General features: G+C 71.7%; 109 protein-coding genes, 1 tRNA gene and 1 riboswitch (2 of these 111 running past the window's edge). Of the genes, 45 read left to right on the top strand and 65 right to left on the bottom strand.

Going from position 1 to position 110,802, the window contains the following annotated elements:
- Window positions 1-732, top strand: the 3' portion of a protein-coding gene (locus AB0K12_RS13355) for a histidine kinase (RefSeq protein WP_364559485.1). 459 nt of this gene lie to the left of the window's left edge; 732 of the gene's 1,191 nt are visible here — the last part of the coding sequence; its start codon lies beyond the left edge, outside the window; its stop codon occupies window positions 730-732.
- On the top strand, window positions 729-1,334 hold the full coding sequence (locus AB0K12_RS13350; protein WP_364559482.1) for a response regulator transcription factor: 606 nt from the start codon (window positions 729-731) through the stop codon (window positions 1,332-1,334). The genes AB0K12_RS13355 and AB0K12_RS13350 overlap by 4 nt, the downstream gene beginning before the upstream one ends.
- Window positions 1,335-1,415: 81 nt before the next feature.
- Here AB0K12_RS13350 and npdG read toward each other — a convergent pair whose 3' ends face one another.
- A complete protein-coding gene (gene npdG, locus AB0K12_RS13345) occupies window positions 1,416-2,069 on the bottom strand; it encodes an NADPH-dependent F420 reductase (protein WP_364559479.1) in 654 nt (217 codons plus the stop codon).
- A gap of 84 nt (window positions 2,070-2,153) precedes the next feature.
- On the bottom strand, window positions 2,154-3,296 hold the full coding sequence (locus tag AB0K12_RS13340) for a lipase family protein (protein ID WP_364559476.1): 1,143 nt from the start codon (window positions 3,294-3,296) through the stop codon (window positions 2,154-2,156).
- A 174-nt stretch (window positions 3,297-3,470) separates the two neighbouring features.
- Between AB0K12_RS13340 and AB0K12_RS13335 the strand changes: the two genes are divergently transcribed.
- Complete coding sequence (locus tag AB0K12_RS13335) at window positions 3,471-4,049, top strand: hypothetical protein (RefSeq protein WP_364559474.1); 579 nt, start codon at window positions 3,471-3,473, stop codon at window positions 4,047-4,049.
- Window positions 4,050-4,053: 4 nt separating this feature from the next.
- Here AB0K12_RS13335 and AB0K12_RS13330 read toward each other — a convergent pair whose 3' ends face one another.
- Window positions 4,054-5,001, bottom strand: coding sequence for a LysR family transcriptional regulator (locus AB0K12_RS13330; protein ID WP_364559472.1), 948 nt, complete (start codon window positions 4,999-5,001; stop codon window positions 4,054-4,056).
- A gap of 74 nt (window positions 5,002-5,075) precedes the next feature.
- Here AB0K12_RS13330 and AB0K12_RS13325 point away from each other — a divergent pair, with 74 nt between their 5' ends.
- On the top strand, window positions 5,076-5,348 hold the full coding sequence (locus AB0K12_RS13325) for a hypothetical protein (RefSeq protein WP_364559470.1): 273 nt from the start codon (window positions 5,076-5,078) through the stop codon (window positions 5,346-5,348).
- Here the strand turns inward: AB0K12_RS13325 and AB0K12_RS13320 are convergent.
- Window positions 5,333-5,509 carry a hypothetical protein gene (locus AB0K12_RS13320; RefSeq protein ID WP_185112781.1) on the bottom strand — a complete coding sequence of 59 codons (177 nt, stop codon included), beginning with the start codon at window positions 5,507-5,509 and terminating at the stop codon, window positions 5,333-5,335. The two genes, AB0K12_RS13325 and AB0K12_RS13320, sit on opposite strands and share 16 nt — an antisense overlap.
- A gap of 32 nt (window positions 5,510-5,541) precedes the next feature.
- On the opposite strand from AB0K12_RS13320, the gene map reads away from it, so the two are divergent.
- Window positions 5,542-6,390, top strand: a complete 849-nt coding sequence (gene map, locus AB0K12_RS13315) for a type I methionyl aminopeptidase (RefSeq protein WP_364559466.1) — start codon at window positions 5,542-5,544, stop codon at window positions 6,388-6,390.
- Between the two features lie 31 nt (window positions 6,391-6,421).
- Here map and AB0K12_RS13310 read toward each other — a convergent pair whose 3' ends face one another.
- The 4 genes from AB0K12_RS13310 to AB0K12_RS13295 form a co-directional block, all read right to left on the bottom strand.
- The gene (locus AB0K12_RS13310) at window positions 6,422-6,814 is read right to left on the bottom strand and encodes an ATP-binding protein (RefSeq protein WP_364559463.1); all 393 of its coding nucleotides are present in this window, start codon (window positions 6,812-6,814) and stop codon (window positions 6,422-6,424) included.
- Window positions 6,815-7,047: 233 nt separating this feature from the next.
- On the bottom strand, window positions 7,048-9,069 hold the full coding sequence (locus AB0K12_RS13305) for a cytochrome c oxidase assembly protein (RefSeq protein WP_364559460.1): 2,022 nt from the start codon (window positions 9,067-9,069) through the stop codon (window positions 7,048-7,050).
- Window positions 9,066-9,713, bottom strand: a complete 648-nt coding sequence (locus AB0K12_RS13300) for a copper resistance CopC family protein (RefSeq protein ID WP_364559458.1) — start codon at window positions 9,711-9,713, stop codon at window positions 9,066-9,068. The genes AB0K12_RS13305 and AB0K12_RS13300 overlap by 4 nt, the downstream gene beginning before the upstream one ends.
- A gap of 148 nt (window positions 9,714-9,861) precedes the next feature.
- Window positions 9,862-11,187 carry a helix-turn-helix transcriptional regulator gene (locus tag AB0K12_RS13295; RefSeq protein ID WP_364559455.1) on the bottom strand — a complete coding sequence of 442 codons (1,326 nt, stop codon included), beginning with the start codon at window positions 11,185-11,187 and terminating at the stop codon, window positions 9,862-9,864.
- A 464-nt stretch (window positions 11,188-11,651) separates the two neighbouring features.
- Between AB0K12_RS13295 and AB0K12_RS13290 the strand changes: the two genes are divergently transcribed.
- Window positions 11,652-14,696 carry a BTAD domain-containing putative transcriptional regulator gene (locus tag AB0K12_RS13290; RefSeq protein WP_364559452.1) on the top strand — a complete coding sequence of 1,015 codons (3,045 nt, stop codon included), beginning with the start codon at window positions 11,652-11,654 and terminating at the stop codon, window positions 14,694-14,696.
- Window position 14,697: 1 nt separating this feature from the next.
- Here the strand turns inward: AB0K12_RS13290 and AB0K12_RS13285 are convergent, their stop codons facing one another.
- Complete coding sequence (locus AB0K12_RS13285) at window positions 14,698-16,275, bottom strand: helix-turn-helix domain-containing protein (RefSeq protein WP_364559449.1); 1,578 nt, start codon at window positions 16,273-16,275, stop codon at window positions 14,698-14,700.
- A 95-nt stretch (window positions 16,276-16,370) separates the two neighbouring features.
- Here AB0K12_RS13285 and AB0K12_RS13280 point away from each other — a divergent pair, with 95 nt between their 5' ends.
- From AB0K12_RS13280 to AB0K12_RS13270, 3 genes are all read left to right on the top strand, one after another.
- Window positions 16,371-18,545 (top strand): molybdopterin cofactor-binding domain-containing protein, encoded by a 2,175-nt coding sequence (locus tag AB0K12_RS13280; protein WP_364559447.1) that lies wholly within the window; start codon window positions 16,371-16,373, stop codon window positions 18,543-18,545.
- A 22-nt stretch (window positions 18,546-18,567) separates the two neighbouring features.
- On the top strand, window positions 18,568-18,801 hold the full coding sequence (locus AB0K12_RS13275; protein WP_364559444.1) for an EF-hand domain-containing protein: 234 nt from the start codon (window positions 18,568-18,570) through the stop codon (window positions 18,799-18,801).
- Between the two features lie 61 nt (window positions 18,802-18,862).
- The gene (locus AB0K12_RS13270) at window positions 18,863-20,242 is read left to right on the top strand and encodes an NCS2 family permease (protein ID WP_364559442.1); all 1,380 of its coding nucleotides are present in this window, start codon (window positions 18,863-18,865) and stop codon (window positions 20,240-20,242) included.
- Here the strand turns inward: AB0K12_RS13270 and AB0K12_RS13265 are convergent.
- Complete coding sequence (locus tag AB0K12_RS13265; RefSeq protein WP_364559439.1) at window positions 20,239-21,219, bottom strand: excalibur calcium-binding domain-containing protein; 981 nt, start codon at window positions 21,217-21,219, stop codon at window positions 20,239-20,241. The genes AB0K12_RS13270 and AB0K12_RS13265 overlap by 4 nt on opposite strands.
- Before the next feature lie 163 nt (window positions 21,220-21,382).
- Between AB0K12_RS13265 and ald the strand changes: the two genes are divergently transcribed.
- A complete protein-coding gene (gene ald, locus AB0K12_RS13260) occupies window positions 21,383-22,498 on the top strand; it encodes an alanine dehydrogenase (RefSeq protein ID WP_364559437.1) in 1,116 nt (371 codons plus the stop codon).
- Between the two features lie 6 nt (window positions 22,499-22,504).
- Here ald and AB0K12_RS13255 read toward each other — a convergent pair whose 3' ends face one another.
- The gene (locus tag AB0K12_RS13255) at window positions 22,505-23,215 is read right to left on the bottom strand and encodes a DUF3105 domain-containing protein (RefSeq protein WP_364559434.1); all 711 of its coding nucleotides are present in this window, start codon (window positions 23,213-23,215) and stop codon (window positions 22,505-22,507) included.
- Between the two features lie 133 nt (window positions 23,216-23,348).
- Here AB0K12_RS13255 and AB0K12_RS13250 point away from each other — a divergent pair, with 133 nt between their 5' ends.
- Both AB0K12_RS13250 and AB0K12_RS13245 read left to right on the top strand, forming a co-directional pair.
- The gene (locus tag AB0K12_RS13250) at window positions 23,349-23,978 is read left to right on the top strand and encodes a DUF305 domain-containing protein (RefSeq protein ID WP_364559431.1); all 630 of its coding nucleotides are present in this window, start codon (window positions 23,349-23,351) and stop codon (window positions 23,976-23,978) included.
- Window positions 23,979-23,983: 5 nt separating this feature from the next.
- Window positions 23,984-25,387 (top strand): NAD(P)/FAD-dependent oxidoreductase, encoded by a 1,404-nt coding sequence (locus tag AB0K12_RS13245; protein ID WP_364559428.1) that lies wholly within the window; start codon window positions 23,984-23,986, stop codon window positions 25,385-25,387.
- Between the two features lie 5 nt (window positions 25,388-25,392).
- Here AB0K12_RS13245 and AB0K12_RS13240 read toward each other — a convergent pair whose 3' ends face one another.
- The 6 genes from AB0K12_RS13240 to AB0K12_RS13215 form a co-directional block, all read right to left on the bottom strand.
- Window positions 25,393-26,451, bottom strand: coding sequence for a low specificity L-threonine aldolase (locus AB0K12_RS13240; protein WP_364559426.1), 1,059 nt, complete (start codon window positions 26,449-26,451; stop codon window positions 25,393-25,395).
- Window positions 26,448-27,077: an SDR family NAD(P)-dependent oxidoreductase gene (locus AB0K12_RS13235; RefSeq protein WP_364559423.1), complete on the bottom strand. Its 630-nt coding sequence runs from the start codon at window positions 27,075-27,077 to the stop codon at window positions 26,448-26,450. Before AB0K12_RS13235 ends, AB0K12_RS13240 begins: the two co-directional genes overlap by 4 nt.
- Window positions 27,074-29,137, bottom strand: a complete 2,064-nt coding sequence (locus tag AB0K12_RS13230) for a DUF6421 family protein (RefSeq protein WP_364559420.1) — start codon at window positions 29,135-29,137, stop codon at window positions 27,074-27,076. The genes AB0K12_RS13235 and AB0K12_RS13230 overlap by 4 nt, the downstream gene beginning before the upstream one ends.
- Window positions 29,138-29,226: 89 nt before the next feature.
- The gene (locus tag AB0K12_RS13225; protein ID WP_364559417.1) at window positions 29,227-29,883 is read right to left on the bottom strand and encodes a response regulator transcription factor; all 657 of its coding nucleotides are present in this window, start codon (window positions 29,881-29,883) and stop codon (window positions 29,227-29,229) included.
- Between the two features lie 80 nt (window positions 29,884-29,963).
- A complete protein-coding gene (locus AB0K12_RS13220) occupies window positions 29,964-31,595 on the bottom strand; it encodes a serine/threonine-protein kinase (RefSeq protein ID WP_364559415.1) in 1,632 nt (543 codons plus the stop codon).
- A complete protein-coding gene (locus AB0K12_RS13215; protein ID WP_364559412.1) occupies window positions 31,595-33,061 on the bottom strand; it encodes a zinc ribbon domain-containing protein in 1,467 nt (488 codons plus the stop codon). Before AB0K12_RS13215 ends, AB0K12_RS13220 begins: the two co-directional genes overlap by 1 nt.
- 105 nt (window positions 33,062-33,166) lie before the next feature.
- Between AB0K12_RS13215 and AB0K12_RS13210 the strand changes: the two genes are divergently transcribed.
- Together AB0K12_RS13210 and AB0K12_RS13205 are read left to right on the top strand one after the other, a co-directional pair.
- Window positions 33,167-35,170 (top strand): hydantoinase/oxoprolinase family protein, encoded by a 2,004-nt coding sequence (locus tag AB0K12_RS13210; RefSeq protein WP_364559409.1) that lies wholly within the window; start codon window positions 33,167-33,169, stop codon window positions 35,168-35,170.
- Window positions 35,170-36,855, top strand: coding sequence for a hydantoinase B/oxoprolinase family protein (locus AB0K12_RS13205; RefSeq protein ID WP_364559832.1), 1,686 nt, complete (start codon window positions 35,170-35,172; stop codon window positions 36,853-36,855). The genes AB0K12_RS13210 and AB0K12_RS13205 overlap by 1 nt, the downstream gene beginning before the upstream one ends.
- Here the strand turns inward: AB0K12_RS13205 and AB0K12_RS13200 are convergent.
- From AB0K12_RS13200 to AB0K12_RS13160, 9 genes are all read right to left on the bottom strand, one after another.
- Complete coding sequence (locus AB0K12_RS13200; protein ID WP_364559406.1) at window positions 36,818-37,402, bottom strand: Uma2 family endonuclease; 585 nt, start codon at window positions 37,400-37,402, stop codon at window positions 36,818-36,820. The two genes, AB0K12_RS13205 and AB0K12_RS13200, sit on opposite strands and share 38 nt — an antisense overlap.
- 45 nt (window positions 37,403-37,447) lie before the next feature.
- Entirely contained in the window at window positions 37,448-38,107 is a 660-nt protein-coding gene (locus AB0K12_RS13195) for an adenosylcobinamide amidohydrolase (protein ID WP_364559403.1), read from the bottom strand.
- On the bottom strand, window positions 38,104-38,877 hold the full coding sequence (locus AB0K12_RS13190; RefSeq protein WP_364559400.1) for an ABC transporter ATP-binding protein: 774 nt from the start codon (window positions 38,875-38,877) through the stop codon (window positions 38,104-38,106). The genes AB0K12_RS13195 and AB0K12_RS13190 overlap by 4 nt, the downstream gene beginning before the upstream one ends.
- A complete protein-coding gene (locus tag AB0K12_RS13185; protein ID WP_364559396.1) occupies window positions 38,874-39,911 on the bottom strand; it encodes an iron ABC transporter permease in 1,038 nt (345 codons plus the stop codon). The genes AB0K12_RS13190 and AB0K12_RS13185 overlap by 4 nt, the downstream gene beginning before the upstream one ends.
- 2 nt (window positions 39,912-39,913) lie before the next feature.
- A complete protein-coding gene (locus AB0K12_RS13180) occupies window positions 39,914-40,894 on the bottom strand; it encodes an ABC transporter substrate-binding protein (RefSeq protein ID WP_364559393.1) in 981 nt (326 codons plus the stop codon).
- Between the two features lie 72 nt (window positions 40,895-40,966).
- Window positions 40,967-41,086: riboswitch (cobalamin riboswitch) on the bottom strand.
- Between the two features lie 7 nt (window positions 41,087-41,093).
- The gene (locus AB0K12_RS13175) at window positions 41,094-41,957 is read right to left on the bottom strand and encodes a Gfo/Idh/MocA family oxidoreductase (RefSeq protein ID WP_364559391.1); all 864 of its coding nucleotides are present in this window, start codon (window positions 41,955-41,957) and stop codon (window positions 41,094-41,096) included.
- Between the two features lie 49 nt (window positions 41,958-42,006).
- Window positions 42,007-43,227: a cytochrome P450 gene (locus AB0K12_RS13170; RefSeq protein ID WP_364559388.1), complete on the bottom strand. Its 1,221-nt coding sequence runs from the start codon at window positions 43,225-43,227 to the stop codon at window positions 42,007-42,009.
- Complete coding sequence (locus AB0K12_RS13165) at window positions 43,224-44,180, bottom strand: phosphotriesterase-related protein (protein ID WP_364559386.1); 957 nt, start codon at window positions 44,178-44,180, stop codon at window positions 43,224-43,226. The genes AB0K12_RS13170 and AB0K12_RS13165 overlap by 4 nt, the downstream gene beginning before the upstream one ends.
- Window positions 44,165-44,932, bottom strand: coding sequence for a phytanoyl-CoA dioxygenase family protein (locus AB0K12_RS13160; protein ID WP_364559383.1), 768 nt, complete (start codon window positions 44,930-44,932; stop codon window positions 44,165-44,167). Before AB0K12_RS13160 ends, AB0K12_RS13165 begins: the two co-directional genes overlap by 16 nt.
- Before the next feature lie 58 nt (window positions 44,933-44,990).
- Here AB0K12_RS13160 and AB0K12_RS13155 point away from each other — a divergent pair, with 58 nt between their 5' ends.
- The gene (locus AB0K12_RS13155; protein WP_364559380.1) at window positions 44,991-45,902 is read left to right on the top strand and encodes a TIGR03621 family F420-dependent LLM class oxidoreductase; all 912 of its coding nucleotides are present in this window, start codon (window positions 44,991-44,993) and stop codon (window positions 45,900-45,902) included.
- Window positions 45,903-45,940: 38 nt separating this feature from the next.
- Window positions 45,941-46,522, top strand: coding sequence for a histidine phosphatase family protein (locus AB0K12_RS13150; RefSeq protein WP_345400641.1), 582 nt, complete (start codon window positions 45,941-45,943; stop codon window positions 46,520-46,522).
- Here AB0K12_RS13150 and AB0K12_RS13145 read toward each other — a convergent pair.
- From AB0K12_RS13145 to AB0K12_RS13120, 6 genes are all read right to left on the bottom strand, one after another.
- A complete protein-coding gene (locus tag AB0K12_RS13145) occupies window positions 46,519-46,782 on the bottom strand; it encodes a sigma factor (protein ID WP_364559376.1) in 264 nt (87 codons plus the stop codon). The genes AB0K12_RS13150 and AB0K12_RS13145 overlap by 4 nt on opposite strands.
- Window positions 46,782-47,663, bottom strand: coding sequence for a maleylpyruvate isomerase family mycothiol-dependent enzyme (locus AB0K12_RS13140; protein ID WP_364559373.1), 882 nt, complete (start codon window positions 47,661-47,663; stop codon window positions 46,782-46,784). The genes AB0K12_RS13145 and AB0K12_RS13140 overlap by 1 nt, the downstream gene beginning before the upstream one ends.
- Window positions 47,664-47,683: 20 nt before the next feature.
- Complete coding sequence (locus AB0K12_RS13135) at window positions 47,684-48,442, bottom strand: hypothetical protein (protein WP_364559371.1); 759 nt, start codon at window positions 48,440-48,442, stop codon at window positions 47,684-47,686.
- 44 nt (window positions 48,443-48,486) lie between these two features.
- Window positions 48,487-48,762, bottom strand: coding sequence for a hypothetical protein (locus AB0K12_RS13130; RefSeq protein ID WP_364559368.1), 276 nt, complete (start codon window positions 48,760-48,762; stop codon window positions 48,487-48,489).
- Window positions 48,763-48,850: 88 nt separating this feature from the next.
- Window positions 48,851-49,087 carry a DUF397 domain-containing protein gene (locus AB0K12_RS13125; RefSeq protein ID WP_345400620.1) on the bottom strand — a complete coding sequence of 79 codons (237 nt, stop codon included), beginning with the start codon at window positions 49,085-49,087 and terminating at the stop codon, window positions 48,851-48,853.
- Window positions 49,088-49,909, bottom strand: a complete 822-nt coding sequence (locus AB0K12_RS13120; protein WP_364383510.1) for a helix-turn-helix transcriptional regulator — start codon at window positions 49,907-49,909, stop codon at window positions 49,088-49,090.
- Window positions 49,910-50,138: 229 nt separating this feature from the next.
- Here AB0K12_RS13120 and AB0K12_RS13115 point away from each other — a divergent pair, with 229 nt between their 5' ends.
- Together AB0K12_RS13115 and AB0K12_RS13110 are read left to right on the top strand one after the other, a co-directional pair.
- On the top strand, window positions 50,139-50,633 hold the full coding sequence (locus AB0K12_RS13115; RefSeq protein ID WP_364559364.1) for an ATP-binding protein: 495 nt from the start codon (window positions 50,139-50,141) through the stop codon (window positions 50,631-50,633).
- Window positions 50,634-50,711: 78 nt separating this feature from the next.
- Window positions 50,712-53,126 carry a helicase-associated domain-containing protein gene (locus AB0K12_RS13110; protein WP_364559362.1) on the top strand — a complete coding sequence of 805 codons (2,415 nt, stop codon included), beginning with the start codon at window positions 50,712-50,714 and terminating at the stop codon, window positions 53,124-53,126.
- Between the two features lie 6 nt (window positions 53,127-53,132).
- Here the strand turns inward: AB0K12_RS13110 and AB0K12_RS13105 are convergent, their stop codons facing one another.
- A complete protein-coding gene (locus AB0K12_RS13105) occupies window positions 53,133-54,149 on the bottom strand; it encodes an ABC transporter substrate-binding protein (RefSeq protein WP_364559359.1) in 1,017 nt (338 codons plus the stop codon).
- Window positions 54,150-54,241: 92 nt separating this feature from the next.
- On the opposite strand from AB0K12_RS13105, the gene AB0K12_RS13100 reads away from it, so the two are divergent.
- Genes AB0K12_RS13100 through AB0K12_RS13090 form a run of 3 tightly spaced genes read left to right on the top strand, consistent with a single transcriptional unit; the run spans window position 54,242 to window position 57,122 of the window.
- The gene (locus AB0K12_RS13100) at window positions 54,242-55,315 is read left to right on the top strand and encodes an iron chelate uptake ABC transporter family permease subunit (RefSeq protein WP_364559356.1); all 1,074 of its coding nucleotides are present in this window, start codon (window positions 54,242-54,244) and stop codon (window positions 55,313-55,315) included.
- Complete coding sequence (locus tag AB0K12_RS13095) at window positions 55,312-56,319, top strand: iron chelate uptake ABC transporter family permease subunit (RefSeq protein WP_364559353.1); 1,008 nt, start codon at window positions 55,312-55,314, stop codon at window positions 56,317-56,319. The genes AB0K12_RS13100 and AB0K12_RS13095 overlap by 4 nt, the downstream gene beginning before the upstream one ends.
- A complete protein-coding gene (locus AB0K12_RS13090) occupies window positions 56,319-57,122 on the top strand; it encodes an ABC transporter ATP-binding protein (RefSeq protein WP_364559350.1) in 804 nt (267 codons plus the stop codon). Before AB0K12_RS13095 ends, AB0K12_RS13090 begins: the two co-directional genes overlap by 1 nt.
- Window positions 57,123-57,202: 80 nt before the next feature.
- On the opposite strand, the gene AB0K12_RS13085 is transcribed toward AB0K12_RS13090, so the two are convergent.
- Window positions 57,203-58,459 carry an ArgE/DapE family deacylase gene (locus AB0K12_RS13085; protein WP_364559347.1) on the bottom strand — a complete coding sequence of 419 codons (1,257 nt, stop codon included), beginning with the start codon at window positions 58,457-58,459 and terminating at the stop codon, window positions 57,203-57,205.
- 76 nt (window positions 58,460-58,535) lie between these two features.
- On the opposite strand from AB0K12_RS13085, the gene AB0K12_RS13080 reads away from it, so the two are divergent.
- Window positions 58,536-58,856, top strand: coding sequence for a co-chaperone GroES (locus tag AB0K12_RS13080; RefSeq protein ID WP_345400594.1), 321 nt, complete (start codon window positions 58,536-58,538; stop codon window positions 58,854-58,856).
- Window positions 58,857-58,866: 10 nt separating this feature from the next.
- Here the strand turns inward: AB0K12_RS13080 and AB0K12_RS13075 are convergent, their stop codons facing one another.
- Both AB0K12_RS13075 and AB0K12_RS13070 read right to left on the bottom strand, forming a co-directional pair.
- On the bottom strand, window positions 58,867-59,805 hold the full coding sequence (locus AB0K12_RS13075) for a hypothetical protein (RefSeq protein WP_364559344.1): 939 nt from the start codon (window positions 59,803-59,805) through the stop codon (window positions 58,867-58,869).
- Between the two features lie 45 nt (window positions 59,806-59,850).
- A complete protein-coding gene (locus AB0K12_RS13070; protein WP_364559342.1) occupies window positions 59,851-60,315 on the bottom strand; it encodes a TIGR02611 family protein in 465 nt (154 codons plus the stop codon).
- Window positions 60,316-60,463: 148 nt separating this feature from the next.
- On the opposite strand from AB0K12_RS13070, the gene AB0K12_RS13065 reads away from it, so the two are divergent.
- The 4 genes from AB0K12_RS13065 (at window position 60,464) to AB0K12_RS13050 (ending at window position 63,878) form a co-directional block, all read left to right on the top strand.
- Window positions 60,464-61,378 carry an aryldialkylphosphatase gene (locus tag AB0K12_RS13065; RefSeq protein WP_364559339.1) on the top strand — a complete coding sequence of 305 codons (915 nt, stop codon included), beginning with the start codon at window positions 60,464-60,466 and terminating at the stop codon, window positions 61,376-61,378.
- 48 nt (window positions 61,379-61,426) lie between these two features.
- Window positions 61,427-61,816, top strand: a complete 390-nt coding sequence (locus AB0K12_RS13060) for a PPOX class F420-dependent oxidoreductase (RefSeq protein WP_364559336.1) — start codon at window positions 61,427-61,429, stop codon at window positions 61,814-61,816.
- A 45-nt stretch (window positions 61,817-61,861) separates the two neighbouring features.
- Complete coding sequence (locus tag AB0K12_RS13055) at window positions 61,862-63,034, top strand: histidine kinase (protein WP_364559333.1); 1,173 nt, start codon at window positions 61,862-61,864, stop codon at window positions 63,032-63,034.
- A 193-nt stretch (window positions 63,035-63,227) separates the two neighbouring features.
- Complete coding sequence (locus AB0K12_RS13050) at window positions 63,228-63,878, top strand: response regulator transcription factor (RefSeq protein ID WP_364559829.1); 651 nt, start codon at window positions 63,228-63,230, stop codon at window positions 63,876-63,878.
- Between the two features lie 13 nt (window positions 63,879-63,891).
- Here the strand turns inward: AB0K12_RS13050 and secY are convergent, their stop codons facing one another.
- The gene (secY, locus tag AB0K12_RS13045; RefSeq protein ID WP_364559331.1) at window positions 63,892-65,181 is read right to left on the bottom strand and encodes a preprotein translocase subunit SecY; all 1,290 of its coding nucleotides are present in this window, start codon (window positions 65,179-65,181) and stop codon (window positions 63,892-63,894) included.
- Between the two features lie 85 nt (window positions 65,182-65,266).
- On the opposite strand from secY, the gene AB0K12_RS13040 reads away from it, so the two are divergent.
- The gene (locus AB0K12_RS13040; protein ID WP_364559328.1) at window positions 65,267-65,839 is read left to right on the top strand and encodes an AAA family ATPase; all 573 of its coding nucleotides are present in this window, start codon (window positions 65,267-65,269) and stop codon (window positions 65,837-65,839) included.
- On the opposite strand, the gene AB0K12_RS13035 is transcribed toward AB0K12_RS13040, so the two are convergent.
- Window positions 65,824-66,603, bottom strand: a complete 780-nt coding sequence (locus AB0K12_RS13035; RefSeq protein ID WP_364559325.1) for a putative hydro-lyase — start codon at window positions 66,601-66,603, stop codon at window positions 65,824-65,826. The genes AB0K12_RS13040 and AB0K12_RS13035 overlap by 16 nt on opposite strands.
- Window positions 66,604-66,719: 116 nt before the next feature.
- On the opposite strand from AB0K12_RS13035, the gene AB0K12_RS13030 reads away from it, so the two are divergent.
- The 3 genes from AB0K12_RS13030 to AB0K12_RS13020 all read left to right on the top strand — a co-directional run bounded on the left by AB0K12_RS13030 (window position 66,720) and on the right by AB0K12_RS13020 (window position 69,811).
- Entirely contained in the window at window positions 66,720-67,775 is a 1,056-nt protein-coding gene (locus AB0K12_RS13030; protein ID WP_364559322.1) for a MoxR family ATPase, read from the top strand.
- A 120-nt stretch (window positions 67,776-67,895) separates the two neighbouring features.
- Window positions 67,896-69,017, top strand: a complete 1,122-nt coding sequence (locus AB0K12_RS13025; RefSeq protein WP_364559319.1) for a VWA-like domain-containing protein — start codon at window positions 67,896-67,898, stop codon at window positions 69,015-69,017.
- Window positions 69,014-69,811, top strand: coding sequence for a hypothetical protein (locus AB0K12_RS13020; protein ID WP_364559317.1), 798 nt, complete (start codon window positions 69,014-69,016; stop codon window positions 69,809-69,811). The genes AB0K12_RS13025 and AB0K12_RS13020 overlap by 4 nt, the downstream gene beginning before the upstream one ends.
- A 151-nt stretch (window positions 69,812-69,962) precedes the next feature.
- On the opposite strand, the gene AB0K12_RS13015 is transcribed toward AB0K12_RS13020, so the two are convergent.
- Window positions 69,963-70,199 carry a hypothetical protein gene (locus AB0K12_RS13015; protein WP_364559315.1) on the bottom strand — a complete coding sequence of 79 codons (237 nt, stop codon included), beginning with the start codon at window positions 70,197-70,199 and terminating at the stop codon, window positions 69,963-69,965.
- The gene (locus AB0K12_RS13010; protein WP_345400556.1) at window positions 70,196-70,423 is read right to left on the bottom strand and encodes a DUF6158 family protein; all 228 of its coding nucleotides are present in this window, start codon (window positions 70,421-70,423) and stop codon (window positions 70,196-70,198) included. The genes AB0K12_RS13015 and AB0K12_RS13010 overlap by 4 nt, the downstream gene beginning before the upstream one ends.
- A gap of 96 nt (window positions 70,424-70,519) precedes the next feature.
- Here AB0K12_RS13010 and AB0K12_RS13005 point away from each other — a divergent pair, with 96 nt between their 5' ends.
- Window positions 70,520-71,452, top strand: coding sequence for a LysR family transcriptional regulator (locus AB0K12_RS13005; RefSeq protein ID WP_364559311.1), 933 nt, complete (start codon window positions 70,520-70,522; stop codon window positions 71,450-71,452).
- Between the two features lie 342 nt (window positions 71,453-71,794).
- A tRNA-Ile gene (locus tag AB0K12_RS13000) sits at window positions 71,795-71,868 on the top strand.
- A gap of 110 nt (window positions 71,869-71,978) precedes the next feature.
- On the opposite strand, the gene AB0K12_RS12995 is transcribed toward AB0K12_RS13000, so the two are convergent.
- From AB0K12_RS12995 to AB0K12_RS12980, 4 genes are all read right to left on the bottom strand, one after another.
- Window positions 71,979-72,338: a tyrosine-type recombinase/integrase gene (locus tag AB0K12_RS12995; RefSeq protein WP_364559308.1), complete on the bottom strand. Its 360-nt coding sequence runs from the start codon at window positions 72,336-72,338 to the stop codon at window positions 71,979-71,981.
- Between the two features lie 302 nt (window positions 72,339-72,640).
- Complete coding sequence (locus tag AB0K12_RS12990; protein WP_364559306.1) at window positions 72,641-73,744, bottom strand: aldehyde reductase; 1,104 nt, start codon at window positions 73,742-73,744, stop codon at window positions 72,641-72,643.
- A 13-nt stretch (window positions 73,745-73,757) separates the two neighbouring features.
- Window positions 73,758-74,213, bottom strand: coding sequence for a MerR family transcriptional regulator (locus AB0K12_RS12985; protein ID WP_364559303.1), 456 nt, complete (start codon window positions 74,211-74,213; stop codon window positions 73,758-73,760).
- Window positions 74,214-75,121: 908 nt separating this feature from the next.
- A complete protein-coding gene (locus AB0K12_RS12980) occupies window positions 75,122-75,313 on the bottom strand; it encodes a hypothetical protein (RefSeq protein ID WP_364559300.1) in 192 nt (63 codons plus the stop codon).
- A gap of 1 nt (window position 75,314) precedes the next feature.
- Here AB0K12_RS12980 and AB0K12_RS12975 point away from each other — a divergent pair, with 1 nt between their 5' ends.
- Window positions 75,315-76,652 carry a cellulose binding domain-containing protein gene (locus AB0K12_RS12975; RefSeq protein ID WP_364559298.1) on the top strand — a complete coding sequence of 446 codons (1,338 nt, stop codon included), beginning with the start codon at window positions 75,315-75,317 and terminating at the stop codon, window positions 76,650-76,652.
- Window positions 76,653-76,765: 113 nt separating this feature from the next.
- Here AB0K12_RS12975 and AB0K12_RS12970 read toward each other — a convergent pair whose 3' ends face one another.
- From AB0K12_RS12970 to AB0K12_RS12940, 7 genes are read right to left on the bottom strand one after another with little or no spacing between them, the layout of a single operon-like run.
- A complete protein-coding gene (locus AB0K12_RS12970; RefSeq protein ID WP_364559295.1) occupies window positions 76,766-78,004 on the bottom strand; it encodes an iron-containing alcohol dehydrogenase in 1,239 nt (412 codons plus the stop codon).
- A gap of 43 nt (window positions 78,005-78,047) precedes the next feature.
- Window positions 78,048-79,508: an NAD-dependent succinate-semialdehyde dehydrogenase gene (locus tag AB0K12_RS12965; RefSeq protein WP_364559292.1), complete on the bottom strand. Its 1,461-nt coding sequence runs from the start codon at window positions 79,506-79,508 to the stop codon at window positions 78,048-78,050.
- 41 nt (window positions 79,509-79,549) lie between these two features.
- A complete protein-coding gene (locus AB0K12_RS12960) occupies window positions 79,550-80,611 on the bottom strand; it encodes an ABC transporter ATP-binding protein (protein WP_364559290.1) in 1,062 nt (353 codons plus the stop codon).
- Between the two features lie 14 nt (window positions 80,612-80,625).
- Window positions 80,626-81,690, bottom strand: a complete 1,065-nt coding sequence (locus tag AB0K12_RS12955) for an ATP-binding cassette domain-containing protein (RefSeq protein ID WP_364559287.1) — start codon at window positions 81,688-81,690, stop codon at window positions 80,626-80,628.
- The gene (locus AB0K12_RS12950; RefSeq protein ID WP_364559285.1) at window positions 81,690-82,601 is read right to left on the bottom strand and encodes a carbohydrate ABC transporter permease; all 912 of its coding nucleotides are present in this window, start codon (window positions 82,599-82,601) and stop codon (window positions 81,690-81,692) included. The genes AB0K12_RS12955 and AB0K12_RS12950 overlap by 1 nt, the downstream gene beginning before the upstream one ends.
- On the bottom strand, window positions 82,601-83,551 hold the full coding sequence (locus tag AB0K12_RS12945) for a sugar ABC transporter permease (RefSeq protein ID WP_364559282.1): 951 nt from the start codon (window positions 83,549-83,551) through the stop codon (window positions 82,601-82,603). The genes AB0K12_RS12950 and AB0K12_RS12945 overlap by 1 nt, the downstream gene beginning before the upstream one ends.
- The gene (locus AB0K12_RS12940; protein ID WP_364559279.1) at window positions 83,548-84,963 is read right to left on the bottom strand and encodes an extracellular solute-binding protein; all 1,416 of its coding nucleotides are present in this window, start codon (window positions 84,961-84,963) and stop codon (window positions 83,548-83,550) included. Before AB0K12_RS12940 ends, AB0K12_RS12945 begins: the two co-directional genes overlap by 4 nt.
- 357 nt (window positions 84,964-85,320) lie before the next feature.
- Between AB0K12_RS12940 and AB0K12_RS12935 the strand changes: the two genes are divergently transcribed.
- The 5 genes from AB0K12_RS12935 (at window position 85,321) to AB0K12_RS12915 (ending at window position 89,445) form a co-directional block, all read left to right on the top strand.
- On the top strand, window positions 85,321-86,064 hold the full coding sequence (locus tag AB0K12_RS12935) for a GntR family transcriptional regulator (protein WP_364559276.1): 744 nt from the start codon (window positions 85,321-85,323) through the stop codon (window positions 86,062-86,064).
- 88 nt (window positions 86,065-86,152) lie between these two features.
- Window positions 86,153-86,722, top strand: coding sequence for a DJ-1/PfpI family protein (locus tag AB0K12_RS12930; protein ID WP_345400512.1), 570 nt, complete (start codon window positions 86,153-86,155; stop codon window positions 86,720-86,722).
- A gap of 19 nt (window positions 86,723-86,741) precedes the next feature.
- Entirely contained in the window at window positions 86,742-87,563 is an 822-nt protein-coding gene (locus tag AB0K12_RS12925; protein ID WP_364559272.1) for an alpha/beta hydrolase, read from the top strand.
- Between the two features lie 151 nt (window positions 87,564-87,714).
- Window positions 87,715-88,521 (top strand): LLM class flavin-dependent oxidoreductase, encoded by an 807-nt coding sequence (locus AB0K12_RS12920; RefSeq protein WP_364559269.1) that lies wholly within the window; start codon window positions 87,715-87,717, stop codon window positions 88,519-88,521.
- Window positions 88,522-88,725: 204 nt separating this feature from the next.
- Window positions 88,726-89,445: a hypothetical protein gene (locus AB0K12_RS12915; RefSeq protein WP_364559266.1), complete on the top strand. Its 720-nt coding sequence runs from the start codon at window positions 88,726-88,728 to the stop codon at window positions 89,443-89,445.
- Window positions 89,446-89,526: 81 nt separating this feature from the next.
- On the opposite strand, the gene AB0K12_RS12910 is transcribed toward AB0K12_RS12915, so the two are convergent.
- Complete coding sequence (locus AB0K12_RS12910; RefSeq protein WP_364559263.1) at window positions 89,527-90,564, bottom strand: hypothetical protein; 1,038 nt, start codon at window positions 90,562-90,564, stop codon at window positions 89,527-89,529.
- Window positions 90,565-90,809: 245 nt separating this feature from the next.
- Between AB0K12_RS12910 and AB0K12_RS12905 the strand changes: the two genes are divergently transcribed.
- Window positions 90,810-91,376, top strand: a complete 567-nt coding sequence (locus AB0K12_RS12905; protein ID WP_364559260.1) for a hypothetical protein — start codon at window positions 90,810-90,812, stop codon at window positions 91,374-91,376.
- Between the two features lie 313 nt (window positions 91,377-91,689).
- Here the strand turns inward: AB0K12_RS12905 and AB0K12_RS12900 are convergent, their stop codons facing one another.
- A complete protein-coding gene (locus tag AB0K12_RS12900) occupies window positions 91,690-92,760 on the bottom strand; it encodes a kelch repeat-containing protein (RefSeq protein ID WP_364559257.1) in 1,071 nt (356 codons plus the stop codon).
- Window positions 92,761-92,917: 157 nt separating this feature from the next.
- On the opposite strand from AB0K12_RS12900, the gene AB0K12_RS12895 reads away from it, so the two are divergent.
- The gene (locus AB0K12_RS12895) at window positions 92,918-93,808 is read left to right on the top strand and encodes a helix-turn-helix transcriptional regulator (RefSeq protein ID WP_364559254.1); all 891 of its coding nucleotides are present in this window, start codon (window positions 92,918-92,920) and stop codon (window positions 93,806-93,808) included.
- A 68-nt stretch (window positions 93,809-93,876) separates the two neighbouring features.
- On the opposite strand, the gene AB0K12_RS12890 is transcribed toward AB0K12_RS12895, so the two are convergent.
- Entirely contained in the window at window positions 93,877-95,211 is a 1,335-nt protein-coding gene (locus AB0K12_RS12890) for a glycosyl hydrolase family 65 protein (RefSeq protein ID WP_364559251.1), read from the bottom strand.
- Between the two features lie 194 nt (window positions 95,212-95,405).
- Here AB0K12_RS12890 and AB0K12_RS12885 point away from each other — a divergent pair, with 194 nt between their 5' ends.
- The gene (locus tag AB0K12_RS12885; protein WP_364559249.1) at window positions 95,406-96,500 is read left to right on the top strand and encodes a hypothetical protein; all 1,095 of its coding nucleotides are present in this window, start codon (window positions 95,406-95,408) and stop codon (window positions 96,498-96,500) included.
- Window positions 96,501-96,555: 55 nt separating this feature from the next.
- Window positions 96,556-96,876, top strand: a complete 321-nt coding sequence (locus tag AB0K12_RS12880) for a hypothetical protein (protein ID WP_364559246.1) — start codon at window positions 96,556-96,558, stop codon at window positions 96,874-96,876.
- Here the strand turns inward: AB0K12_RS12880 and AB0K12_RS12875 are convergent.
- On the bottom strand, window positions 96,846-97,226 hold the full coding sequence (locus AB0K12_RS12875) for a DUF6578 domain-containing protein (protein ID WP_364559243.1): 381 nt from the start codon (window positions 97,224-97,226) through the stop codon (window positions 96,846-96,848). The two genes, AB0K12_RS12880 and AB0K12_RS12875, sit on opposite strands and share 31 nt — an antisense overlap.
- 115 nt (window positions 97,227-97,341) lie before the next feature.
- Between AB0K12_RS12875 and AB0K12_RS12870 the strand changes: the two genes are divergently transcribed.
- Window positions 97,342-98,565 (top strand): endo-1,4-beta-xylanase, encoded by a 1,224-nt coding sequence (locus AB0K12_RS12870; RefSeq protein ID WP_364559240.1) that lies wholly within the window; start codon window positions 97,342-97,344, stop codon window positions 98,563-98,565.
- A gap of 4 nt (window positions 98,566-98,569) precedes the next feature.
- On the opposite strand, the gene AB0K12_RS12865 is transcribed toward AB0K12_RS12870, so the two are convergent.
- Window positions 98,570-99,700 carry an amidohydrolase family protein gene (locus AB0K12_RS12865; RefSeq protein WP_364559238.1) on the bottom strand — a complete coding sequence of 377 codons (1,131 nt, stop codon included), beginning with the start codon at window positions 99,698-99,700 and terminating at the stop codon, window positions 98,570-98,572.
- Between the two features lie 87 nt (window positions 99,701-99,787).
- Between AB0K12_RS12865 and AB0K12_RS12860 the strand changes: the two genes are divergently transcribed.
- Window positions 99,788-100,138, top strand: a complete 351-nt coding sequence (locus AB0K12_RS12860) for a Rieske (2Fe-2S) protein (protein ID WP_364559235.1) — start codon at window positions 99,788-99,790, stop codon at window positions 100,136-100,138.
- 20 nt (window positions 100,139-100,158) lie between these two features.
- Here AB0K12_RS12860 and AB0K12_RS12855 read toward each other — a convergent pair whose 3' ends face one another.
- Genes AB0K12_RS12855 through AB0K12_RS12840 form a run of 4 tightly spaced genes read right to left on the bottom strand, consistent with a single transcriptional unit; the run spans window position 100,159 to window position 104,571 of the window.
- The gene (locus AB0K12_RS12855) at window positions 100,159-101,349 is read right to left on the bottom strand and encodes a hypothetical protein (protein ID WP_364559233.1); all 1,191 of its coding nucleotides are present in this window, start codon (window positions 101,347-101,349) and stop codon (window positions 100,159-100,161) included.
- Window positions 101,350-101,352: 3 nt separating this feature from the next.
- Complete coding sequence (locus tag AB0K12_RS12850; protein ID WP_364559231.1) at window positions 101,353-102,261, bottom strand: carbohydrate ABC transporter permease; 909 nt, start codon at window positions 102,259-102,261, stop codon at window positions 101,353-101,355.
- Window positions 102,258-103,217 (bottom strand): sugar ABC transporter permease, encoded by a 960-nt coding sequence (locus tag AB0K12_RS12845; protein WP_364559228.1) that lies wholly within the window; start codon window positions 103,215-103,217, stop codon window positions 102,258-102,260. Before AB0K12_RS12845 ends, AB0K12_RS12850 begins: the two co-directional genes overlap by 4 nt.
- A 40-nt stretch (window positions 103,218-103,257) precedes the next feature.
- On the bottom strand, window positions 103,258-104,571 hold the full coding sequence (locus AB0K12_RS12840; protein WP_364559226.1) for an ABC transporter substrate-binding protein: 1,314 nt from the start codon (window positions 104,569-104,571) through the stop codon (window positions 103,258-103,260).
- A 220-nt stretch (window positions 104,572-104,791) separates the two neighbouring features.
- Here AB0K12_RS12840 and AB0K12_RS12835 point away from each other — a divergent pair, with 220 nt between their 5' ends.
- Window positions 104,792-105,814 carry a LacI family DNA-binding transcriptional regulator gene (locus AB0K12_RS12835; RefSeq protein WP_364559223.1) on the top strand — a complete coding sequence of 341 codons (1,023 nt, stop codon included), beginning with the start codon at window positions 104,792-104,794 and terminating at the stop codon, window positions 105,812-105,814.
- Window positions 105,815-105,866: 52 nt separating this feature from the next.
- Here AB0K12_RS12835 and AB0K12_RS12830 read toward each other — a convergent pair whose 3' ends face one another.
- The 5 genes in view from AB0K12_RS12830 to AB0K12_RS12810 are tightly spaced (at most 38 nt apart) and all read right to left on the bottom strand, a layout consistent with a single transcriptional unit that may run on beyond the window.
- Window positions 105,867-106,820, bottom strand: coding sequence for a zinc-binding dehydrogenase (locus AB0K12_RS12830; RefSeq protein ID WP_364559220.1), 954 nt, complete (start codon window positions 106,818-106,820; stop codon window positions 105,867-105,869).
- Window positions 106,817-108,886, bottom strand: a complete 2,070-nt coding sequence (locus AB0K12_RS12825) for a hypothetical protein (protein ID WP_364559218.1) — start codon at window positions 108,884-108,886, stop codon at window positions 106,817-106,819. Before AB0K12_RS12825 ends, AB0K12_RS12830 begins: the two co-directional genes overlap by 4 nt.
- A gap of 13 nt (window positions 108,887-108,899) precedes the next feature.
- Window positions 108,900-109,817: a sugar phosphate isomerase/epimerase gene (locus AB0K12_RS12820; protein WP_364559215.1), complete on the bottom strand. Its 918-nt coding sequence runs from the start codon at window positions 109,815-109,817 to the stop codon at window positions 108,900-108,902.
- 5 nt (window positions 109,818-109,822) lie between these two features.
- Complete coding sequence (locus tag AB0K12_RS12815; protein WP_364559212.1) at window positions 109,823-110,581, bottom strand: phytanoyl-CoA dioxygenase family protein; 759 nt, start codon at window positions 110,579-110,581, stop codon at window positions 109,823-109,825.
- 38 nt (window positions 110,582-110,619) lie between these two features.
- Window positions 110,620-110,802, bottom strand: partial view of a Gfo/Idh/MocA family oxidoreductase gene (locus tag AB0K12_RS12810; protein ID WP_364559209.1) — the 3' portion only. It continues 891 nt past the right edge of the window; 183 of the gene's 1,074 nt are visible here — the last part of the coding sequence; its start codon lies off the right edge, out of view; the stop codon is at window positions 110,620-110,622.

Here is a 110,802-nt window from a genome sequence, read left to right as displayed (position 1 = left end):
CTCACCCGCGTCACCGCGGAGCTGCAGGAGGCCAGGGCCGAGCTGGCGGACGCCGCGGTGCTCAAGGAGCGGCTGCGGATCTCCCGCGACCTGCACGACGGGCTCGGCCGCAGCCTCACCGCCATCGCACTCAAGGGCGACCTGGCCGGCCGCCTCATCGAGCGCGACCCCGCCTCCGCCCGCACCGAAATCGGCGAGCTGGTGCAGGTGGCGAGGGAGGCGGCCCAGGACGTACGGCAGGTGGCGCGGGGCTACCGGGCGATGTCGCTGTCCGGCGAGGTGGACCGGGCGGTGGCGCTGCTGGAGTCGTCGGGGGTGAGCGTGCAGGCCCACCTGGCGCACGCGGCGCTGCCGGACAGGTCGGAGCAGGCGCTGGCGTGGGGGGTGCGCGAGGGGGTCACGAACATCCTGCGCCACAGCCGGGCCACGACCTGCACGATCACCACGTCCGTCCACGGGGGGACGGCCCGGCTGGAGATCGCCAACGACGGCGCCGAGCCCCCAGAACCCGGCACGACCGGTGGCGGGCTCGTTCCGGGAGCCGGGACTGGGGCCGGGGCCGAGACCCGGACTGGGGCTGGGATTGCCCGTGGGGCTGCGGGTGCAGGTGTAGCTGGGGGTGCGGGTGGTGGGCTGACGGGGCTCGCCGAGCGGGCCGCCCAGGCCGGCGGCACCTGCACCGCCACGCCCACCGACGGCGGCTTCGTCCTCGCGATGGAGGTGAGCGCGTGATCAGGGTGCTGCTCGCGGAGGACATGCACATGATCCGCGCCGCGCTCACCGCACTGCTGCGGCTGGAGAGCGACATCGAGGTGGTCGCGGAGGTCACCAAGGGCGACGAGATCGTCCCCGAGGCGCTGCGGGTGCGGCCTGACGTCGCGGTCGTGGACATCGACCTGCCGGTGGTCGACGGCATCACCGCCGCCGCGACGCTCAGGGAGCGGCTGCCGACCTGCCGGATCCTGGTGCTGACCGCCATGGGGCAGCCGGGCAACGTGCGCAGGGCGCTGGCCGCCGGCATCGAGGCGTTCCTCGTCAAGGACGCTCCGGGCGACCGGCTCGCCGACGCGATCCGGCGTACCGCCGCCGGGCTGCGCGTCCTGGACGCCGAGCTGGTCTCGGCCGCCATGGAGTACGGCGAGAGCCCGCTGACGCCCAGGGAGACGACCGTGCTGAAGGAGGCCGCAAGGGGCGCCTCCGCCGAGGACATCGCCGCCCGCCTGCACCTGTCGCCCGGCACCGTGCGCAACTACCTCACGGGCGCCATCACCAAGACCGGCGCCCGCAACAAGATCGACGCCATCCGCATCGCCCAGGACGCCGGCTGGCTCTAGGCCGCCGTACCAGGCGCCGTGTCTGGTGCTGTGTCAGGCGCCGGCCCAGATGTCGGCTCAGATGCCGGCCCAGATGCCGGCTCAGATGTCGGTGATGCGGATGCCGGCGTGGGCCTTGTAGCGGCGGTTGATGGAGATGAGGTTGGCGGTGAACGCCTCGATCTGGTAGGCGTTGCGCAGCCGCCCGCCGTACACGCCGCGCACCCCGGGGATGGCCTCGGCCAGCGCCTGGACGGCGTCCGTGGCCTCACGGTCGTCGCCCAGCACCAGCACGTCGAGATCGACCTTCTCGACGGCCGGGTCGAGCAGCAGCACGGCGGACACGTGGTGGAACGCGGCCACCACTCGGCTGTCCGGCAGCACGGCGGCGGCCTGCTCGGCGGCGCTGCCCTCCTCGACCGGCAGCGCGTAGGCGCCCTTCTTGTCGAAGCCGAGCGGGTTGACGCAGTCGACGACGATCTTCCCGGCCAGCTCGCTCCGCAACGACTCCAGCAGCGCCTTGTGCCCCTCGTACGGCACCGCGATGATCACGATGTCGGCCCTGGTCGCCACGTCGGCGTTCTCGCCCCCGCTGGCGCCGGCCCCGATGGACTCGGCCGCCTCCTGGGCGCGCTGGGCGTTGCGGGAGCCGATGAGCACGGGGTGTCCGGCCAGCGCGAACCTGCGGGCGAGCCCCTTGCCCTGGTCGCCGGTGCCGCCGAGGATTCCGATGGAAAGCTTGTTCACGTCTGCCATAACCAGATCATGTCAGGATCGCTTCCCGCCGGCGTGCCGGGCGCCTCCGTGTCCCGGCCCCGAGCGGGGCCGGGACGAATCGGGTCAGCAGTTGCCGAACGCGGGCAGCCCCAGCATGCGCAGGGCCAGCCACTCGATGGCCAGCGGGCCGCCCTCGATGGCGCCCGTCACGTGGTTCGGCGCGGGCAGCGAGGCCCAGCGCACGTTCACGCCGGCCCGGCAGTACTCCGAGCGCAGCGCCGACCCGACCGCGAGCGGGATGATCTCGTCGCCGCGCCCGTGGTAGAGGAACACCGGCACCCGCGGCGGCGTGCCGCCGAGCCGGTTCTCGGCCAGGCGGGCGAGCCACTTGGGCTGGTTCATCAGGTCGATCGGGCTGATGTCGGAGAAGCGCAGCCCGGCGAGCTTGCTCAGGTCGCCCACGCAGTCGTCGGCCGCGTCGGCGAGCAGCGCCCTGCCCCGGTCGTTGAGGTCGGCCTCCAGGTCCAGCTCGGGATAGGCGGCGTCCAGTCCCACCCCTGCCGCGGCGGCCAGCCCGAAGTTCGGGCCGCCGTCGAGGTTGCGGGCCACCGCGCCGAGGTCGGCGGGCACCCCGCCCGCGGCGACGCCGCGCAGCCGCAGCTCGGGCGCGTACGACGGCTGGAGCTGCGCCGCCCACCCGGCGGACGCGCCGCCCTGGGAGTAGCCCATGATGCCGACCGGCGCCTGGGCGGACAGCCCCGCGGCGGGCACGCGGGTGGCGGCCCTGATCGAGTCGAGCACGGCGTGCCCCTGCGAGAGGCCCGCCATGTACGTGTGCTGCCCCGGCGTGCCGAGCCCTTCGTAGTCGGTGATCGCGACCGCGTACCCCTTCAGCAGGAACAGGCTCACCAGCGCCAGCTCGGCCTCGCGGCCCTGGCTCATGCTGACGGACGGCGCGCACTGGTCGCCGAGCCCGTGGGTGCCGACGGCGTACCCGATGATCGGGCGGCGGCCGAGCGGATACGACGCCTTCGGCACGAGCAGGGTGCCGGAGACCGTGTTGGGCGTGCCGATGGCGGAGGTGGAGGTGTAGCGCAGGTGCCAGGCGTTGACCGGGACTTCGAGCAGCTTGCCCGGCAGCAGGTAGACCGTGGTGGGCTGGGCGGAGACGACGTCTCCCGCCGCCGCGGCGCGGGCGGGCGCCGCGACGAACGACATGATCGATAACAGGGTCAGGAACATGCTGACGCGCACACGTAAGGTCATGTGCCGCCCCTCTCCGTGAGGTCTGCGCTTGGGGGACGGCGGCGCCGCGAGCCCGATCGTTACCCGAGGGTAACTCCATGTCAAGGCCCGAAATGACGGAGAAACACGTTCCGTGTCAATACGTCACATGGGAACCAGACACCCCGCGCCCGGTCCGTCAGGCACCATGGAGGCATGGACTCAGGATCGGTGGCCCTCCTGCGCGAACTCCTGGCCGAGACCGGCTGGCTCGAACGCGCCCGCGAGCTGGGCCTGGCCCTGCGCGCCACCCGCTCGCCCGGCGGGCTGCTGCTGGTCGGCACCCCCGACGACGAGCCCTGGCACCTGACCGCCCACCTCGCCGACGAGGCCAGGTTCTCCGGGCTGTCCCAGCTCACGCCCACGCTGCTGCGCTGGGCTCCGCCGCCCGACGCGCCGCCGCACCTGCGGGTCGGGCTCGACCGGCTGGAGCAGGCGGGGCGCGGGGAGACGCTGTTCGTGCTGGCCGAGCAGCAGGCTCCGGTGCCGCTGCTCGAACGCGTCGACGACGCGCGCCGTACGGGGGCGACGATCCTGGCGATCGAGGGCGGCGACCGCGAGCTGGCCGGGCTGGCCCACGACGCGATCGCGGTGCCGCGCGACGGGCTGGTGACGTTCGACGGGGCTCAGCACCTGGTGAGCGCGGCGGCCGGCGAGGCCGACCAGCGCCCTGGACTGCGCGAACGCCTCGCCCGCCTCCTCGACAAGGTCAGCGGCCCCCGCCTCACCGACTGACATCTCACGGCTGGTCGGCGGAGAGGCGGGCGCGCAGGGCCGGGGCGAGGGCGGCGGTGGCCTCCTCGATGGCCTTGATGACCACGGCCTGGACCGGGTCGGGCTCGCCTGAGCGGGTGCGGCTCACCCGGGTGACGGTGTCCAGGCGGCGGGCGCCGATGTCGCGGATGTCGCTCACGCGTACCTCGCCCTCGGGGACGTCGAGCAGCGCGAGCTCCGGCACGATCGCCACCCCGTGCCCGGCCGCGACCAGCGCGAGCGTCGGCCCGAACTCGGTGATGACGTGCACCTTGCGCGGCTCGGACCCGTGCAGCCCCGCCAGCCGCTCCAGCGCCTGCCCGCACGCCTGCGCGGGGTCGCCCGCCACCCACGGCCGCCGCATCAGGTCCTCGACCGTGGCCGGCGGGTCGGGCCAGGAGGGCGGCACGACGACGCGGTATTCGTCGACGTAGAGCAGGCGGGTGGTCAGCGACGGCAGCGACAGCGGCGGCAGGCCCATGTCCTGCTCGGTGATGAGCACGTCCACCGACCCCAGCCGCAGCTCCTGCAGCGCCGGTTGCCCGTAGATCTCGCGGATGACCGGCATGATGCGCGGATGGCGCCGGGCCAGCTCCCGCATCGCGGGCACCAGCACGTGGGTGATCACCGTGGGGAACGCGGCGATGCGCACGGGACCGGCCAGGCGCTCGGTGAAGCGGGTCAGCTCGCGCTTGGCCTCGGTCAGCTCCTCCTCCACCCGGTCGGCGTACCCTGCCAGCACCCGCCCCGCAGGCGTCAGCGAGACGCTGCGCTGGGAGCGGTCGATGAGGGGCAGGCCGACCTCGCGTTCGAGCTGGGCCAGCTGCTGCGAGACGGCGGACGGGGTCAGGTGCAGCGCCTCGGCGGCCCGCGCGACGCCGCCACGCCTGGCCACCTCACGCAGGACGCGTAATCGCCGGGGGTCGATCTCCATGTAGGACAGCTTAGGCCCGGAGCGAAGGTTTCTTTAATTGTGCTTCAGTGCCCGTAGTGCGCAGACTGTCGCCCATGGATCTCCTGCTCGACGCCGTCGGCTGGGCCGGCGCGGCCCTGCTGCTGGCCGGCTACGCCCTCGTCTCGTCCGCCCGTCTGTCGGGCGACGGGCTCGCGTACCAGCTGATCAACCTCGGCGGCTCCGTCGGGCTGATGATCAACAGCGCGTACAGCGCTGCCTGGCCGTCGGCGGCGCTCAACCTGATCTGGGCGGCCATCGGGGTCACCGCCCTGGTCAAGCTGGCCAGGGCGGTGCCGAGGGCGGCAGGACGTCAGTCGTCGTCCTGATCGGCCTCGTCCCACGCCTTGTTGCGGTCGGCGGCACGCTGCAACGCTCCTGCCGCCTCCTGCTCCGACGCGTAAGGGCCCATCCGATCCTTGTTGGGGCAGCCCTGGTCGGGCTCGACCCGCATGTGCTTGAGACAGAACCACCACTGGCCTTCGCTCACGGGGTCAATTCTGCCCCGTAGACTCGTGTTTCATGACGACACTGCTCCAGCCAGGGCGAGTTTCGCCCATGCGAAAGGTTCCCGCCCACATCGAGCGGCCGGAGTACGTCGGCAAGAAGCGCCCCAAGACCGGCGAGTCCGACGTGAAGACCCCCGAGATCATCGAGCGGATGCGCGTGGCGGGCAGGATCGCCGCCCAGGCTCTCGAGGAGGTCGGCAGAAACGTCCGGCCGGGCGTCACCACCGACGAGCTCGACAGGATCGGCCACGAGTTCCTCCTCGACCACGGCGCCTACCCCAGCACGCTGGGCTACAAGGGCTATCCGAAGTCGCTGTGCACCTCGATCAACGAGGTCATCTGCCACGGCATCCCCGACGACACCGTGCTGCGGGACGGCGACATCGTCAACGTCGACATCACCGCCTACATCGGCGGCGTCCACGGCGACACCGACGCGACGTTCCTGGTCGGAGAGGTCGACGAGGAGTCGCGGCTGCTGGTCGAGCGCACCCGCGAGTCGATGATGCGGGCCATCAAGGCCGTCGCGCCGGGCCGCCAGCTCAACGTCGTGGGCCGCGTCATCGAGGCGTACGCCAAGCGCTTCGGCTACGGCGTCGTGCGCGACTTCACCGGCCACGGCATCGGCTCCACCTTCCACTCCGGCCTCATGGTGCCCCACTACGACGACCCGTCGCTGCGGGTGGAGCTGGTGCCGGGCATGACGTTCACCATCGAGCCGATGCTGACGCTGGGCACGATCGAATACGAGATCTGGCCCGACAAGTGGACGGCGGTGACGAAGGACCGCAAGCGTACGGCCCAGTTCGAGCACACGATCGTGGTCACCGACACCGGCAGCGAGATCCTCACCCTGCCCTGACCTGACCCGCCCCGTCACTCGGGCGGGGCGGTCAGGGGCGCGAGGCCGGCACCACGCCGGACACCGTGGTGCCCTCGCCGAGCACGCTGTTGACCGACAGACTCCCCCCGGCCTCGGCGAACGCCGCCCGCATGCGGGCGATGCCGCCCCCGGGCCCCGACGCGATGAAGCCCTGCCCGTCGTCGCTGACGGTCATGCGCAGCCCGCTCCTGCCCACCGTCACGGCGATGGACACCGTGCGAGCCCTGCTGTGCCGCTCGACGTTGGACAGCGCCTCACGCAAGGTGGCCATGACGCAGCTGGAGACGCCTGACGGCACGTCGGTCGCCGGCAGCGCCCAGGTCTCCACTGCGATCCCGGTGCGCTCCGACCACTCGGCGAGGCAGCTCTCCAGCGCCTCGGCCAGGCTCTGCCCCCCGCGCATCCGTGTCTCTTCCGACAATGGTCATCGCCTTTCTCGGCACCCCGGGCCACCACGCCGGTCCCCACTCCGGCGCTCCCGTCAACGCGGTGCGCATCCCCCCTCAAGGCCACGCACGCTGCCTGACGGGGTTATACCCGTCTCCCCTGGGAGAAAGGCTACCCGCCGGTCGATGGGCTTGTAGTGGGAAGGTAGAAGGCCATGTCCGATCGGCTACGCACCCGAGGCCGGCGCCCCTATTCGCCCTTGTCTGCCCTGTCAGCCTTGTCGGCCCTGTCTGCCCTGTCGGCCTTGTCAGCGCGGTTGAGGCGGGCGAGGTAGGCGTTGTAGGAGTCGAGCTCGGGGTCGCCCGCGCCGGCGCGGTCGGCCCTGCGGTCGGCGCGGCGGGCCTGCCGGTCGTCGTCCTGGTACCACTGCACGGCGATGGCCAGCAGCACGATGAGCGTCGGGATCTCGCCGAAGCCCCACGCGATGGCGCCGCCGTCGCGCTGGGTCTGCAGCAGGGTGTCGCCCCAGGTGCGGCCGAGCTGCTCGTACCAGCCGGACGCGATCACGGTGCCCATCATCATCAGCGCGATGCCGAAGAAGGCGTGGAACGGCATGGTGACGAACAGCATCAGCAGCCGCCCGACGTGCGGCAGCCGGTTGGGGCCCGGGTCGACGCCGATGATCACCCAGAAGAACAGCGCGCCGCTGAGCAGGAAGTGCAGGGTCATCCAGATGTGGCCGAGGTGCTCGTTCATGGCCGACTCGAACAGCGGCGTGAAGTAGAGCGCGTACGTGGACGCGACGAAGATCGCCGTGGCGACCACGGGATGCGTGATGACCTTGGTGAACCGGCTGTGCAGGATCGTGGTGATCCACTCGCGCGGCCCCCTGTCGCCCCTCCTGGCGGCCGGTTTGAGCGCGCGCAGGGCCAGCGTGACGGGCCCGCCGAGGACCAGGAAGATCGGCACCACCATCGACAGCGTCATGTGCTCGATCATGTGGATGTCGAACATGACCTTGGCGTAGCGGGCCAGCCCGCTCTGGGTGGCGAACACCAGCAGGGCGACGCCGACGTACCAGGAGGCGGCGCGCCCCCACGACCAGGTGTCGCCGCGCCGCCGCAGGCGGATCACGCCGAGCGCGTAGAGGCCGGCCAGCACGGCGGCCACCACGGCGAAGAACAGGTCGAACCACCACAGGGTGAACACGTTGCCCAGCGTGAGGGCGGGCGGCATGGGGAAGCCGAGCAGCTCGTACGCCCGGTCGGCCGGGATGCTGAAGTCGGGCGGCGGCGTCCGCGACAGCGCCACGGCCACGCCGATGGTGGCGAACATGAGCACGGTCTCGCCGCCGGCCAGCCGGGTGAACGCCCGGGGCTTGCCCGCCTTGAGGTCGGCCAGCGTGCGCTGGCGGTGCCAGTAACCGACGTAGCCGAGCAGCACGAAGGCCACGATCTTGGCCAGGGCGAGCAGGCCGTACTCGGTGGTCCACAGGTCGGAGACCGCGCCGAGGCGGGCGACCAGGGCGAACACGCCGGACAGCCCCACGCCCGCGTAGCAGAACAGCGCCAGCCGGGAGAAGCGCTCGGCCGCGAGCCCCAGCTGCGGCTGCTTGCGCAGCGCGTGCAGCGCGAGCACGCCGAGCCCGCCCACCCACAGGGCGAGCGAGAGCAGGTGCAGCGCGACCGACGAGGTGGCGAGGTCGTGGTTGGGCGAGGAGGAGGTGTGGCCGGTCAGCGGCGCGGGCAGCATCGTCACCAGCGCGAACACCAGCAGCCCCGCCGCCGCGCCCGCGGTGATCGCGCCGCGCGAGAACAGCGCGATGGCCACCCCGAACAGCACCACGAGCGTCAGCGCGACGCCCTGCGTGGTCTGGGTGGCGTAGCTGGTGAGGATCACGCGGTCGAGGACCTGGGGCAGGGTGCGGCCGATGGTCTCGGCCGCGCCGAACAGGATCGCGAGGAACGCCGCCCCGGCCCAGGTCAGCGCCGCCCACGAGCTGGCCTTGACGTAGTCGACCGCGCTCTTGCCGAGCACGCCCTTGTCGTTGGGCAGCAGCAGGGCGGCCATGAGCAGCAGGCCGACGGTGACGACGCCGGCGGCGTCCATGAGCAGCTTCGAGATCGGCAGCCCCCACCGGACGACCGCGCCGGAGTCGGGCAGCCCTGGGATGATCCTGGGGAACGCCCTGCCGCCCGCGATCATGCCGATGACCAGGGCGGCGACGGCGGCCACCGTGGTCACGAGCGCGAGGCGCACCGATCGGGTCATGGCTGCTTTCTCCGCGCGCTGAGCAGGAAGCCGATGCCGATGCCGACGAGCGCGCCGATGACGACGATCAGCCAGACGGGGAACGTGACGTCCTGCTCGGCCGCGGCCGTGTCGGCCTCGATCGTGGCGTCGCCGCTGGGCGCCGCCGCCGGCTGCTCGGATGACTGCTCAGGCGGGGGCGAGGCCGCGGTCTCGGCGGGCGCGGGCGTCTCACCGGCGGCCCCCGTCGCGGCGTCGGACGCGGCGCCGGACGGCTCGGCGCTGGGAGCGGCCTTTTCCGCGCCCTTCACCCGGAACGGGATCTCCCCCTCGATCGGGTGCCCGTCCGACGACACGACGCGATAGGCGATCGTGTATTTCCCGTCGGGCAGCGGCCCCTTGACCGCCTGCGTCACCACGGCACCGTCGGCCTCGGGCTTGCCGCTCTGATGCTGGGCGTCGCCGTCGCCGCGGACGATGACGAACGGCAGCCGCACCTTGGCGCTGAATTCGAGCCTGATCTCGTCGAGGGACTCCACCTCGGCGTTCTTGGCCGGGCTGCTGCTCTTGAGCGTGTCGTGCGCCAGCGCGGGGGCGGCGGTGCCGAACACGAACAGGGCGGCGGCGAGAATCGCGGTGAGGGCCGCGAGCGGGGATCTGTTCATGGCAACCCCCAGGCTACCGACGCCCCCGCCCGGTCCGGACCCCGCTCCTCGAACCCGGGTCTACAATTCGCCCGCCCGGTCCCTTTCCGGCTCATCCCCGGCCCTAGGGACAGGCCGGGGATGCGGACGGGGGGCGACGGCAACGGCCTCAGAGGCCGGCGCAGGCCAGCGCCCGCTGGTAGGCGTCGATCGCGCCGTCGGTGTCGCCGAGCTGCTCCATCGTCTCGGCCGTGGCGTACCAGTGGGAGGCCGAGCGGCGGGTGTCGGGCAGCGGCTGCAGCCACCGCTCGACGGCGGCGGCGTGCTCGCGGCCCTCCTCCGTCTTGCCGGCGGCGCCGTGGATGCGGCCGAGCAGCAGGTTGGCCTCGGCGCCTGCCACGTGGCCGTATTGGGGCAGCAGGTTGCGGCAGGCCACGGCGTGGCGGGCGGCGTCGTCGAGGTCGTTGCTCATGTATTCGGCGCAGGCCAGCTCGAGGTAGAGGGTGGCCTGGTCGATGGTGCTGGTCGAGGTCTGCTCGAACTCTTCGATCGCCGAGCGCAGCAGGTTGCGGACGCTCGCCGGGTCCTGGGCGCCGGTGCGCAGCCGGGTGCGGGCGGCCTGCAGGCGCATGCGCGCGGTGTTGCGCGGCTGCCCGTGCTCAAGCTGGACGGCCAGGGCCCGCTCGATGAACGCGACCGCCTCGTCCTGGTGGCCGGTGGCGCGGGCGACGATGGCGGCGTTCCAGTTGGCGGCCACGATGGAGCGCGGGGTGCCCAGGGCGTCGGCGGCGTTGAGCAGCTCGGCGGCGAACTGCCTGGCGCGCAGCATGTCGCCGCGCTCGTAGTAGGCCATGAGCAGGGTGGCGGCCAGCTCGACCCGCTGGTCGGTCCAGGGCTCGCGGGCGTTGCCGATCAGCAGCTGCTCGCCCACCTCGACGGCGAGGTGCAGCTGCTCGCTCTCGCGGTAGGCCCGGCACAGCGCGACGGCCACCTCGAGGGCGCGCTCGGAGGGCAGCTCCTCCTCACGCAGCCGCAGCATGATCGCGATCGCCTCGTCGAGGTCTCCCGCGGCCTCCGTGGCCAGAGCCAGGCCGAACTCGGCTTCTTGACGAAGCGATGTCAAACCTGCCAAGTTACTGTTTCCCAGGAGTTCCGCGAAACGCGTGCGGGCCTCGGCGACCTCGCCGTTCTCGAGTGCCAGCCGCGCGTAGCCGAGGGCCAGCTCGATGTCCTCCATCTGCTCGGCGGTGACACCGTTGATCAGGTAGGACAGCGAGCAGTCCAGTTTCGTGGCCAGCAGCTCCAAGACCGCAGGGGTGGGAGTACGCTTGCCGCTCTCGATCAACGAGACGTAACTGTCCGACAACTCGGGATGTGCCAGCTGAGCCTGAGAAAGGCCGCGTTGCCGCCTAACCGTCTTGATACGGAGTCCGACTAGGTCCGATGTGGTCACAGCTGCCACTCCCTGAGAAGATGAAGTCCGAGCAACCCACATAGGCGAGGGAGAACCCCCATGCGTAAGCGCATTGCCCTGTCAGTCCTGGCCGTCGCGATCGGCGCCGCGGTAGCCCTTGCAGGTAATGTTACGACCGCGAGTGCCTCTACGTCTTCCCTCACGAGCTCCATCACGAGCGCGACCGCCGACGTCGGCTGCTGCTGACGTCACGACGGCGTCGAGGCAGGCCGTCGAGTAAAACGCTCGGGCAGCGCACGATTTCGGGCAGGCACCGCACACGCCTGGCCCGGTCGTCGTGCGGGCACGCGCATAACGCTGGTGTCGGACTCGTGTGGTCCCGTCACCCGCCGGTCGCGCGTCACCGCCTGAGTCACTGATCAGGGGCCCACGTGAATCAATACACACCAGAGACGGCCGGTTGACAAGCTACCGGCCGCATCTACATTCCAGCTACACGTCACGTGGGCCCTCCCCCCTCCCGGCATCGCGATGAGGCTCCCCCCGTGCGTCCCCCCGTGCATCCCTCCGACGATCACCGTGCTCTTCTGGCATCCGGCCTGGTCCTAGGTCTGCTGGGGCCGGTGGTGGGGGTGCGCGACGGCGTGCCGCTCGATCTGGGCCCGCCGCTCCAGCAGGCGATCGCGGCGATGCTCGCCACGCGATCCGGCCGGGTGGTGACCCTGCCGCAGCTCATCGAGGGCCTCTGGGATGACGACCCTCCCCTCAGTGCCCAGCAGAGCGTCTACACCTACGTCGCCGGGCTGCGGCGCGCTTTCGAGCCGGGCCGCGGCCGGCGTGAGCCGCCCCGTACGGTCGTCAAGGCGCCGGGCGGTTACCTCTTACGGCTCGATCCCCTGCGGACCGACGTGCACCTCTTCGCCGCCCGCCTGGAGGCGGCGGACCAGGCCCGCAGGTCCGGCGACCTGCCCTCCGCGTTACACACCCTCGACGAGGCGCTCGCGTTATGGCGCGGCCCGGCGCTCACCGGCGTTCCAGGGCCGTTCGCGGACGGTGAGCGGGCCAGGCTCGACGAGCTCCACGTGCTCGCCGTCGAGGCCAGGGCCGAGGTCCTGACCGGGCTCGGCCGCCCCGAGGACGCGCTGGCCGCGTTGCACGACCTGACCCGCCGCCACCCTCTCCGCGAACGCCCCCGCGAGCTCCTGATGCTGGCCCTGCACGCGTCCGGCCGCCAGGCGGAGGCGCTGCAGGTCTTCGAGGAGGCCAGGCGCGTCCTGGCCGACGAACTGGGCGCCGGCCCCGGCGAGGGCCTGCGCCGCGCCCACCGGCTCGCCCTGACGCCGCCCGAGGAGCCTCCCGCGCCGGCCGGCGGCCGGACGCCCGCCCAGGGTCCCCCGCGCGACGACCGCGGACAGCCGCACCCCACCCGCCCCCGGCAAGCGCCACGCAGCGCGCAGCCCGCCTCTCCCCGGAACGAGCCCGGCGGACAGAGCGGTGCGGAGGGGGCCTCTCCTTCGCGCGAGGGGTTCGTGCCGCGGCAGCTTCCCCGGGCGCTGGCGGGGTTCGTGGGGCGGACGCGGGAGATCGTGCGGCTCAAGTCGTTGCTGGATCCGTGGGGTGAGGAGGCGCCGCATCCGTTCGTGGTGATCTGCGGGGCGCCGGGGGTCGGCAAGTCGACGCTGGCGGTACGGGTCGCCCACGCCGTACGCCACCGCTTCCCCGACGGCCAGCTCTACGTCAACCTGCGCGGCGGCACGCCGAACGTGCCCCGCCCCTCCGCGTACGAGGTGCTGAGCCGGCTGCTGCGCGGCCTGGGCACGCCCGACAACGCGGTGCCCGCCGACGAGGACGAGGCCGCCGCCCTGTTGCGCAGCGCGCTGCACGGCCGCCGGCTGCTCGTGCTCCTCGACGATGCCGCCGGGCTCGCGCAGGTCAGGCCGTTCACGGCGGCGCCGCCCGGCACCACGGTCCTGGTCACGAGCCGGGAGTCCCTGGTGACCGGCGCCGACCGCGCGCAGGTGCGCCTGGGCCCGCTGTCGGACGCCGAGGCCACGGCCATGCTGGCCAAGCTGGCGGGCGCCGACCGGGTGGCCGCCGACCTCGGACAGACCGGCAGGCTGGTCCGGCTGTGCGACGGGTTCCCGCTGGCGCTGCGCATCGCGGGGGCCCGGCTGGCCGACCGTCCCGACTGGAGCGTGGGGGCGCTGACAGAGCGGCTCACCGACGAGCGGCGCAGGCTGCGGGAGCTGGAGGCGGGCGAGCTGGCCGTACGGTCGAGCCTGGCGGCCAGCTGGGCGGCGCTCAGCGGCAGCGCCCGCGAGATCGACGCGGCGGCGGCCCGGCTGCTGGCCCTGCTGGGCCTCCTGCACGTGCCCGACATCACCCTGGAGGCGGCCGCGGCGCTGTCGGGAGGCTCGGAGACCGGCCCGGGGACCGGCCCGGAGACCGACGTGGAGCGGGCGCTTGAGCGCCTGTGCGACGCCCACCTGCTGGAGGCCGGGGAGCCGGGCCGCTACCACCCGCACGACCTGGTGCGGCTGTTCGCGAGCGACCTGCTGCCCGCGGGCGAGCGGACGGTGCCGCTGCTGCGGGCGTTCGGCTTCTACGCCGAGTCGGTCAGGACGGCCGCGCGGACCAGCGACCCGCACCGCGTCCACTGCCTGTATCCGCCGGTCGAGGCGACCGGGCGCTCGTTCCGGGACGCGGCGGAGGCGGACGACTGGCTGCGTACGGAGGAGGCCACGCTGCTGGCCGCCGCGTTCCAGGCCATGGCGGACCCCGACGACGACGTGGCGCGGGCGGGGGCGGCGATCGGCGCGGCGCTGTGGTGGTACCAGCAGAAGTCCTACCGGGTACGTCACCTCGTCGCGACAGGCGAGCGGCTGGTCGCCACCGGCGAGCGTCTGCAGGACCAGGTCATCGCGATGCACGGCCACGCGCACCTGGCGACGGGCCTCTACTTCAAGGGCGACCCCGCCTCCGTCACGCACAACGAGCGGCACCTGGCACTCGCCAAGCGGCTCGGCGACCGCTTCAACGAGCAGCGGGCGCACGGCAACCTGTCCTCCACGCTGCTGAAGTGGGAGCGCTTCGAGGAGGCGCTGGAGCACGCGCTGGCGCAGCGGGCGATCGCCCGCGAGATCGGCTCGGACGTCGGCGAGCGCTACGCGCTGCTCGTGGCCGGGCGGGCCTACCTGGAGCTGGGGCGGTTCGACGAGGCCGCGGAAGTGCTGGAGGAGGGCGCGGCGATGGCGGAGCGGGCGGGCGACCCGCACAGCCGCGTCGAGTTCGCGGTGTGGCAGGGCAGAGCGCTGATCGACATGGGGCGGCTCGACACGGCGTTCTCGGTGCTCAGCGAGACGCTGGAGCCGGCGAGGAGCACGTCTAGGACGACGGAGATGGCGTGCCTGGTGCACCTGACGCGGGTGCACCGCCTGCTGGGGCAGCTCGGCGAGGCCGTGCGGCGCAGCGCGGAGGCGGTGGCGGTGGCCGAGCGGGCGGGCAGCTCGTACTGGCTCGAACGGGCGATCGCCGAGCGCGACGAGGCCGCGTCAGTGCGGCGCCCGGCCCGCACGCGTGGCCGCGGCTGACTCACGGCGGCGGCGCGGTGTCTCTGAGCGCCAGGAAGAAGTCCACGCGGTCGGCCATCGTGGACAGGTCGCGGCCGGTCAGCTCCTCGATCCTGCGTACGCGGTAGCGCACGGTGTTGACGTGCACGTGGAGCTGCTCGGCGCAGGAGTTCCACGAGCCGGCCCGGTCGAGGAAGACGCCGAGCGTGCGTACCAGGTCGGACTGGTGCCTGCGGTCGTAGTCGAGCAGCGGCGACAGCAGCCGGCGGGAGAAGGAGCGGCGCACGTCGGAGGGCACGGTGGCGAGCAGCAGCGCGTGCGTGTAGATCTCGTCGCTGGTGACGACGCCGCCGGCGCGGTCCTCGGCCAGGCGGCGGGCGTGCCCGGCCTCCTCGACGCCGCCCTTGACGGCGGCGGCGCCGGTCAGGGCGCCGCTGAGGCCGACGCACAGGCGGGTGTCCGGCAGCGCGGCCACCACCTCGGCCCCGGCGCGCAGGCGGGCGGCCAGCTCGGCAGCGCCACCCCCGGCGCCACCCCCGGCGCCGCCCGCGGTGCCGCCCTCGATGCCGCCCTGGGTGCCGCTCCCGCTGCCGCCTCCGGTACTGCCCTCGCGCAGGGGCACGACGGCGACCGCGCCGTCGGCGCCGGCCGCGGCGACGATCTCGCGGCCGAGCAGCTCTTCCACGATCCGGCCGCCGAGGGTGGCGGGGTCGGGGCCGCGGGTGGCGCCTGGCCTGACGGCGACGGCGTTGACCACCGCGTACCGCTCCGACGCCCCGATCCCGCAGGTCCGGAGCCTGGCGTTGAGCTCGGCCGGGTCGGCGCCGGCCAGCGCGGCGACGATGAGCTGCTCGGCCAGGCGGCGCTCGACGCGGCGGCCCTCCTCGACGCGGCTGCGTTCGAGCCCGACGCAGGCGGCCAGCTCGTAGCCGACGTCGGCCCGGTCCATCAGGTCACCGTCGCAGGCCAGCGCCCAGCCGGCGGCGCGGTGTCCGCGTCCGACGGCGAAGATCGTGTGCCTCCCGGCCAGGACGGGCAGCCGGGGCGCGGTCAGGTACGTCGTGGCCAGGCCCACGGGATCGTCGGCCGCGCCCACCACGACCTCGCCCGACGCGGACAGGACGGCGCCGGTGACGCCCAGCTCGGCGGCGGTCAGCTCGAACAACTCGGCCAGCCCGGCGCCCTCGGCGAGCGCGGCGACGAGCCTGCGGTGGCGGCCGAGCGCGTCGCGCGCGTCGCCGGCCTGCCGGCGCGCCGCCAGCTCGGCCAGCGTGCGGAACGACACCTCGACGGGCACCTCCAGCAGCGGCAGCCCGGCCCGCTCGCAGGCGGCGACCAGGTCGCCCGGCACGTGGCCGAGCAGCGCCTGCCCGGCGCCCAGAGCGGCGACGCCCGACTCGGCCAGCGCCGCCACGAACCGGTCGGAGTCGCCCGGCTCGCGCCACCAGGTCAGCCCGGTCAGCACCAGCTCGCCGCCGGCGAGGTAGCGGCCCGGCTCGGGCAGGTCGGTGACGTACACGCCGGCGAACTCACGGGCGGGGTCGCCGGCGAGCAGGGTCAGGCGCAGGTCCTCGATGGCCAGCAGGTCGGAGAGGCGCACCTGTAGGAATGTACAAGGCGGGCAGGACAACCGCTGACCGACATTTCACGTCGTGCGCATAGGAGGGGCCGGGCGGCCGGTGCTCTACTCGGAGGATGACGCAGACGGCTGACGAGAGGGCCGGCGCGATCCTGCACGGGATCGGCGCGAGCGCGCGGCGGCCCGACGCCACACTGAAGGTGACCGGCGAGTTCGCCTACGCCTCCGACCTGTGGCTGGAGGGCATGGTGTGGGGCGCGACGCTGCGCAGCCCGCACCCGTCGGCGTGGATCCGCTCGATCGACGCAGGCCCCGCGCTGCGGATGCCGGGCGTGCGCGCGGTGCTGACGCACGAGGACGTGCCGGGCGCGAAGTACTTCGGGCTGGAGCACAAGGACCAGCCGGTGCTGGCCATCGACGAGGTCCGCTACCAGGGCGAGCCGGTGGCGCTGGTGGCGGCCGACCATCCGGAGACGGCGCGCAGGGCCGCGGCGGCGATCGAGGTCGTCTACGAGGTCCGACCCGCGGTGACCGACCCGCGCGAGTCGCGGCGGTTCGTCCGCCACCAGCCGGTACGCCGCGGCGACACGTTCGAGGCGGAGGTCGTGGTCCGCGGCGAGTACGAGGTCGGCATGCAGGACCAGGCGTTCCTGGGCCCCGAGGCGGGTCTCGCGGTGCCGGCCGAGGACGGCGGCGTCGACCTGTTCATCGCCACCCAGTGGCTGCACGTGGACCGCGACCAGCTCGCGCCCTGCCTGGGCCTGCCGCCGGAGAAGGTCCGGCTGACGCTGTCCGGGGTCGGCGGCGCGTTCGGGGCCCGCGAGGACCTGTCGATGCAGATCCACGCCTGCATGCTGGCCCTGCGGCTGAACCGCCCGGTCAAGATCTCCTACGGCCGCGAGGAGTCGTTCTTCGGCCACGTGCACCGCCATCCGGCGCGGATGCGCTACGAGCACGGCGCCACCCGCGACGGCCGGCTGGTCTACGTCAAGGCGGACATCCTGCTGGACGGCGGCGCGTACTGCTCGTCCTCGCTCGCGGTGGTGGGCAACGCGGCGTCGCTGGGGGTGGGGCCGTACGAGGTGCCGAACGTGCACGTCGACGCCACCGGCGTCTACACCAACAACCCGCCGTGCGGCGCGATGCGCGGCTTCGGCGCGGTGCAGGCGTGCTACGCCTACGAGTCGCAGATGGACCTGCTCGCGCAGGCGTGCGGGCTGTCGCCGGTCGAGATCAGGATGCGCAACGCGGTCTCCCAGGGCTCGCGGCTGGCGACCGGGCAGGTGATCGACGCGCCGGCCCCGCTGGCGGACATGCTGAAGCGGCTGGAGTCGATGCCGCTGCCGCCGGAGCGCACGGACGCCGACCTGCGGTCGCTGCCCGGCGGCGTCTCGCAGACCACGCATGGCGAGTCCGTGCGGCGCGGCGTCGGCTACGGCGTGGGGATCAAGAACATCTGCTTCTCCGAGGGCTTCGACGACTACTCGACCGCGCGGGTGCGGGCCGAGCTGGTCGGCGGCGAGCCGCACGTCACCGTGCACACGGCGGCGGCCGAGGTGGGTCAGGGACTGGTGACCGTGCAGGCGCAGATCGCGCGCACCGAGCTGGGGGTCGCGAACGTCACCGTGGCCACGGCCGACACCTCGGTCGGTTCGGCGGGCTCGTCGTCGGCGTCGCGGCAGTCGTACGTGACGGGCGGCGCGGTCAGGGCGGCCTGCCAGGCCGTGCGCGAGCGGTTCCAGGGACTGCCGGCGAAGGAGGCGCTTGAGCGGTTCGGGCCGATCGAGGAGACGCGGGAGTACCGGCACCGGCCGACGTACCCGCTGGACCCGGTCACCGGGCAGGGCGACTCGCACACGCAGCTCGCGCTGTGCGTGCACCGGGCGGTCGTGGACGTGGACGTCGAGCTGGGCCTGGCCAAGGTGGTCGAGCTGGCCGCGGTGCAGGACGTGGGGCGCATCATGAACCCGCAGGCGCTGGAGGGCCAGATCCACGGCGGCACGGCTCAGGGGCTCGGGCTGGCGCTGATGGAGGAGATCCAGGTGCGGGACGGGCGGGTGCTGAACCCGTCGTTCACCGACTACCTCATCCCCACGATCCTCGACATGCCGCCCATGAAGCTGGAGATCCTGGAAAATGCCGACCCGGCGGCCCCGTACGGGCTGCGCGGCGCCGGTGAGCCGCCCACGCTCTCCTCCACCCCGGCCGTCGCCGCCGCCGTCAGAGCGGCCACGGGGCTTCGGTTGACTCGCGTTCCCATCAGGCCGGAAGATATCGCCTTGTCCGAATGACGGCTCGACAAGGGGGCATTTCATGGCAAGCGCGCGCGAGGCGGCCGAGGCGGAGTTCCGGCGCTTCGACACCGACGGCGACGGCCTGCTGACCGCCGAGGAGATCAGGAAGGCCAACGAGGCGCTGGGCGGGCAGGGCGCCTCCGAGAGCGAGATCGAGGCGTTCGTCTCCTCCGCCGACAGCGACGGCGACGGCTCCATCAAGCTGGAGGAGTTCATCGCGCTGGTCGGTCACGGCCGCCACGAGAAGGCGTGATCTCACCCGCCGCCGGGTAGCAACCGGGCACTCCCCCGTCGATCACGAGGGAGTGGTGCCGGTGCTCGACAGGTTCTTCGAGCTGACCGGGCGGGGAAGCACCGTCGGCCGCGAGGTGCGTGGTGGTCTGACCACGTTCATGGCGATGGCCTACATCATCCTGCTCAACCCGATCATCCTGGCCGGCGCGAGGGACGTCACCGGTGCCCGGCTGTCCATCGTGGAGCTGACCACCTCCACGGCCCTGGCCGCCGCGATCTCGACGCTGCTGATGGCGTTCGTCGGCAACGCGCCCTTCGGGCTCGCGGCCGGGCTCGGACTCAACGCCGTGGTCGCCTACCAGGCCGCCCCGCGCATGACCTGGCCCGAGGCCATGGGTCTGGTGGTGCTCGAAGGCGTCGTCATCATCGTGCTGGCCGTGACGGGGCTGCGTACGCTGATCATGAACGCGATCCCGCTGGCGCTCAAGCACGCGATCAGCGTGGGGATCGGGCTGTTCATCGCGCTCATCGGGCTCGTGGACGCCGGTTTCGTCGCGCCGGGCTCCGGCACGCCCGTGCAGCTCGGCGCCACGGGCCACCTCACGGGCTGGCCTGTCGCGGTGTTCAGCTTCGGCCTGCTGCTGATGATCCTGCTGTACGTGCGCAGGGTCCCCGCCGCCATCCTCATCAGCATCGCGATCACCGCGCTGCTCGCCATCATCGTCAACGAGACGGCCACGGTCGAGCCGGGCGCGTGGGGCGTGGTCACGCCGCGCCTGCCCGAGTCCTTGATCGCCGCCCCCGACTTCGGGCTGGCCGGGCGGTTCGACCTGTTCGGCGGGTTCGCCACCGCCGGTGCGCTGACGGCCACGGTCGTGCTGTTCACGCTGGTGCTGTCGGGGTTCTTCGACGCGATGGGCACGATCATCGGCGTCAGCGACGAGGCCGGGATGGTGGACGACAAGGGCCGGGTGCCCAGGCTGGGCCGCATCCTCACGGTGGACGGCGTGGCCGGCGTGGTGGGCGGCACGGTCAGCTCCTCGGCCAACACCGTCTTCGTCGAGTCGGCGGCCGGTGTCGGCGAGGGGGCGCGTACCGGGCTCGCCAGCGTGGTGACCGGCGCGCTGATGGGGCTGACGCTGCTGTTCACGCCGCTCGCCGGAGTGGTGCCCGCCGCTGCCGCCGCGCCCGCGCTGGTGCTGGTCGGCGCGCTCATGATGACGCAGAGCAGGAACGTGCCCTGGGACGACCTGGAGCTGGCCGTGCCGGCGTTCCTGACCATCGCGCTGATGCCGTTCACGTACTCGATCACCAACGGCGTGGGGGCAGGGGTGATCGTCTACACGCTCATCAAGGCCGTCAGGGGGCGGTTCTCGCAGATCCCGGTGCTGCTCTGGATCGTCTCGCTGGTCTTCTTCGCCTACTTCGCCATCGACTGGCTGCAGGAGCTGTTCGCCTAGCGGTTGTCGGCGCTGTTGCAGGCCACGCCGTTGCCGTCGAGGTCGGTGTACCAGGCGTACTCCTCGTGGCGGCCCTTGTGGTAGGGGCCGTAGCCGGCCGCCACGGCCTCCTTGCAGCTCGGGAAGCGCTTGTCGGGGACCCGGCCGGAGACGCCCGTCTGCTGGGCGCCGGGCTGCGTCTGGCCCGTGCCGGTCTGGGTCTGGCCCGTGCCGGTCTGGGTCTGGCCCGTACCGGTCTGGGTCTGGCCCGTACCGGTCTGGGTCTGGCCCGGTTGCGTCTGGTTCGTGCCGGGAGGCGTCTGCTGCGTCCCAGGCGGCGTCTGCTGCTGGGTGCCGGGGTCCGTCGGGCCGGGGGACGCCGGGTCCGTGGGGGCGCCGGTCGGGGAGCTGCCGAGCATGCGGGCCACCAGCGACTCGGCGTCCTCCTTGGTGAAGCCCGCGATGCTGATGCTGTCGCCCTCCATCGGCTGGGTGACGATGGGCGCGGCCAGCACCGTCTTGGGCTGGTCGGCCTGCTCGGGCGCCAGCACGATCGCCACCTGCCGCTGGTCGAGCGCCAGCTCGTCGACCAGCTCCATCAGCCGCTCCTTGAACGCCGGCGCGACCGCGATGCGGACGGAGTATTGGCCGTCGCGCTCGCGCAGCGGCTCGATGCGCTGCACCGACTGCACCGTGATGCCGTCTTCGAGGAGGTAGCAGGTGGTCCGGGCGCTGTCGAGGACGGCCGGGTCGCCCGGGCAGGGCGCGGGCTTGGTCTCGGTGACGGGCGCGAAGTGGATCGGCACCGCGAGATGCTGCGGCGGCTTGCCGCCTAACAGCGGCGTGTCAGGATTTTGCGTCATCAGGACGGCGACCGTCCCGAGCACGCCCGCGACGAGCACGACGAGGACGAGCGACACGATCAGCACGATGGTGGTGAGTCTGCTGGCCTTCGGCTCCCCCGGATCCGCGATCGGCGGCTCTTCCGGCTTGTCCATCGATGACGTTCCCATCCTGACGGCCCATTCTGACGGGTCGGGCTGCGGGTGAGCCTATCGAGAGGAAGCCACACCGGGGTAATCAAGCGGATGTTCCACGCCGAACCGGGGGAAGGGAGCAAGAATGGGGGCAGGATCGCACGTTCGGCGAAAGAGTTGCGCAATGAAGGTCGGAGTGCCGCGAGAGGTCAAGAACAGCGAGTATCGAGTGGCGCTGACCCCGGCCGGGGTGCACGAGCTCGTCCGCCACGGGCACCAGGTGTTCGTGGAGCGCGACGCGGGTGCCGGGTCCGCCATTCCCGACGAGCAGTACACCGCGGCGGGCGCCGTCCTGGTGCCCGAGCCCGACGAGCTGTGGGGCGAGGCCGACCTGGTGATGAAGGTCAAGGAGCCGGAGCCCGAGGAGTACCACCGGCTGCGCAAGGGGCAGGTGCTGTTCACGTACCTGCATCTGGCCGCCTCGCGCGGCTGCACGCGGGCGCTGCTCGAGTCGGGGTGCACCGCCATCGCGTACGAGACCGTGCAGGCGCCGGGCGGCGCGCTGCCGCTGCTCGCGCCCATGTCGGAGGTGGCGGGACGGCTGGCCGCGCAGGTCGGCGCCTACCACCTGATGCGCTCGTCGGGCGGCAGGGGCGTGCTGATGGGCGGCGTGCCGGGCGTGCACGCGGCGCACGTCGTGGTGATCGGCGCAGGGGTGTCCGGCATGAACGCCGCCGCCGTCGCCCTCGGCATGCAGGCCGAGGTGCTGCTGCTCGACAAGAACATCGACAAGCTGCGCCAGGCCGACCTCATCTACCAGGGGCACTGCCAGACCGTGGCGTCCAACACGTTCGAGATCGAGCGGGCCGTGCTGGAGGCCGACCTGGTCATCGGCGCGGTGCTGGTGCCGGGCGCGAAGGCGCCGAAGCTGGTGAGCAACGACCTGGTGCGCCGGATGAAGCCGGGCTCGGTGCTGGTGGACGTCTCGATCGACCAGGGGGGCTGCTTCGAGGACTCGCGGCCGACCACGCACGAGGAGCCCACCTACCGGGTGCACGACTCGATCTTCTACTGCGTGGCCAACATGCCGGGAGCGGTGCCGCACACCTCGACGTTCGCGCTGACGAACGTGACGCTGCCGTACGCGCTGGCCATCGCCGACCAGGGCTGGCAGCGGGCGATGGGCGCCGACCCCGCGCTCGCGCTGGGCCTGAACACGCACGAGGGCCGTCTCACCAGCCGCCCGGTCGCGCAGGCGCACGGGCTGGAGTGGACGGCCCTCGACGAGGTGCTCGGGTGAAGCCGCTTACTGCTGGGACTCGCTGGGCGACGGCGCCAGGGTCTCCATCGGCGTCTGCTGCTGGCCGGTGGGCTCGGGCGGCAGCGGGGCCTGGTCGGCGGTCGTGGTGATCGCGTCGGGGCCACCGCAGGTGGCGCCGGGCTCAGGCGTGTCGGGGCCGTTCTGGTAGCGCTTGATGAACGCCACGAGCTTGGGGTCCGCCGGGTCGGTCAGCTTGAGCTGGTGGCCCCAGGAGGACACCACGATCGGCGCCGGCAGGTTGGGGAACGGGCTCATCAGCATGTAGTCCTGCTGGCCCGTCGAGCCCGCGACCTCCTTGAGCTTGTCGACCTGAGCCTTGGCGAGGTCGGGGCGGTAGGTGATCCAGACCGCGCCGTGCTCCAGCGAGTGCACCGCGTGCTCGCTGTGGATCGGCTTGTCGTAGACGGCGCACTGCTGCCAGTAGTTGTTGTGCTCGCCGCCCACCGGCGGCGTCTCCTTGTACGAGACCGTGTTCCAGACGTGCTGGCCGGCGTCGTACTTGGCGCTCGTCACCGCGTCGAGCGAGGTCTCCTGGGCGCGTTTGACGAGGTAGAAGCCGACCACGCCGACGAGCACCACGATGATGAGCCCGCCTGTGCCCCACATGAGCAGCGCTGCGCGGCGCTGCTTGCGCCGCTGCTCGGCCCGCATCTTCTGCAGATGCTCGCGCCGCGCCTGCGCCTTCTCCTTCGTCATCGTTCCTCCATCGGCGTACCAACTCCGGGTCACCCTATGCCCTCCGGGCGTATGTGGAGAATAAGGCCCGCATAAGCATGCGATCACAGCTCCGCGCGCAGGTGGGTACGCTGGACGGGCCATGGAAAAGCCCGTGAGGAAACCCGTCCTGATCATCTGCGGTGTGCTGGTGCTCGCCGCGGCCGCGTTCCTGCTGTTCGGCCGTTCCGGCACGCCGGGCGACACCTCGCCCGAGGCCGGGTTCGCCCGCGACATGGCCGCGCATCACGCGCAGGCCGTCGACATGGCGTTCACGATCAGGGACAAGGGGCCCGCCAAAGAGATCTCCAGTCTGGCCTTCGACATCATCAACACCCAGGCCAACCAGCGGGGCATGTTCCTCGGCTGGTTGCAGCAGTGGGGGCTGAGCCAGGCCACCGACCAGCGGCCGATGGCCTGGATGAGCGGCCACGGCCACAACGCCGCCGCCGTGCCCGGGCTCCAGGGAGGCCTGATGCCCGGCATGGCCTCCACGCAGGAGCTGACGCAGCTCAAGCAGGCTCAGGGGCAGCAGGCCGAGGTGCTGTTCCTGCAGCTCATGATCCGCCACCATGAGGGCGGGGTGCAGATGGCCGAGGGGCTGCGGCAGCTGTCCACGCGCAGCGAGGTCGTCGGCATGGCCCAGAAGATCATCGACGGGCAGACCGGGGAGATCAAGCTGATGACCGACCTGCTCGCCAAGCGGGGCGCCCAGCCCCTTCCCTCGATACTGAAGCCGCAGTAGGCGCGATGCGTCCCGACGCGGTCGTCGTGGGGTCGGGGCCCAACGGGCTGGTGGCCGCCGTCCTGCTGGCCCGCGCCGGGCTGCGGGTGACGCTGCTGGAGGCGGCCGATCGGTTCGGCGGCGGGCTGCGGTCCGCCGAGCTGACGCTGCCGGGGCGCGTCCACGACATGGGGGCGACCGTGATGGCGATGGCGCTGGCCTCGCCGGCGTTCCGTGAGCTGGGGCTCAAGGGGGTGGAGTTCGCGCACCCGCCGCTGCCCGCCGCCCACCCGCTCGACGACCGGCCCGCGGTGCTGGTGCACCGCGACGTGCGGCGTACGGCGCGGGGTCTCGGCCGCGACGGGCCCGCCTGGCTGGCGAGCGCGGGCGCGGTGGCTCGCGGCGGTCTCCCCCTCGCCGAGCTGCTTCTCAAACCCCTGGGCCCGTGGGGGTCCTTGCCGGTGTCCGCGTTCGTACGGGCGGCCGCCTTCGGGGCCGTCGCGGCGCTGCCGGCGACCACGTTCGCGCGCACGGCGTTCCGTACGGTCGAGGGGCGGGCGCTGCTGGCCGGCATGGCGGCGCACTCGCTGCTCGACCTGCGTGCGCCGCTCACCACGGGCTACGGGCTCATGCTGGCCTCGCTGGCGCACCTCGTGGGGTGGCCGGTGGTGCGCGGCGGGTCTCAGGTGCTGGCCGACGCGCTGGTGGCCGAGCTGCGGGCGCTCGGGGGCGAGGCGGTGAGCGGCCATCGCGTACGCCGGCTGGCCGAGCTCGACGCGCCCGTCGTCGTCCTCGACGTGACGCCCCGGCAGTTCCTCGCCATGACCGATGACCTGCCCGGCGGCTACCGGCGGCGGCTGGCCCGCTACCGCCACGGGCCAGGCGTGTTCAAGATGGACTGGGCGCTCGACGGCCCGGTGCCGTGGCGCGATCCGGCCGTCGCGGGCGCGGGCACGGTGCACCTGGGCGGCACGCTGGAGGAGATCGCGCTGAGCGAGGCGGAGACGGCCGCCGGGCGGCACTCGCCCCGCCCGTACGTGCTGCTCGTCCAGCCGCACACGGCCGACCCGGCGCGCGGCGGCCACACGTTGTGGGCCTACTGCCACGTCCCCAACGGCTCCGCCAGGGACATGACCGACGCCATCGAGACGCAGATCGAGCGCTACGCGCCTGGCTTCGGCGACCGGGTGCTGGCGCGCCACGCGATGGGCCCCGCCGCGCTGGAGGCGGCCGACGCCAACCTGGTGGGCGGCGACATCTCGGGCGGGCTCGCGAGCCTCGGCCAGTTCGTCCGCCGCCCGGTCTGGTCCCCGGCGCCGTGGCGCACCCCGCTGCCGGGGGTGTTCCTGTGCTCGTCGGCCACGCCGCCGGGCCCTGGCGTGCACGGCATGGGCGGCTGGCAGGCCGCCCGCCTGGCCCTGCGGCCCTGACCAGGTCAGGAGGGCGCGGCGGCGGCCTCCTCGGCGAGGGCCGCGGCGAAGGCGTCCACGTCCTCCTCCGTGGTGTCGAACGCGCACATCCAGCGCACCTCGCCCGTGGACTCGTCCCAGGTGTAGAAGCGAAAGCGCTTCCTCAGCCGGTCGGCGACGTCGGCGGGCAGCACGGCGAAGACCGCGTTCGCCTCGACGGCCCTGCTCAGCCGCACCCCGGGGACGCCTTCGACGGCCGCGGCGAGCCGCCTGGCCATGGCGTTGGCGTGGCGGGCGTTGCGCAGCCAGAGGTCGCCGGAGAGCAGCGCCTCGAACTGCACGGACACGAACCGCATCTTCGACGACAGCTGCATGTACGTCTTGCGCAGGTAGTCGACGCCGGTGGCCGCCTCGGGGTCGAGCACGACGACCGCCTCGCCGTACAGCAGGCCGATCTTGGTGCCGCCGAAGGAGAGCACGTCCACGCCGGCGTCGGTGCTCAGCGCCCGCAGCGGCACGTCCAGCGCCGCCGCGGCGTTGGTGAGGCGCGACCCGTCGAGGTGCACGGTCAGCCCGAGCCCGTGGGCGTGCGCGCACACCTCGGCCAGCTCGTCGGGTGTGTAGACGGTGCCCAGCTCGGTGACGTTGGACACCGAGACCACCTTCGGCTGGGCGCGGTGCACGTCGCCGAATCCCCACGCCTGCCGGTCGATCAGCTCGGGTGTGAGCTTGCCGTCGGGCGTGGGCACGGTCAGCAGCTTGATGCCGCCCGCCACCTCGGGCGCGCCGCCCTCGTCGGTGTTGATGTGGGCGGTCTCGGCGCAGATGACCGCCTCCCAGGGCGCGGTCATGGCCCGCAGGGAGACGACGTTGGCGGCGGTGCCGTTGAACACCGGCCACGCCTGCGCCGTCTCGCCGAAGTGCCGCTGGAAGACCTGCCGCATCGCCTCGGTGTAGACGTCGTCGCCGTAGGCGACCTGGTGGCCGCCGTTGGCCGCGGCGATGGCCTGGAGGATGTCGGGGTGCACCCCGGCGTAGTTGTCGCTGCCGAACGCCTTGAGCCGGGGGTCGTGCCGGGGAATCAAGAGGTGAGGTCCATTCGGGTGCCGTTGATCTCTTCTGCCGGGCGGTCGTAGAGGCCGCCGATGGCCGCTGCCAGGTCGTCGACGTCGGTGAACCCCGCGAACTTCGCCTCCGGCTTCGCCGCCCGCATGGCGGCGTTGACCAGGGCCTTCACCACGAGGATGACGGCCGCGCTGCCGGTGCCGCGCAGCGCGTCGGCCAGGGAGAGCGTCCACGCCTCGGCCGCGGCCTTGGCGGCGGCGTACGCGGCGCCACCGGCCTCCGGCGCCTGCGCGGCCTGTGCGGAGACGATCACGAACCGGCCGTTGGCGCTGCGCCGCAGCAGCGGCTCGAACGCCAGCGACACGTGCTGGAGCGTGCGGACGAGCAGATCGTGCAGATCGTTCCAGTCGTCGAGACTGGTCTCGGTGAACGAGGGCGCGCCGCGCCAGCCGCCCACCAGGTGGACGACGCCGTCGACGTGGCCGTGCTCGCGCTCGACGCGGGCGGCCAGCTCATTGACGGCGGCGCGGTCGAGCAGGTCGCAGTCCTTCCTGCCGACCTCGATGACGGTGTGCCCGCCGTTGCGGAAATATGCCGACACCGCCGCGCCGGTGGGGCCGCCGGCCCCGGTCACCAGGATGATCATGCGCGGAGTCCCTTAGTCGATTCGACCACGTCCGTCAGCTTACGGCGCAGGGCCTCGTAGAACATGCTCAGGGGGAACTCGTCCGGCAGCACCGCGTCCACCTTGGCCTTCTGCTCCTCGGGCAGCGCCGCGATCCCCTTGGCCCAGGTGGAGGCGGGGTGCGGGGCCACGTACGCGGTGACCAGCTCGTACGCCGCCAGCCAGTGCGCCAGCTTGGACCGGTCGATGCTGTCGCGGTAGAGCTTCTCCACCTCACCGCGCAGGTCGGCCACACCGATGGCGACCCGCTCCCAGTCGATCGAGAGCCGGTTGTCGGTCCAGCGCACGATGTCGTTGCGGTGCAGGTAGGCGAAGAGCAGCTGGCCGCCGAGCCCGTCGTAGTTGCGCACCCGCTCCCCCGTGATCGGGAAGCGGAACAGCCGGTCGAACAGGATCGCGAGCTGGACGTACCGGGCGTACGGCACCCCGCGCCGCTCCAGCTGCACGGCCTCGCCGAACGCGGTCAGGTCGCAGCGCAGCTCCTCCAGCGAGTACAGCCAGTACGGCATCCGCTGCTTGATCATGAACGGGTCGAACGGCAGGTCACCGTGGCTGTGGGTGCGGTCGTGGACGAGGTCCCACAGCACGTACGTGTCCTGGGCCAGCCGCTGCGAGGCGAGCAGCCGTTCGGCGTCCGGCGGCAGGTCGAGCCTGAGCGTCTCCGTCGCGGCCTTGGCGACCCGGCGGAAGCGCGCGGCCTCGCGGTCGGCGAAGATGCCGCCCCAGGTGAAGCGGGCCGGCGTGGTGCGCACGGCGACCGTCTCGGGGAACAGCACGGCCGAGTGGGTGTCGTAGCCGGAGGTGAAGTCCTCGAACGCGATCGGCACGAACATCGGGTTGTCGTAGCCGCCCGCCTCCAGCTCGGCGAGCCAGCCGGGCCAGATCGTGCGGATCCAGACGGCCTCCAGGTTCCTGTTGGGGTTGCCGTTCTGGGTGTACATGGGGAAGACGACGAGGTGCTCCAGCCCGTCCTCGCGCTGGGTGTCGGGGTGGAACAGGTCGAGCGAGTCGAGGAAGTCGGGCACGCCGAGCCCCTGGGCGGCCCACTTGGCGAGGTCGTCGCGCACGGCCTGGAGGTAGGCGGCGTCGTGCGGGAAGTGCGGGGCGAGGTCGGCCACCCGCTCGGCGACGGCCGCGACCAGCTCGCCCGCCCGCTCCTTGTGCTCATCGGGCACCGAGCCGTCCTTGACCTGCAGCGGGCGCAGCTCCTCCACGACCTCCTTGAGCCGGGCGAACGCCGCGGCCTTGACCTCGTCGCGCTCGGCACGGCCGGCCTCGTCGCCGGGGACGCGGGCGGCCCACGTGATCACGTTGCCCCAGAGCCTGCGGTGGTCGTGGTCCTCGATCGAGTCGTCGCCGAACAGGTCGGAGTCGGCGAACACGACGACCCGGCCTTTGCCGTGCCGCAGCGCGACGGCCAGCGGCGCGCCGGCCGGCGCGGCCGACGGCGAGCTGCTGAACAGGACCTCGGCGTCCTCCGCGCTCAGCACGCCCGAACGGTAGAAGCAGGCCGTACGGACGCCGGCCAGCAGCCCCGCGTCCGTGGAACGTTCCGCCAGCACCCAGGTCGCCACGCCGCGGTAGGCGTGGCCGGGGTCGCGCACGGTGGTGTGCTCCACGCGCACGCCGAAGCGGGCCAGCAGGTCGGCGAGGTTGTTGCCGTACTTGTCCTGCTCCTCCTCGGCCAGCACCACCAGGCCGCCGCCGTCGCCGACGTACGCCTCGATCGCGTCCAGCTCGGCCGGGGTGAAGACCGGGCTCCCGTGGCCGGTCGTGCGCTCCCAGCGCGGGTCCGACGGGTGCGCGATCACCAGGACGTCCTGGGCGGCCAGCGTCTCCGCGTCGAGCGGGCCGCCGGTGTGGGCGGCGACGGTGTGCCCCAGGTGCCGCAGCAGCCCGGCCGCGCGGGCGTAGCTCGTGTCGTCGGGATGGGCGAGATTGACGGCCTCCGCCAGCTCGCGGCGGATGGTCCACGACTCACTGTGCGCCTCGTCGAACAGCACCCGGGGGAACGACTCCATGAAATATCTCCTGTATCTACCGCCTTATGCCGAAAAATATACACACACCTCTCGCATGCTCCGCCAATCCCTCCCGAATGGCGAGACACTTACGCGGCTCCCGGCCGTACGACGCCCGTCTCGTACGCGAACACGACCGCCTGCGCCCGGTCCCGCAGCGACAGCTTCATCAGCACCCGCGCCACGTGCGTCTTGACCGTGGCCTCGCCGACGTACAGCTTCCCGGCGATCTCCGCGTTGGTGAGCCCGCGCGCCATCAGCCGCAGCACCTCCAGCTCGCGCGGCGTCAGCTCGTCCAGGGCGGGCGAGTGCACCGGCTCGGCCCGCCCGGCGAACGTGGCGATCACCCGGCTGGTCACGGCCGGGTCGAGCAGCGCGTCACCGGCGTGCACGACCTTGATGGCCTCGATGAGCTGCTCGGGCGGCGACACCTTGAGCAGGAACCCGCTGGTGCCGGCGCGCAGCGCGGCGTAGAGGTTCTCGTCGGTGTCGAACGTGGTGAGCGTGATGATCTTCGGCGGCGACGGCGCGCCGAGAAGCTCTTCGGCCGCCGACAGTCCGTCCTGGCGCGGCATGGAGATGTCCATGAGGACGACGTCCGGCCGGGTGCGCCGCGCGACGGCGACGGCCTCCCGCCCGTCGGCGGCCTCCCCGACGACCTCCATGCCGGGGTCGCTCTCGACGACCATGCGCAGCCCGGCCCTGACCATCGCCTGGTCGTCGGCGATCACGATGCGAATGCCCACAGGCGGAGGGTAGACGCCGGGCGTCCCCCTGAACACCCGCCGGACGGGCGTGCCAAGCCGGTCGCAAGCGGGTTCCAAGATCAGGGCACGTGGACGCTCTGCCTGATGCGGGCCTGGACGGCGTCGTCGCAGGTGGTGCGGGGACAGAAGTACATGACGAGCATGGTCTTGGGCTCGCGGTCGATCACGTAGCTGACGAAGCCCAGCCTGGTGCCGGTGCCGGGGTCGTGCAGCGAGCCGTCGAAGCGGGTGGCCGGGCTGTTGCCGGCCTGGTCGAGCACCGGCTTGCCGAGGTCGACCCGGCCCGGCAGCAGGGCCTCCATCTTGGGTTTCATCAGCTCGGACGTGCCGCTGGCGTCGAGGGTGTCGGAGACCTGGACGTACACGCCGGACAGGCTCTCCGGGTCGTCGCCGAAGATCTCCGCGATGCGCGACCAGTCGGCCCCTGGACCGGCCACGAACAACTGCTCCAGCTCCTGCGCGTGGGGCGAGGCGACGGCGAAGAGGTCCTGGTGGGTGCGGACGGTCCAGTCGCCCGGGTAGTCGAACGTGAGCGGAGCGGCGGCGCTGGTCTTGTAGCGGGTCCAGGTCTCGCCGCGGTTGTTCATGATGACGACGGCGACCAGCGCGAGCGCGGCGACGGCGGCGACCAGCGTGGCCACCACGACGGGCAGCCGGCCCGGCCGCCTCCTGGCGGCGGCGGGCTTCGTGGGAGGAGCGGCGCCGGGCCCCGTGGTCGGTCCCGCCGTCGCGGTGGCGCGGGGGGCGGGGGCCGCGAACGACGGCACGGAATGCGGGCCCGAGTGCGGGCTGGGGCTGGGCCTCGGGATGAGGTGCGGCCCCGAGCCCGGCCCGCCGTACGGGTCGTACGCCGGCCCGCTGATAGCGTCGCGCAGGGCGGCCACGAACTCCGAGCAGGTGGCGTAGCGCTGCTCGGGCGACTTGGCCAGGGCCCTGCTCATGACGGCGTCCACCTGGGGCGGCAGCTCGGGCCTGATCTGCGACAGCGGCACCGGCTGCTCGGCCAGGTGGGCCCAGAGCAGCGCGATGTCGTTCTCGCGCTGGAACGGCAGCCGCCCCGACAGCGCCTCGTAGACCACGCAGGCCAGCGCGTACTGGTCGCAGCGGCCGTCGATGTGCTCCTTGTTGATCTGCTCGGGCGACATGTAGCGGGGCGTGCCGATGAACTGGTCGGTCTGCGTCAGCCCCGAGATGGACGAGCGGTGCTTGGTGATGCCGAAGTCGGTCAGGTAGACGTGGTCGCCGGCCAGCAGGATGTTGGCCGGTTTGACGTCGCGGTGGATGAGGTCGTGGGCGTGCGCGGCGTCGAGCGCGGCGGCCGTCTGGGCGAAGATCTGGTTGGCCGGGCCGAGCGGCAGCGGGCCGCGGTCGTGGATGAGGCGGCGCAGGTCGAGGCCGTCGACGTAGCGCATGGCGATGTAGAGCACGCCGTCGGCGTCGGCGTTGGCCTCGTAGATCGGGATGATGTTGGGGTGCTCGATGCTGGCGACCGTCCTGGACTCCAGGATGAAGCGCTGCCTGAACCTGTCGTCGACGCTGAGCACCGGGTTGAGGATCTTGAGGGCCACGCGGCGGCTCAGCCTGGGGTCGAGCGCCAGGTAGACGACGGCCATGCCGCCCTTGCCGACGATGTCCTCGATGTAGTACCCGGCCACCTCCTGGCCGATGAGCGATCTTTCGTTCAATGGCATCACGTCTCGATGGGGTGGCCGCAGTAGCCGCAGAAGCGGTGCGCCGGGCCGAGTCTCATGCCGCACGAGGTGCAGTATTTGATCGCCGGGTCCGGCGCGGTCATCACCTGCTGCTGCTGCGGGACCACGTGGAACGGCTGGGACCGCCGCACGACCACGGTCTGGTCGGAGCCTTGGTCGAGTGGCGGGCCGGCCGCCAGGGGCTGTGGCGGTTCTGTCGGTAGTTCAGGAGTGCGGCGGCGCCACAGCAGATACGCCCCGCCGCCGGCGGCGGCGAAAAGTATCGCGGCGGCCAGGATCAGCGGCCACAACGGGGACGAGGGCTCCATCTGCCGCGCCGTCGCGCGCCTGGTGCCCTGGTCCTCGGGGCCGCCCCGCTTGGCCAGCGAGGTCTTCAGCAGCTCGGCGGCCACCACGTTGCCCGGATAGAGCTCAAGCACGCGCTGGAAGCCGGGCGCGGCCTCGGTGTAGTACTGCGTGTGGTAGCGGGTGAGCGCGGCCTCGAAGGCCGTGTCGATCGCGCCTCTGCGCGGCACGACCTTGGCCTCGGCCAGGATGCCGGTGACCTCCCTGACGCCGATCATCCGGCCTTCCCTGCCGCCGCCGACCAGCAGGCCGATGACGTGGCCGTCCTTGTCACCGATCACGGGGGCGCCGACCAGGCCCTTGTCGGCCAGGCCGCCGAGCTTGACCGGCTCGTCCACCTTGTTGTCGGGATCGGCGAACGGCCGGCCGCCGTCGCCCGCCGCGCCGCCCTTGCCGAGGTGGGCGATCTCGACGGTGTGCGTGACCTTGGGCCCAGGACGGCCGAGGAAGCCCGCCACGTTGGTGGGCGAGCCCGGCTGATCGGGCACCTTGTCGGCGAGCGGCGCGGTGGGCATGCCGACGCCGCCGGCGGACGGGGTCTCCGGCACCAGGACGGCCGGGGAGTCGGGCTTCGGCCCTGCCTTGATGCACGTGACCTTGAAGCCGTCGGGGCTGGCCGGTGAGACGTTGGGGAAGGCGGTGATCTCGGTGGTGACGTCGATGATGCAGGTGGCGGTGTCGCTCTCGGGCGTGTAGCACTGCTGGAGGTGGCGGTCGAGTATGTCGTCGTCGAGGCGGTGCTTCTTGTAGTCGGCGGGGATCTTGACCTTGTGGTGTTCCGCGAAGATCTTGTTGGCCGCGTAGACCTCGACGTCGTCGGGGTTCACGGCCAGCCGGCGCAGGGCGACGATCGTGCCGTCGGGGCTGATGACCGTGCCCGTCCCGGCGGCGAACGGGATGTCGTAGGACCGCTCCACGTGTTTGAGTTCGCCGACGTGGTCGAGCAGGGTGATCTCCACATGGGAGACGGCCTCGAGGCGTACGACGGCGGGGCTCACCAGGTCGGTGATCCCGCTCGGATGTTCGTGCGCCGACGCCGGCAGCGCGATGAGGACCACCGCCACCGCGATGCCACCGGCAAGGGCTCTGAAGCGCGCCATCTCTCCGCTCCAAACGCACGACTAGGACCAGCGTCCCAATCAGGTGCCGTAAGTCAATAGACCGCTACGTAGACAAGCGCTTGCTCGGGGACATAACGTACCTGAATGGGCATCACGATCGGCGTCGATGTCGGCGGCACCTTCACCGACGTGGTCGTTCGCAGCACGTCCGGCTCGATCTCCGTGGCCAAATGTCTGAGCACCCACTACGACCCCATCGCGGGGATCGTCACCGGCGTTACGCGCGCGCTCGCGGGGAGCGACCCCGCCCAGGTCACGCGGGTGGTGCACGCCACGACCCTGGCCACCAACGCGGTACTGGAACGCACCGGGGTGCGCGTCGCGTTCGTCACGACCTGCGGTTTTCGTGCCACGATCCCGCTCGGCCGGTACGCCCGCGTCGAGGAGGACCGCTACGACCTCCGCTTCACCCCGCCGCCCCCGCCCGTCTCCCCCGGCGACTGCTTCGAGGTGACCGAGCGCGTCTCGGCCCGCGGCGAGGTGCTCACGCCGCTCGACCCCGATGCGGTACGCCGGGTCGCCGCCGAGATCGCCGCCCGCGGCATCGAGTCGGTCGCCGTGTGCTTCCTGCACTCCTACGCCAACCCGGCCCACGAGCGGCAGGCCGCGGCGATCCTGCGGGAGTCGGTCAAGAACGTGGTCGTCTCCTCCGAGGTCTGGCCCGAGATCCGCGAGTACGAGCGGGCCACCACCACGATCGTCTCGGCCTACGTCGGGCCGCTGATGGCGGCGTACCTGTCGCGGTTGCGCGAGCGGCTGGCCGGCATCGGGATCCACGCGCCCGTCCACGTGATGGAGTCCGGCGGCGGGGTGCTCTCCGCCGAGCTGGCCGCGCGGCGGGCGGTCGCCACCATCGAGTCGGGGCCCGCCGCCGGGGTGCTGGCGGCGGCCGGGGCCGGCTTCGCGGACGCGATCTCGTTCGACATGGGCGGCACCACCGCCAAGACGTGCGTCATCAGGGGCGGGCGGCCGGAGATCACGCACGAGTTCCACGTCGGCGGCAAGGGCAGCTTCGGCGGGCGGCGGGCGGGCACCGGCGTGCCGATCAAGACGCCCGCCATCGACCTGGCCGAGGTGGGAGCGGGCGGCGGCAGCGTGGCCTGGCTCGACCCGGCGGGCGCGCTGCGCGTCGGGCCCCGATCGGCGGGCTCCTCCCCCGGTCCCGCCTGCTACGGCCTGGGCGGGGACGAGCCGACCGTCACGGACGCGAACCTCGTCCTCGGCTACCTGTCCTCGGCCTCCATCCCGCTCTCCCCCGGCCTCGCCGGGGCCGCCCTGGACCGGCTCGCCGGGCCGCTCGGGGTTGCGCGGGAGGAGGCGGCGTACGCCGTGCACACGATCGTCAGCGCCTCCATGGCGTCGGCGGTGCACGTGGTCACCGTGCAGCGGGGCATCGACCCGCGCGGGTTCGCGCTGGTCGCCTTCGGCGGGGCCGGGCCCATGCACGCGGCGCGGGTGGCGGAGCGGTTCGGGATCGCGACCGTGGTGGTGCCGCCGTACTGCGGGGTGGCCTCGGCGGCCGGGCTGCTCGCGGGCGCGCTGTCGGCCGACCGGGTGCTGACCCGGCTCGACGCGCCGGACCCCGAGGCCGTCTTCGCCGCGCTCGCCGCCGAGGCCGCCGACGACCTGGACGTCCCGCTCGCCGCCGCCACCATGACCCGCTCGGTGGACGCCCGCTTCCGCGGCCAGGCGCACGAGCTCACCATTCCCTGGACCGCCGACCGCGCCGCGCTGGAGTCGCGGTTCGCGCGGCGCTACGAGGAGGTGTACGGGATCGCGCAACGGGGCGAGATCGAACTGGTCAGCTACCGCGTACGCGTCACCGTGCCACCCCCACCCATGGAGGGCGCGGACGAGCCCGTGGCGACGACGGGTGGGGCGCCGGGCTCGCGGCGGGCGTACTTTCCCGAGTGCGGGGGCCATGCCGAGGTGCCCGTGCACACCAGGGAGACGCTCGGGGGCGCGGGCGCGCTCTGCGGTCCCGCCATCGTCGAGGACGCCGAGTCGACCATCGTCGTGCCGCCCGGCTGGACCGCCATGATCACCGGCACCCGCGCCGTCCGCCTCACCAGGAGGAGCGAGCCGTGATGGACGCCCTGACCGCCGAGGTGCTGCGCAACGCGCTCGTCGTCGCCGCCGAGGAGGCGGGCATCGTGGTCGTGCGGTCGGCGTACTCGACGTTCATCGTGGAGGGCTCCGACGCCTCGGCCGCGATCCTCGACGTACGGGGGCGGCTGATCGCCCACTCCATGGCCACCACGCTGATGAACAGCATGGCGCTCAAGGTCGCGCTCCCCGAGCTGCTGCGGGACTTCCCGCCCGAGACCATGGCACCGGGCGACGTGTACGCGCTCAACGACGCCTACCGGGGCGGCGTGCACACCAACGACCTGCTCGTCTACCGCCCGGTCTTCGTGGACGGCGTCCCCGCGTACTTCACCGCCACCATGATCCACGTCTCCGACCTCGGCGGCCTCTCGGCGGGCGGCATGGCCCCGCTGGCCACGGACATCTTCCTGGAGGGCCTCCAGCTCCCGCCGGTGCGCCTGGCCACCCGCGACGGCCTCGACCCGGCCATCGAGGCCATCCTGCGGGCCAACAGCCGCACCCCCGGCAAGGTCGTGGGCGACGTACGGGCCCTCGTGGCGGGCACCGCCGTCGCCGCGACCCGTCTGGAGGCGCTGATCACCGAGTACGGCGTGCGCGGCCTGGCCGAAGGCGTGGATGACTACCTCGACCACACCGAGGCGCGGACGAGGGCGGCGCTCGCGGAGCTGCCCTCCGGGCGGTGGGAGGCGGCGTACCCGATCGACGACGACGGCATCGATCCCGAGAAATCACATCACATCCGGGTGGCCGTCGTCCTCGGCGACGACACCGCGCGGCTCGACTTCACCGGCACCGGCCCGCAGGTCCCCGCCGCCATCAACGCCTCCGCGTCGCAGTCGCTGGCCGCCGCCGTGTTCGCCGTCCGCTGCTTCCTCGACCCGGCGATCCCCATGAACGACGGCTGCCTGCGCGCCATCGACGTGCACCTGCCCGAGGGCAGCCTGCTCAACGCCCGCTCCCCCTACCCCTGCGGCGGCCGGTACGTGCCCGTCTACGCCGCCATGGAGGCCGTCTTCCAGGCGCTGTCCGACGCGGTGCCCGAGCGTGCCATCGCGGCCGGCGGGATCCTGCAGCCGTTCTCGATCGCGGCCGTCGGGGCGCCGTACTGGATCCATCTGTCGTACGACTTCGGCGGCGTCGGCGCCCGGCGCGGCCTGGACGGGCCCGACGCGACCGGCGTGCACTTCGGCATCGGCCGCAACTCAGTGCCCCAGGCCGAGCCGGTGGAGAGCCGCTGCCCGATCATCGTGGAGTCCATCGAGACCGTCCCCGACTCGGGCGGCCCCGGCCGCTACAGGGGTGGCCTGGGCTCCCGCACGGTCTACCGCTTCCTGGCCGACTGCCACGTCACCACGCGCGGCGACCGCCTCCGCCTCCCGCCACCGGGCCGCGAGGGCGGGCAGCCAGGCCGGGTGGGCGGCTTCTACCGCCGCCACAAGGACGGCACCGTGGAACGCCTCCCCTCAAAGGCGAACAACGTGCGGTTCACGGTCGGCGAAGCCTTCATCGTGGAGACAACCGGCGGCGCCGGCCTCGGCCCACCCACGGCCCGCGACAGGTCGGCCATCGAAACAGACCTCGCCACCGGCCACATCACCCGACGAGGCGCCGAAGAGGACTACAACTTCACGGGAGTCTGGTCAGATCACCGGGATCGAAGCTGACGGCAAAGGGAACCGACAAACTGGCCTGAGCACCGGCCCTGAACACAGCCGGCTCGGCATAGGAGTCGCCATCGAGCTCGTAGACGTGCAACGCAGGCCCCTGCCCCGGTTCCAGCCGCCAGTATGCAGGGATACCCGCCGCCGCATAAGCCGCGCTCTTGAGATTTCTGTCCGCCGCCGCAGTTCCAGGACTGACGACCTCCACGGCCAGCAGCAAGTCCGTCGGTCGGAACATCAGTCTCACGGACTCAACCGCGACCTTCGGCACGACCACGAGGTCGGGAATGTAGAAGTCGCTGTCACTCGCCCGCACATTGACCGTTGACAGAACCGTCAGGTGAGCGGGCTTAGCATCACACAGGATCGTCTGCAGGACGTAGATGATGGCCTGATGGACGGGGGTAGGGGCAGGACTCACTAGCAGGCTCCCGTTGAAGAGCTCGTATCGGAACCCGTCATCCGGGATCTCGAGCAGGTCGTCGACGGTGAACGGCGCGCTGAGCGCCTCGGTCCGCGCGACGTGCTTGGCCGGTTCGATCGTCGCCATTGCGGTCACCCACTCAGTATCGGGAGTCAGACCCTCGTGCTCATGCTACTTACCCAAGAAAGTTGACCTTGAGTGATGGTCTCGCCACGCTTCGGCGCCGCGCAGGACGGCGGTGTGGACGGCGCGGGCCGCGCGGGCGCCCCAGTCTGAGCGGGGGCCGCCGAACAGCTCCTGCGGGCCGTCCGCGCGGGCCGCGACGCAGACGGCGTCCGAGGCGGTGCCGGTGCCGGCGAAGCCGGCTTCGAGCATGGCCTGGGTCTTCGCCTCGGTGACCGTCATCACGGTGTTGACCAGGGCCGCGTCCGTCATGGCGACGGGCAGGGCGACCACGATGTTGATGGTGCCGACGCGGATGGGGGCGAGCTCCGGGTCCTGGTGGCCCTCGGGGGCGGCGGCCCAGGTGGGGACGCGGAGCCCGACCGTGGCCCAGGCCCGTACGCCGCCGTCGGTGGCGCGGACGTACCGGTCGACGGAGGCGGCCGTCATCATGCCGACCCCGGCCCCGTGGGAGGGCCCGAGCGAGATGAGGTGGTCGGCCGGGTCCATGCGCGCGTACCCGGCCACGACCTGGGCGTTCAGCACCCACTCGCGCTCGCCGATGCCGCCCCCGAGCAGCGCGGAGGAGATCATCCGCCACCCGGGGCCGAACTCCCACAGCAGCGCCCCCAGCCTGGCGCCGTCCTCGACGCGGTAGCTGAGCTTCATGATCTCCCCCTGACGAGATGCACGACAGGCCGCCCGTCGGGGCCCGGCTCGATTTTGACCTGCGCGTCGAAGTGCCGTCCGACGAGTTCCTCGGTGAGCACGGCGGCGGGCTCGCCGGTGGCGGCGGCGCGGCCCTCGGCGAGCAGCAGGAGCGAGTCGGCGTACAGGCCGGCGACGGTGAGGTCGTGCAGGGTGGTGACGACGGTCAGGCCGTCGGCGCGGCGCAGCCGATCGACCAGCTCCAGCACCTGCTGCTGGTGGCCGAGGTCGAGCGCGGTGGTGGGCTCGTCGAGCAGCAGGACGGGCGCCTCCTGCGCGAGCGCCCTGGCCAGCACGGCGCGCTGCCGCTCGCCGCCGGACAGCTCGCCGACCGGCCGCATCGCGAGCCCGGTCAGGTCGAGCCGCTCCAGGACGGATTCGGCGACGGCCCGGTCGTGCCCGCTCTCGCGCCCCAGGTAGGGGATGTACGGCGTGCGCCCGAGCAGCGCGTAGTCGAAGACCGTCATGTCGGGCGGCAGGGCGGGCGCCTGGGGCGCGTACGCGACGAGCCTGGCCCGCTCGCGCGGCTTGAGCGCGGCGGCGGGCCGCCCGCCGAGCGTGACCTCGCCCCGGTGCGTGACCAGCCCCATGACGGCCTTGAGCAGCGTGGACTTGCCGGCCCCGTTGGGCCCGATGACGGCCGTCCACTCGCCGCGCCGCACGTGCAGGTCCACCTGGGAGAGCACCTCGCGCTCGCCCAGCCGTACGGTGAGCCCGCGTGCCCCGATCACGTGACCACCCGCCTGGTCATGCGCAGGACGGCGACGAAGAACGGCGCTCCCACGAACATCGTGACCACCCCGATCGGCAGCTCGGCGGGCGCGAGCACGGTGCGGGCGACGAGGTCGGCCACCACCAGGAAGGCCGCGCCGCCGATGAGCGACAGCGGCAGCACGATCCGGTACGAGCCGCCGGCCAGCCGCCGCACGACGTGCGGGACGACGATGCCGACGAACCCGATGAGCCCGCTGACCGCGACGGCCGCGGCGGTGGCCAGGGAGGCGGCGAGCAGCACGACGAAGCGCACCCGCCCGGCCCGTACGCCGAGCCCCGCCGCCTCCTCGTCGCCCACGGACAGCACGTCGAGCATGCGCCCGTGCAGCAGGAGCAGGACGGCGGAGACGGCGGCGTACGGCAGGACGAGCAGGAGCTGGTCCCATCCGCCGCCGACGTCGCCGAGGATCCAGGCGTAGATGCGCTGCAGCTTCTCGACCTCGAACTGCTGCAGGAACGTCTGGATCGCGGTGAGGAACGAGGTGACGGCGACGCCGGCCAGGACGAGCGTGGCGGTGCCGCCGTTGCGTCCCGCGGTGTTGCCCAGCGTGTACGCCAGGAACACCCCGCCCACCGCCCCCGCGAACGCGGCCACGGGCACGCCGGCGGACGGCAGCAGCACGATGGCCGCCGTCGCCGCCAGCCCGGCCCCGGCGGCCGCGCCCAGCAGGTAAGGGTCGGCGAGCGGGTTGCGGAAGACGCCCTGGTACCCGGCTCCCGCCATGGCGAGCAGCCCGCCGACGACGGCGGCGACCAGCACCCTGGGCAGCCGCAGCTCGAACAGCAGCCCCTGCTCGACCGGGGCGAGCCCCGAGTCGACGTGGGTGAGCGGCAGCCAGTCCGCGACCTGGAGCACGACCTGCCAGGGCGAGATGTCGGCGGCCCCGTCGAGCAGCCCGGCGATCATGCACCCGGCCAGCAGGACCAGCGCCCCGGCGATCCAGAGCGGCCGCGCCCGCGCAGGCCGGGCGGGGCCGGCGGGTTTCGCCATCGTCAGCCCGTGCCGTCGGTCTTCGCCGAGGCCTCGGCGACGGCCTCGCCGATGCTCCTGGCCAGGTCGGCCACGCGCGGCCCCCACCGGGAGGCGATGTCGTCGTCGAGCTCGGTCACCCGGTCGTTCTTGATGGCGGACAGGTTCTTCCAGCCGGGCCGCGCGGCCAGCGCGTCCTTGTTCTGCCGGCAGCACTTGACGTCGGCGAGGAAGATCAGGTCGGGGTCGGCCTGGGCGACGAACTCGGCGGACAGCTTGGGGTAGCCGCCGGCCGCGTCGGGCGCCTTGTCGGCGATGTTGGTGAGCCCGAACAGGCCGTAGATCTGCCCGATGAACGTCTTGGACGTCACGGCGTAGGGGGTCTGGTCGAGCTCGTGGTAGTAGGTGAGCTTGGTGTCCTTGGGCGCCTTGGCGGCGAGGTCGTCGATGGCGGTCTTCATGCCGGTGACGACCTTGTCGGCCTCGTCCTGGTGGCCGGTGGCGGCGCCCAGCTCGGAGATCTCCTCGTACGCCTCGTCCAGCCCGGTGGCGGCGGGCTGGTGGAGCACGGGCACGTTCACCTTGCCCAGCTCGGAGACGACGTCGTCGAGGTCGTCGGACAGGATGACGAGGTCGGGCTTTCGGGCGACGATGGCCTCGACGTTGGGCTTGAAGCCGGACAGGTCGGTCTTGGGGGCCTCAGGCGGGTAGTTGGAGCGGTCGTCCACGGCGACGACCTGGGAGCCCGCGCCGATGGCGTAGAGGGTCTCGGTGTGCGTGGCCGAGAGCGAGACGATGCGCTCGGGCCGCTTGGGGATGGTGACCTTGCCGTTGGCCGCTTCGACGGTGACGGGGAAGCCGGCGGCCGAGGGGGCGGCGGACGCTGAGGTGGGGGCGGCTGTGGGGGCGGCTGTGGGGGCGGCTGTGGTGCCGGTCTGGCCGCAACCGGCCAGGACGAGCGTTCCCAGCAGCGCGCCCGCGAAGGCCGTGCGTACGGGCCTCACGAGTAGTCCTTTCACACTGTTGGAACCGAGAGACCCGCTGGTAGCGACGGATCACCCTTTTCCACGAGGGTTGATGTGCGTCGGCGCGGAGGCAGGCGACCTGGCTATGACAGTTGCGGGACAGCGCCGGACTCTCACCGGACTTCGCTGCGCTCTGCGCGTCGGGCAAACGCTATCAATCCCTCATACACGCGCCGCGTCAAGGGGCGAGTTGGGCCTCCGCCTCGGCGATGATCCGCTGGATGCGCAGTCCGTGTGCGGCGTCCAGGGGGTGGCCGCCGCCCTTGCGGACGGTGGCGGCGAACTCCTCGGCGACCCTGGCGAAGTGGTCGTCGTCCCCGTCGCGGGGCGGCAGGACGGCGTTGCCGGTGCGGCCGTACACGGCGATGGTGGACGGCGGCACGTCGCCGCCCGCGGCCATGCTCAGCGACGCCTCGCTGACCGCGCCGCCCTCGTGCTCCAGCAGCAGGCCGATCCAGCGCAGCGGGTGGCCGTGCGCGCGCACGCCGGTGACGGGGCCGAGCGCGGCGTCGAGCACGTCGATCACGTGCGGTCCCACGTCGAGCAGGGCGCCGCGCTCCAGCCGCCAGGGGGTGGCGAAGGGGTGGTCGCCGAGCAGCGCGCCGGAGATGTTGGCGGCGTGGCCGCCGAACGGCTCGACCTCGGCGCAGCGGGCCAGGAAGGCGCGGGTGGCGGCGGTGTAGCGCATGGTGAAGACCATCTGGGTCGCGACGCCGGACTCGGCGACGGCGTCCGCGACGCGCTGGGCGGCGTCGAGCGAGTCGGCGAGCGGCTTCTCCAGCAGCAGCGCCTTGCCCGCGCGGGCGGCGCGGACGGCGTACTCGGCCTGGACGGCGGGCGGGACGCAGAACGCGACGGCCTCGCAGTGCTCGAACAGCTCCTCGACCCGCTCGAACACCGGCGCGCCCAGCTCGGCGGCGGCTTCGGGGCGGCGGGCCCAGACGCCGGCCAGCCGCGTGTGCGGGCTCTCGGCCAGCATGGGCGCGTGCGCCATGCGCGCCCAGGGTCCCGCCCCGATCAGTCCGACCGCCACCGGCTCCATGCACGTCCTCCTCAGGAAATCAGGATATTTCCAACCATAGAGGAGAAGATCACCACTCCACGAGCAGGGCCGTCAGCCCGCGGCCCACGAGCGACCTGCGGTACGCGACCTCCTGCCCGGGAACCAGCCGCAGGCCGGGCAGCCGCCGTCCGAGCACCTCCAGCGCCGTGCGCAGCTGCAGCCGGCCCAGCGCCGCACCCACGCAGAAGTGGATGCCGTGGCCGAAGACGAGGTGGTCGCCCGCGTTGGGCCGGTCGATCACGAACCGCTCCGGCTCGGGAAAGACGCTCTCGTCGTGTCCCGCCGAGTCGGTGGACAGCAGCACGAGCGAGCCCGCCGGGATCGTCACGCCGTGCAGGACGACGTCCTCCGCCGCGTACCTGAACGAGCCCAGCGAGGCCCCGTCGATGCGCATGCACTCCTCCGACGCGCCCGCCAGCAGCGGCTCGGGCACCGGCCAGCAGCCCTCCCTGAGCAGCCGCAGCACGGTGTTGCCCAGCTGGTTCGGCACGGTGTCGTTGCCGCCGAGCAGGATCGTCGAGATCAGCTCGACCACCTCGCGGTGGGTCAGCTCGGCGCCGATGAGCGCGGTCATCAGTGAGGTGAAGTCGTCGCGCGGGCGCGCGGCGCGCTCGGCCACCAGGCGGTCCACGTACGCGAGGTAGTCGAGGAAGCTCGCGGCCAGCTCAAGCTGGCGCCGCGGCGGCTGCGGCGACAGGAAGAGCTGGAACCAGTCCTTGACGTGCGCCTGCACGAACGCCTCGTCCTCCTCGGGCACGCCGATGAAGCGGGCGGTCAGCTTGACCGACGGCTCGTGCCCGATCTCAGTGACGAAGTCGGCGGCGCAGTGGGTGGCGCCGCGCGGGGCGAGGCGGTCGAGCAGGTCCTCGTTGAGCCGCCGGAACTCCTGCTCCAGCGCGGCCACCGCGCGCGGCGTGAACGCCCGCGACACCGACCTGCGCAGGCGGGTGTGGTCGGGCGGGTCCACGTTGGCCACGAAGCTCGACAGGAACGAGCCGTGCTCGCCCAGCTTGTCGCGGGTCTCCTGGGTGAGGCTGCGGGAGATGGTCAGCGAGCCCTTGGAGGAGAAGCGGCGCGGGTCGCCGTACGCGGCGCGCACGTCGGCGTACCTGGTCAGCACGTACGCCCCCAGCTGCGCGCTGCGGAACACCGGCGCCTCCCTGCGCAGCCTGGCCAGGAACGGGTACGGGCCGGCCACGTGCCAGGCGGCGCTCACGTCGAAGTCGCCCAGGGTCGCGTGCTCGGTCATCCGAAGATCCTCCGCGGGTTGCCGACGAGCATCTGGTGGATCTGCTCCTCGGTGACGCCCCTGGCGCGCAGCGCGGGCAGCACGTCCTGGGAGATGTGGAGCAGGTGGTAGCGGGGGTGGCGGCGGCGTACGACGGCGGCGTCGAAGCGGTCGTTGAAGCAGTAGGAGTCGTGGCCGAGCACCATGCGCCCGGCGTGGCCGCGCTCGCACATCGCGGCCACGACCGCCACCCGGTCGTCGAACGGGCAGATCGTGTCGATCCCGAACCTGTCCATGCCGAGGTAGGACCCGTTCGCCACCAGTTCCTCCAGGTAGGCGAGGTCGGTGGAGTCGCCGGCGTGGCCGATGACCACCCGGCCGAGGTCCACGCCCAGCGAGGCGAGCAGCTTCTGCTGCTCCAGCCCGCCTCTGGAGGCGCTGTGCGAGTGGGTGGTGATGGGCGCCCCGGTGGCCAGGTGGGCCTCGGCGACCGCCCTGAACACCCGCCGGCAGCCCTCGGTCATGCCCTGCCGGTCGGAGGCGCACTTGAGCATGGCCGCCTTGACGCCGGTCCGGCCGATGCCCTCGGTGAGGTCGCGGACGAAGAACTCGGCCAGCCGGTCGGGCCCGCCGAACAGCGAGCCCGGCCCGCGGTTGCCGAAGTACGGCGGCAGCGCGTCGTAGGTGTAGAGCCCGGTGGCGGCCACGATGGTGACCGAGGTCAGCTCGGCCACCCGCTGCACGGCGGGGACGTACCTGCCGAGGCCGACCACGGTCAGGTCCACGACCGTGTCGATGCCGGCCGCCTTGAGCGCGTCGAGCTTGGCGGCGGCCTCGCGGGCGCGCGTCTCCAGGTCCCAGCCCTCGGGGATGTCCGGCCAGTTCCACAGGATCTCGGGGCTGAGCCCGAAGACGTGCTCGTGCATGAGCGTCGCCCCGAGGTCGGCGACCGGGCCGGTCACGGTTTCAGGCACGGGAACCTCTCGTGCTCGAACGGCCGGTTGACCTGGAGGCCGAGCCCGTCGGTCTGGGCGTAGGGCAGGCCGGTGTAGAGGGCGTCGGCGTCGAAGTAGGTGACGGTGAAGGACAGGCGGGGGCGGTCGTGGCGGTTGGCGGGCGCGCCGTGCACGGTCAGCGCGTGGTGCACGGTCGCGTCGCCGGCCTTGAGGTCGAGCGGCGGCGACAGCTCCAGCTCCTTCAGCCAGGGGTGCTGGGTGAGCTGGTCGTCATCCGGGCGGGTGAAGCTGCGGCCGAGCAGCCCGTGGCGGTGCGAGCCCGCGTAGAAGCGCAGCGCGCCCATGCCGGCGGGCACGTCGGCGAGGGCGAGCCAGACGGTGAGCATGGCCGAGCGGTCCATCGGCATCCAGGGGAAGTCCTGGTGGAACTCGGTGGCGCCGTGCTCGCCCGCCTCCTTGACGAGCAGGTTGGTGACCTGCACGCGGACGGCCCGCACGCCGTGCAGCAGCCGGACGGCGTTGCGTCCCATCTGGGGGTGCAGGGCGAGGGCGGCGAACGCCTCGTCGGTCGCGGCGACGTCCCTGGACTGGCCGAACGCCGCGTCCACCGGGCCGCGGTGCTCCCTGGGCCGCTCGCGCAGGTGGTCCAGGGCGCGCTCGCGCAGCGCGGCGGCGGTGGCGGGGTCGATCAGCCGGCTCAGCCTGACCCAGCCGTGCGCGGCGAAGAAGCCCGCCTCGGCGGCGGTCGCCTCCCGTACCGGGATCTCCATGGGCACAGTCTCGCACCAGAGCAAGCGCTTGGTAAGCCCTGTGGTTAGACTCACGGCCATGCGGCGGTTCAGGTTCGGCGCGGTGGTCAGGCAGGCGGAGTCGGGGCGCGCGTGGGCGGAGAAGGCCAGGCGGCTGGAGGACGCCGGGTTCGACGTGCTGCTGGTGCCCGACCACCTCACCGGCGACAGGTTCGCGCCGGTCGCGGCCCTGACGGCGGCCGCGTGCGCCACCGGGCGGCTGCGGGTCGGCACGCTGGTGTTCGCCAACGACTTCCGGCATCCCGCCGTGCTCGCCAAGGAGGCCGCCACGCTGGACGTGCTGTCGGGCGGGCGGCTCGAGGTGGGGATCGGCACCGGCTGGATGGCCGCCGACTACGCGGGCGCGGGGCTGCGGCTGGAACCTCCCGGCGTACGGGTCGAGCGGCTGCGCGAGGCGCTGCACGTGCTCAAGGGGCTCTGGGGCGACGGCCCGTTCAGCTTCGACGGGCGGCACTACCGCGTCACCGGCCTCGACCAGCGCCCCAAGCCCGTGCAGCGGCCCCGCCCGCCGCTGGTGATCGGCGCGGGCGGCGCGAGGATGCTCCGCCTGGCCGCCCGGGAGGCCGACGTCGTCAACCTCACCCTGCGGGTCCTGCCCGACGGGAGCGGCCCCGACGTACGCGACGGCGGCCCCGCCGCACTCGAAGCCAGGCTGGCCGTCGTCAAGGAGGCGGCCGGTGACCGCTACCCCTGCCTGGAGCTGGGCACGAGCGTGATGGCGGTGGGCGAGCTCAAGGCCGATGAGTCGTGGAGCGCCGCGCGCACGGCACCGCTGGAGGGCACCCCGCAGCTCCTGCTCGGCACCCGGCAGGACATCGCGGACCAGCTCCGCCACTGGCGGGACGAGCACGACCTGTCCTACTTCGTGCTGCACCACGAGCGCGATCTGCCCGCCTTCGAGCCCGTCGCCGAGGAGCTGGCGGGCACCTGACGGCGGGCGGCTCGGGACCGTAGCGGATGATGGGGGCCATGAACGAGATGCTGCTGCTCCGGCACGGAGAGACCGAGTGGAGCAAGGCGGGCAGGCACACCGGCCGTACGGACCTGCCTTTGACGGAGCACGGCGAGGAGCAGGCCAGGGCGCTGGCGCCGCTGGTCAAGGAGCCTTTTCAGCTGGTGCTGGTGTCCCCCGCCCAGCGCGCGGGACGCACGGCGGAGCTGGCCGGGCTGAGCGGGTACGAGGTGGACCCCGACCTGTGGGAGTGGGACTACGGCGGCTATGAGGGCATCACCACGCCGCAGATCCGCGAGACGCGGCCCGGCTGGTACCTGTGGCGTGACGGCGTGATCCCCGGCGACGCCGACCATCCCGGCGAGAGCGCCTCCGAGGTGGCGGTGCGCGCCGACCGGGTGATCGAGCGGGCCCGCGCGGTGGACGGGCGGGTGGCGCTGGTGGCGCACGGGCACTTCCTGCGCGTGCTGGCCGCCCGCTGGCTGGGCCTCGCGCCCGAGGAGGGGCGGCTGCTCAAGCTCGACACCGGCACGTACTCGCGGCTCGGGTACGAGCACGCCGAGCCGGTGCTGCTGACCTGGAACGCCCCCGTGAGTTAACCGACCTTCGCGCGCAGGGCCGACTCGTGCAGCGCCCTGCTCACCAGCCAGCCGCGTAACGACCCGAGCGCCGGGTCGTACGACAGCGGCTGCTCCCAGAGGGCGACGAACACGCTCTGCGTCACCTCCTCCGCGTGCGCCGGGCTGCCGGTGACCTTGACCGCGACGCCGTACACGTACGGGCCGTGCCGGTCGTAGGCGTCGGCCAGCGCGTCGAGGTCGCCGGCGGTCAGGCGCGCGCGCAGGTCCATGTCGCTCATCAGTCGCATCCCAGGGTCGCGGCGGCGGCGATCAGGTCACGGGCGAGTGCGGGGTCGCCCTCGGCGGCGTACGGGAAGGCGCCTGGCGGCCACCGGTTGCCCAGCAGCCGGCAGAAGCCGGCGGCGTCGGCCGAGATGAGCACGGCGACGTGGTCGGAGGCGGGCGAGAGCGGGACCGTCCAGGTGCCGCCGCCCGGCCCGGTGAGCACGATGGTGGCCGAGACGTCGCGGCGCGGCCCGCGCAGCGCGCGCGGCAGCAGCGCCAGCCCGAACTCGGCGACCATGTGCACGTGCTCGGGCTTCGGCGCGGCCCCGGCCCGGTCGGTGGCGGCCCTGATGTCGTCGGCGTGCGTCCAGGTCTCGAACGTGCGCTGGATCATGGCCTGGCGCAGCGGCGCGCGGGCCGGCCGCGCACCCGCCAGCGCCACCTCCACGCCGAGCAGCACCTCGCTGCCCGCCGACACGCGCGCCAGCAGCGAGCCCGCCTGCTCGCGCCAGCGCCGGTGCGCGGTGTGCGCGGGGGCTCCCGGGACGCCCATGAACCTGGCCACGGTCGCGTCGTTGGCCGTCAGGTGCTCGACCATGCCCCTGACCGTGCCGTGCTTGGGGACCGGCGCCTCCCACTGGGCCGGGCTCAGCTCGGCCAGCAGGTCGTCCATGAGCGCGACCTGCTCGGCGTACGGGACGGCGACGGTGGACACGCCCATCGCGGCGGGGGTGCGGCGGCGGCGCGCCCCGGACAGCACGGCCTCGCGCAGCCCGGGCGGCGGCCCGGCGGCGGCCTCGGGCTGATCGAGCAGCGCGATCGCCGCGGTGCAGTCGGGGCACGAGGCGACGTGGTCGTCGGGGCGCTGCCCGTCGAAGAGGTACGAGTCCGTCATGGCCACCTCCGCAGCCGACGCTAACCCGGCGGGTGCCCCGGAGCCAGGCGGCAGCCGGGGAACGGTGCGAGCAGCGTCTCACGCCAGGGGCCTTCGAGATAGTCGCGGGCGCGTTTTGCCCACGCCGGCAGCCGCGGGTCGGGCGGCGCCTCGTCGTCGAGGCCGAGCGCGGCGTCGCGGGCGCGTTGCGTGGCCAGGTGGTCGTCGAGGGAGACGGCCCAGAGGGTGACCGCCTCGGTGTCGCAGAACAGCACCTCGTACAGGCCGGCCAGGGTGTGGCCGTGCTCGGCGAGCAGCGGGGCGCGTTCCGTGCGTACGGCGTGCAGGTAGTCGAGGGCGGCGCCGGGGCGTACGCGGGCGCTCTCGAAGAGGTAGAGCTCGGCGGCCGGTGCCGCGGACAGCGGCGGGCAGCCCGGCACGGCGCCGAGCGGCCGGGAGAAGGCGGAGAAGCGCAGGTCGTCGATGTCGGACAGGAACAGCCGCGCGTCGACGCCCTGGTAGATCTCCATCATCTGCCGCCACCCGCCGTCCCAGCCGCCGTGGCAGTCCCACAGCGTGACGGCCTTGAACTGCGGGTGGCCGGTGATGCCGACCGCGTAGAAGGCGCCCACCAGGTCGATCTGGCGGGACCTGATGGACATGCCGGAGGTGAGCGTGGGCGCGGTGCGGCTCTCGTCCTCGCGCTTGTAGCGGGTCAGCCAGGTGAGGTAGTCGAGCGGCCGCCTGGAGTTCATCGGCCGGAAGTCGACCTCCTCGATCAGGTGGATCGCGCGCCGCACTGCGCCTCCTCTACCAAGCGATTGCTTGGCTTCGAGGATAGCGATCAGGCGAGCGCCTGGGAAGGCTGCGGGCCGCGCCCGGTGAGCCACTCGAGGACCTTGCGATGCCCGGAGGCGGCGTCCTCGAAATGGCCCCAGTGCCAGTAGCGGGGCTGGTCCCTGATGCCGGTCACCCACGTGCGGTAGGAGACGCCGGCCGGGGTCGTCGTGGTGGCCCCGCCGGCCGCGGGCGCGACACCATAGGTGCGGATCACGACCTTGCCGCCGGGTGCGAAGAGCACGTCGTCGGCGATCGGATACAGGGTCATCTGGTCGAGCATGACCCCGATCCTCGCCGGAGGAGGAGGCCGGGCGGTTACACCCCCGGCGCGCCGCCGTTAAGCGGACGCGCCGGAGGTTAACACGGTGTTACACGAGCAGGCCGTCGAACTCTCCGTCCTTCACCCCGAGCACCAGAGCCCGGATCTCGTCACGGGTATAGATCAGGGCAGGTCCGTCGGGGAAGCGCGAGTTGCGCACCGCGATGCCCCCGTCGGGGAGCTCCGCGAGCTCGACGCAGTTGCCCTGCGAGTTGCTGTAGCGGCTCTTGCGCCAGGCGACCTCGGTCAGGTCGGCCGCAGGCATGCCGTTGTAGGTCTGGTTCATCTACATCTTTCTGAGAAGACCGCCGATGAGCTCGACGGTGCCTCCTGGCGTGGTGCTCTCCACGCACAACTGCTCCATGGCCGTGAGGTACGGGTCGACGTCCTCACGCTTGTCCAGGTACAGGGCACCCCAGAGCTGCTCGACGTAGACAACGTCCGACAGATCGGACTCGGGAAACCGCAAGATGCTGAACGCGCCCCCTTCAGCGGCGTGCTTGCCGAACCTGAAGGGCATCACCTGGATGGTGATGTTGGGAAGGGCGGCGACTTCCAGCAGATGCTGGAGCTGCTCGGACATGACCTCCCGCCCGCCGATGGTCCGCTTGAGCGCCGCCTCGTCGATGACGGCCCACAGCTTGGGCCCGTCCTTCCGGGTGAAGCGCTCCTGGCGCTGCATGCGCATGTGCACGCGCCGCTCGATGCTCTCGGGGGTCGCATCGGGGTTGCCAAGCTGATAGACAGAACGCGCATAAGCGGCCGTCTGCAGCAGACCGGGCACGAACTGCACCTCATAGGTGCGGATCACGCTCGCGGCCTCCTCCAGGCCGATGTACGTGGTGAACCACGTCGGCAGCACGGCCGAGTACTTGTGCCACCACCCGGGGGTGTTGGCCTCGCGCACCATCTCCAGCAGGGCACGGCGTTCGGCATCGTCGACGACGCCGTACAGGGTGAGCAGGTCTTCCACGTCACGTGTCTTGAAGCCGACGCGGCCGAGCTCCATGCGGCTGATCTTGGACTCGGACGCCCGGATGTGGAATCCGGCCTGTGCCCGGTCGAGCCCGCTGCGCTCACGGAGACGCCTGAGGCTCGCCCCCAGCATGATGCGCCGAACGGTCGAACCGGTCCCGGGCGGATCAATGGACACGTGCTTGCTCCTTGGTCGTTTCCTTGCCACAAGTGTGTCACTTCACGGCCGAAAGATCATGGCCGCGGACAAGATCCCCTTTCCCCCATATTGACCTTTTGAGGGAAACCGTAGCGCCTGCACGAGTTGTCTGCACGTGCATTCGCTCTTGCACCTGCACGAGAGTTTGTCGCAGAATGATCACGTGCAATCCACCACGGCGCACGACCAGTGGACCACGTTCGATTGGTGGCCCCCGATCGGCTGGTGGCCTGAGGCGGCTCGCGATCTCCTGGTCCCGGGCCCATCGGCCAGCGCCACGTACGTGCTCCCGCCCGAGGCGTCCTCGGTCCACTCCGCCCGCAGCTTCACCGCCGGCACGCTGGCCGGCTGGGGCCTGAACGAGCTGGCCGAGAACATGGAGCTGGTGGTCAGCGAGCTCGCCACCAACGCCCTGCGCCACGGCCTGTGCCTCGACGACCCGCGCAGGCAGCGCACCGTCCACATGTCACTCGTCCGCCGCGGCCCCCTCGTCACCAGCGCCTTCACCGATCCAGGCTCCTCGGTGCCGGTGCTGCGATACCCTGGCCCCCTTGACACCGGCGGCCTCGGACTCCACATCGTCGAATCGCTCAGCCTCCGCTGGGGCTGGTCCGCACTCGCGCCCCACGGAAAGATCGTCTGGGCAGTCCTCTCCTGACCGGGGGTGATCTGCATTACCGTGGATGGTCATGGCTCACGGTGAGTCCCGCGCGCGACCCCATGAGAGTGCTGACAGATGGAAGATCACCTGCTCGGCTGGCTACGAACACTAGACGAGGACAGGCTTGGGCGCATCCTGGCGAACAGGCCCGACGCCATCGCCGCGCCCTGGCCCCGGCGCCTCGACACCCTCGCCCAGCGCCTGGGCAACGGTTTCGCCGTGATGGAGACCCTGCGCCGGCTGCCGCTGCCCTGCCTGCAGCTCGCCGAGGCCGCCCTGGCCATGACCCGCCCCACCCCCGGCTCGCTGGCGCGCTTCCTCAACAGGGGCTCGGAAGACGTCACCCCCTGGCTCGCACACCTCTACGACCACGCCCTGGCCTGGCCGGGCGACGACGACGTCATCCACTTCGCCGAGGGCGTCACCCGCTACTGGTCCGCCCCGCTCAGCCTGGGCGAGCCGCTTGAGCACTACCTCAACTCCTGGTCGATCAGCAACGACGCGCTCCACGCGCTCGCCCGCTCGCTCGGCCTGCCCGCCCAGGGCAACAAGCGCCGCACGATCGCCCGCGTCATCGAGACGCTGAGCGACGCCGAGCGCCTGCGCACGCTCATCGCCGGCGCCCCCACCGGCACCGTCCCGCTGCTCGACCGCTTCGCCTGGGACGGCCCCGCACTCGACGTCGACGGCGGCACGTTCGTCACCCCCGGCACGCCCGAGAAGTGGTGCGCCGACCACGGCCTGCTCTTCCGGCCGAGCTGGCACGTCGCCGAGATCCCCCGCGAGGTGGCGATCCGGCTGCGCGGCCCCGGCTACCACCCGCCCTACCGGCCCGAAGCCCCCGAGATCGCCACCATCCCGGTCGATCCAGAAGAGGTCGACCACCTCATGACGCTGGCCGCGCCGCACGTCGTCGAGCGCTGCGCGGCGCTGCTCGACAACACCTCCAAGACGCCGCTGCCGCTGCTCAAGACCGGCGGCGTCGGCGTGCGCGAGGTCCGCAGGGTGGCCAAGGAGACCGGCTGCGACGAGGACGAGACCCGCCTGCTGCTGGAGATCTGCGCCGTGGCCAGGCTGCTGGCCTGGGACGAGCCGTCCGGCGGCATGATCCCCACCGAGCGCTTCGACCGCTGGCGGCTCGACGAGGGCTCGGCCCGGCTGCGGGTGCTGCTGGCCGCCTGGTGGCGCATGGAGCGCTCCTCCCTGCGCAAGATCGACGGCAAGTACGGCACCGTGCTCGGCGACGACCCCATCGGCGGCACGCTGGCCGAGATCCGCAGAGCCGTGCTGTCGGTGCTGGCCGGCCTGCCCGCCGGCACCGCGTTCGCCGACCGCGAGAGCCTCATCGAGGGCGTCCACTGGCACGCGCCGCTGCTCGACGTGCGGCTGCTGCGCTCGTGCGCGCCCGCCGTGCTCGACGAGGCCCGCCTGCTCGGGCTGCTGGCCAACAACGCGCTGACCGACCTCGGCAGGGCGCTGGCCGGGCTCACCGCGCGGCCCGGCGACGAGAACGACGACGCCGTCCCCATGGTCGAGCACGACCCCATGCTGGCCGAGGCGGCCACCCGCGCGCTGGCCAGCGTCCGCAGGAGCGCGCTGTTCGGCCCCGACCTGACCGCCGTCGTCACCGGACCGCCGTCGGCCGAGCTCGCGGCGCTGCTCGACCGCACCGCCGAGCGCGAGTCGCGCGGCGCGGCCTCGGTGTGGCGCTTCACCACCGAGAGCGTGCGCCGCGCGCTCGACCAGGGCTACGAGGCCGACACGCTGCTCGACGAGCTGGCCGCGGTCGGCACGATCCCGCAGCCGCTCGAATACCTGGTCCGCGACACCGCGCGGCGCCACGGCGAGGTGACGGTCACCACGGTCGGCTGCGTCATCCAGGCCACCGACACCGCGCTGCTCGCCGAGATCGCCGCGCACCGCCGCCTCGGCCGGCTCGGGCTGCGGCTGCTCGCGCCCACGGTGCTGGTGAGCAGGGCGCCCGCCGACCGCACGCTGTCGGCGCTGCGCGAGGTCGGCTACTCTCCCGTGCCGGTCTCCGACACCGGGGAGATCACCATCCACCGGGCCCGCCCGGAGGAGCCGGCGGGCGGCAAGCTCATCCTGCTGCCCGGCGGGCAGGTGGCCGAGCTGTCCGACTTCCCCGGCATCACCGAGACGCCCCCCTACATGCTGGCCGAGCCCGCGCCCGACCCGTACGAGCACGCCCGCAGGCTGCTCGCCGCCGGCCGGCCCGAGGACGACAGGAACGGCCGCACCTGGGCCATCATCGGCCGCATGGCCACCCGGCTGCCGACCGCGCAGCAGTCGCTGCTCGGGTTCGTGGTCGATCGCGGCGTGCGGGCCGGCATCACGCTCGCCGACGGGCTGACCGCCACGATCAGCCATGGCGAGCTCAAGGGCGGCGCGCTCGACGCCTGGTGCGAGGAGGCGGGCGACTACCTGGAGTTCCCGCTCGCCGAGATCGTCGAGGTGCGGGGGGCCTACTGACCCCCGCTACTTCAGCGGCTTGGCCTTCGCCAGGTTGGCCACCAGGCCCTCCAGGAAGTCGGCGTAGCCCTGGTAGCTGAAGGGCGCCTCGGCGTTCCACGGGTAGAGCTGGCCCGCCTCCACCGCGGGGAGCTTGGCGAAGGTGGGCTTCTTCATCATCTCCTCGGGCTTGAGCGCCTGCGTGCGGGTGTCGTAGAGGATCACGTCGGCGTCGTAGGTGTCGGCGTTCTCCCAGCTCAGCGTCTGGAAGAAGCCGCCGTCGTCCACCTTGTCGGGCTTGACGACGTCGAGGCCGGCGCTGGTCAGGTGCACGATGTCGGGGTACTCGGGCGGGTTGACGATCCAGAACGCGTCGGCGCCGCCCGACACCATGAGCACCTTGAGGTCCTTGAACTCGGCCAGCTTCGCGGTGGCCGCCTCCATGCGGGCCTTGGCCTCCGGCACGCCCGCCATGTCAGCGCCGAGCGACTGGGCGAGCCGCTCGTACGTGCCGATGACCTCGGTCGCGCTCTTGCCGGTGAGCATGACGCCGACGGTGGGGGCGACCTGCTCGATGGTGTCCTTCGACTTCTCGGGCACGTACCAGAGGGTGCCCTTGACGTACATGCTGCTGACCAGGAGGTCGGGCTGCAGCGCGATGTACTGCTCGACGTTGAACTCGTCCCACACGTTGCCGAGGCCGGTGACCTTGGTGATGTCGACGTTGCCGACCTGCGGGTCCTTGCCGCCGTCGGCGAGCTTGTGGGGGCCGAAGACGCCGATCGGGCGCACGCCGAAGTCCCACAGCGCGGCGGCGGCGCCGACCTGCGCGACGATCCTGGCGGGGACCTTGGGCAGGTCGAGCTTCTTGTCACGGTCGTCGGTGAACGTCCAGCCCTGCGCGGACGGCGCGCCCGACCCGGCGGGCGACGAGGCGGGTGCCGCCTCGCCGCCGCCGTCGCCGCACGCCGCCAGTGTCAGGGCCGCCGCGAGTCCCGCCGCGCCCGCGAGGAAGCCCCTGCGAGGCAGTACCGGTCCCGACATGTGCATCTCCTCAAGGTTGCCTGGCCTTGCTTGCTTGCTGGACCATTAGATTAGCCTTGCCTAAGTTTGACCTACGACGAGAGGGGGGTCGGGTGCGCCCGGCAGAGGACACGGCCCAGGTGGCCGTGAGCGGAACCGCCGAGAGGAGGGCCGAGGGGCGCCCGTCCGTGCCGGCCGTCGGGCTGGTCGTCGGGCTGGTGGTCACGTTCGCCGTTCTGGTGCTGGTCGCGCTGGCCAGCGTGGCGCTGGGCGCGCGGTCGGTGTCGTTCGGCACGGTGATCGAGGCGTTCCTGGCGCCCGACGGCTCCAGCGACCACACGGTCATCCGCGAGCTGCGCGTCCCCCGTACGCTGCTGGGCCTCGGCGTCGGCGCCACGCTCGGGCTGGCCGGCGCGCTCATGCAGAGCCTGACCCGCAACCCGCTCGCCGACCCCGGCCTGCTGGGCGTCAACGAGGGCGCCGCGCTGGGCGTCACGCTGGCGATCGGCGTGTTCGGGCTCGGCGACCCCACCGTGTACGTCTGGTTCGCCTTCGGCGGCGCCGCCCTGGCCTCGTTCGTCGTCTACGCGCTCGCCTCGTCGGGCCGCTCGGGATCGAGCCCGGTACGCCTGGCCCTGGCCGGCGTCGCCTTCGGCATGGTGTGCACCGCGGTCGCCTCGGCCATCCTGCGCATGGACTCGCAGACCTTCGACCGCATGCGGTTCTGGCTGACCGGCTCCCTGGCCGGGCAGACGGCCGACACGCTGGTGCGGCTGGCGCCGTTCATGGTCGCCGGGCTGGTGATGGGGCTGCTGCTGGCCAGGCCGCTCAACATGCTGGCGCTCGGTGACGACGCGGGCAAGGCGCTCGGCGTCGCGGTCAACCGCACGCGGATACTCACCGGCATCGCCGTCACGCTGCTGTGCGGCGCGGCGACGGCCGCCGCGGGGCCGCTGTGGTTCGTCGGGCTCATCGTGCCGCACGCGGTGCGCGCCGCGGTGGGGCCCGACCAGCGGTGGGTGCTGCCGTACTCGGCGCTGGCCGCGCCCGTGCTGCTGCTCGGCGCCGACGTGGTCGGGCGGCTCATCGCCCGGCCGGGCGAGGTGCAGGTGGGCATCGTGTGGGCGGTGATCGGCGCGCCGATCTTCATCCTGATGGCGAGGCGGAGGCGGGTGGCGGCGCTGTGAACGTCCGCGTCGGATCCTGGTCCGTACGGCTCGCGCCGCGCGCCCTGCTCGTCACCGCGCTCCTCGTCCTCGCCGGCTTCGCCGTGAGCGTGGCCGCGCTGTCCACCGGCGAGTTCACCGTGCCGGTGCCCGACATCATCGACGCCCTGTTCGGCCAGGGCACGCCGGTCGCCGAGCTGATCGTGAGCAAGCTGCGCGCCCCGCGCGTGGTGACCGGGCTGCTGGTCGGGGCCGCGTTCGGGCTGAGCGGGGCCATCTTCCAGAGCCTGACGAGGAACCCGCTCGGCAGCCCCGACTTCATCGGCTTCACCGCGGGGGCCTCCACGGGCGGCATCATCGCCGTCGTCGCCGGCGGCTCCGCCATCATGATCGCCGGCGGCGCGCTGCTCGGCTGCGTGGTGACGGCGGCCCTGGTGTACGCGCTGGCCTACCGGGGCGGCGTGGCCGGCTACCGGCTCGTCCTGGTCGGCATCGGGGCCAACGCGCTGCTGCTGGCCGTCAACTCGTACATCCTGACCAGGGCCAACATCAACGACGCGGCCACCGCGGGCGCCTGGCTCACCGGCAGCCTGAGCGGGCGCGGCTGGGACCACGCGGGGCCCGTCGCGCTCGCGCTGGTCGTGCTGCTGCCGGTGTGCGCGGCCATCGCGCGGCCGATGCGCATGATCGAGATGGGCGACGACGCGGCCAAGGCCATGGGCATCAGGGTCGAGGTCGTCCGCGCGGCGGCCATCGCGGCCGGGGTGCTGCTGTCCGGGGTGGCCACGGCCGCCGCCGGGCCCGTCGTGTTCGTCGCGCTGGCCGCGCCGCAGCTCGCCCGGCGGCTCACCCGCTCCCCCGGCGTCACCCTGGCGGCGTCGGCGTTGATGGGCGCCGTGCTGCTGATCGCCGCCGACCTGGCCGCGCAGCGGCTGCTCGCCCCCACCCAGCTTCCCGTCGGCGTGCTGACCGCCGCGATCGGCGGCACGTACCTCGTCCTGCTCCTGCGAAAGGACCGCCACTGATGGTCTCCTCCCGCCTGTCCGGCACCGGCCTCACCCTCGCCTACGACCAGCGCGTCGTGGCCTCCGACCTCAGCGTGGCGATCCCCGACGCGTCCTTCACCGTGATCATCGGCCCGAACGCGTGCGGCAAGTCCACCCTGCTGCGGGCGCTCGCGCGGATGCTGAAGCCGAAGGCCGGCGCCGTGCACCTCGACGGGAGCGTGATCACCTCGCTGCCGTCGAAGGAGGTGGCGCGGCGGCTCGGCCTGCTGCCGCAGAGCTCGATCGTGCCGGACGGCATCACCGTGGCCGACCTGGTGGCCCGTGGCCGCTACCCGCACCAGAAGCTCATGCGGCAGTGGTCGAAGGCCGACGAGGCGGCGGTGACGGAGGCCATGCGCGCCACCGACGTGGCCGGGCTCGCCGACCGGATCGTGGACGAGCTGTCGGGCGGGCAGCGGCAGCGGGTGTGGCTGGCCATGGCTCTGGCGCAGGAGACGCCGATCCTGCTGCTAGACGAGCCCACCACGTTCCTGGACATCTCCCACCAGATCGAGGTGCTCGATCTCTGCGCCGACCTGCACGAGGCCGGGCGGACCATGGTGGCCGTGCTGCACGACCTCAACCAGGCGTGCCGGTACGCCACGCACCTGATCGTGATGTGCGGCGGCGAGGTCGTCGCTTCCGGCGACCCTGCCGAGATCGTCACGTCGGAGCTGGTGCGGGAGGTGTTCGACCTGCGCTGCGAGATCATCCAGGACCCGCAGTCGGGCACCCCGCTCATCGTCCCCGAGTCCCGCCGCCGCGTCGCCGCCTCCGCCTGACCGCCTCCGCCTGACCGCCTCCGCCTGACGGGCGGCTTCGGCGGTTGTGGCCGGGGCGGCGTGGGCCGCCCCGGGCCGGGTCAGTAGGCGGCGCAGCGGCGGACCGCGAGCAGGGCCAGCGCGCGGGTGACGTCGCGCAGCTCGCTCAGCCGCACCTGCTCCCTGGGGGCGTGCGCGAACCGGACGTCGCCGGGGCCGTAGTGCAGGGTCGGGATGCCGCCCGCCGTGTAAAGGCGCAGGTCGCTCCCGTACGGCGCCGCCGTCTCGGCCGGCGTCGCGCCCGTCGTGGCGGCCACCGCGTCGCGCACCTGCGTGAGCAGCTCGTGCCCGGCCGGCAGCCGCCCGCTGGCGAACTGCCCGCCCGGCCAGGTGACGACCGGCGGGTTGGCCCGCAGCCAGGGGTCGGCCACGTCGGCGACCGCCTCCTCGAAGGCCGCCCGCGCCCGCGCCGGGTCCTCGTCCAGCCGCACCCCGAGCCGCCCCTCGGCGACCAGCAGGTCGGGCACGGTGCTGGCCCAGTCGCCGGCGCGGACCGTCCCGACCTCGATGGGGTACGGCAGCGCGTTCCCGGCGAACAGCTCGGGCACGTCGCGGTTGCGCTCGGCCTCCAGCCGCCTGATCGCGGCGAACACCGGCCAGAACGCCTCGATCGCGTTGACCCCCTCGTTCCTGGTGGCGCCGTGGGCGGCCCGCCCGGCGATCTCCAGCCGGAACGTCAGCGCGCCCGCGTTCGCGGTGATGATCGCGCCCGAGGTGGGCTCGCTGATCACCGCGGCCTCGGCGGTGTGTCCCCTGGCCAGGGTGGCGAACGCGCCCAGCCCGCCGTCCTCCTCGCTGATCACGCAGTGCACGGCCAGCGGCCTGGCCAGCCGGATCCCGGCGCGGTGCACGGCACGGGCCACCGCCAGGTTCGCGACCAGGCCGGCCTTCATGTCGCAGGCGCCCCTGCCGTGCAGCACGTCGCCGGTGATGCGGGCGGCGAACGGGTCGCTGCCCGCCCACTTGGCGAGGTCGCCGGTCGGCACCACGTCCACGTGGCCCTGGAGGGCGAGGGCGGGCGGGCCCTCGCCGCCGGAGGTGACGGCGACCACGCCGTACCCCTCGCTCCGCGGCGCCTCGGTGCCGGGGAAGCCGGGGCGGCTGGTCAGGTCGGGCAGGTCGAGCTTCCAGACGTCCACGTCCATGCCGGCCTCGGTGAGCAGGCGGGCGAAGCGGTGCTGCAGCTCGGACTCGGCGTCTGTGCCGGTCACGCTGGGGACCTTCACGGTCTCGGCCAGCAGGTTCACGGTCTCGGGCGCGTCGATGGCATCGAGGACCCGGGCTTCCACGTCGTGCATGGAGCACACCTTCTCACGGGTGCGCGAGGAACCGTCCTGGAGCCCGGCGCGTCCGCCTGCTCGTAAACTTGAGCCTGTGGTAGAGCCCAAGTTCGAGATTCAGATGCTGCACGACCGGGTGATGATCAGGTTGGAGCAGGAGGCCGAGGAGCGGCGCAGCGGCTCCGGGATCGTCATCCCCGCGACGGTCAAGATGGCCAACCGCCTGGCCTGGGGCGAGGTCTGCGGCGTCGGCACGAACGTGCGCTCGGTCAAGGTCGGCGACAAGGTGCTGTTCAACCCCGAGGACCAGTTCGAGGTCGAGGTGCACGCCCAGACCTATCTGGTGATGCGCGAGCGCGACCTGCACGCGGTGGCCACCCAGGAGACCGATCACGGCACCGGCCTCTACCTCTGACCCGGTCCTCCTACGACGTCTTCGCCCTCGTACGCGCGAAGGAGAGCCACAGGTCCGAGCCCCATGTCGCGGCGGGCACACCGGCCAGCACCCGCGTCACCCTGCCGCTGAGGTCGATGACCGCCAGGCGATAGGCGCGCCCGTGCGCGGTGACGGCGATGAGGTGGCTCTCGTCCCACCAGCCGAAGATCGCCTCCGGCCGGGCCGCCACCCGGCGGGCGATCGCGCCGGTGGCGGGGTCGACCAGGCAGAGCTGCTCCTTGAAGCGGGCCGGGCACCAGGTGGCCAGCCGCCGGCCCGACGGCGAGTACGCGTCCTCGGGGCCGGTGGGCAGGCCGGCGCCGGCGAGCGTGCGCAGCACCTTCCCGTCCGACGGCCGGTAGACGCGCAGCCCGGCGCCGTGCCTGGAGACCAGATCGCCGTCGGGGCTCCACCAGAAGCCGGCCTTGCGGCTGAGCCCGGCGATGCGGACCGTGCGGGCCCGCTTGGCGGCCACGTCGACGACCGTGAAGCCGAGCACCTGCCAGGCGCCGCGCACCTTCTGCTCGACGGTCAGCGCGACCCGCTTGGCGTCGCGCGACCAGGAGGCGTAGGAGGCCGTCATGGGTTTCTTGACGGTGCGGATGGTCGTGGTGCGTCCGGTGGCGCGGTCGGTGACCTGCAGCGCGTCGTAGCCGGATCGGTACGCCACCGGCACCCCCGCCGTCAGCGTGCCGCCCGGCGACACCGACACCTCCGACAGGCTCTTCTCCCAGGTGAAGGAGTTGCCGGTGGCCGATCGCAGGTAGGTGCGCTTGGTGCCGAGCCCGTAGGCCGACAGGCGGACGGGATCGCCCTTCCGTTCCTGGTACGTCATGCCGCCCGTGCCGGGCAGGGGCAGACCGGCGGCGGTCACCGCGGGAGCGGCGGGTGCGCATAAGGACAGGGCGGCGGCGAGGTGAGCGATCACGCCCCGCAGACTATGCAGCCGATCGCCGGACTTCCCGAGCGATGCCTATCGGGTCTGGACGAAGTTCAGGCCGATCTCGATGACGTCGACGCCGAGCGTGCGCAGCCCGGCGTAGACGATCGCCCCGGCGGCGGCCAGGGTGACGATGAGCACGAGGATGCGGACGGTCCAGCCCTGCCGCTTGTACCACTCCGTCCAGGCGTGCAGCGTGCGCTTGCCGAACTCCAGCAGCTTGCGCGCCCAGTGGAACTCCGTCGACAGCACCGCCAGCCCGGCGAACACGACCAGCCAGCCAGGCCCGGGGAACGGCACCATGATCAGGCCGCCCACCACCATGAGCGTCCCGATGATGCCGATCACGATCTTCAGTGTGAGCGCGCCGGTGCGGGTGGCCCTGATGCCGTCGAGCCGGCCCTGGATGCCCCTGCGGCGTGCGGGCATGCTGGAGCGCGCGGCGGCCTCGTCCTTGATCACGTCGGCTTCGCCGGTGTCGGAGTTCTGAATCTGCACATTTCCCCCCGGCAGTCGGTGTGCACCCCAGGATACGGCCCGGTCTGCGGGCTCACTTGCAGCCGACTAGCAAGCCAACAAACACCATTCTCCGTAAAATTTGCTGCTCAAGCAGGCTATAGCAGGCAAACATCGGTTAATGTCTGTTATGCCCGAGGTTCTGCTCCGTACCGTCACCGGCCCTGTACGCGCGGCCGCCATCGACGGCGTCGTACTCCCCCATGAGCATCTGCGCACCGACATGCGGTGGGCGGTCGGCATCGACTCCGACCCGCACCGGTGGCTCGACGAGGAGCAGACCGTCACCGCCGAACTCCGCGAACTCCGCCAGTCAGGACGGCTCGGGCTCGTCGTGGACCTCACCTGTCTCGGCATGGGACGCGACGCCGCCGCGCTCGCCCGCATCGCCGCGGGCAGCCGCGTCCCCGTGATCGCCGCCACCGGCCTGTACGCCGGCCCGTTCTGCCACGTCGGTGACGCCGACGTGGACACGCTCACCGCCCGCCTCATGGACGAGATCCTCAGCGGCGTGGACGGCACCGGCGTCTTTCCCGGCGTGATCGGCGAGGTCGGCTGCTGGGGCGCCGAGCCCACCGCCGCCGAGGAACGCTGCCTGGTCGCCGCCGCCCGCGCCTCCCTGCGTACCAGGCTGCCGGTCGCCACCCACGGCAGGAACGCGTTCGCGCTGCTGGAGATCCTGCTCGGCCAGAACCTGCCCGCCTCCCGCGTCGCCGTCGGCTACGCGGGCGGCGACCTCGGCACGGCCAGGAAGATCGCGGAGGCGGGGGCGTACGTCGGCCTCGGCTCCCTCGCCCTGGGCGCCGACGAGGCGGCCAGGCTCGCGCTCGGCCTCATCGAGGACGGCCACGCCGGCCGCCTCCTGCTCAGCACCGGCCTGAGCCGGGTCGCCCAGGTGCGCAGGTACGGCGGCCCCGGGTACGCCGACCTCTTCGAGGCGCTGCTGCCCCGCCTGCGCGAGGCCGGCGTGGGCGACGACGTCCTCCACACGATCACCCACGCCAACCCGCTGCGCTGGCTGACCGAGTCCTTGAGCGCCTCCTGAAGGTCCGCCCTTGACCTCAACCAATGTCAAGGTTGCAGACTGAGGCGCATGATCTTCACAGCCGCAGAACAGGACTATCTCACCGGCCAGCACCTCGGCCGGCTGGCCACGGTCGACCCCGACGGGCAGGTGCAGAACAACCCGGTCGGCTACTTCCTGGACGCCGGGACCGGCACGATCACCATCGGCGGGCACGCGATGGGCGCGTCGAAGAAGTTCGGCAACGTACGGCGGGGCAGCACGGTTTCGCTCGTGGTGGACGACCTGGCCTCCGTGGACCCGTGGGTGGTGCGCGGGATCGAGATCAGGGGCACCGCGCAGGCGCTGGCCGACGTGGATCCGCCGCTGCCGTTCTTCTCCCGCGAGGTCATCAGGATCACGCCGACTAAGATCATCTCCTGGGGTCTGGACGGCGCCCGGCAGAGCCGCACCCCCTGAAAACTCGCTAGGATCGGGGCTACGACAAGCCTGATCGGGTGGGGGATGGCGACCGAGGACTCCCGGCTGCGGCACACACGCGGCGACGGGCGGTGGCGTAGGCCGCTCGCCGCGCTGTCACGCCTGCGCAGGGCGGGCGACGTGCCGGTCGTGGTCATGCTGGCGTGGGCCGGGTGGCTCGCGGTGCCGTGGTCGTTCAGCGGCCTCGCCCAGGCCCGCGCCGCCTACGCCGCAGCCGCCGCCGACCCTTCCCACCACCAGCCGGCCCCCGGCTCCCCGGGGAAAGCGGCCGCCGGCAGCACGGCGTCCCGCTCCCCCGGCCGCTCGGAGAACGCGACCGACGGCGGCACGGCGTCCCGCTTCCCCTCGGGCTCCGTGCCTTCCGTCGCCGCCCTGACCCGCTCCGAGCACGCGTCCCTCGCCGATACCGACGCGCGAGAGGCGACCTGGGGAATCCCCGCCGCGCCCACAGCACCGGTCGGCACCATCCGCGCGCTCGACCCGCCCTCACCCACGGCCGACACCGCCGCACAGGTCGGCACCATCCGGGCACTCGACCGGCCCGCGGGCACGGCCGATGCCGCTGCGGTGAGCGCCACCCCGGCGCACACCGCCCTCTCCGGCACGGCCCCGTCGGACGCCGTCGCGGTGGAGCGGGCCAGGATCGCCGGGGTGGTGCACGACGTGGCCGGTCATGGGCTGGCGGCCATCGCGATGCAGGCGGGTGTCGCGCTCGTCACGCTCGACGACGACCCCGAGCAGGCGCGGGCCTCGCTGCTGGCGATCAAGGAGACGAGCACGACCGCGCTGGCACAGCTTCGGGCGGCGCTCGACGGCATCGACCCGCCGGGCGGCGACCTCGCCGGGCTCATCGACGGCGTACGCACGGCGGGCCTGCCCGTGGACCTCGATCCCCCGCGCCTGGCCGTGCCCGCCCACCTCCAGGACACCGTCTACCAGGTGGTCCGCGAGTCACTCACCAACGTGCTCCGCCACGCCGGCCCCACCCGCGCACTCATCCGCGCGAGCGAGAGCGCGGACGCGTTCGTGGTGGAGGTCTCCGACCGAGGCACCGGCCCCCGGACGGGGGATGTGGAAGGACGCGGCCTGTCCGGAATGCGCGCCCGCGTGTTCGAGGCAGGCGGCCACCTCACAACCGGCCCCCGAGAGGGCGGCGGCTTCCAGGTGCTGGCCCGCTTCCCCCAGACATCCACATGACCGCCACACCGAGGCCCTCGCGAGGGCGGCGGCTTCCGGATGGTGGCCCGCTTTGCGCAGGCGTCCGCACGACCGCCGCTTCGGGTGGAGCGTCCGCGCGACCTTCCCGCCGGGCGAAGCGCCCGCACCCTCACCCCGCCCCCATGGCCGCTGAGGTGTCCTCATGACCACCGCGCCGGACGAGGCGGCTGCGATGGTGCGGGTGGCGGTGGCTGATGATCAGGCTGTGGTGCGGATGGGGTTGCGGGCGTTGCTCGACCGTGCCGAGGGGCTGAGCTGGGCCGGGGAGGCGGCCGACGGGCGGGAGGCGCTGGCGTTGCTGCGGCGGGTCCGTCCCGACGTGCTGCTGCTCGACATCCGCATGCCCGGCATGGACGGCCTCGACACCCTGCGGGCCATCGCCGCCGACCCCGGCCTGCGCGGCACCAAGGTGGTCGTGGTGACGACGTTCGCCGTCGACGAGTACGTCTTCGCCGCACTCCAGGCCGGCGCCAGCGGTTTCGTGCTCAAGGACAGCGCCCCCGACGAGCTGGTCAACGCCGTACGCGTGGTCGCCGCCGGGGAGGCGCTGCTGTCGCCCGCCATCACCAGGAAGGTGATCGGCCTGTTCGGACGGCACGAGGGCGGCCCGGTGGAGGGGGTCGAGACGCTGACGCCGCGCGAGCGGGAGCTGGTGGCGTGGGTGGCGACGGGCCGGTCGAACGAGGAGATCGCCAAGGAGCTGACGATCAGCCCCGACACCGTACGCACCCATGTCAGCCGCGCCATGCTGAAGCTGCACGCGCGGGACAGGGCGCAGCTGGTGGTGTTCGCGATGCGCGCCGGCCTCGCCCTGCCCGCTTGACCCCGCGCCAGGGTCAGCGCAGGAAGCCCTCGTAGTTGCGCTGCTGGAGCTGCGACTCGATCTGCTTCACCGTGTCGAGCCCGACCCCCACCATGATGAGCACGCTCGTCCCGCCGAACGGGAAGTTCTGCTGCGTCCCAGGATCGCGCAGGATGGCGAACGCGATCAGCGGCAGCAGCGCCAGCACCGCCAGGTACGCGGCCCCGGGCGCGGTGAGCCGGGAGACGAGGAACCCGAGGTATTGGGCGGTCGGCCGCCCCGGCCGGATCCCGGGCACGAACCCCCCGAACTTCCGCAGGTTGTCCGCCACCTCGGCGGGATTGAAGGTGATCGACACGTAGAAGTAGGCGAAGGCGGCGATGAGCACCACGTACGCCGTCATGTAGAGCGGATGCGCCCCCGAGGTGAGGTTGATCTCGACCCAGGTCCGCGCCGCGTCCGGGAGCATCGGCGCGACCAGCGTCGGCAGGTACAGCAGGGACGAGGTGAAGATGACGGGCACGATGCCGGCCTGGTTCACCTTGAGCGGGATGTACGTGCTCGTCCCCCCGTACGACCGCCGCCCCACCACCCGCCGCGCGTACTGCACGGGCACCCGCCGCTGCGCCTGCTCGACGAAGACCACGGCGGTCACCAGGCACAGCCCGGCCGCGAGCATGACGGCGAAGCTCACCGGGCTGATGACGAAGATCCGCGACATGTACCCCGGGAAGACCGCCACGACCTGCGTGAACATCAGCAGCGACATCCCGTTCCCGATCCCCCGGTCGGTCATCAGCTCACCCATCCACATGACCGCGCAGGCGCCCGCCACCATGGTCAGCACGATCACGGTGACGCTGAGCAGCCCCGGGTCGCGCAGCAGCGGCCGGGCGCAGCCGGGCAGGAGCTGGCCTGCGCGGGCGAGCGTGACGACGGTGCCGGCGTTGAGCAGGGCGAGGCCGACGGTCAGGTAGCGGGTGTACTGGCTGATCTTGGCCTGGCCGTTCTGCCCTTCCTTCCTCAGCAGGTCGAGGCGGGGCACCACGACGGCCAGGAGCTGCATGATGATGCTGGCCGTGATGTACGGAATGACGCCGAGCGCGAACACCGACAGGTGCAGCATCGCGCCGCCGCTGAGCAGCTGCATCATGTCGAGGAGGCCGCCCTGCGCGGATCCGGCGCATTCGCGGACGGCCACGACGTCCACGCCGGGCGCGGGCAGCGTCTGCCCCAGCCGGAACAACCCGATGAGCGCGAGTGTGAACAGCAGTTTCCCGCGTAGCTCCGGCACGCGGAAGGCCCTGGTCAAGACGGTCAGCATGGGCAAGAAGTCTGACCGGGGGCGGGGCGGGCGTCGTCCGCCGAGACGAGGCACCGGCGTACGCGGATCCGCGTACGTTGATCGCATGACGACTGTGTGGGTGATCAGCGGGCCGCCCGGCGCGGGCAAGTCGACGGTGGCGGCGGAGCTGCTCGCGCGGCTCGACCCGGCGCCCGCGCTGCTGGACAAGGACACCGTCTACGGCGAGTTCGCGGGCGCGGTGCTGCGCGCCCACGGCCGTCCGGACGGCGAGCGCGAGGGCGCCTGGTACGACGAGCACGTCAAGCGGTACGAGTACGGCGGCCTGACCCGGGTGGCCCGGCAGATCAGGAGCCACGGCTGCCCGGTCGCGCTGGACGGCCCGTTCACCACGCAGGTGCACGACGCGGCCCGCTGGGAGCGGTGGGTGGCGGAGCTGGGCGGCCCGCCGGTGCGGCTGCTGTGGCTGCGCTCGGACGGGCCGACGCTGCGCGCGCGACTGGTGGCGCGGGGCCTGGCGCGCGACGCGGGCAAGCTCGCCGCCTTCGATGACTACCTGCGTGATATCCGGGTGGACGAGCCGCCGGTCGTCCCGCACCTGGAGATCGACAACCGTCCCGGCGCGGCGCCGATCGGCGAGCAGCTCACGGCGGCGGGCCTGGGTCACGCCATCCGGTAGTGGTCGTCCCGGACGTCCATGATCGCCATGTGGCCGGGCAGGTGGCCGATCGCGTACGGCACGCCGCTGGCCAGCACCGCCTGCTGCGGCGTCACCCCGCATGCCCAGAACAGCGGCACCTCGCCCGCCCGCACCTCCACCGGGTCGCCGTAGTCGGGCGCGGCGAGGTTCTCAACGCCGATGGCGGCCGGGTCGCCGGTGTGCACGGGCGCGCCGTGCACGCTCGGGTAGCGGCCGCTCACCTCGACGGCGGTCGCCACCAGCTCTTCCGGCACCGGCCGCATCGACACCACCAGCGGCCCCGCCAGGCTGCCGGTGGACTCGCAGGGGATCGAGGTGACGTACATCGGCACGTTCGTCCCCGCCTCCAGGTGCCGCACCGGCACACCGGCGGCCAGCAGCGCGCGCTCGAAGGTGAAGCTGCATCCGATGAGGAACGGCACCAGGTCCGCCCGCCACTGCGCCACCACGTCGTCCAGGTCGGCCACCGCCCGCCCGTCGCGGTAGAGGCGGTAGCCGGGCAGGTCCGTACGCAGGTCGCCGGAGAACAGCTCGGTCGACCACACCCCCGGCTCGCCCACGTCGAGCACCGGGCACGCCTGCGGGTTGCGATGGGCGAACAGCAGCAGCTCGTAACGCAGCTCGCTGGGCACGGCGATGAGGTTGGCCTGCGTCCAGCCCCGGCACCAGCCGGCGGTCGGCACCCGCTCGCCGGTGCGGAAGCGCTCCCGCGCCTGCGCGGGGCTCAGGTCGGCGACGTCCACCTCTCGACACTATGAGCCCTGAGTGCGGCGGTCCACCATTTGACATCCCGACCCTCGTCAACATACGTTGACCTTGTGAGCGTCAACGTGGGTTGACGATGGTTCTAGGGGGTTGCGTGAACGCGTTGTCCGTCGCCGTGGCGGCGAACCTGCCCGTGCTCCTGTGGGGCGCGCCGGGCACCGGGAAGACGTCGGCCGTGCTGGCGCTCGGCGAGCGGCTCGGGCTGCCGGTCGAGGTCGTGGTCGGCTCGATCAGGGAGCCGAGCGACTTCGCCGGGCTGCCCGTGCTGCGGGACGGGCGCACCTGGTTCGCGCCGCCCCGGTGGGCCGAGCGGCTCGCGGAGTCGGGCACCGGCATCCTGTTCCTCGACGAGCTGACCACCGCACCGCCCGCCGTCCAGGCCGCGATGCTGCGGGTCGTGCTCGAACGGGCCGTCGGTGACCTGACGCTGCCGGCCTCCGTGCGCGTCGTCGCCGCCGCCAACCCGCCCGAGCAGGCCGCCGACGGGTGGGACCTGTCGGCGCCGCTGGCCAACCGGCTGATCCACCTCGACTGGACGGTCAGCGCCGCCTCGGTCGCCGACGGGTTCACCGCCGGTTTCCCACCGCCGTCCCTGGACGGGCTCGATCCGGACGCCGTCCGTCCCGCCGACGTGTCACGTTCGCGGGCGCTCGTGGGGGCTTTCCTGCGGGTACGGCCAGAGCTGGTGCTCTCCGTCCCCGACGGGCCCGCCCGCGCCTGGCCCAGCCCCCGTACGTGGGAGCTGGCCGCCACCGCCCTCGCCTACACGGGGTCGTCCGAGGCCGTACGGGCCGAGCTGGTGGTCGGCGCGGTCGGGGAGGCGGCCGGATTCGAGCTGCTGTCCTGGCTGCGCGACCTCGACCTGCCCGACCCCGAGACCCTGCTCAGCGACCCCACCGCGCCGCTGCCGGACCGCGTGGACCGGGTGCACGCCGTGCTCGGCTCGGTGGTCGCGCACGTCGCCGCCGACGGGAGCGCGGACACGTGGCAGCGCGCCTGGACGCTGATCGCCCGCGTGGCCCGCCACACCCCGGACGTGGCCGCCACCGCCGCCCGCTCCTTGGCCGCCCGCCGCCCCAGGGGCGCCGTCCTGCCGGGCACGGTCCTGCACCTCACCCCGATCCTCCGCTCCGCCGGGCTGCTGCCATGACCCCGCTCCTCGCTGCTGCGACTCCGCGAACGCTCACCCGGACCGCTGCCCTGACCGGCCGCGAACGCTCCACCGGAGGACGGCCGTGACCGGGCGCGAACGCTCCACCGGAGGACGGCCGTGACCGGGCGCGAGCGGGAGGCCGGTGAGCGGTTCGCGGCGGCGCGGTTGTGGGCGGCGGCACGGGCGCCGTACCTGGCCTCGGCGCTCTTCGCCCTCCAGCCGCTCGTCCACGACACCGCACCGCACCGCCCCTCGGCCGACGAGCACGGGAACGTGCACCTCGACCCCGCCACCACCCTGCCCGTCCCCGAACTCGGCTGGTGGCTGCTCCACCACGTCGGCCATTTCCTGCGCGACCACCACACCCGCGCCCGCCCGTACGAGGAGACGGCCCTGCGCTGGGCCCAGGCCGCCGACGCCGAGATCAACGACGACCTGGCCCGCCTGGACGCCGTCCCCTCCGACGCCATCACCCCGGACACCCTGGGCCTGCCCGACGGCCTGCTCGCCGAGCGCTACGCCGAGCTGCTCGACCTCATCGACGTCCCGCCCGGCCTGGCTCCCTGCGCGCCGCCGCCGTTCACCGGCCCCGAGTCGATGACGGCCCTGGAGCGCGAGCTGCTGGCCAGAGCCGTCGCCGCCGAGATCGACGCCAGGGGCACGGCTCCTGGCGGCTGGCGGCGCTGGTCCGAGGCGGTGCTGCGTCCCGAGGTGGACTGGCGGGCGCGGCTGGCCCGCCTGGTCAGGAGGGGCCTCGCGCAGGCGTCCGGCCGGGTCGACTACAGCCACAGCCGCCCGTCCAGGCGCGCCTCCGCGGCGCCGTCGATCGTGCTGCCCGCCCTGGTACGCCCGCTCCCCCGGGTCTCGGTGCTGGTCGACACGTCGGGCAGCGTGACCCGTACGGCGCTGGAACGGGCCCTCACCGAGCTGGACGGCGTCCTCCGCGCGACCGGCCACCAGTGGGTCGACGTGACGTGCTGCGACACGCAGGCGTACCCGGCGCAGCGGGTCAGGTCGGCGGCCCAGGTCGAGCTGGCCGGCGGTGGCGGCACGGATCTGCGCCCCGGCTTCGAGGCCGCGGCCCCGGGCGCGGATCTGCTGGTCGTCCTCACCGACGGCAACACCCCGTGGCCCGGCCGCCGGCCACGCCCCCAGGTCGTGGTCTGCCTGTTCGGCACCGGCCCCGAGCCACCGCCGTGGGCGCACACCGTACGCGTGGCAGAAGGAGGTGCCGCATGACCGGCACACCCCGCGACCCGTCGCAGGACGGTTCAGCGGAGCGGTCCTTTCCGCAGGGCGAGCCGGGGCCGCCGCAGGCCGCCGGCCCCGGACGGGAGGAGACGGACTGGACGCAGGGTGCGCTGCGGCGATGGCGGGCGGCCGGGTTCGGGCGGGAGGAGGCCGCGGCCTGGCGGGAAGCGGGGGTGACCGACCCCGGCGACGCCCGCCTGTGGGCCACCGCCGCCGCCACGCCCGCGACCGTCACCGCCTGGCAGCGCGCCGGGATGACGCCGGCCGACGCCGTACGCTGGCACGAGCTGGGCGTCGCCCCGCACGACGCGGCCCGCAGGCACCTCGCCGGCGAACGCCCGCGCCGCCTCCGCTGGCCGGCCCGCCTGGCCACGCCCGAGCCCGAGCTGCCCGACCCGGCCGTCACGGAGGCGCTGCGCCGGCTGCTGCGCGCGGGCGTGCCGGCGGCGGTTGCCCGCGCGTACGCCGACGCGGGCTGGGACGGCGACGAGGCCCTGGAGTGGGCGCGGCGGCGGGTGGATCAGGGGGACGCGCGGCTGTTCCGGGCACTCGGCTTCACTGCCGCTGAGGCCGCCGCGCTCGGCTGTCCCGCCCTGGAGGTCATGGCGGCCTGGTGGGGCGCGGTGCCTTTGGCGGAGGTGGCCGCCTGGTGCGCGGCCGGGCTCATGCCGGAGGAGGCATCCGCCCAGCGGGCCGCGGGCGTCACGGCGGAGCAAGCGGGCGTGCTCAGGGCTCTGGCGTCATTCGGCACGGAAGGGGCGCTGCCGCCGCCCGGCACATGAGGGGCCCTGCCGCCGCCCGGCACATGAGGGGCCCTGCCATCGCCCGCACATGAGGAGCCCTGCCATCGCCCGGCACCAACCTGCCTTGAACCAGGGCGCCGCCACCGCTTGAAGCCCGCCGCTGCCGTCTGGGGCATCCAGCCGAGCCCCGTCAGTACTCGACCTCGAACGTGTGCGGCCCCAGCCCGTACGCGTCGCCGAGCGGCACCACGTACCCATGCTCGATCAGCGTAGAGAGGCTCTCCCGCACCTCCTCCTCGCCCAGCCCGCACGCGCGCGTCAGCCCGTCGAGCCGGGCGGCGCCGGCCGTGACGGCCTGGGCGGCGACGGCCTCGTAGACGTGGAAGTCCACGTCCGACAGGGCCTGCACATCGTGGCCTTCAGTCATGACCGCTGCCTCGCTCCCTCCCTCAGCCTGGCGGGGTCGACCTCGCGGTCGGGGAAGCGGCGCAGGTATTCGGCCTCCAGCTCGCTGGTGCGGGAGGTGTGGTGGGCGAGGGCGTCGTCCGATCCGTGGAAGAACGTGTCGCTTCTGGTGGCGTGCAGCTGGCGCAGCTCGCGTACGACGTCTTCGTCGCTGAGCTGGGCGGGGTCTATTCCCATGGTCGTCATGCGCTCCCCCTACCCCAGGAACCCTCGACCAATATCTGTCACAATTCCTGACATAGAGGCATTGTCTGTAAGAGACCGCCGCTTTACCTTCCCGTTATGGACCTCGAGCTACGGCACCTCAGGATCGTCCGCGCGGTCGCGGACGCGGGAAGTGTGAGCAAAGCCGCGTCCCTGCTCGGGCTGGCACAACCGGCCTTGACCGCGCAGCTCAAGCGCATCGAAAGGGTGCTCGGCGGCGCCCTCTTCGAGCGCGACCGCCACGGCGCCAGGCCCACCCGCCTCGGCGAACTCGTGCTCGCCCGCGCGCGTGTGCTTCTCCCCGCAGCCAAAGAACTGCAGGACGAAGCCGTACGTTTCGCCCAGGCCCCCTCCCCCGGTTTCCGCATCGGCGCCACCAACGGGCCGATACTGGGCGGGCTGGTCGACCGGCTCGCCGCCGAGCGGAAGGTCAGCACGTACACGTCGTGGTCGACGTACGAGCTGAACAGCATGGTCGAGCTCGGCCGCCTCGACTACGTGCTCACCGGCGCCTGCGGCGACTCCGGCACCCCCACCGGCACGCTCGTCTGGGAGACCATCAGTCTCGACCCCGTCTTCTGCCTGGTCTCCGTCGATCACCCGGTCGCGCGGGAGAAGGAGGTGCAGCTGGCCGACCTCGCCGACGAACAGTGGGCGGTCACGCCGGGCGACGGCTGCTTCGCCGACTGCTTCGCGATGGCGTGCGCGCGGGCCGGGTTCACGCCGGGAACGATCTACGAGACCGACGTGCCGACCTGCACCCACCTCGCCCAGGTCGGCCGGGCCGTCGTCCTGTGCCAGGCCACCCACCAGCCCGCCCAGGGGCTGGTCATGGTGCCGCTGGCCGGCGCGCCGCTGCGCTGGCGGCAACTCCTCGGCCGCCACCCCACCGCCCCCGAAGCCGCCTGGGTGATCTCGCAGGCCAAACAGGCCCATCTGGACGCCGTACGCCGCAGCCCGGTCTACTCGGACTGGCTGGTCCGCAACCCCGGCTACGGCACCGCCCCCTAACCCCGCCCACGTCAGGGAGCCGCGCCCCCTGACCACTCAGAACTCCCAGCCCTCCAGAACTGCCAGCAGAGCCCGCACAAGATCCGGTCCCGCACTGACCGGCCCCTGTCGCCCCTCACCCACTCGCCCCCTCCCGGCCAGCCCGCCCGGCAGTACGCCGACGGAGAATATGATCGTTCCGCACTCCACCAACCCCCGCAGACGTGGAATGATGTCGGGGGAACCCGTTCTCCCCGCCTGGCCCGGCACCACGACCGGATCCGATGCTCTAGCCTTGGTTAGCGCCTAGGCCACGGCAAGATCCTTCCGGTCGCCGCGCCAGACACGACACAACTTCATCCAGGGGCGGTAGCTCAGCCGGTCAGAGCATCGGACTCATAATCCGTGGGTCGTGGGTTCAAGTCCCACCCGCCCTACTCTCCAAAACCGCGTCCGATCTGGGGCTTCGCGATTCTCGCTGGTCTCTCGCCTCCGAAAGACGAGGCCCCCAGCTCCCACTGCGGGCCCCATTCGGACTCCTGGATGCTCAGACGCGAGCAGGCAAAGTGGTCACGCGCGCGTGACCGGCGTCTGGCACGGCACTGCTGAGCGTGGCGGTGGACTCGGCGGCCGCGCGAGCCACCTCCTGGTAGACGCTGGTGTGGGTGTCGCGGGTGGACGTGGAGGAGACGTGCCCGAGCGTCTTTTGCACGATCTTCAGGTCGACCCCGGCGGCCGACATCAGGCAAGCAGCGCCGTGCCGGAGGTCGTGCAGCCGCACCGGAGGCAGACCCGCCTCGTAAGACAGCAGGTCGGACTGATCGCTGAGGTGCTGTGGATGCAGAGGGCGGCCGATCTCGTCGGTGAAGACGAATCCGCCGGCCTGCGATACCTTCCCTGCGGCCAACGCTCGGCGGTCTGCGTCTGACGACGGCCGCGCATCGCGGGCCGAGATGTCCGCCCTCCTCCCGGCGACCTTCCCGGCCGACCGGCTCGCCCTCGTCGGCCTGCACGAGTGGGTCGAAGACGCCTACCAGCACCTCGCAGCCAAGCGGCCGCTGTCGAGCGTCGCTCGACAACCCGGCGATTCTGCACAAGTCGGCTGGGCGGAGCTCACTCGCCAGGCCTTGGTGCCACGGCGGGCGATGAGGAGTCGCCCCGGCAGGAGCAAGAGGATCGGGCAAAGCGAACTTCTGGACGCCTGTCGGATCAGGCCTGATCGTGCTCTGCCGGCCGAGGAACCGGTTGACCGTCGATCAGCCCGTGCCGGAACAGGCTCTCCGCGGTGTCGACGATCGTGGTGACCACGTTGCGTGGCCGCCAGCCGAGCAGCTTGCGGGCCTTGTCGGTGCGCAGGACGGGGATCTTGCCCAGTTGGCTGAGAGCCTCCCGAAGGGCAGGATTCGTCCGCGCGCCTTCGCGCAGTTGCTCCGCGGTCAGCTCCCGGACGGGTACCCGCGCGGCGCGCTCGCCCAGGTGCTCGACGAGGATGTTCGCCATCCCCAGGAAACTGATCGCCTCACCACTGCTGACGAGGAAGCGCTCCCCCGCCGCCTCCGGGCAGGTCATCGCCCGCACATGGACGTCGGCCACGTCACGGACGTCCGCCACGCCGAAGTACTGCGGCGGCACGACCGCTAGTGCTCCCTCGAGCATCGCCTTGACGAAGGCCACGGACACGGCCAGGTGGTCGTTGAGGACCGGGCCGAAGATGCCGGTGGGCGCGATCACTGTCAAGTCCAGGTCACCGCCCTGGGCCTGCACGAAGTTCCATGCTGCCCGCTCGGCGACGGTCTTGGACGTGATGTACGGGGTGAGGTCGTCGTCGGGGTCGGTCCAGTCGTTCTCGTCGTACTCGTCGCCCGGCTTGCGGGTGTACCCGATGGCGGCGAAGGACGACGTCATCACCACCCGCTCGACACCCTGGTCCCGTGCCGCCCGCAGGACGCGCAGCGTGCCGTCGCGAGCGGGGACGATCACCTCGTCCTCGTGCCGCGGCTGAGCCGCTGGGAAGGGCGAGGCCACGTGGAGGACGTAGGTGCAGTTCCGCGCCGCCTCGTGCCAGCCCTCGTCGGCGTTCAGATCGGCCTGGACGACTTCCAGTCGTTCCCCCGGATCGGGACCGGCACCGGCCGCTGTCGCACGGATCTGGCCGGCCCGTTCCGGCGACCGCACCGTCGTGCGCACCCGGTAGCCGGCCCGCAGCAAGGAGCTGATCACCTGCGACCCCAGGTAACCGTTACCTCCGGTTACCAGAACCAGTTCTCCGTCCCCTGACCGTTGGGCCTGCTGAAGGCCCGTACTGTGTGACATATTGTTTCTTTCCTCATCGAAGCTCAGCGATGGTGCTGGTGATGTCCTGCACCACCTGGCGTTCCCAGGCTGTGTCGCCGTCCTGGCGGGCGGCCCACAAGTCGGCCTTGAGCTGCAGATAGCGCAGCCGAACCCGCATCTGCTCGATTTCCTGCGCCACCCGCTCGGCGTTCCTCAGGAACAGATCCCGCATCTCGGCCGCGTTGCCCTCGGCACCGTCCAGGTACCGGAGGTAGGCGCGCATGTCCTGCACGCTCATCCCGGCCGCTCGCAGGCAGCTCAACGCCTCGATCGTCTCCACGGCTCTGCTGTCGTAGCGCCGGTGGCCGCTGCTCTCGTCTCGGGGCACCGGGCCGATCAGGCCGATCTTCTCGTAGTAACGCAGCGTCGGTTCCGACAGGCCACTCACCCGGGAGACGTCCTGAATCGACACCGCGGAGACGGTTGCGTTCTTCCCCGTCGTTGCCATGTCCACAGCCTGCATCACCTCAAGCGCTTCAAGTCAAACGCTCGGTCCGGCGCGTCGGCGGGACCTGTGGGGCGCCGGCACGCTGTACGCGTCGCCACGTAACACCATTGCCCGATTCGTCGGCGGATCGGCCATCGGCTCCGGAATGCTCGCCGTGGTGATTGTTTCTCTTTCCGCCCTGTCATGGTTGTTGCCGCTCGATCAGGGCACGCGGAATGTCGCGCGCTGTTCGCCGGCAGCGGCTGGGGTGGCGCGAAGGTGCTCTGGTTCGCCGCGCCCGGCCTGCGTGACCCTGTTGTCATCAAGGGACGGCGACTGGACGGCGACCGTCCCGTCGCGTTCGGCGGCACGCAGGGAGAGCCGCTCAGGAACGAGATCGTCATCTCGCCGGAGCCGCTGGCCGAGGACTGGCGCGATCGTCCCAGCTACCTCCGGTTGAAGGCTCCCGTTACGCGTTCCAGGTCGGCATGCCGGACAGTTCCACCCTCCTCATCTTCAAGGCCGTCGGCGCCACCGTGTCCTGAACCCCGCCGTCCAGGACGACAGGTCGTCCAGAGGGATGCGCGCGCCTGTCCTTCGTGCCGTGAAACTTTCAGGCTGTTTCCGGGTGAACGATGCGACGCCTGCCAGCAGCAGGGGCATGGGTCGCCGCCTGCCCGGGACAGAGGAGGGAGCCACGCCTTGACGGCACCCGCCCGCCTCGTATTTGCTCCGTCCGCACCACCACCCATCGGCGGAAGGCAGGCGCGAGAGTCATTGTTAGCGGTAACACGATGATCCGTCACGCCTTTCACCTGCCACCAGGTCGGCACGGACGAGAGGACTGATCAACCCCATGTTGACGCTATCCGAGGCCCCGGCACCGCCCCTCTCGGCGGCGCCACAGGCAGGTGAGTGATGTTACGGGGTCAATCCATCTTCGCCGCTGTCACGGTCGCGGCGCTTCTCGTGATGACCACCGGTGGTACGGCGCTGAGCAGCAGCGAAACCACGTCACGCGCGGCGAGCGCCGCCGCGGCGACGCCAGGCTGCGGCAAGACTCCAACACTCAGAAGCGGCACGCACTCGATCCAGAGCGGTGGCCGGACTCGCTCCTTCATCTTGAGGATCCCCGACAACTACAACAACACCAACCCCTACCGGTTGATCTTCGGGTTCCACTGGCTGGGCGGCACCGCCAACGACGTCGACTCGGGCGGGTCCAGCGGATTCACCTGGTCCTACTACGGGCTCAGGCAGCTGGCGAACAACACCGCGATCTTCGTCGCCCCCCAGGGCCTGAACAACGGCTGGGCCAATTCCGGCGGCGAAGACCTGACCTTCGTCGACGACATGATCAGGCTGATCGAAGCGGATTTGTGTGTCGACACCACGCAGCGGTTCGCCGGAGGTTTCAGCTACGGCGGCGGCATGAGCTACGCCCTGGCCTGCGCCCGGGCGACGGTCTTCCGCGCGGTCGCCGTCTACGCCGGCGCCCAGCTCAGCGGATGCAGCGGCGGCACCCAGCCCATCGCCTACATCGGGCTGCACGGCCTCAGGGACAACGTGCTCAACATCTCGCTGGGCCGGTCCCTGCGCGACAGGTTCGTCAGGAACAACGGTTGCACTTCCCAGAACCCTCCCGAGCCGGCACAGGGCAGCCTGAGCCACATCGTCACCGCCTACTCGGGATGCCGATCCGGGTACCCGGTCGTATGGGCGGCGTTCGACGGGGGTCATACCCCCGGCCCAGTGGACGGGTCCACCGCCGACGACGGCGCACGGACCTGGACCAAGGCAGTGGTGTGGAACTTCTTCAACCAGTTCCAGAGCACGAACGACACCACTCCGCCCACCGCCCCCGCCGGGCTGGCGGCCTCCGGGACCACCGCCGGCGGCACCAACCTGTCCTGGACCGCTTCCACCGACGACGTCGGGGTGAGCGGCTATGACGTCCTGCGCGCGCCCGGGGCAAGCGGCGGCACCTTCGCCCAGGTCGGCACCTCGGCCACGACCTCGTTCAGCGACACGGGCCTGACCCCGAGCACCACCTACCGTTACCAGGTCCGCGCGCGGGACGCCGCCGGCAACCTCTCGCCGGTGTCCGACACGGTCCAGGTCACCACCACCAGCGGCGGCACCACCGGTGCCTGCACGGCCACGCCAACCGTGCAGACCCAGTGGGGTTCCGGCTATGTGATCCAGCCGCTGACGATCACCAACACCAGTACCTCGACGATCACCGGTTGGACGGTCACCTTCACGCTCCCGGCCGGGCATGCGCTGACCGGCTCGTGGAACGCCACCGTCACCACCAGCGGGCAGACCGTCACGGCCAAGAGCATGAGCTTCAACGGCACGCTGGCCCCCGGAGCAAGCACCACCAGCCTCGGCTTCCAGGCCGGCCGTCCCGACGGCAACACGGCCCTGCCATCCGGATACACCTGCACCAGCCCCTGAACGATGTGCGGGCCCGCCCACACCGGCACCCGCCGGTATGGGCGGGCCCAGGGCGGCTCCCATCAAGGCGGAGCCGGGAAGGTGGCGAACTCGTCGTCACGCGAAAGGCCCCGTCACTGTCTCTGCTCCGGGGTCAGGACGTGTCGGGTCCGGTCCCCGAGCCAGGCCGCTTCGAGGATCGCGGTCAGGCTGGCGGTGTCGGTCGGGCCTGGATGGTTCTGGATCAAGCGGGTGACACCGCCGGCCATCTCCGCGAAGCGCGGCAGGTCGGCGCGTGCCACGCCGATGTCCGCCAAGGTAGGGGGGATGCCGATGTCGGCAAGGAGCCCGTCGAGCCAGGTGAGGAACGTCTCCGCGGCCTCCGCCTCCGAGGCGTCGGTCACGTCCAGCCCGCACACCCCGGCGAGGATGGCCAGCCGGTCACCGATGGCATCCCTGGCCGCGTCCAGCGCGTAGGGCAGCAGCAGCCCGACGCCCAGGCCGTGCGGCGTGTGGGTGGCCGCGCCGATGGGGTACTGGAGTGCGTGCGGAGCCGCGTTGCCCGCGTGGGCGAAGGCCAGCCCGGCCAGCATGGACCCGTAGGACATGTCCGCGCGCGCCTCCTTGTCGCCTCCGTCCCTGACGACATGGGGCAGGCTGCGGGCGATCCGCTCCGCGGCCAGGAGCGCGTAGTGATCGGTGATCGGGTTGCGGCCGAGGAAGACCTGCTCCACCGGGTCGCGCGGTCCGTGGGGCCGGGGTCGCGCGGTGTAGCTCTCCACGGCGTGACAGAACGCGTCGATGCCGGAGTGGGCGGTGACGGTCGCGGGGCAGGTGTAGGTCAGTTCGGGGTCGACGATGGCGAAGTCGGGCACGATGTGGACGCTGGAGACCCCGACCTTCAGCTCGCGGTCCGGGTCGGTCAGCACCGAGACGGGTGTGAGCTCGGAGCCGGTGCCTGACGTCGTCGGGATCGCGACGAGAGGAGTCGTCGGCCCCGGCACCTTCGACTCGCCGTAGAAGTCGCGCGGCGTCCCGCCGTGGCACCGGATGACACCGACGATCTTGGCGAGGTCGATCACCGTGCCACCCCCGATGGCGAGGATCACGTCGGCGTCCACCTCCGCGGCGGCCGAGACGGCCAGGGCGACATCGGCGAGTGGCACGTCCGGAGTGGCGTCGGCGAACATCCCGACGACCTCGACCTTCTCCCGTACGGCGGCCACGATCCCGGCCACGCCCGGCTGCTCCAGAAGGACCCGGTCGGTCACGATGAGGACGCGCGAGCCGCACTCGGCCACCACGCGTGGAATGTTCTGCGCGACCCCTTCGCCCACTATCAGCTGGCGTGGTCCGCGGACGGTCTCAAGCATGTCAGTGCCTCTCTGGAACGTCGGCGGTGCGGATCCGTGCCGGTCACGGTAGGTCGATCGCCGCGTAGGTGATGTCGAGGTACTCGAGGATGCCCTCGTGCGACCCCTCCTTGCCGATCCCGGACTGCTTCACGCCTCCGAACGGAGCCGACGGGTCCGAGATCAGGCCACGGTTGATGCCGAGCATCCCCGTCTCCAGTCCCTCGGCGAACCGGATCGCCCGCTGGAGGTCACGGGTGAAGACGTACCCGGCCAGGCCGTGCTCGGTGTCGTTGGCCTTCGCCAGCACCTCGTCGTCGGACGTGAACGAGATGATCGGCGCCACCGGGCCGAAGATCTCCGTCTCCAGCATCCGCGCGTCTCCGGGCACGTCGACGAGGACCGTGGGCGGGTAGAAGTAGCCCGGCCCGTCCGGACGCTCGCCTCCCACCAGGACACGGGCGCCGCGATCGACCGCGTCGGCGACGAGCTCGTCGAGCTTGGTGACCGACGCCTCGTCGATCAACGCCCCGACGTCCACGCCGTCGTCGAGACCATGGCCCATCGAGAGCGCGCCCATCCGCTCGGCGAAGCGCGCCGTGAACTCCTCGCGCACCGGCTCCTCGACGTAGATCCGGTTGGCCGCGATGCAGGATTCGCCGATGTTGCGCATCTTGGCCACCATGGAACCGTCGAGCGCGACGTCCAGGTCCGCGTCGGCACACACGATCAAGGCCGCGTTGCCGCCCAGCTCCATGGAGGTGCGCAGCACGTTGTCCGCCGCCTGCCGGAGCAGCACGCGCCCGACCTCGGTCGACCCGGTGAACGAGAGCTTGCGGGTCCGGCGGTCGGCCAGCAGTGCTGAGACCACCTCACCGGCACGCGTGGTGGTCACGACGTTGACGACACCCGGGGGGACGCCGACCTCCTCCATGATGCGGGCTAGGAGCAGCATGGTGAGTGGCGTCTGGGCGGCCGGCTTGGTGATCGTCGTGCAGCCCGCCGCCAGCGCGGGAGCGATCTTGCGGGCGCCCATGGCCAGCGGAAAGTTCCAGGGCGTCACGAAGACGCACGGCCCGACCGGCTTCGGCACGGTGAGGATGCGATATCCACCGGCGGGAGCGGTGTTGTAGCGCCCCTCGACTCGCACCGCCTCCTCGGCGAACCAACGGAAGAACTCGGCGCCGTAGGCCACCTCTCCGCGAGCCTCGGCGAGCGGCTTGCCCATCTCGAGCGTTATCAGCCGGGCGACCTCCTCGGTTCGCTCGGTCAGCGCCCGGTAGGTCGCGGTCAGCAACTCCGACCGTTTTCGCGGCGGGGTCGCCGCCCACTCGGCCATCGCCTTGCTCGCCACGTCCAGAGCGGCGAGCCCGTCGACGACGCCGGCGTCCGCCACCTCGGCGATGGTCTTGCCGGTGGCCGGGTCCTCGACGGCGAAGGTGGCTCCGCCGGCGGCGTCGCGCCAGGCGTCGCCGATCCGGAGCCGCCGGTGCTCGGGGGCCAGGACGTTCATCGGATCACTCATTGCGTCGCCTCCTGTGATGTTCCTGCTGCTGTCCGGCGTAACTACCGCCCGGCTTCGGACAGCGCCAGCCCGGTGCCCGCATCGAACAGGTGCGCACGGTCCAGGTCGACCGTGACGAGCAGCCGCTCGCCCGGCGTACCGGTGACGGTGGTTCGTGCCTTGACCTTGAGGATCTCCTGCCCCACGTGGACGTCGACCACCGTCCGGTCACCGAGCGGCTCAAGGCCGTAGAGCTCACCCGGCAACGACGCGTCCCCACGCTGCTCGACGGACAGGTCCTCCGCGCGCAGGCCCAGCAGCAGCGGACGACCGTCCTCGGCCGTGGTCCAGCGGGGCCGCGGCAGCGTCCAGCCTTCCGCGCCGACCAGACGGTCTCCCTCGGCGTGGCAGGCGAGCAGGCTGATCGGCGGGCTCCCGACGAATCCCGCGACCCACTGGTTGGCCGGACGCTCGTACACCTCGGCCGGCGTTCCGACCTGTTGCACCTTCCCCTCCTTGAGTACCGCGACCTGGTCGGCCATGGACAGGGCCTCGACCTGGTCGTTGGTCACGTAGACGAAGGTCGCTCCGAGGCTGCGGTGGATGCGGGTGAGCTCGGTGCGCATCTCGACGCGGAGCTTGAGATCGAGGTTCGTCAGCGGCTCGTCCATGAGAAACGCGCGCGGGCGACGTACCAGCGCCCGGGCCAGGGCGACGCGCTGCATCTCACCGCCCGACAACTGCGCGGGACGACGCTGCAGCAGACGTTCGATGTGCAGCAGGCTCGAGATCCGCTCGACGGCGGCGTCGATCTCGCTCGCGGAACAGCGGCGTGCCCGCAGCGGCGAAGCGATGTTGTCGTACGCCGTGTGCCGCGGGTAGAGGGCGTAGTTCTGGAAGACCATGGCCAGGTCGCGTGCGGCCGGGGCGTCACCGGTCGCGTCCCTCCCGTCCAGGTGCACCGACCCGGCGTCGAGCTTCTCAAGGCCGGCGATCGCTCGCAGGGTCGTCGTCTTGCCCGCCCCGGAGGGTCCGAGCACGACGAAGAACGATCCGTCCGGCACGTCCAGCGTCACGCCGTCCAGAGCCTGGACTTTGCCGAAGGACTTGCGCAGCCCGCGCACTGTCACGCTACCCATCAGGCCACCAGCTCTTCCGTGCTCGCGTCGTAGACCACCGGGGTCCCGCCGGTGTGCCGCAGCCCGACCGGTGCCTCAGCGGCGAAACGGACGGTCGGCGGCATCCGAACCCGTACGTCCCGGCCGCCGTGGTCGACCACGTAGATGATCTCGTCGCCGAGCCACTCGGCCGAGACCACGCGGGCCGGGACCGAACGCTCCGCCCGTGGTTCTGTGACTTCCAGCGCCTCCGGCCGTACGCCTGCGACCAGGCGACGGTCGCGCGGCAGGCCGGCCGGTGGCATGAGGGCCAGTCCGCCCTGACTGCGCAGCTTCCCGTCGGCCACCTCCACGTCGATCAGGTTCATCGGCGGGGAGCCGATGAATGCGGCGCAGAAGAGACTCGCCGGACGGTCGTAGACCTCCAGCGGCGTGCCGATCTGCTCGACGCGGCCCTTGTTGAGTATGGCGATCCTGTGGCCGAGCGACATGGCCTCGACCTGGTCGTGGGTGACGTAGACCATCGTCGTCCCCAGCTCCCCCTGCAGGTGCTTGATCTCCGTGCGCATGTCCGCCCGCAGCTCCGCGTCCAGATTGGTGAGGGGTTCGTCCATGAGGAAGGCGCGCGGTCGTCGCACCAGGGCGCGAGCGAGCGCGACGCGCTGCTGCTCCCCGCCGGACAGCCGGCGCGGCCGCCGGTCCAGGAGCGGACCGAGCCGCATCAGCCGGGCGGCCTCCTCGACCCGCTCGCGTACCTCCGCCTTGGGCAGTCCCTCGGCCCGCAGGGGGAACGCCAGGTTGTCGCGGGTTCTCAGATGCGGGTAGAGGGCGTAGAACTGGAAGACCATGGCGATGTCGCGCTCGGCGGGCGGCAGGTCGTTGACCAGCGTGTCGCCGATGCGGATGTCGCCCGTCGTCTGCCTCTCCAGGCCGGCTATGGCCCGCAGCGTGGTCGTCTTGCCGCAGCCCGAAGGGCCGAGCATCACGAACAGCTCACCGTCCTGGATGGACAGGTCCACGTGATCGACTGCGACCGTCCCGTCCGGGTAGCGCTTGTGCAGGGCCTTCACCTCGATGCCCGCCATCAGCGTCGCACCGCCCCGAGCGTCACACCGGCGACGAGGTGTTTGCGCACCAGGTAGGCGAAGACGAGCACCGGTAGGGCGAACACCATGGAGGCGGCGGCCACCAGACCCCAGTCCACGGTGGTTCCGCCGATGAGGCCGGCGATGGCGGGTGGAGCCGTCCGCACGCTGTCGCTGGAGGTGAGGAAGATGGCGAACACGAACTCGTTCCACGAGAAGATGAGTGCGAAGACCGCCGTCGCGGCGATCCCGGGCAGGAGCAGGGGCAGGGTGAATCGCCAGAACGCCTGCAAGCGGGTGTAGCCGTCGAGCATGGCGGCATCCTCGTACTCCGCGGGCACCTCGTCGACGAACCCCTTCATCATCCAGATCGTGAACGGGACGTTGAACGCGGCGTAGATGAGAATCAGGCCGAGCTTGGTGTCGATGAGCCCGACCTGGCGATACATGAGGAAGATCGGGATCACGACCACCACGGGCGGCATGAAGCGCGTGGACAGGATGAAGAACAGCTGGTCCTTCTTGGCCTTCATGGCGAAGCGTGAGTAGGCCCAGGCCGCCGGAACCCCCAGCACGGTGGCCAGCGCCGTGGAGGCCCCGGCGACCACGACGGAGTTGAGAAACGAGCCGGACAGGGTCGAACGACCGCCGGAGGAGGCGACGAACACGTCCTTGAAATGGTCCATGGTGACCTTGAAGTCGAAGAACTTGGCCGGGATGGCGTAGACGTCCCGGTTCTCCTTGATGGACGTCTCGATCATCCACAGCACCGGGAAGAGCATCACGACGGCCAGCAGGGTCAGCAGCACGACCTCCAGCGCGGAGCGGCCCCGGCCGCCGAAGCGGCGCGCGGGGGACCTGCGATCCCGGGCAGGCCGTGCGGACACGGCCTCGTCGACGGAGACTGCCATCAGTCCTCCTTGAGCTTGTTCAAGTAGCGCAGGTAGAGCTGTGTGAGGACGATGACGACGACGATCATCAGGGTCCCGTACGCCGAGGCGGTCCCGGTGTTGAAGCCCAGGAAGGCGACCTTGTAGACGTGGAACGACAACGTCTCGGTGGAGACCCCCGGACCTCCGCTGGTGAGGATGTAGACGAGGTCGAACAGCCGGAAGGCCTCGATGGCTCTGAACAGCACGGCGATGAGGAGCAGTGGCCACACCAGTGGAAGGGTGATGGTGCGGAACCGGAACCACTCGGACGCCCGATCGATCGAGGCGGCCTCGTACAAGTACGTGGGAACCGCGGTGAGGCCCGCGAGTGCGATGAGCATGATGAACGGCGTCCACTGCCAGGTGTCGACCAGGATCAGGGAGATCAGTGCCGTTCGCTGCCCGGTGAGCCACTCCACCTGCCCCAGGCCGAGGGAGCCGAGCATGCTGTTGATCACGCCGAACTGCGCGTCGAGCATGAATCGCCAGAACAGCCCGACCACGACCGGCGACAGCATCATCGGCACCAGGAACAGCGTGGTCAGCAGCCCTCGACCGTGCGTGCGCCGTGAGATCAAGTAGGCGATGGCGAAACCGAGCACGGTCTGCAGGGTGACCGCGCCGACCACGTAGACCAGCGTCGTCAAGGCCCTCAGGTGGACCTGCTCCGAAGCCAGGATGGCGGTGTAGTTCCCGAACCCGATGAAATGGGCCGGCCCCCCGCGGGTGGCCGAGTAGTCGGTGAAGGACAAGTACAACGCCCACAGCAACGGGAACACCGACATCGCGAGCAACAGCAGCAGCGCGGGCGAGGTGAAGGCCACGGCGAGCCCGCGATCGCTGAGGCGGCGGAACCGGCCCTGAGCAGGCGGTGTCGCAGACGCCGCCTGCCCGGGGTGGTCGGTCGTCAGGGGGGCGGAGTCGCTCACAGTCCGCCGCCGCCCTTCCCGCTGCCGGCGTCGAGCACGCTCTGCTGCTCCTTGGCGATGTCGTCGAGCGCCTCCTTCGGCGCCTTCGCGCCGTTGAGCGCCGCGTTCACGTTGGTGTTCTCGATGTCGACGAGGCGCGCGTACTCGGGCACATTCCACATGTCCCGCATCCGCGGCACCGAGTCGGTGTACACCTGGTTGAACGGCGCGGCATCGAGGAACTCGGGCGACTCCAGGGCGTCCGTACGCGATGGCACGCCACCGGCCGCGGCCCACTTCTTCTGGATGTCGGCCTGCTCGAACCACTTCATGAAGTTCAGGGCCTCGGCCTGGTTCGCCTCGGGGGAATAGGCCGACACGTGCATCCCCATGCCGCCGAGAGGCACCAGGTTCGTCTTCTGACTCGGCAGGGTGGCGAAACCCAGCTTGTCGAGGATCTGCTCCCGCGTGGTGCCGAGCGTCGACTGCTTCGGGTCGAGCAGGCCGCCGCTCGCGGCGATCCAGTTGAAGGCGATGCATGCCTTGCCCTGGGCGACCGCCGCGTTCACCTCGTCGATGAACCAGTTGCCCGAGCCCTTGGCGGTCAGCGGCTTCATCTTGTTGACCAGGACGTCCATCGCCTCCTGGCCCGCGGCGTCGTTGAGGACGCCGTCGATCTTGCGCGTCTTGGGGTTCCAGAGGTTGCCGCCGTAGACGCCGTTGACCGTGTTGTAGGTGACGGCCGCGGCGTCGGAGCCGTTGGCCTGGTGGAAGGCCAGCCCGCTGACGCCGGGGTTGTCCGCCTGGCACTTCTCGGCGACTGAGATCATCTCGTCCCAGGTCTGCGGTGGCTTGTCGCCGATCAGGTCCTTACGGTAGATCATCGTCCAGGTGTCGCCGAGCAGCGGCAGTCCGTACAGGCTGGCGTTCTCGTCGCGCTTCCCGGTCTCCGCCTGGGGGAACTGGCCGTAGGCCGCCAGGAGGTAGGGGTTGTATGCCTTGACGTCGATGTTCTTCTTGACGAAGTCGGTGATGTCCAGGATGTTGCCGTTCGTCACGGCCTCGCCGATGTGTTGCGAGTCCAGGATCGGGATGTCGAAGTCGGTCTTGTGCGCGGCGAACTGGGTGAACATCGCGTCGTGCCAGTTCGCGTTCGGCACGGTCTTGACCTTGATGGTCACGTTCGGCCGTTCCTTGGCGTACTCCGCGTTCGCGAAGGTCTCCAGCGCGTGGGCGGGGGGCCAGTCGAACCAGATGAAGCTGAGGGTCAGCGGATCTTTGGTGAGTTCCGGGATGGTCGCCGGCGCCTTGGGGGCGCTGTCGTTCTGGCCGCCGCAAGCCGCCACGGTCGTGGCCACCACCATGACCGCCGTCGCCAGCCGCACCTTTCGGCTGGGAACGGACAGTCGTCCTCTTCGCTTGGGATACCGCATCTTCTCGCCTGCTTTCTGGGCGGGGACTTCTGGAGCCTTGCTGCGTGCTTCGCCGAGCGGTTGCTGCATTGTTCAGGCGTGTCGCCGGCTGTCGCGGGAGCTGACCCGCGGACCGGAGACACGAGTACGCCGCGACGTGATGGGGCTTCAAGCAGTCGAACCGTGGTGGACGTCGAGCATGCTCATGGAAGCTCCAACTGATCGAAGCGGAGCGATGGCGGACGGTTCCCCGATAGGTGAGGATGGCTGGCATCCGCCACCTTTCCTATACGATCCGATAGGGAGCGTCAACATCCCGCAGTATGGCGACCGATGACAACAGGTTCCCGAAGACGCGAGAAAGGACCTCACGTCACGATGGACGACGAAGCGGTGATCGCGCGGCGCCGTGAGGCCATGACGGGCGGGACGCCGCCGCGGAGATCTCGCGGCCGGCTTGCCGACGAGGTGTACGACACGCTGCTCGGACAGATGATGTCGCTACGGATAGAGCCTGGCTCCCGCGTCACGATCGATGTCCTGGCGCGGGAGCTGGGGGTCTCACAGACGCCGATCCGAGACGCTCTGAACCGCATGGAGGCCGAGGGCCTGGTCGTGCGGGTGCCGCATGCCGGCTATCGCATCCCCCCTCAGATCACCCGTCACCGATTCGAGGACATGCTTGAGCTCCGCCTGCTCCTCGAGCCCGCGGCGGCGCGCAGATCCGCCGAACGCGCGTCATCGGAGCAGGTGGCCGGCATGCGACGGATGCTGGAGGACATGGCGGAGCTGGAGGGGGGCAAGGGACCCATGGCCTATGGCGCCTTCGGGCTGCGCGACGCCGCGTTTCACGATCTCGTCGCCCTGAGCGCGGAGAACCAGGTCATCCGCGAAGCACTCGCTCGCCTGCACACGCACGTGCACCTCTTCCGGCTGCACCGCGACGCCCAGGTCACTCACCTGGCCATGGCCGAGCACGAAGAGGTGCTGGCCGCGATCGCCGCGCGTGACCCCGACGCCGCCGCCTACGCCATGCGCCGGCACATCCTGCGCTCCGGCGAGCGGTTCCGGCGGTTGTTCGACGAGGCCGAGGGCGCGGACGGAATCGCGATGGAGGCTTGACGGGCGGGCCGGGGCCGGGGAATGCTAACTCAATCCGATCGGATCGGATTGGATCCACCTCACCCGCCCCAGATGCGAGGAGAAGCAGGTGCCCAGAGCGCTGCTCCTGACCGGCGACGCCGCCGAGGAGCTCGACACCATGTATCCCTACTATCGCGTGCAGGAGGGCGGCTGGGACGTCGACGTCTCGTCACGGACGATGCGTGACGTTCAGCTGGTCATCCACGAGTTCGACCCCAACTCCGACGCCTACGTGGAGAAGAACGGCCGGAAGCTGCCGGTGGACGTGCCCTGGGCCGAGGTCGACGTCGAGCGCTATGACGCCCTCATCATCCCTGGTGGGCGCGCTCCCGAGTGGATCCGGGTCGACGCCGACGTCAGGCGCATCACCGAGCACTTCTTCGCGCGCAACCTCCCGATCGCGCTGGTGTGCCACGGCGCGCAGGTGCCGGCCGTGTACGGGCTGCTGAAAGGGCGGAAGACGGCGTGCTTCCCGCCCATCACCGGTGACATGGAGAACGCGGGCGCGACGGTCATCGACGCTCCCGACGTCGTGGACGGCAACCTCGTCTCCTGCCGGGGGTGGCCCGACATGCCGCAGTTCGGCAGGGCGATGATGGAGGTCTTCTCGAAGTCCCTCAACTCCGCATCGTCATGAGCACGCCTGGCCTGTCCCGGTGACGGCACTGCGGACCGTCACCGTCGCCGGCTCCCCCGTCCACGTCCTGGAGAGCGGCACCGGGCCCGCGGTGCTGATGCTGCACGGCTCCGGACCCGGTACGACCGGATCCGGCGCCTGGGCGACGACGGCACAGGCGCTGAGCACGTCCTGGCGCCTGGTGGCTCCTGACCAGGCGGGGTTCGGCCGTACGCCGATCCCGGCGGGCTCCAGGGGTGGGCTCCGGCTGTGGACGGAGCAGGCCGCGGGCCTGATGGACGCTCTCGGCGCCGAGCGCTACGCCGTGGTGGGTCACTCCATGGGCGGCGCCGTGGCGCTGGCGCTGGCGGCCGCGCGTCCCCAGCAGGTCACCCGTGTCGTGGCGGTCTCGACGATGGGCACTCCCGGGGCGCCGCTGTCCGCCGAGCTCGACGCGGTCTGGGCCGCCGCCCCCGACCCGCTCGGGGCACGCGACATGTTGAGCCGCCTCGTCCTCGACCAGGCGCTCGTGACCGAGCCGGCCGTCGCCGCCCGTGCGGCCGCGATGCGAGCGGGGGCGGCCGCATACAAGTCGTTGTTCCCTCCACCCAGGGCACGTTGGGCCGACGACCTCACCCTCTCGGCGCGAACGCTGGCCGGGATCCGCGCGCCCGTGCTGCTCGTCCACGGCGCCGAGGACCGAGTCACCCCGCTCGGGACGGCAGCCCTGCCCCTGCTCGAACACCTGGCCGATGTCCGTCTGCACGTGTTCGGCCGGTGCGGGCACGTGCCGGCGCTCGAGCACCCGCACGACTTCAGGCGGCTCCTGTCGTGCTTCCTCAGCCGGGACCGAGGCTCCTGATCGCTGCGGCAGCAGCAGATCTGACGGTGTCACGGATACGGGAAGACGGGCGTGAACGGGAAATCGGTGCCCTGCTCAAGCCCTCGTCCCACGAGACACTCTGGTCGAGGCCGGCGGCGGAAGTGTCGGTGGTGGGTGCTTGGGTGAGAGCATGCGTTACGGCATCGATGTCGCGATCCTCGGTGACCTCGCGGAGCCGGCGCGGCTGGTCGCTCTCGCCTGCGAGGCCGAGGCGGCCGGGTGGGACGCCGTGCTGGTGTGGGATCATCTGGCCTTCGCCTGGGGCACGCCGTCGGCGGATCCGTGGGTGGCGCTGGCCGCCGCGGCCCAGGCGACCTCGCGGATCAGGCTGGGCACGGCGGTGACGGCCGTGGCCCGCCATCGTCCGGAGGTCCTGGCTCAGACCGTGGCGACGCTCGACAGGCTGAGCGGTGGCCGCGTGATCTTGGGGGCCGGGCTGGGTGGCGTGCGGGAGGAGTTCACCGCTTTCGGTTCGGCGCGTCCTGCCGGGGCGGTGCTCGATGAGGCGCTCGACGTGATGTCCTCGCTCTGGTCCGGTGACGAGGTCCGGCACCAGGGTGCTCATTACACGGTGGGCAGGGTGCGGCTCGCGCCGCTGCCGGTGCAGCGGCCCCGGGTCCCGGTGTGGGTCGGCGGCACCGCCGCGGGCGCGCTCCGGCGGGCTGCCCGCTGGGACGGCTGGATCGTCGCCGGCGACGACCAGGAGGGCCGTATGACGCTCTCGCCCGGCCCCCTGGCCGCTCAGGTCGCCGAGCTGCGCCGGCACCGGACCACCGCAGACGATCTCGACGTGGCGGTCATCGGCGTGAGCGAGCCGGGCTCGCCGGTACGGGCCTACGCCGAGGCGGGCGCCACGTGGTGGCTGGAGCACCTCCACGGCTACCGGGGCTCGGTGGAACGGCTGATGCAGCGCGTGAAGGCGGGCCCGCCCGCGTGACACACGTGCGGTGCGGGCGCGGCGCCTTGGCGGGTCGCTGGTGTCGCGACGCTCGCCATCACCAAGCGGATCGACCTCGCCGCCTATCCGTGCCCGTCCACGCTGGCCCAGTCGTACGAGCGGATCTGGGTCGGATACGGGTGCGGCCAGGCGGGGCAAGGAGGCGTCGTCGCCCTTGAGCTGTGGCGGCCGACGCCCGCCCTCGTGCCGATCGGGACGGGCACGACGCGGCCTCCGCTCCTCGCCGTCAAGGGCCACACGTTGCTGGCGGGCGAGCCGGGAGCCGGTCCCGCTTCGATCAAGGTGTACGACGTCAGCGCCGACCTGGCCACCCTGCGCGGCGAGATCCCCGCGGACACGTCCCTGCGGGATCTCGCCGTCGCCCACTACGGGGATATGGCGCTGTCGGCGCCGGCCGGCAGCGACCGGTTCGACGCCTGGGACACGACGGCCAACGCCAGGACGCGCGCCTACGAAAGGCCGGGCGAGCAGGGCGCCCCTGCCGCCGTCGCGGCCGGCCCGGACGACGACTACGTCGTGGGCGGCTGGAACACGGGCGACGCGGCGGAGCTCGTGGTGTACGACCAGGGCACGTCGGAGGTGATCTACTCGGCCGTGCTCAGGGTGACCGGCCCGAAGACGGGCGTCGTCGGTGAGCGGCTCGAGTTCAGCGGTACGTTCGCCGCCGACGGCATCACCTTCCCGCGCACCATCGTCACCATCGTCCGCCACGTCTCCAACAGTGACGGCACCACCACGCAGCCCGTGGCCAAGGCGGCTCCGGCCGCCGACGGGACGTTCGGCTTCGCCGACACGCCGACGGCGGCCGGCAAGCACACGTACGCCGTCCAGCTGGTGGGGAACTCGTCCATCGAGCCGGCGAAGACCTCCCGCGTGGTCCTCGTCTCCCAGCCACCCGCGTGACCCACCGACCGGGTGACGGCGATCCGCGTCGCCGTCACCCGCTGTCGCACTCGGCCGTCCCGAGCCGGCCCTCACCGTTGATCACAGGGTCGGGCCGGCGCAGCGGGTCACGACGCTGGGCACCTTGTGGGCGTTGTCGGCCTTGTAGGGGTAGGGCGGTTTCGTGAACGGGGTGACGCCGCCGCCGGTGCCGCCCGCGCCGGTGTCCCGCAGGCCGGTGGCCTGGTCGTAGACGTTGCCGCGCGCGGTGATGTACGACGGCCGCACGTACATGAACTGGTGCGGGTTGTTGGTCTTCTTGAAGTAGTTGTTCTCGATCAGCACCGAGGCGAGCGCGCCGGCACCCACGGCGTAGTTGTTGTCGACGGTCGTGTAGTAGTTGTTGTAGACGTGCCCCTTGCCGAACAGGACGCGCGGCATGCGCTGGTCGACCAGGTCGGCGAACCAGTTGTGGTGGTAGGTGACGTTCAGCTTCCCCGCGTCGATCTCGTCGTCGTTGGCGTCGGAGCCGTTCAGGCTGGCCAGGCGGTGCGGGTGGGACGGGTCGGTGTACCAGAACTTCACCCAGGAGACCGTGATCAGGTCCGAGCCCTTGGTGAGGTCGAGCAGCCCGTCGCCGGCGTCCCAGATGTTGAGGTGGTCGAACCACAGGTGGTGGGCGCCGCGGGCGGAGATCGTGTCGTCCGGCCCTGAGTCGGGCCAGAAGCCCTCGACGTTCAGGTTCCTGACGATGATGTTGCTGCTGCCGGGGGCGATGTTGATGCCGCCGTGGATGGTGGCGTTCTCGTCGGCGCCGATGAGGGTCTTGTTGCTGGCGATGTCGACGGCGTACGAACCGGTGGTGATTTTTCCGGATATGCGCAGCACCCGTGGCGTCGCGTCACCGCCGTACCGTTCCAGCTCCTCCAGCGTGGTGATGGTCTGGGGCGTCGCGTCACCGCCGCCCGTCGTGGTGCTCAAACCGTAGCCGGGGACCGTCCCCCATCCGACGAGACGGTCGTCACAGGGGGCGGCAGACGCCGCGCTCTGGCTGGTCGCGACGATGGTGGCGGCGAGGAGCAAGGTCGCGGCGGCGGCTTTGGGCGTGGCGGCCTTGCGGAGGCCGGTCACCGGTTTCATGGGAGGTTCCCTTCGAGGTGCCGAACGGGGGTCGCCGGTATGCACGGGGACGGGCGGAAATATCAGGAAATGACAGGCAGACTGCATTCCTTAGCATTTCCTGAGTTGAGAGCTTGAATAAATATTCAAACTTGAGTGTTCATACGGCAACGTTACGGTCGGACCGAAGTGCTGTCAATAACCCCTTGGTAACGCCGATCATGGGTGGATAGCGTGACCGGTGACCTGAGGCGGTGGTGGACCCTGTGCAGCAGACCCCGGACGAAGACGTGCCCCGCGCGCTCATCGTGAGCGGCCACCTCGTCGACGCCCCCGGCAGGAACCCGCCGCGCTTCCCCCAGGCGCTGGTCGGCGCGGTGACCGCCGCCATGAGCGCCGCCTTCGACGCCTGGCACGTGGGCCCGGGCACCACCGTGATCTGCGGCGGCGCGCGCGGCGCGGACATCATCGGCGCCGAACAGGCCCTCCTCCGCGGCGCCTCGGTGCGCCTGTGCCTGGCGCTGCCGCCTGAGGGTTTCGCCCGCCGGTCGGTGGACCTGGCGGGCACCGACTGGCGCGAACGGTTCGAGCGGCTGTGCCGGCGTGCCCGCGTCGCCGTACTGCCCGGGGAGCCGGGCCGCGGTGACGAGGTGTTCGCGCGTACGAACGAGTGGATGGTACGGCTGGCACGCGCCCTCGACCCCGAGCCGCGCGCGGTCGTCGTCTGGGACGGCCGGCCTGGCGACGGCGCCGGCGGCACGTCCGACCTGGTCCGCCTACTCGGTCACGGCACCACCGCCGAACGCCTGCACGTCATCGACCCGCGCCCCTGACGGCCCCCGTCGTACAGCCCTGGAGGGCGGGCTCCGCGCCCTCAGAGACGAGCTCGAAGGCCGCGCAGCCCACCCGCGGGACGCCGTGCGGATGCGGGAGGAACAGGCCAGGATCAGCGGTGGTACACGGCGCCGCCACCTGACACCGGAGCGTCGGTGGCTCGGGCTGGACGTGCCCGGCCTGACAAGCCCGTCCAGCGAGGTGATCGCGCCCGGCGACGCCGTACAGGAGCTGACCGCGCACGCCCGCGGCGACTACTGGCGATCCCCCTGGGGGTGGTGGCCCTCCTGTCCCGCCCGGCCGTCTTTCCGGCTACGAGGCCGCCGGGCGGTAGACGTCATTGACGTCCACGGGGGCCGCGCCGGCCGCCGTGCCGCCGCCCGGGATGTAAATCGTGCCGCCCACCGCAACGGCGGCGGTGCCGTGCCGGGGCACCGGCATCGGTGCCAGGCGCACCCAGCGGTCGTGCGCCGTGTCGTACGCCTCGGTCTCGGAGAAGACCGTGTTCGGGTTCGTCCCGTCGTGCCGTCCCTCGCCGCCGAACGTGTAGATCTTGCCGTCTACGGCCGCGGCGGCGATCCCGCCCCGGGCCGTCGGCATCGGCGCCCGCTCCGACCAGCGGCGCGCCCGCAGGTCGAGCGCGTACACGGTGTCGCGCACGTTGACCTGGCCCCGGTCGCGGCCGCCGAGCACGTAGAAGGTCGAGCCGATGACGGCGCCGCCGACGTGGTCGCGCGCCTGCGGAAGGCTCGGCAGCCGCTCCCACCGGCCGGTCGCGACGTCGTACGACGACACGAGGTCCACCGTGTCCTGGAGGCCGCCGGGGCCGGGCGTCAGCGTGCGCATGCCACCCGCCAGATAGATCTTCGTCCCGCGCACGCCCATGGCGGCGCTGCCCCGTTCGATGCCGGCGGGCATCGGCGGCAGCGGCGTCCACCTGTCGGTACGCGGGTCGTACACGAAGCTGTCCCGCAGTGCCTGCCACGACGCGCCGCCGGACAGCCCGCCGAGCACGTAGATCCGGCCGCCGACGGTCGCCACGTTGGGATGGTTCATCGGGACGGGCAGCGGGGCCGCCGTCAACCAGGTGTCACGCCGGGTGTCATAGACCTCCATCCGCCCGGTGGTCTCGACGCCGCCGGCCGCGTCAGGGATGATGCCGCCGATGAGGTACACCCGGTGGCCGACCGCGGTGACGCTGTGCTCCTGGCGGGGCCCCTGGCCGATGGCCGCCCGCGGCCGCCACCCCTTCCCGTAGACCGGCTCGACGGCGGGAACCGTCGCGGTCGCCGTGGGCGTCGGGTGGTCGGGGTGCGCGTGAGCGGGCAGGGCGGGGCTCGCCGCGAGGACCGCGCCGAGGAGCAGGGCGATACCACGTCTCATGTTGCCTCCTAGCCTTCGTCGGTGCTCGGGCCGTCGGGCCACGAACGCCTTGGGTCCCGTTCACGCTCGCCTGCCATCCGGCCGCGGGCCAGGGCTGCGTTCACCCAGGGGTTGTCACCCCCTGGCTACGGCCACCGCTGGAGGTCACGATGGAGAGGTGAACCTCCGCGAACTCGCCGCGTTCCTGAAGACCTGCCGCGCCCGCGTCCGTCCGGCGGACGTCGGCCTGCCCGCCGGCACCCGGCGGCGGGTGCCCGGGCTGCGCCGGGAGGAGGTCGCGCAGCTCGCGGGCCTGTCAGCGGACTACTACACCGAGCTCGAACGCGGGCGGGGCGCCCAGCCGTCGGCCCAGACGCTGGCCGCGCTCGCCCGCGCGCTGCGGCTGGCGGGCGACGAGCGCGATCACCTGTTCCATCTCGCGGAACGGCCCGTCCCTGCGGCGCACAGCACGACCACGCACGTCCAGCCGTCCATGCTGGCCATGCTGGACCGGCTGGCCACGACGCCCGCGATGATCATCACCGACCTGCACGCGACCCTCGTCCAGAACGACCTGGCCGCCGCGCTGATCGGCCGACACCCGATGCGGCAGGGCCCGAAGGCCAGCTACGTCTACCGCTGGTTCACCGACCCCGCCGCCCGCGCCCTCTATCCGCCGGAGGAGCACCCGCACCATTCGCGGGTCTTCGTCTCCGACCTGCGAGCGGTCGCCGCCCGCCGCGGCCGCGACCCGCACGTGGCGCAGATGGTCGCCGCGCTGCGGCGGCGCAGCGCCGAATTCGCCGCCCTGTGGGACACCCATGACGTGGCGCTGCGCCGCGCCGACCACAAGCGCCTGGTCCACCCGGTGCTGGGGATCATCGAGGTGGACTGCCACAGCCTGTTCAGCGAGGACGGCCGCCAGCGCCTGCTGTGGTTCACCGCACCACCCGGCAGCCGGGGGGCGGCCCAGCTGGAGCTGCTGTCGGTCATCGGCACCCAGGACATGAGCCCGGAGGGCGTGCACGTCAGCGATCCGGACGTGAACGCGGACGCTTCGACCGGCTGACGTGGTCGGGCACAGGCCATTCCGCATCGACGCCGTTCATTTCCTTCTCCCCGACCGCTGTGATCGGCTCAGGCGAGCGTGAGCCTGACCTCGTGAAGGCCGGTCAGCGTGGCCGGCAGCAGGTCCGCCTCGTGGCCGTCGAGGCGGACGTCCCGTACCGTCGTGCCGCTCCCCGACACCGTGACGCGCAGGGTCATGTCGCGGTAGCGCAAGCCGTCCAGGGTCGCCTCGCCCCAATCGCTCGGTACGGCGGGCGCGAAGCGGATGCCCTCGCGCTCGAACCGCAGGCCGAACAGGCCATGGTGGACCAGGCCGAGCAGGGTTGTGGCGGACCAGGTCTGGTCGGGCTCCGACTGCCATGGCCTGCCCTGCTGCCAGCCCCCGTCCGGGCGGCCGGTGACGGGGTGGTAGACCTCGTAGAGGCCGTCGTCGCCGAACAGCGTCACGAGGTCGGTCAGCGTCTCCAGGAACCGGTCCGTACGCCCGATCCTGGCCATGGCGTCGCCCCAGACGGCCATCACCATGGGCCAGCAGCTCGCGTTGTGCCGGCCGGGACGCTCGGGACCGTAGCGGTCGAAGTGCGGCCAGACATTGACGACGCCGTGCGGCTCGCGGTGCGTGTTCGCCGCGATGAGAGCCGCCTGCCGGTCGTCGGCGATGCCGAAGATGATGGCCAGGGCGAGGCCGAGCGTCTCCTCGTGGGGGTCCAAGTGGCCGTCCTCGTGCCGGAAATATCCGTACAACCCGGCTTCCTCGCGCCACAGCCACCGGTTCACCGCGGCCGCCGTCGCCTCGGCCCGCTCCAGATGCGGGCGCCCGTCGCGGCCGAGCGCGCCCGCCATCATCGTCAGCGCCCGATGGGCGGCGGCGTAGACGGCGTTGGTCGACAGGCACATGATCGCGTGAGCCCGCGGATAGTCGAGCACGAAGCTCGAGCCGATGCGCGGATCGTTCGGCGGCTCTGGGTAGCCCGAAATGCCGTCCTGCATGACGGCGGGGCCGCGATAGAGCCCGTACGCGGCGTCGTACCGCTCCTCGTCCAGCACGTCCATGGTCGCGGCGGCGATCGTGTACGCACGCCGCAGGAAGTCCTCGTCACCGGTCACCAGCACGTGGTGCCAGGCGGCGACCGCCCAGATGATCTGGTCCCACCACTGGTCGTCCTGCTGGACGAGCGTGTCACCGGCCACCGCGAGGAGGGTGTCGCGGGCGGCGTCCGGGGACAGAAGGCTGGCCGCGTACCAGGCGTTGATCGAGGCGTCCCTGGTCCACGGGTCCGCGTAGCCGCCGCCGGCGCGGATGACGCCGCCGATCGTGTTGATGTTCAGCAGGTTGTGCTGGGCTGCCGCATAAATCCGGGTAAGGGCGGAGTCCGGACAGATCAGCGCGGGCGGGCGAGGCATGCCGGAATGGTACTTGTCGCCCTCGCCTGGCGGAAGGATTTATGCCGCGTATCCCAACAAAAGCGCTGATCAGAGACGCAGAACAATGGCGAAAAAGGCTTCACCTGAGCGGCCGATCCAGCATCCTGGGCGTGTCCAGAACTGCCGTGAGCAGAGCTCTTTCTCTGGCCCCCTTTCTCTTTGAAGAGGTATCCGTGACTCGGTATGCCATCGACCGTGCCCACAACACGCTGCTCGCCCTGTGGAGCACCGGCATCGGCGACACCGCCATCATCGTGGCCCGGCTCACCCACGACCAGCTCCCCCACAACACCCGCGAACTCGCCGGCGCGCTGACCCGCCTGTCCCACGTCTGCTGGCGCTCCTACACGCACCCCGCCAGCGCCGCCGACCGGCACAACCCCAGCGGCCTCGGCTGGCATCGGCAACAGGAACGCGACGCCTTCGCCAAAGTCCTCCCCCTGATCACCGCGTCCCGGCCCAGCGACCGGCCGATCAGCACCAAGGTCGAGCACGCCGCCCATGACCTCGCCCGCGCCCTACGCGTACTCGACACCTCTCAGCTCACGACGCAGGTCACCACAGACGTCGCCGCCGAACTCGCCGCCATCGAACAGGCCGAACGCGGCGACCTGTCCGACCGGGCCCAGCAGGCCGTCACCCTCAGCCGTGAGGACGCCTCGCCCCTGCAGATCTCGCAGGCGGACCGCCTGCTCCGCGACAACCCCTTCGGCAATCAGGACCTCCGCACCCAGGTCGACCCCACCGCGGCCACCATCGCCGCCGCCCACTGGTTCCACGCCGCACTCAACGTCACCGCTCTGCACACCGGCATGCACCCGATGCACGTGGTGGCCGGCGCCGAGCAGCCCGACAAACCGCTGGCCTTGGAGAGCCTCACCGACATCACCACCGCCATGAACTCGGGCGCCCGCGCCAGGCATGTCATCATGCCCCTCATCCGCAATGCACTCAACGTCGCCGACGGCCACCTCATCGGCATCCTCGAAGTGCAGGACCGCATCACGGCCGCCCAGCAGCTCATCGACAGGGTCCGGACCGATCAGGCCAAGCTCGACCTCAGCCCGGACACCATCTACCTGCCCCTCACCTCACTCGACCCCGCTCGCCCCGCCCCCGACCTCCTTGACAACCTGCTCCACGGCATCAACACCTGCTGGCAGCTCTACCAGCGCCACACCCAGAACCCCCACTCGCAGGAAGCCCGCCAGTCCTTCGTCACCGCACTCCGAGAAGAAGCAGCCACCAGACCAGAAAGACTCCTGTAGCGGTCATGCAGGCGACCTCCCGGAGCAGAACGTCCACGCCGATCCGCGCAGCTTCGTGCTGCCCGACGGTCGGTTCGACCTGCCCCGCCTGCTGCGCGAGTTCGTCGTGTTCTGGCGTGAGCACGGCGAAGTCCTCATCCAGCAGGAGGGCTACCACGAGGCAGCCTGCCAAATCATCCTCATGGCCTTCCTGCACCGCCTGGTCAACGGCGGCGGCTACCTCGGCCGCACCAAGCGGCCCGATGTGCTCATCCGCTGGCCTGACAAGGGGGCGGACGGTGAGCGGGTGATGCAGCGGGAGGCCATGGAGCTGAAGGGGTCACCGCGCTGCGGGTGTGAGAAGGGTTATTCGGCGGCTTCCAGGGTGACGACGTAGCCGATGAAGTCGCGGTCGTCGGAGGTCGGCGGGCGTGAGCCGTCGGCTGAGGTGAGCGGGGTCAGGACGGCGTCGGTCGGGTGGAGGTAGGGCTCGCCCTCCGCCTGTACGTGGCGGGCGTGGACGGCGGAGATCTGCTTGACCTGGGCTTCGACGGTGATGTGGGCGGGGGTGGGCTCGTCGTGGTGGTCCTCGCCCCACTCGATGGTGGCGGCGGTCTCCTCGCCCAGGGCGCGCGTCAGCCACTCGCGGTCGGCGGGGGCGAGGGTCCAGGTGACCGTCGATCCGACGTGGAAGGGGTCGCCGCAGCACTCCATCTGCCACTCGTCGACCCAGACGTTCCATCTCACTCCGGCAATGTACCCGGCGGCCTTGGGCCTTCCCACGGATGGCAGGCGGGTGTATCTGTAGGGAAATCGATTTGCATCACTGCGCGCGCGTCCGTCGGAACGGTGGAGGGAAGCGATGGCAGATCAGGGAGGGCTCCGCAGGCGGTCGTTCCTCGTCGGTGGTGGCTTGGGTGCGATGGCGATGCTGGGCGGTGGCCCGGCGCAGCTCGTGACGGCGGGTACGGCCTGGGCCGAGCCGGCGGGCGATCCGCGGCGGACGGCGGCCGGTACAGCAGCGGCAGGGGCAGGAACAGGGGCGGTGGGCGCGCTGCGGCGGGCGGCCCTCGCCAAGGGGATCAGGTACGGCTCGTCCGCCGCCACCTGGCAGGTGCAGCCGGACCCCGGCTACGCGGAGCTGTACGCGCGCGAGAGCGGCATGCTGCTCACCGAGGACGATCTCCTGTGGTACCGGCTCAAACCAACACCCGACGCCCCGCTGGACTTCACGTACGGCGACCAGATCGTGCAGTACGCCGCCGGCAACGGCCAGCCGGTCCTAGCCGCCCACCTGGTCTGGGACGAGGGCCTCGGCGACGGCTGGGAGCCGGACGCCCTGTTCGGCCTCGGCGAGCGGGAGGCCCGCGACCTGCTCTTCGGCACGATCAAGAAAGAGGTCGCCCACTACGCCGGCAGGGTCAAGGCGTGGGTGGTCGCGAACGAGGTGACCGACGGCGAGGACAAGGACGCCAACGGCTACTGGACGGAGGAGCCCTGGTACCAGACCATCGGCCCCTCCTACGTCGAGGAGGCGTTCCGCCTCGCGCACCGCCACGACCCCCGCGCGGTGCTGCTGATCAACGAGTTCGGCTTCGAGACGGGGGAGGACGCGGTCTCCCGCCGCAGGTCGATGCTCAAGGCCATCGACCACCTGAAGAGCAGGAACGTCCCCGTGCACGCCCTGGGCGTCCAGGCGCACCTGAACGCCGCCGGGTTCGCCGAGAGCTTCGACGCGCAGGCGTACCGGAGCTTCCTCGGACAGGTCGCGGCGCGCGGACTGTCGATCTTCATCACGGAGATGGACGTCCAGGACGACGGCCTGCCCGCCGACGTCGCCGTCAGGGACGCGGCCGTCGCGGACGTCTACGCGCGCTACCTGTCCGTGGCCCTCCAGGAGCCGGCGGTGAAAGTGGTGCTCAGCTTCGGCCTCAGCGATCGCTACACATGGCTGCAGGAGGACTACCCCCGCGAGGACGGGGCCGCGCGCCGGCCGCTGCCGTTCGACGAGGACCTGCGGCCGAAGCCGGCGTACGCGGCGATGCTGCGCGCGTTCCGTCAGGCCCCGGCGCGCCGGCCCCTCTGAGCCCTCAGAGGCGATCTCCGTACGTCTCGACCGCGTTCTCGCTGCTCACCCGCTGCCTGATCGCCTCCGGCAGCGAGGTGAAGGCGTAGCGGGGGTCGTCGAAGTCCCAGTGCGGGTAGTCGGAGCTGAACATCAGCGTGCGCTCCGCGTGCGCGATCTCGCAGAGCACGTGCAGGTGGTGGCGGCGCCTCGGCTCGGGCAGCGGCTGGGTGGTGAAGCGGACGTGGTCCACGATGTACTCGCTGGGCAGCCGCCTGACCCACGGCACCTCGTCGCGCAGGCCCCTGACGTTCTTGTCGAGCCGCCACATCACGTCGGGGATCCAGCCGAGCCCGCCCTCGGTGATGATCACCTTGAGTCCGGGGAAGCGCTCGAAGACGCCGTGGCAGACGAGGCTGATGACGTTCGCCTGGAAGACCTGGCTGAGGCCGCTGTGCCACTCGACGTAGTACGTCGGCGTCCCGCCTGCCATGGGCGGCGACGTACGGAAGATGCCCTCGCCCGAGTTGGGGTGGACGGCGACCGGGAGGCCGAGGTCGTGCGCGGCCTCGTAGACGGGGTAGTGGTGCCGCTGCCCCATCAGCAGGTCGGTGAGCGGCAGCAGCACGCCGACGAAGCGCTCGTCCTGGGCCGCGCGCCTGATCTCCCGTGCCGCCAGGTGCGGGTCCTGCGCGCCGGCCACGACGTAGCCGCGGTAGCGGTCGTCGGCGTCGAACCAGGTCGCGGCCAGCCACCGGTTGTAGGCCGCGGCGATCATCGCGGCGGCGTCCGGGTCGGGCATGGCGCCGAGGCCGAGCACCTCACCGCCGATGAGCACCGCGCGGTCGATGCCGTGGGCGTCGAGCAGGTGCCGCGCGGTGAAGAGCGGGTCGGCGCCCGGTGCGGACCCGTCGGGGGCGCGGGCGTCGTCGCGGAGCACGCCGGCCGGGTTGACGTAGAGCATGTTGCGCGGGATCGAGACCGCCTCGCGGTGCCCGGTCGTGGTGAGGGCGCGGCGCTCGTCGAGGCCGAGGCGGCGCCGCTCGGCCGCGGACAGGAAGGGGCGCAGGTCGGCGAGGCCGTGCTTGGTGATCGGGTGGACGTCGCAGTCGACGAGCCGGTAGCGGGGAGGCGTACGGGTGGCGGGGTCGGTCATGGAGGCTCCGGTGGTTGCCGAGAGGCCGCTGAGCGGTCATAGTCATGCATAGCAAATCGATTGGCATGCGGACAGTGGAGTGGTGACATGGACGTTCGGATCGGCAGCGTCGAGGACGTCCGCAGGGACGGGTGCCGGATCGTCGACGTGAACGGGCGGCGGGTCGGGGTCGTCAGCGTGGGCGAGGAGTTCTTCGCGATCAGCGACAAGTGCCCGCACATGGGGGCGTCGATGTGCGCCGGCTCGCTGGGCGGCACCTTCGTGGCCGCCGGGCCGCACGAGTACGTGTACGGCAGGGACGAGCGGGTCGTCCGCTGCCCGTGGCACGGGTGGGAGTTCGACATAGAGAGCGGGCGATCGCTGCTGGAGCCGAAGCGCGTGGGGCTCAGGACGTACCGGGTGTCCCAGCAGGACGGGGAGGTCGTCCTGCACGTGTGATGTGGTCCTGCACGTGTGACTCACCTGCCGGGGATCGAGGGGACGTCCGTGTGCAGGTCGGGGCCGAAGAAGAGGAACACCATGAGGTCCTCGGCGCCGGTGTTGACGACCTCGTGCTCCCGCACGGCCGCGTCGTGGGTGACGACCAGCTCGTCAAGCCCCGGTTCGCCGCCGCGCACCTCGTGCCCCGCGTACGTGCCCGTCCCCGTCCAGGCGAACACGCTGTACACGCCGGGCTCGCGCAGCCGGTGGACGCCGCCGGGCGGGACGACGAGGCGCTTGCCGGCGTACTTGCCGGTGTTGTAGAAGACCCAGCTCTCCCCGTCGGCAACGGGCTGCGGGGTCAGGTGGCGGTTCTCGTAGAACCAGGGGTCGCCGTTGGTGCGCCAGTCCACGAAGCCGAGCGGGAACCGCTCGCCGTGCTCCAGGCGGTCGCTGGGACGGACGTCCTTGAACAGCAGGTCCTTGGAGATGATCCGGCCGGCGTTCAGCGCCTGGAACATGGCGAGGACGTCGGAGTCCTCCTGCAGCTCCAGGGTGAGCGCCGTGCCGGGGGCGTGCAGCACGCCGGACGGCACGTGGAACCCCTCGCCGGGCACCTGCAGCTCAGCGCGGGCGTGCCGGAGTATCAGGTCGCTGTCCCAGTCGACGAGGTAGGGCAGCAGCACCTCGTACGCGCCCTGCTCCGCGATCCACGGGTGCACCCCGAAGAACGTCTCGGGATGCGCCCCCATGTCCACACCAGGCAGGAAATGGTAGGACTCGTCCTTGGCATTCCTGCCGACCAGCGCCGCGTACTCCTGGGGCGGATGGATGTGGTACGGCAGCCGGTAGGCGTAGTCGAAGATCTTCGCCAGCCGCCCGAGCCCGGCGGGATGCGCGGCGGCGTACGCGGCGCCCAGGACGGCGGCCGGGTCGGCGGCGACCGCGTCGCGCAGCAGGAGCCGCTCGCCGTGCTCCCCCACCACGTGGCTGAGCCCCTCGTCGGGCGGCCCGACGCGGTTGTCGGCCCTCGTCGTCGAGGCGAGCCAGCGCTCGCAGACGGCGCCCCGCTCGCCCACGTCGTAGGCGTCCTCGGGCAGGCCGAGCCGCCTGCCCGGCGGCAGGAAGTCGCGCGCGACCCAGGCGGGCGCACAGCGCAGCACGCCGTTCCCGGCGTCGAGCAGCCGGGCGAGCAGGTCGCGTACCTCGTCAGGACTTTGCGCCGTCACGATTCACCCCTTGATCCCGGTGAGGGCGATGCCCTGCACGAACCTCCGCTGGAAGACCAGGAACACGACGATCATCGGCAGCACCGCGATCACCGACCCGGCGAACAACAAGGTCCAGGATGTACGGTTCTGGACCACGAACAGGGCAAGACCCACCGGTGCGGTGATCTTGTCCGGGCTGGACATGATGATCAGCGGCCAGAAGAAGTCCTCCCACGCCCCCTGGAAGGTGAAGATCGCGTTCGCCGCCAGCGCGGGCCCGCACAGCGGCAGCACCACCGAGCGGAAGATCCGGAACTCGCCGGCCCCGTCGATGCGGGCGGCCTCCAGCAGCTGGTCGGGGATCGAGAGCATGTACTGGCGCAGCAGGAAGATGCCGAACGCCGACACGATGCCCGGCATGATCAGCCCCCAGTAGGAGTCGAGCCAGCCGTGCCCGCCGCTGCCCGTCCAGTCGTTCCCGCCGAAGAAGGGGATGTGCTGGATGATGAGGTAGTTCGGGATGAGCGTGACCTGCCCCGGCACCATCATCGTCGCCAGGAAGAGGACGAAGATCCCGTTACGTCCGGGAAAGCGGCGCTTGGCGAAGGAGTAGGCGCACAGCGCGTTGAAGAACGTCTGCAGCACGGTGATCGACAGCGCGACGAACGCGCTGTTGGCGAACCACCGCCAGTCGCCGTGCCCCTGGGCCTGCTGCGCCTTGGTGAGATCGCCGACGTTCAGGAAACCCTGGTAGCCCTCCAGCGTCGCGTCCTGCGGGATCCAGTGCGGCGTCGTGGAGAAGATCTCCCCCATCGGCTGGAACGACGCGCTGACCAGCCACGCGAACGGCGCCAGGAACAGGATCGCGAGCGGCGCGAGCACCAGGTACGTCAGCAGCTTCTGCCGCAGCCCGAACCGGTTGCCGGTCATACGGCAGAGCCCCGCCGGGCGAGGCGCAGCTGGAGCGCCGTGAACACGAGCAGCATGAGGAAGAGCGCGAACGCCAGCGTGCTGGCGTAGCCCATGTCGAAATACTTGAACGCCCAGAGATACATGTAATAGACCATCGTCGTCGTCTTGTTGACCGGCCCGCCGTTGGTCATCACGAAGATCTGGGTGAAGACCTGCAGGGAGCTGATGATGCCCATGACCAGCAGGAACAGGGTGGTGGGCCGCAGGCTGGGGATCGTCACGTAGCGCAGGCGCTGCCAGGGGCCCGCGCCGTCGATGCGGGCGGCCTCGTACAGCTCCCTGGGGATGGCCTGCAGCCCGGCGAGGTAGACCACCATCGAGAACCCGGCCCCCGCCCACACGCTCATCAGCACCACCGCCGGCATCGCGAGGTTCTTGTCCGACAGCCACAGCAGCGGCTCGTCGATGAGGTGCGCCTGCAGCAGGTAGTAGTTGAACAGGCCGTAGTCACCGTTGTAGAGCCACTTCCAGAGGAGGGCCGAGACCACGAACGGCGTGATGACCGGCAGGTAGAACGCCGCCCTGAACAGGCCGCGCAGCCGCAGCGGCAGGTTGAGCAGCAGCGCGAGCAGCAGGCCCGTCGCCATCGACAGCGGCACCGAGGCGCCGCTGAAGTAGACGGTGTTCAGCACCGACTCGACGAACCGCTCGTCGTGGATCATGTCGCGGTAGTTCGTCAGGCCGACGAACGGCTTGTCCGGCTCGATGATGCTCCACCGGTGGAACGTCAGGTAGACGGCGAAGATCAGGGCGGCCAGCGTGAAGACCGAGAAGATCAGCATGCCGGGCATCAGGAAGACGTACGCCGAGCGTTCCCGCCACATCCGGGCCGGCAGGCCGGGCCGGCCGGGCGGCCGAGGACCGCTCCTCACCGGCGCCGCGTCCGTCTCGGTCGTCATCAGCGGCTGCGCCATCTGTCTCTTCCTTCCTGCGTACGCCGCCGCGCGCCGCCGCTCAGCCCCGGCCGAGGATCGCCCTGCCCTGCCGGGCGGCGTTGTCCAGGGCCTCGGCGGCGGTCTGGTCGCCGTAGATGGCCTTGCTGAGCTCCTCGTTCAGGATGGTCTCGACCCGCGGATACTTGGGGTTGGCGACCGCGCTCGCGACGCCGCAGGCCATCAGGTCGGCGAAGGGCTTGAGTATGGGCTTCTCCTTGGCGAGGTCCTCGCCTTCGAGCAGCGACTTCGTCGGAGGCAGCAGCGTGCCCTCGGTCTTGTACGTCCAGTCGGCGAGGTTCTCGGGCCGCGACAGGAACTCCATCCACAGCCACGCGGCGTCCGAGACCTTCGTCTGGCTGAACATCACCAGCGAGTCGCCGGCGATGGTCGTCTTGCATCCGGCGCTCCCCTCGGGCAGCGGCGCGGCGGCCCACTTGCCTTCGAGCTTGGGGTACTCGTCGGTCAGCGTGCCGGCGAACCAGGCGCCCGCCACGTACATCGCGACGTCGCCCCTGGCGAAGGCCACCCGGCCGTCGTAGGAGTTGGAGTTGAGGTAGTCGCGCGGCGAGTATCTGGCGAGGTCCACGTAGAAGGCGGCGGCGGTCTTGCCGGCCTCGCTGTCGAAGGCGACGTCCTTGCCGTCCGCGCTCACCGGCGCGCCGCCGGCCTGGTAGAGCCAGGGGTAGAAGTAGTAGGCCGCCTCGGAGGCGAACATCTCGAAGCCGTACTTGCCGTTCGCGGTCAGCTTCTCCGCCGCTGCCCTGAACTCCTCCCAGGTCTTCGGCGGGCCGGCGAGGCCGGCCTCCTTGAAGCGGTCGGTGCGGTAGAACAGGCCGGTCGTCTCGCCGTCGAAGGGCAGGCCCCACATCTTGCCGTTCCAGGTGACGAACGTCCTGAAGCCGTCGACGTAGTCGTCCGGCTTGACGACCTCGCTGCGGCCCAGGTAGTCGCCGAGGTCGACGAGCGCGCCGCGGGCGGCGTAGTCGCTGGTGTCGCTGGCGTTGATGTAGGCGACGTCGGGGGCGGTGTTGCCGGCGATGCGGGTGCTGAGCACCTGCTGCGCCTGCTCGGCGGGGGCGTTCTCGAACTTGATGGTGATGTTGGGGTGCTGCTTGTTGAACTCGGCGGCCATCTTCTTCATCTGCGGCTCGTTGCCGACCCAGGAGAAGAACGTCACGGTCTGCGGCGAGGCCGGGTCCTTGACGGGGCCCGTGCCCTTGCCGATGCCGGTGTTCTGCGGCGGGGCGTCGCTTCCGCAGGCGGTCAGGCTCATGGTCGTCGCGAGCGCCATCACGATGACGGCCGGGGCCGTCCAGGATCCATGGATTCTCATCACACCGCTCCCTGCTGCTCGCTCAGTGGAAGGTCCGGAGCTTCGACTGATGCAAATCGATTGGCGCCTGGCGGGAAGTCTTGCCAACGTCCGGGCGGGTTGTCAATGGATGCACAGTGGCTCGCGTCACATTGTGACGGCCCCGAGACCACGTCGGCCGATCACGGCGAAGTGCGCCGTCAAATCGTTTTGCCTCAGGAATCTCAGTAGAATGCTCCCCATGTCGAGGAGCGAGGTTGAGCCCAGCCCACCCTCCCGCGTGACGATCGCCCAGGTCGCCAGCCACGCGGGAGTGAGCCCCACGACCGTCTCCCACGTGCTGTCGGGCAAGCGTGCGGTCGGAGCGGCGACCAGGGGCACGGTGCTGGCGGCCATCCGCGAGCTCGGCTACCGGCCGAACATCGTGGCCCGCAACCTGCGGACCCGGCGCTCGCACATGATCGCGGTGGTCGTCCCCGACATCACCAACCCGTTCTACGCCGTGCTCACCCGCGGCCTGGCCGACGCGGTCGACGCCGCCGGGCTCGGCACGTACGTCTGCAACACCGACGGCCAGCACGACAGGGAGCTGAAGTTCTTCCAGGACGCGATGGACCGCGGGGTCGACGGCATCGTCTTCGCCTCGGGCGAGACCGCCTCGCAGGTCCAGCTCGCGGAGGTCGACCAGCAGACGCCCATCGTCTGCATCGGCGCGCAGCTCGACCATCCGCTGTGCGACGCGGTCATCCCCGACGACGAGACCGGCTCGCGCGCGGCGGGTGCCTTCCTCGCCGCGCGCGGCTACAAGCGCATCGCGATGATCCAGGGCCCGCCCCACTACGGCATGGCCCGCACCGCGGGCTTCCGCTCGGCGATGCAGGCCGCCAAGCGGAAGGTGCCGGCCGAGCGCATGGTGCGCGGCGACTGGACCCGCAAGGGCGGCTACACCGCGATGAAGGCCCTCATGACGCTCACGAGCAGGCCCGACGCCGTCTTCTGCGCCAACGACCTGATGGCGATCGGCGCGCTCGACGTGGCCCACGAGCTGGGGCTGTCGGTGCCCGATGACGTGGCCATCGTGGGCTTCGACGACGTCGACGCCGCGACCATCGTGACGCCCCACCTGACGACCGTGCGCAACCCGGCGTACGAGGCCGGTGGCACGGCCGGCGACCTGCTGCTGAGCCGCATGTCCGGCCGCTACACCGGCACCGGCCGCACGGTCGTGCTGCCCTGCCCCCTGGTCGAGCGCGGCACCGCCTGAGCCGGGGCGGCCGCCCCCGCCGGGGCGCGCCGGCGCGGAGGCCGCGCCGGCGTCACTCCTCGGGGAACGTCACCACCGCCTTGACGAAGCCCTCCGGCTTGTCGCGCAGCGCGGCGAACGCGGCGTTGATCTCCTCCAGCGGAAACCGGTGACTGACCAGGCCGTCCATCGACAGCACGTCGCCGGCGAGCAGGCGCATGCCGGTCGCCATGCCGCGCATGATGACGTTCACGTCCCTGAAGTGGGCGTTGACGAGGGTGAAGGCCATCCAGTTCCAGTACGCCAGCGGGATCGACCGGTCGGCCCCCTGGTGGAAGCCGACGATCGCGATCGTGCCGCTCATGCGGGTGATGTCGCCGCACGCCGTGAGCGCGCGCTGGGTGCCGGTGCACTCGAAGGTGACGTCGGCGCCGCGCCCGCCGGTGAGCGCGCGTACGACGTCGGGCAGCGACTCCCTGGTCACGTCCACGGTTCTGGTCGCGCCGAGCCGGGCGGCCCGCTCCAGGGCGTCGGCGCGCGCGTCCGCCACGATGAGCTGCCGGGGCCCGCGCAGGGCTGCCAGCTTCTGCGCCAGGTTCCCCATGAACCCGGCCCCGATGACCACCACGTCGTCGCCGAACCGGACGCCGGCGGCCTCCACGGCGTTGACCGCGCAGGCGAGGGGCTCGGCCAGGGCCTCGTCGAGCGGCCCCGAGCCGGCGGGGAAGCAGTGCTCGGCGCGTACCGCGACGTACTCGGCGAAACCGCGCTCGGTCACCCACACGCCGACCCGGTCACCGGCGGAGAACGCGCTCACGCCGGCGCCGGCCTCGGCGACGACGCCGCTGACCTCGTGGCCCAGGTAGCGCGCCGTGCCCTCGGGCGGTCCGGTCAGCCACGGCTCCAGCTCCGACGCGCACACGCCCGACGCCACGACCCTGACCAGCACCTCGTCAGGCCCGATCGCCGGCACCGGAGCCTCCTCGACCACCCACTTCCCGCGCCCGCGCAGCGCCGCGATCCTCATGCCGGCTCCCCGTCGTGGAAGACGACGATGGTGTAGACGCCCAGCGTGCCCACCCGGACGACGTGCACGCCGTCCTCCCGCGTCACCTCCAGCGGCGTCCGCGTCCCGTCGCTCGCCACCGCGGTCGCGTGCGGCCTGGACTCGGGCAGCCGGACGCGCAGCGGCACGCCGGTCCGCACCCGCACGGCGTCCTCAGAGCGGTCGTAGTCGTAGTTGACCAGGTGCAGCGCGTAGGAGCCACCGGCCAGGCGGTGCAGGTTCGCGGCCACCGGCGCCGGGGTCTCCACCTGCCGCCCGTGCGGCAGCAGCTCGCCGAGCACGTCGTGGCGCGCGGCGCGGACGTTGTCGTGCCGCGGCAGCGCGTCCGCCACCCGATCGGTGACGACGACCGTCCCGCCGGCCGCCAGGTAGCGCCGGACGGCGGCGGCCTGGCCCTCGGTCAGCGCGAAGACGTCCGGCAGGATGACGGTCGAGTAGCGCAGCAGCCCGCTCCCGTCCGCCCGGTCGGGCGCGGTGACGCCGTCCGCCCAGATCACCACGTCGTACGGCACCGCGGACTCCGACAGCGTCCCCGTCACCACGCGGTACGGCACCACCACCGACTCGTCGCGGGCGTTGGCCGTGTTGTCGCTGACGTCCGCCTTGCCGATCAGCTCGCGCGTGCTCGCGACGCTGAAGACCACCGCGACCTCGTTGGCCGTGCGGCGCGCGAACAGCCCCTCGTGCCCGGCCAGGAAGTCCTGGATCTCGGCGGCCAGGCCGTGCGGCGCGGAGAAGGAGTCCTCGATGACGCTGCCCATCCACGAGCCGTACGGCACCGACATGTTGACGCCCATCGCCGCCGCCTCGAACAGCGACAGCCGGAACAGGTCGTAGCCCTTGCCTTCCCCGAGCAGGCCGATCAGCTCGGGGACGACCCCGCCGTACGGGTTCTCGACCACGACGACGTCCTTGTCGCCGGCGAACGCCGCGACGTAGCGGTACCACTCCGGCTGCCGGTACGTCGTGTTCCGCATCTCGGTGATGACGAGATCGACGTCGTCGGCGAGCGCGAGGTACATCGGCTCGCAGTTGAAGAAGTTGCCGGAGACGATGATCTCCCGGCCCCGCGAACGGGCGTAGTCGCGGGCGTAGCCGGCCAGCTCGGCGAAGTACTTCTTGATCGACAGGCACTGGAAGGCGTAGTACTCGCCGAACAGCGGCGTGGACTCGCGGCCGGTCTTGAAGTCGTGGCCCTGGGCGAGCAGCCATTCGCCGTAGTGGAAGGTCTCCAGGTCCACCCCGTCGAGCGCCGGGTCCGCCTCGGGGAGCCGTTGCAGGTGGGCGCGGAAGCCCTTCATGCAGTCCTTGCAGAAGCAGGCGCCGTACTGGAAGGCCCCCATGGGCAGCTCGGCCTCGTCGAGCTGGATGCCGTCCACGCCGGCGTCGATCTGGATCCTGATCACGGCCTTGAGGTACTCGCGCCAGACCGGGTTGTTGCGGTCCATGTAGAAGCACTGGTGCTCGCGGTCGGGGCACTCCACCCAGTGGGCGTGGCAGGGCTCGCCGTGGATGTCGCGGGCCACGCACTCCTCGATGAGGTCGGTGACCGGCTCGCCGTCGGAGTTGACCAGCCCGCCGGGGAAGTAGTGCTCGACCGGCTTCCACAGCTTCGGGTAGCGGTTGGCGCTGAACTCGCGCAGCCCCATCCAGCCGCGCCTGCCCGCGCCGCGCAGCTCGTTGATGGCGAGGACGGCGTCCTCCTCCTCGGTCAGCTCGACGGGGAACTCCCAGCCCTGGGCCTCGAAGACGATGCCGAGCACCTTGATGCCCCGCTCGTGGCAGGCGGCGACGAACTCGCTGTCGTTGACGAAGCCGTAGAAGCGCGAGCGGGCGTCGACCGGGCCGAACGCCTCCTGTTCGAGGTAGGGCAGGGACAGCGAGCCGCCGCCCATGGACGCCCACACCAGCACGGTCGCGCGGTAGTCCTCAAGGTCGTCGATCATGCGCAGGCGACGGGGCGGCAGGCTCGGGTGATAGCAGTGCTGGCGGGGGAACCAGGCGTCGAAGTAGACACCGCGGTGCATGGGCAGGGCCCTCCTAGACGTTGACGTGCGGGTCGAGGGTGCGCTGCGCGATGGTCAGGCCCTGGCGGACCCGCTCGGGGCTGCCGCTCCAGACCGGGTCCTCGTGCTCGACGGAGACGACGCCGTCGTACCCGTGCTGATGCAGCGCGTCGATCAGGCGCCGCCAGTCCACCTCGCCGAGCCCGGGGATGCGGTAGCGCCACCAGCCGCTCTCCCAGGGCCGCCGGTCGAGCACCCGGCCGAAGACGCCGTACCTGTCGCGGGCGGCGGCGTGCACCTCGACGTCCTTGGCCTGCACGTGCAGGATCCTGTCCGCGTGCGCCTCCAGCGCGGCCAGCGGGTCGATGCCGAGCCAGACCAGGTGCGAGGGGTCGTAGTTGAGCCACAGGCCGAGCTCGGCCAGCCAGCCCCACAGCTCGGGCGAGTAGGCGAGGTTGGCCGGGTAGCCGTCGGGGTGCCAGCCCTCCATCGGGCAGTTCTCGATGACGAGCCGGACGTCCCTGGTCGCGGCGTACTCGACCAGCGGCGGCAGCACCCGCTCGGCGAGCCGCAGGTTCTCCGCCACGGTCAGCGTCACGTCGCGGCCCACGAAGGTGCCGACCAGCCCCACGCCGAGCAGCTGCGCGGCGTCTACGCAGCGGCGCAGGTGCTCGTGCGTCGCCTCCCTGACCTCGAGGTCGGCGTGCAGGTTGTTCTCGTAGTACGCGACCGCCGACACGCTCAGGCCGTGCCGGTCGAGCATCGCGCTCACCCGGGCGGCGTCGTCCTTCCCGAACGACTCGACGTCCAGGTGACTGGCCTCCCAGTCGCGGCCGGGCCGGTCGGGCCAGGCGGCGATCTCCAGCGCGGCGTAGCCGTGGCCGCCGGCCCAGCGGGCGATGTCCTCCAGCGGCTCGCCAGGCAGGCAGGCGGTCAGCAGCCCCAGTCTCATCCGGCTCACCGGCCGGCCGGGACGTTGGCGTAGTCGTTGCCGGCCAGGTCACGTCCCCTGGCCAGCCAGATCTTCCAGCCCTCGTTCTGCGGGACGTCCTGCATCTTCACCGAGCTCGGGAAGTAGCGCATGGTGTAGCCGGTGCGGCGGGTGGCGCTGGTGTTGGCGCGGGCGCCGTGCACGATGCGGCCGTCGTGCATGGAGAACTCGCCGCGCCTCAGCTCGAAGGAGACGGCCTTCGACTCGTCCACGCCCGGCAGCTCGGCGTGGAAGGTCTGCGCGGTCATGTCGGTCGGCCGGTAGCCGTCGGAGAAGCCGCCGTTGAGGTGCGAGCCGGGGATGACGCGCATGCAGCCGTTCTCCTTGAACGAGCCCTCCTCCAGCGCCAGCCAGATCGTGACGATGCTGTCGTACCTGTCGAAGCGGCCCTCCCAGAACGCGCTGTCCTCGTGCCAGGGGGTCGCCCGGCCGGTGAAGGGGTCCTTCGAGATGAAGTGGCTCGACCACAGCGCGATGTCGGGGCCGATGAGCGGCTCGATCCAGTCGAGCACCTCGTCGGAGAGCAGGAAGTCCAGCAGCCGGTCGTCGCGGTAGTGCGGGGTGTCGAGCTCGTCGGAGAGCTTGTCGCCCTTGGCGCTCAGGTGCTCGTTGAAGATCAGTTCGAGCCGGGTCAGGCGCTCCTCGGTGAGCAGCTGCCGGCCGGGCAGCAGGTAGCCGTTCGCGCGGAAGAAGGCGACGTCGGCGTCGGTCAGGGTCTCGGTCATCGCGGTGGCGCCTTTCCGGGGGGTTCCAGTTGTGGGGGTCAGCTCTTGTCCAGGGCCCGGATGATGTCGATGAAGAGCTCCATGTCCTGCAGGTAGTCCTCGGGGGTCGTCTTCGGCGTCGCGCCGGTGGTGACGACCTCGTGGAAGTATTCGAGCTCATAGGTGTAGGGGTCCTTGAGGTGCGGGCGGCGCACCGAGCGCTCGTAGGAGTCGCCGTCGGT

The sequence above is a fragment of the Nonomuraea sp. NPDC049419 genome, assembly GCF_040676995.1.
Lineage (GTDB): Bacteria > Actinomycetota > Actinomycetes > Streptosporangiales > Streptosporangiaceae > Nonomuraea > Nonomuraea salmonea.
The sequence above is the reverse complement of the archived record's forward strand: the minus strand, read 5'-3'. Positions and strand labels throughout refer to the sequence as shown.

What these genes read in the sequence shown, in the direction of transcription:
- AB0K12_RS13335 (WP_364559474.1), top strand. Translation starts at nt 3,471, where the DNA reads ATGGACTCAGGATCGGTGGCCCTCCTGCGCGAACTCCTGGCCGAGACC.
- AB0K12_RS13065 (WP_364559339.1), top strand. Translation starts at nt 60,464, where the DNA reads ATGCCCGAGGTTCTGCTCCGTACCGTCACCGGCCCTGTACGCGCGGCC.
- AB0K12_RS12965 (WP_364559292.1), bottom strand. Translation starts at nt 79,508, where the DNA reads ATGAGTGATCCGATGAACGTCCTGGCCCCCGAGCACCGGCGGCTCCGG.
- AB0K12_RS12845 (WP_364559228.1), bottom strand. Translation starts at nt 103,217, where the DNA reads ATGGCGCAGCCGCTGATGACGACCGAGACGGACGCGGCGCCGGTGAGG.
- AB0K12_RS12865 (WP_364559238.1), bottom strand. Translation starts at nt 99,700, where the DNA reads ATGACCGACCCCGCCACCCGTACGCCTCCCCGCTACCGGCTCGTCGAC.
- AB0K12_RS13040 (WP_364559328.1), top strand. Translation starts at nt 65,267, where the DNA reads ATGACGACTGTGTGGGTGATCAGCGGGCCGCCCGGCGCGGGCAAGTCG.
- AB0K12_RS13220 (WP_364559415.1), bottom strand. Translation starts at nt 31,595, where the DNA reads ATGCCATTGAACGAAAGATCGCTCATCGGCCAGGAGGTGGCCGGGTAC.
- AB0K12_RS13120 (WP_364383510.1), bottom strand. Translation starts at nt 49,909, where the DNA reads ATGCTGGGGGCGAGCCTCAGGCGTCTCCGTGAGCGCAGCGGGCTCGAC.
- AB0K12_RS13170 (WP_364559388.1), bottom strand. Translation starts at nt 43,227, where the DNA reads ATGACCGAGCACGCGACCCTGGGCGACTTCGACGTGAGCGCCGCCTGG.
- AB0K12_RS12950 (WP_364559285.1), bottom strand. Translation starts at nt 82,601, where the DNA reads ATGGCAGTCTCCGTCGACGAGGCCGTGTCCGCACGGCCTGCCCGGGAT.
- AB0K12_RS13015 (WP_364559315.1), bottom strand. Translation starts at nt 70,199, where the DNA reads ATGACTGAAGGCCACGATGTGCAGGCCCTGTCGGACGTGGACTTCCAC.
- AB0K12_RS12870 (WP_364559240.1), top strand. Translation starts at nt 97,342, where the DNA reads ATGGCAGATCAGGGAGGGCTCCGCAGGCGGTCGTTCCTCGTCGGTGGT.
- AB0K12_RS12890 (WP_364559251.1), bottom strand. Translation starts at nt 95,211, where the DNA reads ATGCCTCGCCCGCCCGCGCTGATCTGTCCGGACTCCGCCCTTACCCGG.
- AB0K12_RS13340 (WP_364559476.1), bottom strand. Translation starts at nt 3,296, where the DNA reads ATGACCTTACGTGTGCGCGTCAGCATGTTCCTGACCCTGTTATCGATC.
- AB0K12_RS13245 (WP_364559428.1), top strand. Translation starts at nt 23,984, where the DNA reads ATGCGTCCCGACGCGGTCGTCGTGGGGTCGGGGCCCAACGGGCTGGTG.
- AB0K12_RS12815 (WP_364559212.1), bottom strand. Translation starts at nt 110,581, where the DNA reads ATGACCGAGACCCTGACCGACGCCGACGTCGCCTTCTTCCGCGCGAAC.
- AB0K12_RS12850 (WP_364559231.1), bottom strand. Translation starts at nt 102,261, where the DNA reads ATGACCGGCAACCGGTTCGGGCTGCGGCAGAAGCTGCTGACGTACCTG.
- AB0K12_RS12985 (WP_364559303.1), bottom strand. Translation starts at nt 74,213, where the DNA reads ATGGCAACGACGGGGAAGAACGCAACCGTCTCCGCGGTGTCGATTCAG.
- AB0K12_RS13195 (WP_364559403.1), bottom strand. Translation starts at nt 38,107, where the DNA reads ATGAAGCTCAGCTACCGCGTCGAGGACGGCGCCAGGCTGGGGGCGCTG.
- AB0K12_RS13125 (WP_345400620.1), bottom strand. Translation starts at nt 49,087, where the DNA reads ATGAACCAGACCTACAACGGCATGCCTGCGGCCGACCTGACCGAGGTC.
- AB0K12_RS13310 (WP_364559463.1), bottom strand. Translation starts at nt 6,814, where the DNA reads ATGCGCGGGGGGCAGAGCCTGGCCGAGGCGCTGGAGAGCTGCCTCGCC.
- AB0K12_RS12860 (WP_364559235.1), top strand. Translation starts at nt 99,788, where the DNA reads ATGGACGTTCGGATCGGCAGCGTCGAGGACGTCCGCAGGGACGGGTGC.
- npdG (WP_364559479.1), bottom strand. Translation starts at nt 2,069, where the DNA reads ATGGCAGACGTGAACAAGCTTTCCATCGGAATCCTCGGCGGCACCGGC.
- AB0K12_RS12835 (WP_364559223.1), top strand. Translation starts at nt 104,792, where the DNA reads ATGTCGAGGAGCGAGGTTGAGCCCAGCCCACCCTCCCGCGTGACGATC.
- AB0K12_RS13020 (WP_364559317.1), top strand. Translation starts at nt 69,014, where the DNA reads ATGACCGGCACACCCCGCGACCCGTCGCAGGACGGTTCAGCGGAGCGG.
- AB0K12_RS12825 (WP_364559218.1), bottom strand. Translation starts at nt 108,886, where the DNA reads ATGCACCGCGGTGTCTACTTCGACGCCTGGTTCCCCCGCCAGCACTGC.
- AB0K12_RS13160 (WP_364559383.1), bottom strand. Translation starts at nt 44,932, where the DNA reads ATGGAGATCCCGGTACGGGAGGCGACCGCCGCCGAGGCGGGCTTCTTC.
- ald (WP_364559437.1), top strand. Translation starts at nt 21,383, where the DNA reads ATGAAGGTCGGAGTGCCGCGAGAGGTCAAGAACAGCGAGTATCGAGTG.
- AB0K12_RS13005 (WP_364559311.1), top strand. Translation starts at nt 70,520, where the DNA reads ATGGACCTCGAGCTACGGCACCTCAGGATCGTCCGCGCGGTCGCGGAC.
- AB0K12_RS13210 (WP_364559409.1), top strand. Translation starts at nt 33,167, where the DNA reads ATGGGCATCACGATCGGCGTCGATGTCGGCGGCACCTTCACCGACGTG.
- map (WP_364559466.1), top strand. Translation starts at nt 5,542, where the DNA reads ATGACGACACTGCTCCAGCCAGGGCGAGTTTCGCCCATGCGAAAGGTT.
- AB0K12_RS12940 (WP_364559279.1), bottom strand. Translation starts at nt 84,963, where the DNA reads ATGCGGTATCCCAAGCGAAGAGGACGACTGTCCGTTCCCAGCCGAAAG.
- AB0K12_RS13060 (WP_364559336.1), top strand. Translation starts at nt 61,427, where the DNA reads ATGATCTTCACAGCCGCAGAACAGGACTATCTCACCGGCCAGCACCTC.
- AB0K12_RS13280 (WP_364559447.1), top strand. Translation starts at nt 16,371, where the DNA reads ATGACGCAGACGGCTGACGAGAGGGCCGGCGCGATCCTGCACGGGATC.
- AB0K12_RS12900 (WP_364559257.1), bottom strand. Translation starts at nt 92,760, where the DNA reads ATGAGACGTGGTATCGCCCTGCTCCTCGGCGCGGTCCTCGCGGCGAGC.
- AB0K12_RS12910 (WP_364559263.1), bottom strand. Translation starts at nt 90,564, where the DNA reads ATGAAACCGGTGACCGGCCTCCGCAAGGCCGCCACGCCCAAAGCCGCC.
- AB0K12_RS13255 (WP_364559434.1), bottom strand. Translation starts at nt 23,215, where the DNA reads ATGACGAAGGAGAAGGCGCAGGCGCGGCGCGAGCATCTGCAGAAGATG.
- AB0K12_RS13150 (WP_345400641.1), top strand. Translation starts at nt 45,941, where the DNA reads ATGAACGAGATGCTGCTGCTCCGGCACGGAGAGACCGAGTGGAGCAAG.
- AB0K12_RS13325 (WP_364559470.1), top strand. Translation starts at nt 5,076, where the DNA reads ATGGATCTCCTGCTCGACGCCGTCGGCTGGGCCGGCGCGGCCCTGCTG.
- AB0K12_RS13330 (WP_364559472.1), bottom strand. Translation starts at nt 5,001, where the DNA reads ATGGAGATCGACCCCCGGCGATTACGCGTCCTGCGTGAGGTGGCCAGG.
- AB0K12_RS13305 (WP_364559460.1), bottom strand. Translation starts at nt 9,069, where the DNA reads ATGACCCGATCGGTGCGCCTCGCGCTCGTGACCACGGTGGCCGCCGTC.
- AB0K12_RS12935 (WP_364559276.1), top strand. Translation starts at nt 85,321, where the DNA reads ATGGACGACGAAGCGGTGATCGCGCGGCGCCGTGAGGCCATGACGGGC.
- AB0K12_RS13185 (WP_364559396.1), bottom strand. Translation starts at nt 39,911, where the DNA reads ATGGCGAAACCCGCCGGCCCCGCCCGGCCTGCGCGGGCGCGGCCGCTC.
- AB0K12_RS13105 (WP_364559359.1), bottom strand. Translation starts at nt 54,149, where the DNA reads ATGTCGGGACCGGTACTGCCTCGCAGGGGCTTCCTCGCGGGCGCGGCG.
- AB0K12_RS13275 (WP_364559444.1), top strand. Translation starts at nt 18,568, where the DNA reads ATGGCAAGCGCGCGCGAGGCGGCCGAGGCGGAGTTCCGGCGCTTCGAC.
- AB0K12_RS12820 (WP_364559215.1), bottom strand. Translation starts at nt 109,817, where the DNA reads ATGAGACTGGGGCTGCTGACCGCCTGCCTGCCTGGCGAGCCGCTGGAG.
- secY (WP_364559331.1), bottom strand. Translation starts at nt 65,181, where the DNA reads ATGCTGACCGTCTTGACCAGGGCCTTCCGCGTGCCGGAGCTACGCGGG.
- AB0K12_RS13085 (WP_364559347.1), bottom strand. Translation starts at nt 58,459, where the DNA reads ATGCACGACGTGGAAGCCCGGGTCCTCGATGCCATCGACGCGCCCGAG.
- AB0K12_RS12990 (WP_364559306.1), bottom strand. Translation starts at nt 73,744, where the DNA reads ATGTCACACAGTACGGGCCTTCAGCAGGCCCAACGGTCAGGGGACGGA.
- AB0K12_RS12830 (WP_364559220.1), bottom strand. Translation starts at nt 106,820, where the DNA reads ATGAGGATCGCGGCGCTGCGCGGGCGCGGGAAGTGGGTGGTCGAGGAG.
- AB0K12_RS12920 (WP_364559269.1), top strand. Translation starts at nt 87,715, where the DNA reads ATGCGTTACGGCATCGATGTCGCGATCCTCGGTGACCTCGCGGAGCCG.
- AB0K12_RS13230 (WP_364559420.1), bottom strand. Translation starts at nt 29,137, where the DNA reads ATGGAGTCGTTCCCCCGGGTGCTGTTCGACGAGGCGCACAGTGAGTCG.
- AB0K12_RS12980 (WP_364559300.1), bottom strand. Translation starts at nt 75,313, where the DNA reads ATGAAGGAGCGAGTCCGGCCACCGCTCTGGATCGAGTGCGTGCCGCTT.
- AB0K12_RS13055 (WP_364559333.1), top strand. Translation starts at nt 61,862, where the DNA reads ATGGCGACCGAGGACTCCCGGCTGCGGCACACACGCGGCGACGGGCGG.
- AB0K12_RS13140 (WP_364559373.1), bottom strand. Translation starts at nt 47,663, where the DNA reads ATGACGGACTCGTACCTCTTCGACGGGCAGCGCCCCGACGACCACGTC.
- AB0K12_RS13130 (WP_364559368.1), bottom strand. Translation starts at nt 48,762, where the DNA reads ATGCTCGACCAGATGACCCTGTATCCGATCGCCGACGACGTGCTCTTC.
- AB0K12_RS12970 (WP_364559295.1), bottom strand. Translation starts at nt 78,004, where the DNA reads ATGCTTGAGACCGTCCGCGGACCACGCCAGCTGATAGTGGGCGAAGGG.
- AB0K12_RS13235 (WP_364559423.1), bottom strand. Translation starts at nt 27,077, where the DNA reads ATGATCATCCTGGTGACCGGGGCCGGCGGCCCCACCGGCGCGGCGGTG.
- AB0K12_RS13300 (WP_364559458.1), bottom strand. Translation starts at nt 9,713, where the DNA reads ATGAACAGATCCCCGCTCGCGGCCCTCACCGCGATTCTCGCCGCCGCC.
- AB0K12_RS13155 (WP_364559380.1), top strand. Translation starts at nt 44,991, where the DNA reads ATGCGGCGGTTCAGGTTCGGCGCGGTGGTCAGGCAGGCGGAGTCGGGG.
- AB0K12_RS13010 (WP_345400556.1), bottom strand. Translation starts at nt 70,423, where the DNA reads ATGACGACCATGGGAATAGACCCCGCCCAGCTCAGCGACGAAGACGTC.
- AB0K12_RS13215 (WP_364559412.1), bottom strand. Translation starts at nt 33,061, where the DNA reads ATGGCGCGCTTCAGAGCCCTTGCCGGTGGCATCGCGGTGGCGGTGGTC.
- AB0K12_RS13175 (WP_364559391.1), bottom strand. Translation starts at nt 41,957, where the DNA reads ATGGAGCCGGTGGCGGTCGGACTGATCGGGGCGGGACCCTGGGCGCGC.
- AB0K12_RS13050 (WP_364559829.1), top strand. Translation starts at nt 63,228, where the DNA reads ATGGTGCGGGTGGCGGTGGCTGATGATCAGGCTGTGGTGCGGATGGGG.
- AB0K12_RS13200 (WP_364559406.1), bottom strand. Translation starts at nt 37,402, where the DNA reads ATGGCGACGATCGAACCGGCCAAGCACGTCGCGCGGACCGAGGCGCTC.
- AB0K12_RS13145 (WP_364559376.1), bottom strand. Translation starts at nt 46,782, where the DNA reads ATGAGCGACATGGACCTGCGCGCGCGCCTGACCGCCGGCGACCTCGAC.
- AB0K12_RS13110 (WP_364559362.1), top strand. Translation starts at nt 50,712, where the DNA reads ATGGAAGATCACCTGCTCGGCTGGCTACGAACACTAGACGAGGACAGG.
- AB0K12_RS12955 (WP_364559287.1), bottom strand. Translation starts at nt 81,690, where the DNA reads ATGGCGGGCATCGAGGTGAAGGCCCTGCACAAGCGCTACCCGGACGGG.
- AB0K12_RS13295 (WP_364559455.1), bottom strand. Translation starts at nt 11,187, where the DNA reads ATGTGGGTTGCTCGGACTTCATCTTCTCAGGGAGTGGCAGCTGTGACC.
- AB0K12_RS13265 (WP_364559439.1), bottom strand. Translation starts at nt 21,219, where the DNA reads ATGGACAAGCCGGAAGAGCCGCCGATCGCGGATCCGGGGGAGCCGAAG.
- AB0K12_RS13090 (WP_364559350.1), top strand. Translation starts at nt 56,319, where the DNA reads ATGGTCTCCTCCCGCCTGTCCGGCACCGGCCTCACCCTCGCCTACGAC.
- AB0K12_RS13205 (WP_364559832.1), top strand. Translation starts at nt 35,170, where the DNA reads ATGGACGCCCTGACCGCCGAGGTGCTGCGCAACGCGCTCGTCGTCGCC.
- AB0K12_RS12840 (WP_364559226.1), bottom strand. Translation starts at nt 104,571, where the DNA reads ATGAGAATCCATGGATCCTGGACGGCCCCGGCCGTCATCGTGATGGCG.